The following is a 115,070-nucleotide window of genomic DNA, read 5'->3' on the forward strand; positions in this document are numbered from 1 at the left end:
GCGAAGAGGAGGTGGGCGCTGCCGATGAGGGTCAGGGCGAGGGTGTCGGTGTCGGCTTCGGGTGTGATGCGGCCGAGGGTCTGTTCGGCGTTGAGGTAGGTCGCGAGCATGGTTGTTGCTTCGGTGAGTACGGGGACGCCGGGTGGGCGGACCTGGCGCAGGCGGGTGCGCAGTTCGTCGCGGAAGGTGACGAGGCTGACTATGGCTACCGCGACCGATTCGAAGACAGTGGTCAGGGCGTCGGTGAGATTGTCGGTCACCGTGCGGGTGCCTGCGGATTCGCGCAGGGCGGCGGACTGCTGATCGATTCGGCCTATGCGGTCGAGTACGAGTTCTGCGAGGAAGGCGTCGAAGTCGGCGAAGTGCCGGTGCAGGACGCCCTTGGCGCAGCCCGCCTCGGTGGTGACAGCGCGGCTGGTCAGTGCATTAGGACCGTCTCGCAACAGGATTCGCTCGGCGGCATCGAATAGCTGCTCGCGCGGATCGCGCATGGCCACGCCTGTCGGCACGGTATCTCCTCTTCTCGGGCACGCCCGGTTGGCAAGTGGGCATGTGCCCACTATGGTGGGCGCATGCCCACTCTACCTCCGGAGCGCACGTCCTCCGACCAACGCGAATCCCACCAAGCACGTGAGCTGGCCGAATCGTTCGGCTCGGATCCGGAACGCTATGACCGGGCCCGGCCCAGCTATCCGGCTGCCATGGTGGATGCGATCGTCGCCGCCAGCCCCGGACCCGAGATCGTCGACGTCGGCATCGGTACCGGCATCGCGGCCCGGCAGTTCCGGGCGGCAGGTTGCCGTGTGCTGGGCGTGGAGGTCGATGCGCGGATGGGTGAGTGGGCGCGAAAGCACGGCTTCGAGGTCGAGGTGTCGGCATTCGAAGCCTGGGACCCCGCGGGGCGAATCTTCGACGCCGTCATCGCCGGCCAGACCTGGCACTGGGTGGACCCGGTCGCGGGTGCCGCGAAAGCCGCCGAAGTGCTGCGACCAGGTGGACGGCTGGCTGTCTTTTGGAATGCGGGCCAACCGCCGACGGATTTGGCCCAAGCCTTCGCCGCGGTCTATCAACGGGTCGTACCCGACTCGCTCGCTGCCCGTTGGGCGGCGGGGCCGAGGACTGCGTATTCGGCGCCGCACGCCAAGGTGACCGAGGGGATTCGGGCGGCGGGTGGCTTCGGTGAACCCGAGCAGTGGACGTTCGATTGGGAGCGGACGTACACCCGGGACGAGTGGCTGGATCAACTGCCGACGACCGGCGGCCACGCCCAATTCTCCTCTGCCACACAGAAAGAGGTGCTTGCGGGCATCGGGTCCGCCATTGATGCGGCGGGCGGTTCCTTCACGGTGCGGTTTACGACGACGGTAGTCACAGCGCTGCGGATCTGACTCCACGTTGCCGCGGCGCCGCGCGCGAGCTCGGTGATGGGGCCACCCGTGAGCGACGCAGCGCGCTCCGGCGTCATCCGCACCAGCTCCGCCTCGGGGATGGCGCCGCTGACTTCGCTGATTCGGTCGGAACGATCAGAGTAGCGAACGTGCTTGCAGAACAAGGAATTTCGTCCCTTTGCGGGCGAAGTTATCCACAGGCTCAGAGTTATCAACAGACTTCTTATTTCGCCTGGTCGGCAATCGTTACCGACCTTGCGGCGGGACTAGCGTCGCCGCCATGTCCCGACATGACGAACGCGAACGGATTCGCCGACGACTGAACGTGCTGACCGAGCGAGTCGGTGCCAGCCGAACGATCGGTGCCGGAAGTTCGGCGCGTACCGACGCCGAGTTGTGCCGAAGTTCGCCGCGTTCGTCGAGGTCCGGAAAGCGATCGGGGCGAAGCAAGCCGCCGGTTCGCGGTGGGCGGTGGGATGACGAGGAGTTATCCGAGGCGGTGGAGTCCGATCCCGAGGTTTCTACCGAGGCGGCCAGGTCCGATCTCGAGGATGATGAGGACTGGGCGGACCGGGTCGGCGAGGTGCGAGCACCGGGTTGGCTGGACGAGCCGCAGCGGCGCTCGGCCCGGCGGGATCGGCTTGTGCCGGAACGGTTTCGGGGAACTCGACTGGATCCGGGGTGGCGGGGGCTGGTGACGCTCGTCGCGGTCGGACTGGCGGCGGTGGTCGTCGCGGCTGTCGTGGTTTTGCGTGAGCGACCGGTCGCGCAGGCGGTGCCGCTGCCGTCGGCGGTGCGTATCAGCACCGGCACTGTACCGGCTGGGCTGTCCGGCGCGAGCATGGCGGCATCATCCGGAGCGGGGCTGTCAGCCGTGCCGGTAACTGCCAGTCCCGCAACGGAATTGGTGATCAGCGTGGTCGGCCTCGTACATCGCGGCGGCCTGATTCGATTGCCCGTCGGAGCACGGGTCGCCGACGCACTCACCGCCGCCGGCGGTGCGAAGGACGGCGCGGATCTGAGTGGACTCAACCTTGCGCAGCGTCTCCAGGACGGCGACCAGGTTCTCGTTGGTCCAAGTGGTCCGAACTCGGGGCCGCAACTCGGCAGCACCGCGATCAGTGCAGGCGGACGACCGTCAGGCGGCTCTGCTCCGAATTCCACTGCGGCACAACGCCCATCGAGCAAAGTCGATCTAAATACCGCAACCGAAGCCGAACTCGATGCCCTCCCCGGCATCGGGCCGGTCACCGCCCGCGCAATCGTCACTTGGCGTACCACGAATGGACGATTCACCGATGTCGCACAACTCGGCGAGGTCGACGGCATCGGCCCGGCCCGCCTCGCCCGTCTGCGCGATCTGGTGACGGTATGACCACGGTCGAGGGTGTTTCGGACGGACAGGGCGATATCGATCGACGGGCTGCCGAGGATGGCGAGCCGTCGGTGGAGGCGGTGCCGGTCCTCGATGCGCGGTTGCTGCCCGCGGCGCTGAGTTGTTGGGGCGCAACGATTGTCGCGCTGACGGCGGGATGGGCGGCCGGTCTGCTCCTGGCGGCGGCGCTGGTACTGCTGGCGATCGGGCTCTGGGTGGTGCTGTTGCGCGCGGTGGCCCATCCCAGTGAGCGGTGGCGGGTGGTCGCCGTTGCGACACTTGCCGCGCTGCTGCTCGGTGCCGGGTTCGCGGTGGCCGGGGCATGGCGCGAGCACCGGGTGGCGACGCATCCATTGCGTAACACCGCGGCTTCGGTGCGTGTGGTCGTCACACCGGTCGATGATCCGAAACCGGTGCGGTCCAGCGCATTCGGCGGTGAGCAGCGGTGGACGGTGCGGGCACAGTTGCGCGATTACCGCCAAGGCGGTTCGACGGTGCGGGCGGGTGGCACCGTGGTGGTTCTCGGGTCCGGTGCGGATTGGGACGGGCTGCTGCCCGGACGGGCGGTGGAGTTTCGTGCCAAGCCGGAGCCGCCGTGGCACCGCGATCTCACCGTCGCCACGCTGCGTGCCCAGGGACCGCCGGTAGTGGTCGGCGCGTTGCCCTGGTGGCAACGGATCGCCGCAGCAGTGCGTACCGACCTCGCGTCGGCCGCACGCGTACTACCCGAACAGCAGGCCGGGCTGCTGCCCGCGCTGGTGGTGGGAGACACGTCCGCGCTATCCGATGAAGTCCGTGAGGAGTTCGAAATCGCTGGGCTGGAACATATTTGCGTGGTCAGCGGTGCCAATTTCACGATCTTGTTGGCGGTTGTACTCGGTGCGGTACGGCTGCTCACCCTGGGCCCGCGCGTCGGTGCAGCGGTCGCGGCGGCGGCACTACTGATGTTCATTGTGGTGGCACGTCCGGACCCGAGTGTGCTGCGGGCGGGGGCAATGGGGGCGATTACCTTGCTCGCCTTGATAACCGGACGCCGGAAGCAAGCCTTGCCTGCACTCTGCGCGGCGGTCATAGGCCTGCTCGGGCTGTGGCCGGAACTGGCGGTGCGTGCCGGATTTGGACTGTCGGTACTGGCGACCGCCGGACTGATCCTATTGGCACCGAGTTGGGCGGACTGGTTGCGCGCCCACGGCTGGTGGCGGGTGCCGGCCGAAATCGTCGCGGTATCGGCCGCCGCGTTTGTGGTGACGACACCGCTGGTGGTCGCGCTGACCGGACGGCTCAGTCTGGTCGCGATCCTCGCGAATATCCTGGTCGAACCGGTAATCGCACCGGTCACGGTGCTCGGGGCTATCAGCACCGCACTCGCCGCGGCCTGGCCTCCGCTGGCGGAACTGATACTGCGTTGCGCGCAACCGCCACTGTGGTGGCTGCTGTTCGTCGCCGAGCACGCGGCGAATATGCCTGGCGCGGAGATCTCCGTGCGCGGTGGGTTCACCGGCGGGGCTATCGCCTGTGCGGCAGTAGTTTTCGTTGTGCTGGCATTGCGGTCGGCGATAATGCGTCGTCTTGCCGCTGCCGTTCTGTTCGGCGTCGCGGTCGTGCTGATTCCGGTGCGGGTCTGGCATCCGGGCTGGCCACCCGCTGGCTGGGTATTGGCTGTCTGTGATGTCGGACAGGGTGACGGACTCGCATTGTCCGTCGGTAATCACACGGCGGTGGTCATCGATGTCGGTCCGGATCCGCGCATCATGCGCACCTGTCTGAATCGCTTACGCATCAACCGGATCTCGCTCCTCGTGCTGACCCATCCGCACGCCGACCACATCGCTGGTCTGTCCGGCGCCTTACAAGGTCGTTCGGTCGATGCCTTGGCGGTCGCGCCCGGCGAGCTCGCTGGAACATCGGGGAACGTCGAATCCACAAGCACCGAGCGTCGTCGAATATCGAATTCGAGCAGATCCGAGGCGGATTCGAATGAGTCGAGGGGTGCGTCCCGTGAGCGAGGATCTGCCCAGGAGTGGCGCGCATCGGTCAGCGGACCGGAGCAAGTCGCCAGTCTCGCAGCACAGGCGCACATCCCGGTGCTCGAGCTGTCCTCGGGACAGATATTGCGTTTCGGTGCTGTCGAATTGAACGTACTCGCCCCGGCCCCACTCCAGCACCACCCAACCGGCCCGCCAGGCACCGACGATGCCAACGACCGCTCGATCGTCATCGCCGCCACGACACCCGCGGGCCGAATACTGCTCACCGGCGATATCGAAGCCCCGGCGCAACAACGACTGCTGCATTCGGGTGCTCCCGTTCAGGCCGACGTTCTGAAGCTGCCGCACCACGGCTCCCGAACGACCACAAAGGAATTCATCGCCGCCGTCCACCCCCGACTAGCCGTGGTCAGCGTCGGTGCCGACAACACCTTCGGCCATCCGAACCCCGGTGTGCTCGCGGATCTGGCCGACCTGGGTGTCACCGTTGCCCGGACCGATCAACAGGGCGACGTCCTGGTCCTAGGTGAGGGTCGCCAACTGCGAACCCTGACGGCTCGACCTGCCAGGTCTGCATCCCGATAGTCCCCGCGGATCTGGACAGACTGATAGTCCCCGGAGTTCTGAGTGCAAGCTCGCCCATGGTCCGGCTCCGAGGTCCGGACCGACTTTGCTGGACTGCAGCGCCGTGGCTGCGGATGACGGACGGAACAGTTGGACGACCGGGAGGCTCGGGTTCGAACACGGACGGTGGCAAAACGGAGGTGGCCTGTGAGGTGTGAGGACGTGTCGGTGGCGGACCGTAGGATGCTCGCGTGAGCGAACGGACTGCGGCAGTGCACCTGGTGCTCGGTGATGAAGAGCTGTTGGTCGAACGGGCCATCGCGGGGATTGCGGCGCAGGTGCGGGCCGATGCGCCGGACCCCGATGCGGTACCCGTTGATCGACTGCGGGCCGGGGATGCCAGCACCGCGGAACTAGCGGAGTTGTTGAGCCCTTCGCTGTTCGCCGAGGATCGGGTGATCGTGCTCGAGTCGGCGGCGGAGGCGGGGAAGGAGGCGGTCGCGGTGATCACCGCCGCCGCCGGAGATCCGCCCGAAGGCGTGGTGCTCGTGGTGCTGCACTCCGGGGGCGGCCGGGCCAAGGCGCTGGCCCCTGCGCTGCAGAAGTCGGGTGCACAGGTGCACGACTGCGCCAAGTTGACGAAGGCGGCCGAGCGGGTGGAGTTCGTGCGCGGTGAATTCCGCAATGCCGGGGTGCGGGTTTCGAGCGAGGTCGTGCAGGTGATGCTGGAGGCGGTAGGTTCAGATCTGCGGGAATTGTCCGCCGCCTGTTCGCAATTGGCCGCCGATACCGGCGGCAAGATCGATATCGCCGCAGTACGCCGCTACTACTCCGGCAAGGCCGAGATCTCCGGTTTCGATGTCGCCGAACTCACTGTCGCGGGGGATCGCCCCGGTGCCATGGAGGCATTGCGCTGGGCCACCGACCGCGGCGTACCACATGTACTGCTCGCCGACGCACTCGCGGACTCCGTCCACACCATCGCCCGCGTCGGCTCCGCAGGCCGCGGCGACCCGTTCAAGCTGGCCCAGCAATTGGGCATGCCGCCATGGAAGGTGAAGAAAGCCCAGGCCCAAGCGCGAGGTTGGAACCAGGCCAGCATCGGCACGGCCCTGCAAGTAGTCGCCACACTGAATGCCGACGTCAAGGGCGGTGCCGCCGACGCCACCTACGCCTTGGAACACGCCCTCACGCAGATCCTGGACCTGCACTCCGCAACCTGACGCGGCGCCGCGATAAGCATTTACGCAGCGGATAGCCGCTGAGCACAGACTGACGGCCATGTTTGTCCGCGCCGGGTCGGGGGATCCGGTGGCCGACATGCTGATGCGGTGGGTGCGAGCAGCACTCGCACCCACCGCATGAGGCGAAACTCAGTCGCGGCCTTCGATTTTCAGGTCGCCGAAGGTCACTCCGCGGGTCATCGGACGCGCGAGCATGTCGTGCGGGAAACCCAGTTCGATCGCGCTGGCCTGCTGCAGCCGTTCCAGCTGTGCGGTGTCGAATTCGACCTCGAGCGCTCCGAGGTTGTCCTCCAACTGTGCGGCCGTGCGTGCGCCGATGATCGGAGCCGTGACGCCCGGATTCTGTAGTGTCCAGGCGAGCGCTACCTGCGACGGCGTCTTACCCAGTTGTGCCGCAACATCTTTCACCACGTCGGCGATCACCAGGCCACGCTCGGTGAGCGATCCATTGGCGGCCGCCACGTTCTTGCGGGTGCCCTCGGGTGAGCCGGCCGCGTCGTGCGCCAAATCGGCGCGGCTGTACTTGCCGGTGAGTACCCCGCTGGCCAGCGGCGACCACGGCACCACGCCGAGGCCGAGTTCTTGCGCCATCGGAATGAGATCGCGTTCGACGGTACGCTCGATCAGGCTGTACTCGATCTGCAGCGCGATCAGCGGGGACCAGCCGCGCAGGTCGGCGATGGTCTGCATGCGTGCGACCTGCCAGGCCGGTGCGTCGGAGATGCCGACATAGAGCACCTTCCCGGCGCGGACCAGATCGTCCATGGCGCGCAGGATCTCCTCGACCGGGGTCAGGAAGTCCCAGGCGTGCAGGTACAGCAGGTCGATGTAGTCGGTGTTCAGCCGACGCAGGCTGGCCTCGACCGAACCGACCATGCTCTTGCGGTGATTGCCGCCGGAGTTGGGATCGGTCGGCCGTCGCAGCATCGTGTATTTCGTTGCCAGCACCAGACTTTCGCGATTGGCGGCGATGAACTCGCCGAGCAGTTGCTCGGAGGTGCCGTTGGTGTACTGGCTCGCGGTATCGATGAAGTTGCCACCGCGCGCGACATAGGTGTCGAAGATCTTGCGGGCCTCGTCCTTATCGGCGCCCCAACCCCAATCGGCGCCGAACGTCATGGTCCCGAGGGACAGCGGAGACACCCGAAGACCCGAGCGGCCGAGCAACCGGTAGGTATCGAGGGTGCGGGCTCCGGACATGTCGTGCTCCTGTCGTTCGTACTTCGTTTCCGGTGTCATCGAGTCTGGAACGGCGCGAGAGCGTGGGTAAGGGAAGGTTTTTCCTGGGAAAGCCAGTCCTAGGCAGCCGTAAGATCGAGGGCGATGACGAGCACGGTGAATGCGACACAGCGGAGCGAGCTCAGGCCCGGAGGCGGTAGCTTGCGTGAGCACGCAGGGCCAGGGAGCTCCGCGAATTGGGCACAAGCACTCGCGGCCTTTCTGCGCGCTCGGCGCGAGCGATTGAATCCCGGCGACTTAGGGCTGCCCCCGCGCAAACAGGCTCGGCGCACCCCTGGTCTGCGACGTGAGGAAGTCGCCGAGCTGGCGGGTGTGAGCACCGACTACATCGTGCGGCTGGAACAGGGGCGCGGCCTGCGCCCATCCGCAGACGTCCTGGAGGCGCTCGCACGCGCACTGCGCCTCGATACCGACGAGCGCGCCTACCTATTCGATCTGGCCCAGCAGCGCCAGCCGAATGCCGGGAAACCGAGCACCGTCCCCGCGCCCGCGCTGGAGCTGCTGGTGCACGATCTGTCGCCATTGCCCGCGATGCTGGTCAACCACCGCTACGACATCCTGGCGTGGAATCCGGAAATGGCGCGGTTGGTCGTCGACTTCGGCGCGCTGCCGCCGCGGCAGCGCAACTCCATGTGGCTGTGCCTATTGGACCCCGCTATGCGCGATTTCTACTGCGACCGGGATCGGATCATTCGCGAGGGCATCGCCGATCTGCGCGCCGCGTGGGCGGCCCATCCGGACGACCAGGAACTGGCCGATCTGGTGGCCGAGTTCACCGCACGCAGCGAGGAGTTCGCGCAGGGGTGGGCCAGGCACGACGTCCGGGTGCAGGGGCGCGGTAGGAAGCCGCTGCGCCACCCGGAGGTCGGGCCGCTGGTGGTCAATTTCGAAGTGCTCATGCCGCTACAGGATCCGGACCAGCGCATCATCATCTATCGCGCGGCCGATGCGGACTCCCAGGCCGCGCTGGATCGTTTGAACGCCGACCTGGATTGAGCACTCGGAGATCCGCACCCGCTCGGTGCGGGTGCGGATTCGCAGGGATCTATTCGACCGAGCTGAGAACCAGTTCGATGTCCTCCTCGGACTCCTCGTACCGGCCCTCCCACTCCTCGTAGACCGGAATTTCCTCGTCCCGGGTGACGATCCACTCCAGCGAGTAGCCGCCTTCCTCATCGGGGACCATGACGTTCTCGATCTTCAGTCCGATGCCTAGAACCTCGGCTGCGCGGATGATGTCCGGCAGATCTTCGGAGCGAACCGGCGTCTGATTGGCGTACACGGTAACCATGCGCCGAATCGTAGCGGGAACCTCCGACATGTGGCTGCCTGATCCGAATTCGGCTTCGAGGAGTGGGATGCGGCGATGACCTGGGGATGTTGGCCGGGGCGCCACTTTCCTGCCGGTTTGCCCAGGGCAGTCTCGATGACACGGCACCTGCCGGGACGATTCCGCTCAACGCCCAGGGGGCTGCATCGGCGTAGGAGCGAAAGATCGCTGAAAAATTGCTGAAGAAATATCTGAATTCAGGCTACCGGACCGAAAAAGTGATCCTGGCAATAGTCGATCGGTGACGACAAAAGCCGCCGTGGTCATCGAGGCCACGGCGGCTGCGTCAACGTATGGGTGGTACCGCGGGCGGTACCGGTGTGATCAGAGCTTGTTCAGCGCCAGCGCGAGGGCCGACTTCTTGTTGGCGGCCTGGTTGGCGTGGATGACGCCCTTCGAGGCGGCCTTGTCCAGCTTGCGGCTGGCACTGACGATCAGATCGGCGGCCTTCGCCTTGTCGCCGGCCGCGAAGGCCTCGCGGACCTTGCGGATCTCGGTGCGCAGCTCGGACTTGACCGACTGGTTGCGCTGGCGCGCCGCCTCGTTGGTGCGGATCCGCTTCATCTGGGACTTGATGTTGGCCACGCCTGTTTCCTCGTGTTCCTGTCGCTGGTGGACTGTGCTGAAAAGTTCGCGAGCGCGCGTTGGAAACCGGAGTAATCAGGTAACGCGACGCCGAAGATCGAGGGTACCAGCCGCCGCGTCGCACACGAAATCACCACCACTCCGGCACGCGAAATCGCCACCGCGCGAACGGCTCGACCGGCAACGCTACCGACCGTAGTAAGGGGGTGTAAACCCGGAGTGATGCAAGAAATTTACCTGCGTCTCACACGGCATCAACGCTGCGTGTAGCACGATTTTTGCATGACTCCCGCCTCGCCGCCACGTTCGGCACGATCACCTGCGCCGACCCGTGTCCGGTCGAACGGGCATGCGAACGGCAACGGCAGAGCAACCACATCCGGACTATTCGAGGGCTATCGTCCCGGCCGGTACGCGGACGCCTTCGACGAGATGTTCGACGGCCAGGGCCGGGTGCGTCAGCCATATAGGGGAATCTTCTCGGCGCTCGCGCCCATCGACGTGGCCGATCTCGCGGCCCGCTCGGAAGCACTCGACCGCGCCTTCATCGACCAGGGCATCACCTTCTCGTTATCCGGCCAGGAACGGCCCTTTCCGCTCGATCTGGTGCCCAGAGTGATCGCGGCCGCCGAATGGGCCAAGCTGGAGCGCGGGATCAAGCAGCGGGTGACGGCGCTGGAGCTGTTCCTCGCCGATGTCTACGGTGAGCAGAACATCCTGCGTGACGAGGTCATCCCGAAGCGGCTGGTCACCTCGTGCCAGCACTTCCACCGCGAGGCCGCCGGACTGGTGCCGCCGAACGGGGTGCGCATCCATGTGGCGGGTATCGATCTCATCCGCGACGAGCGCGGCGACTTCCGGGTGCTCGAGGACAATCTGCGCGCACCGTCCGGGGTTTCCTATGTCATGGAGAACCGGCGCACCATGGCGCGGGTCTTCCCGGATCTGTTCTCCTCGCACCGGGTGCGCGCGGTCGGCGACTATCCGACCCACCTGCTGGCCGCATTGCGCGCCTCGGCCGCGCCCAATGAGGCCGACCCGACGGTCGTCGTGCTCACGCCCGGCGTCTACAACTCGGCCTACTTCGAACATTCGCTGCTGGCCAGGCAGATGGGGGTGGAACTGGTCGAGGGGCGCGACCTGTTCTGCCGCGACAATGTCGTCTATATGCGGACCACGGCGGGGGAGCGCCAGGTCGACGTGATCTACCGCCGCATAGATGACACCTTCCTCGACCCCATGCACTTCCGGCCCGATTCGGTGCTCGGCGTCGCCGGACTGGTGAATGCCGCGCGGGCGGGCAACGTGGTCATCTCCAGCGCGATCGGCAACGGCGTCGGCGACGACAAGCTGACCTACGCGTATGTACCGACGATCATCGAGTACTACCTCGCCGAGAAACCGGTACTGCCCAATGTCGATACCTATCGCTGCTGGCTCGACGACGAACGCGAGGAGGTACTCGACCGCATCGCCGAACTGGTGATCAAACCGGTCGAGGGGTCCGGCGGCTACGGCATCGTCATCGGTCCGGTGGCCACGCCACGGGAATTGGAGACGATCCGGCGCAAGATCAAGTCGGATCCGCGGGGCTGGATCGCCCAACCGGTGGTGCAACTATCCACCGTGCCGACCAAGATCGGCAACGAGTTGGTGCCGCGGCATGTCGACCTGCGGCCCTTCGCGGTCAATGATGGCGACGACATCTGGGTGCTGCCGGGCGGTTTGACGCGGGTGGCACTGCCGGAGGGGTCGCTGGTCGTCAATTCCAGTCAGGGCGGCGGCAGTAAGGACACCTGGGTGCTGGCCGGACGCGCCTCACCCGTCGACCGTGAGCTCGCGGGCGAGGAACTGGTGAGCGACCCGCCGCAATCCGATCAGCGTGAACTCGGCCGGGAATTGACCGCGTCGCAGTCGAATCAGCAACAGCAGCAGCAACAACAGGAGCAGCGGCTGGGATCGATGCGACAGAGTCAACAGCAGCGGCGCGGTCCCGGGTCCGACCGACAACAGCTCGGTGTGCCTGGACAAATCCAGCAGCAGTCCGTGTCGGGCCAACACCAACGACTAGGCGGGTGATGCGCTGATGCTGGCCCGCAATGCAGAATCCCTGTACTGGATCGGACGGTACGTCGAACGTGCCGACGACACCGCCCGCATCCTCGACGTCGCGGTGCATCAGTTGCTCGAGGATGCCACGGTGGATCCGGACCGAACCTCGCGAGTTCTGTTGCGAGTGTTGGGAATCGAACCGCCCGAGGTCGAACTCGATGTCTGGTCGGTCACCGACCTGGTCGCCTTCAGTCACGACCACGGCAATTCCATTGTCGACTCGATCGCGAATGCCCGCGAAAACGCCAGGGGTGCACGCGAAGTCACCTCCAGCGAGATGTGGGAGTGCCTGAACGCCACCTATATCGGGCTCACGGCCACCGAGAAGGCCGCCCGCAGTCTCGGCCCGCACGAGTTCTTTCACTACATCGAGGGGCGGGCGGCGATGTTCGCCGGACTCTCCGACTCCACCCTCAGCCGCGACGACGGTTACCGCTTCCTGCTGCTCGGCCGGTCCATCGAACGCGTGGATATGACCGTGCGCCTGCTGCTTTCGCGCGCGGGTGATCGCACCTCGTCACCGGCGTGGGTGACCGTATTGCGCTCGGCCGGTGCGCACGACACCTATCTGCGCACCCATCGCGGTGCGCTCGACGCCAATCTGGTCGCCGAATTCATCCTGCTGGACCGGCTTTTCCCGCGTTCGGTGTTTCATTCGGTGCGGGTGGCCGAGGCCTGCCTCGCCGAACTCGATCAGCGCCCGAGCAGCCGGGTCGGCGCGCGACACGAGGCGCAGCGGCTGCTCGGCAGGGCCCGCAGCGAACTGGAATTCCTGCCGCCCGGTGCGCTGCTGGAGGATCTGCAGAATCGCCTGCTTTCGCTGCAGAAGACCTGTCGCGAGGTCAGCGAGGCGATCGCGCTGCAGTACTTCCACGCCGCGCCGTGGGTGGCCTGGACCGATCTGCGCAGCAGTCACGATAACCATGCGCAGGTGGAGGGAGAGCTGTGAGCTGGCGGATCAGGGTGGTGCACACCACCGGTTATGTTTACGACTCCCCGGTCACCCGGTCGTTCAACGAGGCTCGGCTCACTCCGCGCGCGGACAGCAGGCAGAACGTCATCCTGAATCGGGTCGAGACGGTGCCATCCACCCGGTCCTATCGCTACACCGACTACTGGGGCACCGCGGTCACCTCCTTCGATTTGCACGCGCCGCACACCGAATTGGAGGTCACCGGATCCTCGGTGGTGGAGACCGAACCGTTCGCCGGTCCGGCCGAGGAGTTGTCCTGGGAGGAGTTGCACTCCGAACACAACGGTGACCGTTTCGACGAAATGCTCTCGCCCACCGTCTATGTACCGCAGGACAAGAAGCTGGCGGCGATCGCGAAACAGCTCGCGCGCGGTGTGCCACCCGCGAAAGCTGTTGTGCGCGCGGCCGAATGGGTGCACGGCGAAATGAATTACATCGCTGGTACCACCTCGGTGCACACCTCGGCCGTGCAGGCCTTCGCCGAACGTCAAGGCGTATGCCAGGATTACGCGCATCTGACTCTGGTCCTACTGCGCAGCATGGGGATTCCGAGCCGCTATGTCTCCGGATATTTGCACCCCAATCCGGCCGCCGAGATCAATACGACGGTCGCGGGACAGTCGCACGCCTGGATCGAGGCTTGGACCGGTGCCTGGTGGGGATACGACCCGACCAACAATATCGCCATCAACGAACAGCACATATCCGTCGGCGTCGGCCGCGACTACGCTGATGTGCCGCCGCTGAAGGGCATTTTCTCCGGTGGCGGTTCGACCGATCTGGAGGTTGTCGTGGAGATAACCCGGCTCGCCTAGCTCGGTCCAGCCGTAGCGATCGCTTGCGGGTCGCTCGAAAGGGCCAGCCGTAGCGATCGCTTGCGGGTCGCTCGAAAGGGTCAGCGTTGTAGTGCTCCCCCGTCTCGCGTAACGTCCAGTTTCACATCAGCCGTGATTTTCGTAGCAGGTCCAGCACCCCGTGCACACGGGGAAGATCCTCTCGGAAGGTGGCGTGTATGTCTCCCACTGCTCAGGAAGTCGTCGAGGAAGTCACCGAACTGGAGCCGACGCCGGAGGCCAAGAAGTGGGCCGCCGAGGCGCTCGGCACATTTGTCCTGGTCATGAGCGGTGTCGGTACCGCGGTACTGGCCGGTCAACGCGTCGGGCCGCTGGGTGTGGCACTGGCCTTCGGCCTTTCCCTGCTGTTCCTGGTCTACGCGATCGGGCCGATCTCCGGCTGCCATGTGAATCCGGCCGTGACCCTCGGGCAGTTGCTGCTCGGCCGGCTTTCGGTGATCTCCGCGGTCGGCTATGTGATCGCGCAGCTGATCGGCGGATTCCTGGCCGGACTCGTGCTGTTCGCGATCGCGAAGAACCTGCCCTCCTACGATCGCGCGGTCGACGGGCTCGGGGCGAACGGCTGGGGTAAGCACAGTCCGTCCGCGGTGCGCGGTCCGCTCGGACAGGTGGTGATCGAGAACGGATACGGCCTGTCCGCGACGATCATCATCGAGGTCATGTTGACCGCGCTGCTGGTATTTGTGGTGCTGGCCTCCACCGACCAGATCTCCGATATTCCGCTGGCCGGCCTGTCGATCGGCGTCACGCTCGCGGTCATCCACCTGATCTCGATCCCGGTGGACAACACCTCGGTGAATCCGGCCCGCAGCCTCGCCGTTGCCTTCTATCAGAACGGTGCGGGACCGCAGGTCTGGGTCTTCGTGGTGTTCCCGCTCATCGGTGGCGTACTCGGCGCGCTGGTCTACGGCTTGCTGTTCGGCCGTTCCCGGGAAATGGTGTCTTGACCGCCTCTCCGCATCTTCAGGCCGATCAGTGAGTGCCGCGAGAGTAGCGTTGCGGACCGGCGGGCAGGTCATCGGCTGAGCCGGCGCGTACCCGGCGAGCTACCCATGCACGTGCGAGACCAGTTGTCGCGTTGGCGGCCCGGCGACTTTCAGTGCCAAGCGTATTCGGCACACAGGCGGTGGGCGACCAAGTCGAAGGTCTTGCGGGCCAGGATCGCGCCTTCGCGGCGAATGCCGTCCTCCGGGACGTCGAGTACTCGATCGAGGCGGACCCAGCTCGGCCTGCCCTCGTGATCCCAACTGCCACTGCCGATTCCGACCCAGTCACGGTCGTGCGCGCGCTCCGAATTCGATGACAGCATCAGCCCGAGCAGGGTCCGGCGGTCGCGCCCGACGACGAGCACCGGGCGGTCCTTGCCGTTATTCGGATCCTCCTCATAGGGCACCCAGGTCCACACGATTTCGCCCGGATCGGCCCGACCGTCCAGCTGCGGGCAGTAGACGATTTGCCTGGCCCGCTCGGCGGTCGGTACCGGGGGCGAGGCGGTCGGCCGGATCGCGACCGCGGGCGCCTTACGTGTCGCCAGCGACCCGACCGCGCGCTCGAGCAGCGATGAGCGCTGCAGCTTGTCCACCAGCTTCGGTCCCTGCTGCTTGACGATCTTGGGACCCTGCTCCTTCGCGATGAGGCCTAGCTGCTTGCCGATCGTGTTCCAAGTTCGGGCCATCCTTGGATGGTAACGGCGCGATCTCGCATTCTCATCAGCACTGCTTACCGCCCGGTAGGGCGAGTTCGCGCATCATGCGCCGGTCCGCTGCTTCGTCCGTGTCGAAAACGGTTGCAGCACCGGATATCTGCTGGCGGAGACGGTATCGAGGTCGCGATCGGCGCCGATCCGCGCGACCGAATCCAACATGCGTCGCACCCGTTCCTGGAACTCGGCCGCGTCGCGCGCGCCGTACCAGACCAGCGGATCGGTGAGCGCCGCGGCCGGAAACTGTTCCTCGACAATGGCATCGATGGCGGGCGCGTCCGGGGTTATCGCCCGGACCACCACGTTCTGCGTGTAGCCGAACGTCGACTGCGTCTCGATGGCCACGGCGGTGTGCCGGCCCTGCCAGTCGCTCAGCCATTCCGCTTGCGTGAGTTCGGCAGGCCGGCGCAGGAAGGCGAGATTGCCGAACCCCTCGGTGCGGGTCGGGACCGAATCGTCGAGCCGCAGCGGCACCGACTCGGTCACCAGATAGCCGTGTGCGACGGTCGCGAATTCGGCGAGGATATCCGCCGCGGCCGTGGCCTCGGGACCGTAGCTCTGCTCGACCCAGACCGTGACCGCCGCGGCGATCGGCGGGTCCAGCGTCACCATTCGCATCAGCGCGGCCTGGACCGCCGCATCACGGACATAGACGGTGACACCCGCAACCCCGAGGTCGACCAGGCGCGCGGCCACAGTGGTGCGCAGCGATTCGCACCACGACTCGGTCGCCTCGGCATCGGATCGGCGCAGGACGAAGACCAATTTCTCCACCCGCCGAAAATACGGTGAATTCTCCGTTAGAGTCGGGAAATTCGTCGCGGGAGAAGGATTCAGCTGTGCAGCCGCAGGTTTTTCCGGGAACCTACACCGACGGGCACGGTACCGAGCGCATCATGTGGCGGATCGGGCCATCGCGGCACTGGGGTGCGAACCGGTTCGATATCCGCACGGTGATCCGTGGCGTTCCGGTGGCGGGTCCGGACTTCGACGCGCTCGGCCCCTATGACAAGGGCGCCGCACTTCGGGTCGGACTGCCCGTCGACCAGTGGGATGCCATCTCGGGCTGCGCATTCTCCGGCGAACTGCCCTGCTCGGTGCAGGTGCACGAACAGCGCCAACCCGGTGTGATCCACTTCCGGCTGACCCTGCCGCCCGGCGGCGCGGGGGAGTCGCTCGAACTCGCCATCGACATCGACGGGCTGACCTACCAGGGCACCGACAGATACTTCGAGGACGCGCTGTTCCGGCTCGGACAACAGTTCCCGGACGACATCCGCCTGCTCTCCTGCATTACCTGCCTGTTCTCCGACTACTCGCCGTACGGCCACGGCCTCACCGGCATGTGGTGTCATCGCGATGCCAAGGACCAGTACCTCGCGGTCCGCACCAAGGACGACTATTTCGAGGTGCCGGTGACCGAGCAGGTACCCGAGACCTACCTGTGCGCCGACTACACGCACCGCATCCCCGGCACCGGCTACCGCGGCTGAAAAGTGGTACGGAACGCGGAACGGTGAACCGCTGACAGTGCCGTTACCTCGCGCATGGGACGATGGATGGCAGTTTGCCGATACCCATGAGGAGTGGAGTGCCCGCCAGCTTCGCCGACACGACGTTCACCGATCCCGCCCGGATCCGGAACTTCTGCATCATCGCGCACATCGACCACGGCAAGTCGACGCTGGCCGACCGCATGTTGCAGCTCACCGGTGTGGTCGAGGAGCGGGCGATGCGCGCCCAGTACCTGGACCGGATGGACATCGAGCGCGAGCGCGGCATCACCATCAAGGCACAGAATGTGCGGCTGCCCTGGCAGGTCGACGGCACCGACTATGTGCTGCACCTCATCGATACGCCCGGCCACGTCGACTTCACCTACGAGGTCTCACGTGCGCTCGAGGCGTGTGAGGGTGCGGTGCTGCTGGTCGACGCGGCGCAGGGCATCGAGGCGCAGACGCTGGCGAATCTGTACTTGGCGCTGGACAAGGATCTGACGATCATCCCGGTGCTGAACAAGATCGACCTGCCCGCCGCCGATCCGGACCGCTACGCCGCCGAGATCGCGCATATCGTCGGCTGCGAACCCGATGACGTGCTGCGGGTCTCCGGTAAGACCGGTGTCGGGGTCACGGAGCTGCTGAACGAGGTCATCAAGCAGGTGCCCGCGCCGGTCGGCGATTCGGACGCGCCCGCGCGCGCCATGATCTTCGACTCGGTCTACGACACCTATCGCGGCGTGGTCACCTACGTCCGCGTGGTGGACGGCAAGATCGTTCCGCGCGAGAAGATCAAGATGATGTCCACCGGTGCGACACACGAGTTGCTCGAGGTCGGCATCGTCTCCCCGGAGCCCAAGCCCACCCAGGGCCTCGGCGTCGGCGAGGTCGGTTATCTCATCACCGGCGTGAAGGATGTGCGCCAGTCGAAGGTCGGCGATACCGTGACCTCCGCGCGCGGCGGTGCGAGCGAACCGCTCACCGGCTATCGCGAGCCGCGGCCGATGGTGTACTCCGGTCTCTACCCGGTCGACGGCTCGGACTATCCGGACTTGCGCGACGCGCTCGACAAGCTCCAGCTCAACGATGCCGCGCTGACCTACGAGCCGGAGACCTCGGTGGCGCTCGGCTTCGGATTCCGCTGCGGCTTCCTCGGCCTGTTGCACATGGAGATCACCCGCGAGCGCCTGCAGCGCGAATTCGATCTGGACCTGATCTCGACCGCGCCGAACGTGGTCTACAAGGTGGAGATGGAGGACGGCAGCGAGCACGTTGTCACCAACCCGTCCTACTGGCCGGAGGGCAAGGTGCGCCATGTGTACGAGCCGGTGGTGAAGTGCACCGTCATCTCGCCGAGCGAATTCATCGGTTCGATCATGGAGCTGTGCCAGGGGCGCCGCGGCGAACTCGGCGGCATGGACTATCTGTCCGAGACCCGGGTCGAACTGCGCTACACGATGCCGATGGCGGAGATCATCTTCGACTTCTTCGACTCGCTGAAGTCGCGCACCCGCGGCTATGCCAGCCTCGACTACGAGGAGTCGGGCGTGCAGGAGTCGCATCTGGTCAAGGTCGACATTCTGCTGCAGGGCGAGGCGGTGGACGCGTTCAGCGCGATCGTGCACCGCGACGCCGCCCAAGCCTATGGCAACAAGATGACCACCAAACTGCGCGAACTCATCCCGCGTCAACAGTTCGAGGTACCCATCCAGGCCGCCATCGGCTCGAAAATCATTGCCCGCGAGAACATTCGCGCCATCCGCAAGGACGTGCTCGCCAAGTGCTACGGCGGTGACATCAGCCGTAAACGCAAACTGCTCGAGAAGCAGAAGGAGGGCAAGAAGCGCATGAAGACCATCGGCCGCGTGGACGTCCCCCAGGAAGCCTTCGTAGCCGCCCTCTCCTCCGACGCCGCCTCCGATAAACCCAAGGGCCAGAAATAGGCCGGTCGCGGACAACCGGACTGGCCGACAACCAGTGGCTACGGTTGTAGCCGTGTGTGCATGATTTCGCGCGGATTCGGAGCGGGGCCGAATGGTGACCAGTACCTCGATGTGCACCGGTATGCGATCGGCCTCGAGGTGACGTTGCCGGAACCGGTGGGTGTCACACTCGATACCGCGCCGCTACTGGACTGGATTCGCTGAATTCAAGAAGCGGATGCGGTGATTCGCACGCGCAGACGGACGCCGCCGAGCGGGCTCTGGTCGAGTTCGGCTGTGCCGGAGTGCAGTTCGGCTTGTTGGCGGACGAGAGCGAGGCCCAGGCCGGACCCGGGGGAGCCGGGGCCTTTGATGAAACGGTCGAAGGCGTTGGCACGCAGGGCTTCCGGGATGCCGGTGCCGTCGTCGTCGATAATGATCTCGACTCCGGCGGTTGCGTCGGCAGCGTTGTGGCGGAAGGTATTTGGAATGGCCGGGCGCACGTCGGCGTGCTGATCCGAAGTTTTCGGATTGGCTGGGTTCGCGTCAACGGGGCTCATTCCGGCAATGCTCGGATCGGCAGAGTTCGCGCGGATACGGCTTGTACCGGCCGTGCTCGGATGGGTGGGGCTTGGATCAGTCACGGTCGCATCGGCGGGCTTCGCATCAGCAGGGCTCATTCCGGCGGTGCTCGGATTGTCAGGGCTCGGGCCAGCCACGTTCAGATCGGCTGGGTTCGCATCAGCGGTGCGCGGATCGCAATATCGGGCGGCGACTGTGATGGTGCGCGCATGACCGTGCTGTACGGCGTTGGCGACCGCGTTGGTGACGATCAGCATGACGCCGCCGGGTAGGCCGGTCAGCGTTGTCGGGGTGCATTCGGTGAGATCGATGCTGACCTCGGGGTGTCGGCGGCGCGCGTCTTGTACTGCGCGGTCGAGGATTTCGCAGAGTTCGAAGGGTTCGAAGGCATCGGATTCGGTGAGCTCGCCGACGGCGAGTTGTTCCAGATCGGTCAGAGTGTTCTCGATCTGGCGCTCGGCGAGCAGGACATCGGCGAGTACCGCGCGCTGCTGTTCAGCGGGTAATTCTTTGGTGGCCAGGACTTCCAGGTCGGTGCGCATCGCGGTGAGTGGTGTGCGGAGCTCATGTGCGCAGACCGCAGCGAAGTCCCTGGCACTGGCGAGTGCGCGATTGGTGGCACCGTGCGCCGCCTCGAGTCGGGCGAGCATGCGGCTGATGGCATCGGATAGTTCTTCCGCTTCACGGGCTCCGCGACCGCTCAGCGGAGGGAGCTGCTCGAGGGTATCGATGCCGTGCGTCGCGGTGGCGAGTCTGCGCAGTGGCCGCGCGGCGTAACCGGCCAGGAACCAGCCGAGCAGTGCGGCGAGCAGCACACCCGCGATGCCGATCGCGATGCCGATCAGCTGGCTGCGGCGGATGGCCGAATCAACCAGTGCGCGATCGGGATCGAGCCGGACCACCAAACCGGGCGCACCCGCCACAGTGGTGCGGACACCATCGGGGCCGATGAGTACCGGCCCGGATACCGCGGGTCCCGGCAGTGGCGGCGGCGGAAGTGGCGGAAGTGCCGGAATGGCCGCGTGCGGTGGCGCATCGAACCGTTGCACGACCGCGACGCCCATCGTCGACACGGTCTCGTCGAACTGTCGAGATCCGGTGGCGTCGAGCAGGGCGGTATAGGCGATGCCGAGCGTGATCGCCACCAGCGCGGCGACGAGCCCGGATACCAGTGCCACGCGGGCGCGCAACGATAACGACACCTTCGGCGCCCTCACCGTCCGGCTCCGTAGGGCAATGGGTACTTGCTCATGACTTCACTTCGCTTGCGCTGGATTCCGCCGTGCGCAAGGGCGCACTGCGTCGTTGGGCTTTCTCGCCGAAGCTCACTCACGATTCGGCCTCGTCGACGCTGGGCTCCGCTCTTCGCGAGGACACTTGAAGCTCACGCATGACTCCCACCTCGTTGCCGGTCGATTGCGGCCTACGCGTTCCACGCCGACCCTCGCTCACGCTTCCTCCCGCAGTACAAAACCCACCCCTCGCACGGTATGTATCACCCGCGGCGCACCGTGCGCCTCCAACTTCCGCCGCAGGTAGGAGACGAACACATCCACCACATTGGTGTCTGTGCTGAAGTCGTAACCCCAGACCGCGGAAAGGATCTGCTCGCGGCTGAGCACGATGCCGATGTTCTCGGCGAGCAGTGCGAGCACCTCGAATTCCCGTTTGGTCAGTTCCACCTGCTGTCCGCTCGCGTACACCCGATGTCCGGCCGGGTCGATCCGCACCTTTCCGACCTGGCGTTGGTCATCGCCGGAGGGCCGGATCAGCGCGGGCCGACGGCGCAGCAACGCATGCAGGCGGGCGACGAGTTCGCCGAGGTCGAACGGTTTGGTCAGGTAATCGTCGGCGCCGCGTTCGAGGGCGGCGATGCGATCGCTGACCGCGGTGCGGGCGCTCAGCACGCAGATCGGAATGTCGTTGCCCATCGCGCGCAATGCCGTAACCACGCCCGCCCCATCGAGATTCGGCATATTCACATCGAGCACCATGGCGTCCGGTTCGGCGCTGCGGACCATCGATAGCGCCTCGGCGCCGTCCCCCGCGGTGACCACCTCGAAGTCCGAGAGCTCGAGCCCGCGCCGCAGCGACGCGAGAACTCGAACCTCATCGTCCACGACCAAGATGCGGTGTCCACCCGTCACCCGTCACCCCTCATCGAATCGCTGCCCGACGCTGCCGTCATGGGGTCACGATAGAGCCGCTGCTCGGTCAGCTGCCGCTGCTGCCGGTCGGAGCCGGATGCGCGGGGTGGACGTGCACAACGCCGGGCCCGCCGGGTCCGATCATCACCTGCGGACCACCCGGGCCGACGATGACCGGTCCGGACGGATCGATATCCGGGCAGTCGGGCAGCGCGACACCCGGCGGCAGCGGTGTGGCCGGAACGGCGAGTTCCTGACCCGGCCTGCGCTGGATCACGACATGCGTATCGCCGGGACCGTCCAGCACACACGTCACGCTCGGGCCGCCCGGCGCAGGCAGCGGCGGCAGTGGCGGCTGGGCCGAGGCGCCGCCCGCGACCAGCACGCCGGCGGCGGCGGCGAATGCGGTACCGGCGACGATGGTGACAATGCGGGCTCGGCCGCGTCCGAGGGGTGCGGTCATGATGCGATCTCCTTCGCGTCGATACCGGGTTGTCCCGGCGAGACCGACGCTAGGGTGCCGAACTTCACCGTCTCTTGAGCAATCGTTAGAAATCTCTTGCAGCGCATCGAACTTCGGGGTGTACGGGTGGCCGCCGACAAGTTAGTCTCGTCGATACGGTTTCGAGCCGCCGCGTGGCGCGCGCCCGGAGCGCTTGATCAGGTCCAACGGCAGCATCGGTCCCCAGTTCTGGGTGCCCGCAGAAACAGGGCTTCCGTTCTGGTTTCTCCAATGGCAAGGTTATGTTGCTCGTCACAGTCGTATGCTCTGCGGACCTGCAGAATGTGACAGTTGGGTTTTCCGGAATATCGTTAGGTGATCTTCACTCGGTCTGCCCGGCGTGGTGAGGATGCTGGAAACCTGAGAGTGGAGCTTGCATGACGAGTGACCTGCCCTTCGGCAGCGATGCCACCGACGCTGACGACCGTGCGGGCGACACCGCCTATCGCGTTGCCACCGGCGTCGCGCGGGTAGCGAGGGCGGGCGCGTACGTGACCGGCGGCGCGCTGGTCGCCACCAATGGCGGTACCGCACCCGTCCATCCCGGCGGGCAACGGCTCGACAGCTGGACTTCGGCCTACACCCGCGACCCCGATGCGGACGCGCCGAGCCCCGTGGTCACCTTCCCGGATCCGGACCCGAATTCGACACCGCCCGCACCACTGCATTCGTCGACGCCGACCCCGCGCGATGTGAGCGTCAACGCGCCGTTCACCATCCCGAATGTGCCCAATTCGGGCGTGTACATCGGGCCTGTGCCGCAGCAGCATTCACCGCAGCCGTGGCAGAACACCGGGTACGGCAGTTATCAGCCCGGTCTGGCGCTCGGAACCGAGAGCGAACGGTCCGGACTCGATCTGCACAGCGACACACCGCAGTCCGGCCTCGATCTCGGTACCGGACACGTGCCCGGCGGATTCGGTAACCTGCCCGGACTCGACTTCGGTCAGGGCGGCCACGGCTTCAACCTCCCCAACCCGAACGGCTTCCTCGCTCCGGGTTCGAATCCCTTTACCCTGCCCCGTGTTCCGACGTCGGGGACGGCCATCAGCGAGTCGGTGAGCAGCGATACCGAAAGTGCCGACGACGGCGATGCGGTCGCGAGCAACGTTCCGTTTTACGGCGGCAACATGTTTCACAGCGGCGCGACCGGGGGCAGCGGTGAGCTGTTCCACGGCAGCGACGCATTCCACGGTGCCGACATGTACCACGGTGTCGGCAGCCCGGATGCGGTCGGCGTATTCATCAATGCCGAAGCCGCTTTCAGCCTGCACACCGAACTCCAAGTGGACTTCAGTGTCGGACCGAACGGGATGTACCTCGCCACGCAGTCCAAGGTCGAGGTCGACGGTGCGCTGAAGGTCGAGGTCGGCGCGGGCCGGGTCGGCGACAATCTCGACAGGTTCTCCGATTGGCTCGGCCAAACCCCCGGCACCACCGGACGTTCCGGTCTCGACAATGCCGGCACGAACGGCACGGCCAACCCGGTCGGCACCCAGCCCGCGGGTGGATCCGTCCCGCAGTACTCGGCCGTGCAGCCCGTCGTGGTGCAGCCCGTGCAGCCGTTCGCGGCGCCGCTGCCCGCTCCGGTCGCACCGGCCGTCGCACCCGCAGCGGTGGCCCCCGCGGTCGTCGCGCCCGCTGCGGTGGCAGCGCCGGTTGCGGCGACCCCGCTGCAGACCACGATTCAGCCGGATGCGGCGAGCACCCCGGTCGCCAACGTCCTTGTCGCCCCGGCGGGTCCGTCGCCGCTGACCGCGCCCGCCGCGACGGTGCCCGCGCTGTTCGAGCCGAGGCCCGTTCCGGCGAAGCATCCGGTCGTTGTCGACGATTCGCCTTCGACCACCACGCCGCTGACGAACACCCCGACCACCGTCACCAAGACGGTGCCGATCCCCGGCGACAACACCACCGGGCATCCGACCAAGACGCCCGATACGGGCAGCACCAAGCCCGGCCACACCACTGTTCCGGACACGGATGCCACCGGGACGACGAAGATCCCGACCGCGACCCACGCGCCGACCACACAGGCTCCCACCACGCACGCACCGACCCACACCGCGACACCGACGACTCCGGACGACGACGATGTGACGATCCCGAGCACCGGTAACGGTGGCGGAACCAGCACCGGTCACAACGGCGGGACCACCCCGAGCACCGTCAACGGCGGAACGGGTGGCAACTCGGCCCCGAATACGCACACCACCCAGCCGGAAATCGACGACCCGACCGTGGACGTCCCGACCGTATCGGTGCCGACGGTGACCCACTCCGCACCGACGGTCGCGCCGACCGCTGATATCGATATCCCGACCGCGAATTCCCCGGCACCGATCCCGACTCAGCAGCCGCACGTGCCCGCGCCGACGATGCCCGCGCCGGTCACCCCGATGAAGCCGCCTGCGCACCCGATCGCCGCCGAATTCAGCGATCCGGCTGCTTTCGCGCACCCGGTATACGAGCCCGATCACACGGCACTGACCCTCATGGCCGCCGGGCTGTCCACCCCGTTGCTGCCCGATCCGGGTGTAGACGACGGCCACCACCTCGTGGCGGGCCTGGATATCACCCTGATCTAGGAGCCGCACGGGGGTCGCGCGCATCTGTCGCGCCGGCGCATGTCATCGTCGAACGCGATATTCGTACGACAGTTAGGAGGAGCGGTTGTCTGCCGCAGCCGGGCTGGAGGCCGCCACGGTGAAACATCCGGCGGCGATGGCGCCAGTCATCGGAATCCTCGATCAACTGCAGGAGATGACCCGATCCGCGGGCCGGCAAGACCTGGGTGGCCGACTGAGTATGGTTCGGGCCAGGGTCGGTGACACACGGGTGCGCCTGGTGGTCGTCGGCGCCGCGAAGAACGGTATGAGCACCCTGGTCAACGGTTTGATCGGGGCGCGGGTGAGCGCCACCGAGAGTGCGCTGAGTGTGCCGGTGATCGCGGAGTTCGGACCGGAGCCGACCGCCGTGCTGGTGAAGTCGCTGGGGGCGGGCCGGATCGAACGTCAGCCCGTCGATCCGCTCGACCCCGGGCCCGCGCTGGCCGCTGACGGAGTGATCCGCGCCGAATTCACCGAGCCGAGCCCGCTGCTCGCCGAGGGCCTCGTCCTGATGGACGCACCGGGCGGCAACGGCGACGATCACACCACCTGGTCGATGATCGCCGCCGCGGATGCCGTGCTCTATGTCGGTGACGCCGGATCCGAGTTCAGTGCGGAAGAGATCGGCTACCTCGAGCGCATCCAGCAGCTCTGTCCGACGGTTGTCTGTGCGCTGAACAAGATCGACCTGCACCCGCACTGGCAGCACACCCAGCAGCGCAATCGCGAGCTATTGGACGCGGCCGGTCTCGGTTTCGCGGTGGCGCCGGTTTCCGCGCTGCTACACCTGCAGGCGGGCAATTATCAGCGCGATATCGAATCCGGCGTGCCGCAACTGGTCGACCATCTACGTGACTATGTGCTGGCAAGGGCCGACAGCCTGGTGCTGGAAGCCGCGGCCAACGATATCCGCCTGGTTGCCGACCACCTGGCCGTGACCCTGCGGACCGAGGCCGAGGCGCTGCGCGATCCGCGCCGCCGGGTGGAGATCACCGAACAACTCGTCGCCGCCCGCGACCAGGCCGACCAACTGCGGCAGCGCTCGGCCAACTGGCAGGTCACCCTCGGCGACGGCAGCACCGAGCTGATGGCCGATATCGAACACGACCTGCGGCACCGGCTGCGCAGTCTGGTGCGCGATGCCGAGGCCGAGATCGTCAACACCGATCCGGCCCGCCGCTGGCAGGATTTCGGCGCGGATCTGGATGCGCGCATCTGCGAGGCCGTCGAAGAGAATTTCGTGGTGGCGCACTACCGGGCGGTGGAACTGTCCGAACAGGTGGCCGCCAAATTCCCCGCCGATCACCGCGCCCCGCCGCTACCGGACCTACGCCTGGAAAATCCCGGTGAAGTGCTCGACCAGGTCGCGCCGTTGGATCCGCTGATCAGCGGGAAAGCCGGTGTGCTCGGCCAATTCCTGACCGTCATGCGCGGGTCCTACGGTGGTCTTCTGATGGTCGGTGTGCTCACCAGTCTGCTGAAAATGCCACTGGTGAACTGGTATTCGGCCGCCGCCGCGCTGCTGCTCGGCGCCAATGCGCTGTGGGACGACCGCAAGGCGCGCAAGCAGCGCCGTCAGGCCGAGGCCAAGGTTTCGGTGGCCAGACTGATGGACGACGTGATCTTCCAGGTCGGTAAGGAATCGCGAAATCGGTTGCGCGCCATGCAGCGCACGCTGCGCGATCACTTCACCGATATCGCCACCGATGTACTCCGCGCCGCAGACGAACGGTTGCGTGTCGCGGAGGTCGCCTATGGAAAATACGGCGATCACCGTGAGGAACGCATCGCCGATGTAGATGTGCAACTCGGCAGGTTGCGTGGGCTGCGCGCGGAGGCCGACGGGATCAGCGCGGCCGCGTAGGCAACTCGCGGCGCGGCCGCGTAGGCAGACGCAGCGTGGCCGCATCGGTAGGACCGTACCCAATCCAGAGCGCGCTACGGGCTTCGTGATGAGCTGAGGTCTGCGAGCCCGCCCCAAGATCGGCAAAGAAGTAAACGATCGGCGCGGACTATTCGGCTAGCGGGTGACGAGCCAGGCGATGACGACGAGCACGAGCAGGGCGACCAAGGCAAGCTGAACGCGGGAACGCGGCATCAACGCGCCCCGCTCTGCGCGGTCTCGCGCACCGCCACCGGCGGCGCGATCGGCTCTGGCATCAGGGCGGGCTCGGGGCCCACCACGTCCTCGGCGGTGAGTGTCGTCGAGGACGCGCGATTACGGCCGAGCAGTTGCAGCGAGACCCGCAGCAGTCGGTCCAGCAGGTAGGCGATGGCGAAGCTGACCGGAACCATGCCGACCAACACCACGATGAACTGCGGGATGAACGGCAAACCCGCGACCCACAGCTCGAAGCCGTCCCACCATCCTGCGATCCGATGCACGGCACCAGCCTAGCCGTGTTGAATTTGCCGCGCCGTCGGCACCGCGTGGGCCGGGTTTCGCGCGCTCGGTGGACGCCGGACGCGGACGGACCGAAGATGAAGTATGGCGTCTTCCGATGATCTGACCGTCGACGAGCCTGCCGACCTGCCCGTGCTCAGTCAGCTGAGTGCGGTGCGTCAGCACGCCACCTATCCGCCGATCGACGATTACGCATTTCTGTCCGACTGTGAGACCAGCTGTCTGATCGCCAGCAATGGCGGCGTCGAGTGGATGTGCGTGCCCCGACCCGATTCGCCGAGCATCTTCGGCGCGATGCTCGATCGCAGCGCCGGACATTTCCGGATCGGCCCGTACGGGGTCAATGTGCCCGCGGCACGGCGATATCTGCCCGGCGGCATGATCCTGGAGACCACCTGGCAGACCGAGACCGGCTGGCTGATCGTGCGCGACGCGTTGGTGCTCGGTCCCTGGCACAACAACGATCAACGCAGCAAAACCCATCGCCGCACGCCGATGGACTGGGATGCCGAGCACGTCCTGTTGCGCACGGTGAAGTGTGTGAACGGCACGGTCGAGTTGGAGATGAGCTGCGAACCCGCGTTCGATTACCACCGCGCCCCGGCCCGTTGGGAGTACACCGGCAAGGTGTACGAGGAGGCCACCGCGGTGCGCGCCGCCGATCCGAGTGTGGGCCCGACACTGGTGCTGACCACCGATCTGCGGCTCGGACTCGAGGGCCGGGAGGCCCGCGCCAGGACCAGGATGAAGGAGGGCGACGAGGTGTTCGTCGCGCTGACCTGGTCGGAGCTGCCCGCGCCCCGCACCTTCGAGGATGCGGCGCAGAAGATGTGGCAGACCACCGAATGCTGGCGGCAGTGGATCACCCTCGGCGATTTCCCGGATCATCCGTGGCGCAACTACTTGCAGCGCAGTGCGCTGACGCTGAAAGGACTCACCTACGCGCCGACCGGTGCGCTGATGGCCGCCGCCACCACATCGCTGCCGGAAACCCCTGGCGGCCAACGCAATTGGGATTACCGCTATACCTGGGTGCGTGATTCCAGTTTCGCGCTGTGGGGTCTGTACACCCTCGGCCTGGACCGCGAGGCCAACGATTTCTTCGCCTTCCTCAGGGACGCCACCACCGGTGACAACGGCGAACCCGTTCCGCTGCAGGTGCTCTACGGTATCGGCGGCGAACGCGACCTCACGGAGAGCACGCTCGACAATCTGACCGGCTACGACGGCGCCAAACCGGTGCGTATCGGCAACGGCGCCTACAACCAGGACCAGCACGATATCTGGGGCACCATGCTCGACGCGGTGTACCTGCACGTGAAATCCCGCCAACAGGTGCCAGAGTCGCTGTGGCCACTGCTGGAGCGCCAGGTCGAGGCGACCATCGCGCGCTGGCAGGAGCCCGACCGCGGCATCTGGGAAGTGCGCGGTGAGCCACAGCATTTCACCTCATCGAAGGTGATGTGCTGGGTGGCACTGGACCGAGGGGCGAAACTGGCCGAACTGCACGGCGAGTACGAGCGGGCCACCGAGTGGTACACCATCGCCGACCAGATCAAGGCCGATATCCTCACCAACGGTGTGAATGCCGACGGCGTCTTCACCCAGACCTACGGCGGCGACACCCTGGACGCCTCTCTGCTGCTGGTGGTGTTGAACCGCTTCCTGCCGCCCACCGACCATCGGGTGCGCGCGACCGTGCTCTCGATCGCCGACCGGCTCACCGAGAACGGTCTTGTCCTGCGCTACCGGACCGAAACCACCGATGACGGATTGACCGGCGCGGAGGGCACCTTCACCATCTGCTCGTTCTGGCTGGTCTCCGCACTGGTGGAGATCGGCGAAGCGCAGCGGGCCCGGCATCTGTGCGAGCGGCTGCTCGGTTATGCGAGTCCGCTGCGGCTCTATGCCGAGGAGATCGATTCGCGCAGTGGACGTCATCTCGGCAACTTCCCGCAGGCATTCACCCATCTGGCGCTGATCAACGCGGTGACACACGTGATCAGGGCCGAGCAGTCACACACCTCCGGCGCCTTCCAGCCCGCACATACACCGGCGAGTCATCCCTCCTGAGGCGGTGGACGTCGAGCGATGTCGACTCCAGCTCTATGGGACGATCAACCGTTCTCGTCAACCTCACACAATGTTCCATCAGCCAGGTGGACAATCGGCTGACTGTTCAGGGGAGCAAATGCAAGCTGCAGTCGGTGGCGGGCAGCAGCACTGCTCACTCTCGAGGACGCGGCCGTCGAGGGAGTCGAAGCCAGAGTACGGAAGCGGCCGACCGCCGCGCACCCTCCCTTCAGGCGCGCGGGAACGGCCTGCGACCTCGAGAAGGCGTGCTACTCCGTAGTGTTCACGCCTAGTCGGCATCCTTTCGTTGCATCCTCGGTTGTTATTCGTCGGATTCCCGGTCGCCCCCGACGCGCCAGTCGTTGAACCGTTTTCCGATCCTGGAGACGGTTTCGCCGACCTCGTGACCGACCGTGCCCACCGCGGACCCGACATCGCGGCCGAGATTGCGCACGGTGCGGATCAGCGGGTCCTCGGACTGGTCGAAGTTCTGCCGGTAGGTGCGGGCGGCCTCCTTTATCTCATCGCTGATCTTGGTGGCCTTATCGTGTTCGCGGCGTGGGTAGTCGCCGCCGAGCATGCGGTTGTATTCGCCGGATTGGATCCAGCGGCGCAGCTCCGCGGCTCGCAGCACCGAGAACGGATGGCTCTGCAGTTCCAGATTGAGCAGCTTCAGTACGCCGTCGCGCAGATCGCCGGAGCGCTCGTAGTCATCGGCCTGCTGCAGGAACGCGCCATGGTTCATCTCCTTGATCCAGGTGCCGCCCGCGGTCTTCATATGCACCCGCACCGACGCCTCGACATCCTGACCACACAGCAGCCCGGCCCGGTCGCCGGACAATTCGGACTTGCGGCTCCACTCCATCAGCGCGGCAACGATCGCGCGCAGTGCCCAGCCACCCACCGGCACCCAGCCCAGATTGGCCGAAATGCGCAGCAGATGCATGAGCATGGTGCGGTACACCGCGTGCCCGGACAGCGCGTGTCCGAGTTCGTGACCGACGATGAAGCGCAGCTCCTCGGTATCCATCAGATCGATCAGCCCGGTCGTCAGCACGATGAACGGCTGGTCCATGCCGATCGTGAAGGCGTTCACATGCGGGCTCTGCAGCACGAACATCTCGGGTGTGGTGCGCGCGTCCAGTACCTCCACACAGTCCTGGCGCAATTGGTGCAGCGAACGGAACTGGCGTTCGTCAACCCGGACCGCGGTCGCGAGGTACAGCAGCCGGTGCTGGCGTTCTTGCAGCAATCCGGACAAGGTTCGTAAAACGGTGTCGAACCCGGCGAGCGAGCGCAGCGTCACCAATGCGGTGCGGTCGGCGGGATGCTCCCATGCCCGAGTGCTGATATCGGGGAACCGGGTGCGTACGCGGTCCGGGCTGGTAGTCATGGGATGAAACCCCCCTCTTCCAGGAACTTTGTCGGTTTTTGCCGCCTGCAAGCGGATAGCTAGCGTTGATTCGAACTGGTGACGTTTCCTCTGCTACAGTCTGCCCGTGTCTTCGAATGCCGTCCCGCAGGTCCGCCATGAACTGGCGTTGATCGCTGTCGGCAATCTCGCGGTCGCGGACATTCTCTGTCGCTGATCGGCGCCGGGCGCTGCTGCGCACCCATCTTTCTCTAGACTGGCGCGCAAACTTTTCGCAGCAGTGTCCGTACCCCGACCTTCGGTCGACAAGTCGCGCCGCAGTTCTACCGCCGCGACAACTAGTCCATGTCGTGGCGGAGCGCATAGGAAAGGTTCCACCCATGTCACCCAGGTCCTTGCTCCTCGGATCCTCCCGATCGCACCGTCGCCCGGTGATCGCCGCGCTAACGGCCGTCGCCGCCGTCGTGCTCACCGCGTGTGGTGGTGGAGCGAGCGACACCGTGGGCGGAGGCGGGCCCGACGGCAGCGGCGGCACCCTCAACCTCTACGCCTACGCCGTCCCGAAGCCCGGTTTCGACAAGGTCGCCCCGGAATTCAACAAGACCGATAAGGGCAAGGGCGTCCAGATCAACGGCTCCTACGGCGCGTCGGGCGATCAGTCCCGCAAGGTCAAGGACGGCGCCGAGGCCGATATCGTCAACTTCTCCGTCGAGCCCGATATCACCCGCCTGGTCGACGCCGGTCTGGTCGACCCGAGTTGGAATGCCGACGCTACCAAGGGAATTCCGTTCGGCTCGGTCGTTGCGATCGTGGTGCGCAAGGGCAATCCGAAGGGCATCAAGGACTGGGACGATCTGCTGAAGCCAGGCGTCCAGGTCGTCACCCCGAACCCGTTCAGCTCGGGTTCGGCCAAGTGGAATCTGCTCGCGCCGTACGCGGCCAAGAGCGACGGCGGCAAGAACCCGCAGGCGGGTCTGGATTACCTGAGCCAGCTCATCTCCAAGGAGCATGTGCAGGTGCAGCCGAAGTCGGGCCGTGAGGCCACCGAGACCTTCCTGCAGGGCACCGGTGACGTGCTGCTGAGCTACGAGAACGAGGCGATCTTCTCCGAGCGCAATGGCGATCCGATCGAGCACATCGTGCCGCCGACCACCTTCAAGATCGAGAACCCGGTCGCGGTACTGAAGAACAGCAAGCATCTGGACACGGCGAACGCCTTCCGCGACTTCCTGTTCACCACCGAGGGCCAAAAGGCTTGGGCGTCGGCGGGATTCCGCCCGGTCGACCCGAAGGTGGCCGCCGACTACGCCAAGGACTTCCCGACTCCGCAGAAGCTGTGGACCATCGCCGATCTCGGTGGCTGGAAGACCGTCGACAAGGACCTGTTCACCGCGAACACCGGCTCCGTCGCGGTCATCTACGACAAGGCCACCAAGTAATTCGGTGATCCGAAACACCCCGCGGTGTGTGCGACGGGCCCGGAGGAAGCAGCTCGCGTAACCACGAAGGGCCCCGCGCACACCGCAAATCGAAGCAGGAACTGGACGATCGTGACTGACAGCAGCAGCGCCGGGATCGGGCATGCGCCCGCTCCCGGCGGCTCCGAAGACGCCACACCCAAGGCCGCAGGCCGGAACTGGTCGTGGCTGCGGGTAACCGGTTCGGTGGGTCCGCTCGGCATCGCCACCGCGGTGCTCTGGCTCAGCATCATCGTGCTGCTACCGCTGGCCGCGCTGACCGTCACCTCATTCGATGACGGCTGGTCCGGGTTCTGGGATGCGATTACCGCACCCGCGGCCATCGACTCGCTGCGCATCACGGTGCTCGTCTCCGTGGTGGTGGCGGTCATCAATGTGGTGATGGGCACGCTGATCGCCTGGGTGCTGGTCCGCGACGAGTTCCCGGGCAAGAGCATCGTCAACGCGCTCATCGACCTTCCGTTCGCGCTACCGACGATCGTCGCGAGCATCGTGCTGCTGTCGCTCTACGGGCCGCAGAGTCCGATCGATATCCACCTCAACGCCACCCAGCCCGGCCTCGTGGTGGCACTGGCCTTCGTCACGCTGCCGTTCGTGGTCCGCTCGGTGCAGCCGGTGCTCATCGAGGCGGACCGGGAGGTCGAGCAGGCCGCACTGTCCCTCGGCGCGGACAACTGGACCACCTTCCGCCGCATCGTATTGCCGATCCTCGCGCCCGCCATCATCAGCGGCGGCGGCCTCGCCTTCGCCCGCGCCATCGGCGAATACGGTTCGGTGGTGCTGATCGGCGGCGCTATCCCGCGCAAGACCGAGATGGCCTCGCAGTACATCCAGAAGCAGATCGAGATCGATCGGCCGGTGAATGCGGCGGCGGTGTCGGTCGCACTGCTGGTCATCTCGTTCGCGACGCTGCTTGTGCTGCGGCTGTGGGCCGAGCGCACGGCGCGCAAGGAGGAGGAGGCGCGATGAATCTGTCCTGGCCGACTCGTATTTCGCTGCGCGTGGTTGCGCTCGGCTACCTGTTCATCCTGCTGGTGCTGCCGCTGATCATCATTCTGTGGCGCACCTTCGAGAAGGGGATCGGCGCGTTCATCGACTCGATCTCCACGCCCGCGGCGATCTCGGCATTCCAACTGTCGATCCTGATCGTGGCGATCGTGGTTCCGGTGAATGTCATCTTCGGGATCGTCACCGCGCTCGCTCTGGTGCGTGGCAAGTTCCCGGGCCGCACGCTGGTGCAGGGCATCGTGGATCTTCCCTTCGCCGTCTCGCCGGTTGTGGTCGGCGTCGCGCTGATCCTGCTGTGGGGTGCGGACGGCTGGTTCGGCGGACTCGAAGACGTCGGCTTCAAGGTGATCTTCAATCTGCCCGGCATGGTGATCGCGACGATCTTCGTCACGCTGCCGTTCGTGGTGCGCGAGGTCGAGCCGGTGCTGCACGAGATCGGCGACGATCAGGAACAGGCCGCGGCCACCCTCGGCGCGTCCCGCTGGCAGACGTTCTGGCGGATCACCCTGCCCGCGATTCGCTGGGGCCTGACCTACGGTGTCGTGCTGACCGTCGCGCGTGCGCTCGGCGAATTCGGCGCGGTGATCATGGTGTCCTCCGCGCTGCCGGGTAAATCGCAGACGCTGACCCTGCTCGTACACGGTCGATACATCAACGACCACAACACCTTCGGCGCGTATTCCGCCGCGACCCTGCTGATGGGCCTTGCCCTCGTAGTCCTCCTGTTGATGACCCTCCTCGAACGTAAGCGGGGCACCAAGTGATCACCGTGACCAATGCGAAGAAAAACTACGGTTCCTTCGCCGCCTTGAACGATGTCAGCATCGAGATCCCGTCGGGGGAGTTGACCGCGCTGCTCGGCCCGTCGGGTTCGGGCAAGTCGACCCTGCTGCGCTCGATCGCGGGCTTGGAGTCGCTGGACGCCGGCATCGTCACCATCGCGGGCAACGATGTCACGCACGTGCCGCCGCAGAAGCGCGATATCGGCTTCGTATTCCAGCACTACGCCGCGTTCAAGCACATGACCGTGCGCGATAACGTCGCCTTCGGACTCAAGATCCGCAAGCGTCCCAAGGGCGAGATCGCCAAGCGCGTCGATGAATTGCTCGGCATCGTCGGCCTCGACGGCTTCCAGCACCGCTACCCGGCCCAGCTCTCCGGTGGCCAGCGCCAGCGCATGGCACTGGCCCGCGCGCTCGCGGTCGACCCGCAGGTGCTGCTGCTCGACGAGCCGTTCGGCGCGCTCGACGCCAAGGTGCGCGCCGATCTGCGCACCTGGCTGCGTCGGCTGCACGAGGAGGTCCACGTGACCACCGTGCTGGTCACCCACGACCAGGAGGAGGCCCTCGACGTCGCCGACCGGATCGCGGTGATGAACAAGGGCCGCATCGAACAGATCGGTAGCCCGGAGGACGTCTACGACCGGCCAGCAAACGAATTCGTGATGTCCTTCCTCGGTGCGGTGGCCCGGCTCAACGGACATCTGGTGCGTCCGCACGATATTCGCGTCGGCCGCGAGGCCAGCATGGCGCTCGCCAAAGACGAGGGCACCGCGGAGTCGGCGGGTGTCACCCGCGCCACCGTGGAACGCGTTGTGCACCTCGGATTCGAGGTGCGCGTCGAGTTGCGCAATGCGGCCACCGGCGATCTGTTCGCCGCCCAGGTGACCCGCGGTGACGCCGAGGCGCTGCAGCTCAGCGACGGGGAAACCGTCTACGCCCGCGCCACCCGTATTCCGGAACTGCCTGCGGGATAAGGGCACTATTCGATTCGCGGCGACCTTGGTGGTTACGCTCCGCTACCGCCTCCGGGCCCGGCGCGCACGCCGCGAATTCGACTCCGCTTTATGGCCGCGGATTCCGCATGCGCGAAATCCGTGGCCATTCCTGGCGTGTCGAAACCGAACTCCGGTTTCCACGTCTCATATTGTGCTGAATGCGAAACAACCGCTAGTGGGTTCCGGTGAATTATCGGAACGTAATCCGATGTGAGCATTCGCAATGGTCGTCGAACGCGGCCCGTATGCGGGCGGCGGGAAGTTGATCGATCACCATGTCAATTCGAAGACAGATATTTCTGGCGCTGGCCGCTGCCGGCGTCGCGGTGATAATCCAATCCGGTCCGGCGGTCGCCGCACCGCCACCCGGAACGCCGGCCGTGCGCGCACCGGATGGCCCGGTTATCACCGAGATTCCCGCGGACTCGCCCGAAGTGGCCGCAATCGGTCCGGAATCGGTGGGGAAGCCGATCCCGAACTCATATGTCGGTGTCACTCCGGCGCAGTTGATACCGCACGGAATCGAGGGCGAGCAACGGCATTTCACGCCGAATCCGGAGCAATGGGATAACGCGCGAACGATTGTCGAAGTGGTCTTGCGTCGCGATCTGCCCGCCTATGCGTCGGTGGTTGCGCTGGCCACCGCACTGCAGGAATCGCTGCTGCGCAATCTGACCGAGGCGGCCGATCACGACTCGCTCGGGGTGTTCCAGCAGCGACCGTCCGCGGGCTGGGGTACGCCCCAGCAGCTCACCGATCTGCGCTACGCGACCGAGCGATTCCTGGACGCACTGCTGGTCCACGCGCCTGACTACCAGGCGATGCCGCTGTGGCAGGCGGCGCAGGCCGCGCAGCGCTCAGGCTTTCCGACGGCGTACGCGCGGTGGCAGGAGCTGGCCGCGCAGATGGTGTCGCGATTGCTCGGACCACGGCAGGGACCGGTGCGGCGGGTGGCGAGTGCCCAAGCGGTGCTGGACTGTTGCTGATGAGTTGCCAATGAGTGTAATGGTTTTGATTTCCCGCACTGGAATCGCTCGCGAATTCCGGTGCGGGGAGTCGGAACTCGTTGCCGGATCGGACCCATCCGGCCGATGGCGGACTGGTCGGTTTCGATACAGCTCAGGATCGGCTTGTTGCGGCGTATTCAGCAACCTCGATTGGGGTCTGATTGGTGACTGTTTTTGCATGTAAGAACATGTATCGGAGGCTGGGACGGCGAGCTGGCTGCCTGCTGGCAAACGGCAACAGGGCATCGTTGAATTCCGGCGCGCCGTAATAAGATCCGGCCGCGACATCGGCGCGTCGCCTCCCGTACCAGGTGAACCGGGATCGGTGCCATCGCTATGCAACCTGTGTCAGTGGCGGCGGCATGCGGACAACCGCGTGTCCGGTGGTTGGCAGGCCGGTCGCGGAGTGGTTGCGTGAACAAGGTTCGAAGCAAATCGGCTCGGCGATCAGAGGATTGCGATGGCGGTTGGTCTCGGTTTGAGCATAGGCACGGTGAACACGGTTTCCGCTCTGGCGGAGGAGGGTTCGGCCAAGGCTCCACCCGGCCGCCGCTCCGCCGCCGAACGCTCGCCCGCCGTCACCCGCCGCACCACCCTCACCTTCGACAGCACCGGAACGGCCAGGGTCGGCATGATTCCGCGGCACGGGCGCGCCATCACCGAATTCGCCGATCTGAGTCAACGCAAGACCAAGCAGGCCAGGGTCGGGCACCGCGCGCTCACCGCGGCCGATCTGATCGCGGTTGTCACGGAATGTCTGATCACCGAGGCGCGTCGTGATCGTCGAGCGGTTGGTGCGGGGGTCACGCTGACGTATCCCGCGGGCTACACCGAAGGCCAGTTGGGGGAGTTGCGCGCGGCGCTGGACGCGATCGGTTTGGCTCATGTCGCGCTGGTCGCCGAACCCGTCGCGGCGGCCACCTGGCTCGAGGTCGAACGCGGGCCGCTGATGCCGGGCCTAGCCCTTGTCTATGACCTAGGTGGGGCAAGCCTCGATATCACCCTGGTGCGAGTCGGTGCGGGCTGTCCGCGAAATCCGATTGTCGGCGTACCGATGCGTTCGACGGAATTCGGCGGGCGGGCCTTCGGCGCGCTGGTCGCCGCGCGGGCCGGGAACGGGACCGTGCCCGCCTCCATCTCCGGTGCGGTCACCGGTGTCACCGCCGACGAATTGCGCACCATCCATATCCGATCCTCGCTGAAGCTGGTCTATCGCTGTCTGCGGATGGCGGATGTGACCATGGCCGATGTCGACTGCGTGCTGGTGGTCGGCGGCGCGGCCCGGCCGGTCGAGGTGGCGCAGGTGCTCGCCGGTGAACTGGCGCGCCCGGTGATCACGGCCCCGGATCCGGAACGCACGATCGCCGACGGTGCCGCCATCATGGCGCGTCGCGCCGCCGCCGCGGACGAGGAGGCGACCGGACATCACCATCGGCGCAAACCACGCAGAGCGACGACGCGCGCCCTTTTACTTTCACGGCGTACCAGACGCCGCTTGACCCGGGTGGCGATCGCTGTGGGGATGTCGGCCGCTGGAGTGGCGCTCGCGCTGGCGCTGCCCGCCGACACGGTGGTCGCGGGCTTGTCGCAACTCGGGCTGCGGTAAAGGCGGACCCGGCGGCGCCCGCACCGTCGCCGGGGATGCCGATCGTCTGCCAGGTTGACGTGACTCCTCGTAGGTGTAACTATGGGATACAGTAAATGTGTCCCACGAGGAGAGGCAGTGACGACGATGTCTACAGCCGTGACGCCCGCAGTCGATTCCGATCTGGCGAAGGCGCAGGAGTATGCCGCCAAGCTGCTGCTGCTCTCCGAAGGTTCGGTGAACAAGCACTTCGACCCGTTCGAGGACATCGACTGGGACAATCCGGATTTTGCCGCCGATGCCGGTGAAGAGCGCTGGGTGCTCCCGGTATCCGGCGATGCGCTCGGTCGCCACCCCTGGTACCAGGCGCTGTCGCTGGATCGGAAGATCGCGATCGGTAAGTACCGCCAAGCCAATGTCGCCAAGGTCGGTCTGCAGTTCGAATCCATCCTGATCAGCGGCATGGTGACACACAGCTTCGGCCTGCCCAACGGTTCGCCCGAATTCCGTTACTGCTCCCACGAAATGATCGAGGAGCACAACCACACCCTGATGTTCCAGGAGATGGTCAACCGGATCGGCATCGACGTTCCCGGTATGGGCCCGCTGGTGCGCAAGTTCAAATACATCGGCGCGCCGGTGGCCGCTCTTTTCCCGAATCTGTTCTTCATGGCCGTGCTCGCGGGTGAGGAGCCGATCGACCACATTCAGAAGGCGATCCTGCGTTCGGGTGAGGACGTGCATCCGATTATGCGCGGCGTGATGGCGATTCACGTCGCCGAGGAGGCGCGCCACATTTCCTTCGCGCACGAATTCCTCAAGCAGCATGTGCCCGATAAGAATGCGGCCAATAAGTTGGTGCTCTCGATCGTCATGCCGATCGTCATGTTCATCCTCGGCCGCTCCATCTACACGCCGCCCCGGTCGTTCTTCAAGGAGTTCGATATCCCGGACGAGGTGCGCAAGGAGCTGTTCTACGGTTCGAAGCAGGCCAAGCAGGAGTTCAGCGACTTCTTCGGCGATGTGCGCACGCTGGCCAATGACATCGGCCTGATGAACCCCATCGGCAAGGCGGTCTGGAAGCTGCTGAAGATCGACGGCCACACCACCCGTTACCGCTCCGAGCCGTTGCGCACGGCCAAGGCCGGCTGACGTGCCGTACGTCGTCACGCAGTCCTGCTGTAGCGACGCGTCCTGCGTCTACGCCTGCCCGGTCAACTGCATCCACCCCACGCCCGACGAACCGGACTTTCTGACGGCGGAGATGCTGTATGTCGACCCGCAGGCGTGCGTGGACTGCGGCGCATGTGCGAGTGCGTGCCCGGTCGATGCCATCACGTCGTCGAAGAAGCTGACCGACGAGCAGAAGCCGTTCATCGAGATCAATGCCGACTTCTATCGGCAGGCGCGGCCGCGGCCGCTGCTGGCGAAGCCGGTGCCCGCGGCCGAGATCCACACCGAGCGTCAGCCGTTGCGGGTGGCGATCGTCGGGTCCGGCCCCTCGGCCATGTACGCGGCCGATGAACTGCTGACCCAGCCCGATGTCACTGTGACGGTCTTCGACCGGCTTCCGGTACCCCATGGACTCGCCAGGTACGGCGTCGCGCCGGACCATGCCAAGACCCGGCAGGTCAACAAGCTCTTCGATATCATCTCGACCCAGCCCGGTTTCGAGTCGTACCTGAATATCGAAGTGGGCAAACATATTTCGCACCAGGAGCTGCTCACGCACTTCCATGCGGTGATCTATGCGGTCGGTGCGTCCTCGGATCGTAAGCTCGGCATTCCCGGCGAAGATTTGGCGGGCAATGTATCTGCCACCGACTTCGTCGCCTGGTACAACGGGCATCCGGATCATGCCGGGCGCACCTTCGATCTGTCGCAGCGCCGGGCCGTCATCGTCGGCAATGGCAATGTGGCCCTCGATGTGGCGCGCATTCTTGCTTGCGATCCGGAAGCGTTGGTGGGCACCGATATCGCACCCCAAGCGCTGAAGGCGCTGCGGGAGAGCAAGATCGAGGAAGTGGTAGTGCTCGGTCGGCGCGGTCCGGCCGAATCCGCTTTCACCGTACCGGAATTCGTCGGGCTGCTCGGCGCGGATGTCGATATGGCAATCGAGGGTGAACTGCCCCCGGTGACCGATGAACTGCCGTATCAGGTCGAGCAGAAGTTGCGGTTGCTGCATACCGTAGCGACTGGCTACAGGTCGCTCGAAAGGGCCGGCGGGGCCGAGCGGCCGCTCGGTGCGCGCAAGCGGATCGTGTTCCGATATCTGTCCGCGCCGACCGCGATTCTGGGCGCCGACGAGGTGACCGGTATCGAGCTGAGCCGCAACGAACTTGTCACCGATCCGGATGGTCGCGTCCGTGCGGTGGCGACGGGGGAGACCGAGCGGTTTGATACCGGGCTGGTGCTCACCTCGGTGGGTTATCGCGGTGTTGCCCTGCCGGGCTTGCCATTCGACGAGCAGTCCGCCGTGATCCCGAATCTGAACGGCCGCGTGCTGGAACAGTCCGGTGGTGCGGTGCTGCCAGGAACGTATGTCACCGGCTGGATCAAGCGTGGTCCCACCGGATTCATCGGTACCAACAAATCCTGCGCGCAGGAGACGATTCGGCAGTTGGCCGATGATTTCAACGCCGGTCGGTTACGTGAACCGGCAGGTAACGCGGCGGATTTCGATCACCTGGTGCACCGTCGTCGGCCCTCGGTCCTGGCCCGCCGAAGCGCGGTGCGAACCGGTATCGTGCGGCGCCTGCTCGCTCGCGCCTGAGCGGCGCAAGCGCGCCCATGTCTCATTCGTGCTGTGTAACGGTTTTCGCCTCCTGCCGACATGTTGGGTGCGCGGTAGGGTCCGTGACGACGGTCGGCACCTCGGCGCACGGCGACGCGATGAGGGCGAATGCCGGGTCGAGGTGCCGATCGGCGACTATTTGGCGGTGAACCCACCGTCGATCGCGAGCGCCGCACCGGTGATGAAGCTGGCCTCATCGCTCAGCAGGTAGGCGCAGAACGAGGCGATCTCCGTCGGCTTGCTGATCCGGCCGAGCGGATGCAGTGCGGCGATGGCCGCTTCACCCTCGGGCGTCGCACCCATCGAGTTGCGGAAAGCTGGCGTGTCGACCGCGCCGGAGACCAGCGCGTTTACCCGAACACCCTGTTCAGCGGCCTCCAGCGCCACCGCGCGGGTCAGCCCGACGACGCCGTGTTTGGCCGCCACATACGGCGCCACCGAACCCATGCCGACCACGCCGAGGTTCGAGGCGTTGTTGAGGATCGCGCCGCCGCCGGAGGCGACAATCGCCGGAACCTGGTGGCGCAGACCGTAGAACACGCTGGTCAGATTGAGTTCGACATCGGCGCGCCACCCCGCCTCGTCGATCTGCTCGATCGGGCCGAAGGCATTGACGGCGCCCGCATTGTTGAATGCCGCGTCCAGCCGGCCGTATTCGGTGAGTGCTGCCTGGGTCAGGCGGGCCAGATCGTCCTCGACGGTGACATCGGTCGGCACAAACATCGCCCGGCCACCCGCCGCGCGGATATCGGCCGCGACCTGCTCGCCCGCGTCTTTACCGCGAGCGCCGAGCACGACCGCCGCGCCCTCGGTCGCCGCCCGCATGGCCACCGCCTTGCCGACACCCGAGCTGGCCCCGGTGATGAGCACGACCTTGTCCGCGAAACGTGTCGACATCGTCTTCGAATTCCCTTCTCGTTCTTGTGATTACATGAGCGATGAGGTGGCGCGGGAACTCGGTTCGTCCGAGCGCTTGCTTATCGCTGAATCCAGTCAAGCGGTCGGGAAGTGGTACTGCTGGCGGAAATCAGCCGTTACGTTTGACGCGTCATATTCTGACAGTTGGGACGCGCGTACTATGAAATCTGCAGTGCTGGCAACAGTTTGGTTACCGACCAGTCGGTGTGTGTTGTCGGTTCTGGGTGGTTCTGTTCGGTATGGCAGATCTGGGGCTCGATTCGAGTTACTGTGCGGTAGCGGAATCTGGCTTACCGCAGTGGAATCGGGCCTTCGGTCGCGAAACGCCGGACGTCCAGGGGTGTGGATGAATCTTTTTCATGTGATCTAGCTGGGGATTTGAAACAGAGTCAACGGAAGTCAAACGTTTCATATCAATTCGACATCCGAATCGATCCGGCAGCAGCTAACCTGTGGGTGCTGTTTGGGAAGCGACCGCGGCCACATGGATCTCCTGTGTGATGGACGTGGTCTCGGTGCGTTGACGGGATAGCGAATGACTACAGGTCTGGGTTTCAGCATCGGTTCAGTGAACTCCGTATCCGCCATGGTGACCGGCGAGCGGCCCTTGTCGTCGGTGCGGACGCGCCGCACGGCGGTGACCTTCGACAGTGCGGGTAGCATCCGAATCGGGGGGATCCCCCAATTCGACATGGCCGTAACGGATTTCGCTGATCTGGCGCGCGACCCCGAGTCGGTCGTCGTGGGCGGTCGGCTCTGGTCACCCGCGAACCTGGTCGCCGCCGTAGTGAACGGCCTGGTCGAATCCTTCCCGCCGACCGCGGGAGCCGTGGCCACCTATCCCGCATGCTATTCCGATAAGCAGCTGTCGTTGCTGCGGCAGGCGTTGAATCTGGCCGGTGCCGCGGATGTGCTGCTCATACCCGAACCCGTCGCGGCCGCGGAGTGGCTCGAACAGGAACGTGGACCGCTGGAGTCCGGATTCGTGCTGGTGTACGACCTCGGTGGGGCCAGTCTCGATGTGTCGATGGTGCGGGTCGGACCGGACTGGGACGATCACCCGATCGTCGGAAAGTCCGTGCGCTCCTACGATTTCGGCGGTCGGCCGCTCGGTTCGATGATTGCGCGGTACGCCCGGGTCGCCGAACCCGGCGACAACGGGTCGATGCTGCAGATGACCTCGATTGTCGATATCACGAGCATGCGCGCCCAGCACATCCGGGATTCCCTCGATGTGGTCCACGAATGTGTGGAATCGACGGGACGGTGCCTGTCCGATATCAGCTGCATCCTGCTGGTCGGTGGCGCCACCCGTCCCGTCGAGGTCGCGCGCATCCTTGCCGAACTCGGCCGACCGGTGGTGATGTCGAGCGATCCGGGGCAGACCGTCGCCGTCGGTGCCGCCGGCTATGCGGCCCGCAGCTTCGCACCGATGTCGACCGGTGGTCGGCATCGAGCGCCGAAGGTTGCCGTATTCTCCAGTGCAGCAGTAGCTTCCGCGGTGGCGGTATCGGCCGTCACGGTATTCGGCGGCCCGAATATTTCGCAGATGCCATCCCTGGTGGATGCCTCGCCGGGCAGCTTCCCGATGGACAATTTACTGCTCGAGCCCGATGTCGAGGCACTCGCCGAGGCCGGTTCCGCGGCGGTTGGCTGGGCGACCACGGCAGCGGGTTTCGGCTATTCCGGTCGACCGGCCTACGGGATCGCTCCCGTCGCCCATACAACGCCGATCGGACCAACGATCGGCCCGTCCGTGGCCGAGGCACACGGCGGCAGGCACAGCGAACCACGCGGTGGGACAGCACATTCCGGTGGTGTCACCTACGCCAATCCCGCCCAGTTCCTGAACCCGCTGCCATTCATCCGAAGCCCGCGGACGATTCCCGCCGTGCCCAACCAGCCTGCCACTGGCACGCCCATCCCGAGCGTCAGCCTTCCGGGTTCGTTTCCCGCCCCGGCTAATTCGACTCCCGCCGTTCCGGCTGGCAACGCAACCACCCCGGGTACCGCGACCCCGGGTACCGCGACCCCGGGTACCGCGACCCCGGCGACCGGCGGCACCTCGACGGGCGCTGGTGTACCGGGTGCGACTACGGGTGAAACATCTACCGGGACTGGGACATCGGGCGGAACCGCCTCGGATGGCAGCTCCGGTGGCAGCACGGGTGATGCGTCCGGCGGCACGACTTCGGGCACCAGCGGTTCGACGTCGGGAAATTCCACCAGCGGCGGTTCGTCGGGTAGCACCTCGGGCGGCTCGACAAGCACTGGCGCTTCAGGTGGTTCGACGGGCGGTGGTACCTCGGGCGGTTCTGCGGATGGGGGCGCATCCGGCGGCTCCTCGAGCGGTGGTGGATCGGGCTCGACGGGTGGCGGTGCGTCGGGAGGCTCCACGAATGGCGGTACTTCGGGCGGCTCCGCGAGCGGCGGTACCTCGGGCGGTTCGACGGGCGATGGTATGTCGGGTGGTTCGACGGGCGGCGGTACCTCGGGCGGTTCTGCGGATAGTGGCGCATCCGGCGGCTCCGCGAGCGGCGGTACCTCGGGTGGTTCGACGGGCGGTGGTATGTCGGGTGGTTCGACGGGCGGTGGTATGTCGGGTGGTTCGACGGGCGGTGGTATGTCGGGTGGTTCGACGAGCGGCGGCACGGTCGGCGGTTCGACCGGTGGCGGGACCTCAGGCGGGACCAGCGCCGGTGCGACCGGAGGCAGCTCCTCCAACGGTAGGTTCTCCGGCGGAAACACTTCCGGCGGCAGCACCAGCTCCGGCGGTGCCTCCTCCGGCGGAGGCTTCTCCGGCGGAGGCTTCTCACACGGTTCGGGTGGCGGTGGCGGTGCCCGCAGATAGTTCGCGGTAGTACTCCTCGGGAGGGTCCCCGCAGTGCCTCGCCCCACGGAGGTACGCAGCCGAATCGCCATCGCCCATTGAGTGCGGGCCGAGGCCGACCTGGGACCTTTCGATTGCACCGGTCGGTGGAACGGGCGCAAGCCAACCGTGGGCGCGTGTAGCCCGGAAGTGGTTGTCCGGAGGAAGTTTCGGGTGGCTCAGTAGTGTGTCGCTCTGTGGGCAGCGTGACTCGAGTCGTGATCGTTTCAGTGAGCGGGTGGCCGAGGCCGAGCATGGAACCGGCTGTCGGTGCAGGTAGGGCAGAGTTTGCCGCATTCGAAGCGAGCCTTTGAACCTCGGCACAGGGTGCAGGGCTTCATCCGCAATCGATGTCCGCCGCGCTCGCGGGGATCGTCCAGATCGTATGTCTCGGTTAGGCATGGCGGGCATAGTCGTCGGCCCGAGCCGTGTCTCGTGTCAAGCCGTTCGCCGGGTGTTGGCCGGTCGTGGGTGGGGTGCCCGGAGGTGATTGTCCGGTAGGAACTTTCGGGCGTATCAGCGGTGTGTCGCTTTGTGGGCAGCGTGATGCGTGTCGTGATCGTTTCAGCGGGCGGGTGGCCGAGGCCGAGCATGGAACCGGCTGTCGGTGGAATGGGTGTTGGCCGGTCGTGGGTGGGGTGCCCGGAGGTGATTGTCCGGTAGGAACTTTCGGGCGTATCAGCGGTGTGTCGCTTTGTGGGCAGCGTGATGCGTGTCGTGATCGTTTCAGCGGGCGGGTGGCCGAGGCCGAGCATGGAACCGGCTGTCGGTGGAATGGGTGTTGGCCGTTCCTGGGCGGGGTGCCCGTAGTCGATCGTTCGGTAGTAACTCCTTGGCGGATCCCTAGTGCGCGCCTGTTTGGGTGCGCGCCACGACTGAGGTCCTGACCGTTCGACCGAGGCGCGGGCGAGCGCCCGCATAGAGCTGGCTGATTACGCACGACGGCAGAACGGAGAGCTGGTGGCACTTCGTGCCGAGATCCTTTGGTGAATCAGTATGGATGGTTCCAGTGGGTCGGGCCTGGCACAGGTGTTGGAGTCCGTAGTCGAGCGGTGGGGCACTGCGTGTGAATGGTCACTGCCGCAGCTTCGTCGGTTGCGTGAAACTCGCTGGTCTACACGGCTGTTGGCTGCGTTGTGGGCTGCCGCGCGATCGCACAGATCGAATCGTTTGTCGGGATTCGCACTCTTGTAGTGCTCGTGCGGGGTGCGGTTTCCGTGCGGGAGTACGGCTACTGACGTGCCGGGCTGTCGGCAAGGGGTGGGGCACATTCGGACCGGTCGAATTTCGATGACGCCGAGTGCCATAGCGATGCACAATGGGTTGGTGGTACACGGGGGACCTCAGCTTGTTGCGCTGGATGTCGATGGAACGTTGCTGCGGACGGGATCGCCGGTCAGTGAACGGGTGATCGATGCTGTGCGGGCGGCGGTGGCGGCGGGGGCGCATGTGGTTGTGACGACCGGGCGAACGTTGATGACGACGCGGCCTGTGCTGCAGGAGCTCGGGCTGGTCGATGGACATGCGTTGTGTTCCAACGGTGCGGTGCATGTCGATGTGGCGAAGGGGCAGCCGGTGGCGGTGCAGACCTTCGATCCGGGGCCCGCGGTTGCCGCCTTGCGCGCACTGTTTCCGGAGATGATCTTCGCGGTGGAGAAGGTCGGCATCGGCACCTGGGCCACCGGGGTCAGTCCGGGCGAATTCTCTATCGGCGAATACGTTCTCGTCGATGACGGCGCGTTGAGCAGCGAGCCGACTCCGCGACTGAACGGTTGGTGGCCCGACGGTTCCCTGGAAGAGATGCTGCGCCTGCTCACCCAACTGCGCGTACCAGGTGCGAGCTGGGTGCACGGCGAATTCGGCCCGTGGCTTACCGTTTCGCGCCGCGGCGTCTCCAAGGGGTGGGCATTGGAGCGACTACGCACCGCACTCTGCATCCCCCGCGCCGCCACCCTCGCCATCGGCGACGGCTACAACGACCGCGAAATGCTGCACTGGGCAGGACATTCCGTAGCGATGGCGAATGCACCGAACGAGGTCCGCAACTGGGCGGACGAAGTCGCCGACGATGTCGCCGAAGACGGCGTCGCCAAAATCCTGGAGCGCTGGTTCGGCCACTGACCTGGACCGATGATCACCATGCGTTGGAGGCGGCAAACATTGACCCGCCACCAATGCATCCTCGGGGCAGGGCATGCTTCGGGTGGCGTCGCGAAGGGCGGGCGGACCCTGCGAGCCCGGGCCGAGAGCGCCCCGCCACCACGCATTCTCGGGGCAAGGCAGCCGGGTGGCGTCGTGGCAGGGCGGGGAGCCCCGAGAGCGCCCTACCGCCAAGCGTGCTCGGGACAAGCATGCCTTGGGTGGCGTCGTGAATGAGTGGGCAAACCCCCGGGAACGCTTCGCCACCATTGCATTCCCGGGGCAACCCTGGGCGGCCGCTTACGCGTGGTCGAGGATCTCCAGGTAGTGAGGGTTCTGCATGATGCCGAGGACGTTGCCGAAGGGGTCTACTACCGAGGCGGTGATGAAATCTCCGTTGCCGCGCGGCGTGATCGGCTCGTACTCCTCGGCTCCGAGGGCCACAAGTCGGTCGAAACTCGCCTGCACATCGTCGACATGCCAGTGCAGGATGGCTCCGCCGGGGGCGTTCTGTGCGCCTGCCGGGGCGAATTTGCGATTGATGATCCCCAGTTCGTGCTGGTAGTCGCCGATGCGGAATTCGTAGTATCCGCCGGGCACCGCGTAGTACGGCTCGAGGCCGAGCACCTCGGTGTACCAGTCCTTCGCGGCGTCGAGGTCGTCGGCATAGAACGAAACGGTGGCCATTCCACGCAACATCTTGGTCTCCTCTGATCGGTGTCTTCCTTGCTTGTGCGATCCATGATTCCGCCTAAAGTGCTCACCGAATGAGCACTTTTTTCGGCAGAATTGTGCTCATGCGAGCAGACCGATTGGTGGCGACCCTGTTGCTGATGCAGACCCGCGGCCGGGTGACGGCTGCCGAGATCGCCGCCGAACTAGAGGTATCGGTCGCCACCGCGCGCCGTGACCTGGAGGCGCTCTCGGCCGCAGGAGTTCCGGTCTATCCGCAGCCGGGTCGGGGCGGCGGCTGGTCGCTGGTCGGCGGCGCGCGCACGGATCTCAGTGGCCTCACCGAACCGGAGGCTCGCGCGCTGTTCCTGCTGGCGGGACCGTCCGCGAGCGCGGTGCCCGAGCTGAAATCGGCGCTGCGCAAGCTGGTGCGCGCCCTACCGCAGACCTTTCGCACCGATGCGGAGGCAGCGGCCGATGCGGTGGTGATCGATCCCGCGCGCTGGGGTGAGCACGATCAGACCCGGCCGCAGCTCGTGGAATTGTTGCAGCGCGCGGTAGTTCAACGCCGCAAGGTGCAGCTGACATATGAGCGGGCGGGGGAGCGCACCCGGCGCGTCGTCGACCCGTGGGGCCTGGTCGACAAGGACGCCATCTGGTATCTCATCGCAGGCACCGACCGTGGCAGGCGCACCTTCCGCGTCGATCGCATCGTCGATGCCACGATCACCAACGAAATCGCCCACCGCCCCGCGGATTTCGATCTTTCTACCGCCTGGGCGGAGGTGGTCGGCGACGTTGAACAACGTCGTGCCGCCACATCCGCCACCGCGCTCATTGCACCGCAGCTACTTCCGGTCCTGCGCAAGCAGCAGGGGCGACATTGTGAGGTGGACGGTCCGGTTGCCGACGGTCGCGTTCAGGTCCGCATCACCGCACCGACCCCGCGCATGATCGCCCAACAATTGGCGGGCTGGGGTGCCGAAATCGAGGTGCTGACACCGCAATCGGTGCAGGCGGAGTTGGCGGTACTCGGGGCCGAACTCGTCGATCGATATGGTGAGTGATCGCACGGCAAACCGAATCTTGCACATCGATACGCAGTGCCGCAGGTTCTGCCCTGATCCACATCCACTAGGAGATTCGGCGTTTGCGAACGCCGATCAGGCATCCGAGGAGAAGAACACCGGGCCGCGGCCGAGCGACAAGCTCCGACGCGGCCCGGTGCCTGGTTTCGATCAATGCGCGGGTTCGGGCAGCAGTCCGTGCAGCGCGCGCATCATTTCGGTGGCCACCACCGCGTGCCCGCTCATCGTGAAGTGGATGAGATCGGCGCTCATCAGATCCGGACGCAGCCGCAGCGGATGGTCCCAGAACTCCACCAGCACGGCGTCGTAACGTGCGGCAAGCTCGCGGATGATGTCGTTGAGCATCGACATCCGTTCCCGCATCGGGCGCATCGGCGCCATCCGTTCCGTCTCCCACACATCGGCGAGGGTGAAGGTGCTCACTTGCGCCCCGCTGCGGGCCAAGGCACCGAAGAGTGCGTCGAGGTTCGCGCGCAACTCGTCGAGATTGCCACCGGGAGTGAACAAATCGTTTCCACCGCAGCTGATATGCACCAGGTCCGGCGCGAATTCGAGCACCTGCGGCAGCTGATCTGCGCGTACCTGCGCGGACGTCGCCCCGATCCGGCCGGTATTCAGATATGCCAGAGCGGGATTCGCCGCCGTCAAAGCCGCGGCGACGCGATCTGCCCATCCGGCCGTGTCGTACCCGGGACTCGGATCGCCGACGCCATGGGCGATCGAATCCCCGAGTACCGCATAGCGCTGCCAGGGCGCGTCGGCGAGTAGTTCGAGTGCGGCGGTGTTCGACAACAGCAGCGGATCGTTGGCTTCGGTACGAATATCGTTGTTCGTCAAGGCAACTCCTAGCTCTGGGTGGGAACGGCAACAGGGATGCGCGCCGGAATCGCGATAACCAATGCGGACGCGATACCGATGCCTGCGCAAACGGCGAACAGCGTGTGGAAGGCGGCCAGCGCATCCTCGGCATTGGCGGCGAAGACCGCAGCCAGCACCGCGACACCGAGCGCACCGCCCACCTGCCTGGCGGTCAGATTCATGCCGATTCCGGCCGCGAAGCGTTGCGGTGGAAGCGAACTCGCGGCGGCGGTGCCGAGCACCGTCACAACGATCCCGACGCCACCACCGCCGAACAGCCCGGCCGGTATCCACGCGGACCACAAAGCCGGTGTCGGCCCGAATGCATCGGTGCTCATCCACACATTGGTGCCGGTGTACATCAGCGCCCCGAGAACACCGAGCCAACGCCGGGCGCTCGCCGCCGTGACGCGACCGGCAATCGTCGCGGTCACCATCGAGGACACCGCGCCCACCGTCAATGCCGCGGCCGAGCCGAGCACCGAATACTGCCAGACCGCATCCAGGAACAGCGGTCCGGCGAGCAGCCAGGCGAACATGGTCGCACCGAAGACGAACGAGGCGGCATTGGCCAGCGCATACGGCCTGCTCTGCCACAATTCGACCGCGATGGCCGGGTTGTGGTGGCGCACAGAGCGAATCAGCGCGGCCACGATCAGTAGTGCGCCGACGCCGAGTACAGCGAGTGTGCCGGGTGCGGTCCAGCCCCACCGCTGCCCCTCGGTCACCCCGGCGACCACGCCGCCGAGTCCAAGGGCAATGGCGATGGTCCCGATAGGGTCTGGCAGCGCACTGCCGGGTTGACGGATATCGGGTACGGGAATGCGCAGCCCGGGCGCGATCAGCGCGATTGCCACCGGGATATTGATGACGAATACCGCTCGCCAGCCGAAGGCCTCGACCAGCGCGCCGCCGATCGCCGGACCGACCACGGCGGCGAAACCGCCTGCGGCAGACCAGGCTCCGATGGCCGCACCGATCTTCTCGCGCGGCGTGACGGTGAGGACGAGTCCGAGTGCGGACGGCACCATCAGCGCCGCCGCCGCACCTTGCAGCAGGCGTCCGGCAATGAGCCAACCCGCGGTGGGCGCGAGTCCGCACAGCAGGGATGTCACGGCGAAACCGACCAGTGCGATCAGGAACAGCCTGCGCCGTCCGAGGGCGTCGGCGACGCGGCCCGCCGGGGTGAGCAGTGCCGCGAAGGCGATGGCATAACCGCTTACCACCCAGGTCAGCGTGGTTGTCGCGGTACCGGGAAAGTCGCGGGCGATCGAGGGAAACGCGATATTGACGACGGACAGGTCCAGGAAGGCGATGAACGCTGCACCACAGGCGATCACGAGCGTGCGCACGGCGGCCTTCGAGGTCGGCGGACTGTCGGTCCGCTCGGACACTTCGGTCATGAGGGAGATCCTTCGGTGAGGCGAAATCTAAACGTACGACCGTTCGTGCAATAAACGTACGACCGTACGTTCGTATTTGCAAGCCGGAAGTGGAAGAATGGCCTCATGGCCGAGTCGACAACCACCGCGCAGGGCACCGATCAGCGCCTCGCCAAAGGCGCCCGCTCCCGGGCCTCGATCGCCAGACATGCCGCCGACGTGGCCTCGATCGAAGGATTGACAGGCTTGAGCATCGGCCGTCTCGCGACCGATCTCGGCATCAGCAAAAGCGGCATAGCCACTTTGTTCGGCACCAAGGAAGCACTGCAGGTCGCTGCGGTGAAGGCGGCTCGCGAAGCCTTCATCGAACGGGTGATCGCGCCGAGTCTCAGCGAACCGCGCGGCCTACCGCGCCTGCGCACCATCATGGATCGCTGGTTCGACCACATCATCGACTCGACATTTCCAGGCGGCTGCTTCCGCGTGGCCACCATTGCCGAATTCGACAGCAAACCCGGCCCGGTCCGCGATGCGATCGCCGAGGATCACAGCGAATGGCTCGACTTCTTGGCCAAGCAGATTCGGCACGCGCAGGAACAGGGCGATCTCACCGGCCGCGACGCCGATGCCATGGCTTTCGAACTCGATGCGGTGATCAGCGCGGCCAATACCGCCCAGCAGATGGGTGATGATCGCGGTGTCACCACCGCGCACACCATCGTGAACGGGATTCTGGACTGTGGCTGACACCGGCATTCACAGATCGATCTCCACATCGCTGATCGGGTAGGCCACGCAGGAGTGGGTATAGCCGAACTGCTCGTCGGACAGCCGCAACTTCGCTTCCTCGGCGTTATGCACCTCGCCTTTGACGATCCGGACCCGGCACAGGCTGCACTCACCGGATCGGCATGCTGCCTCGGGCCGAATATCGTTGTCCTCCAACGCATCCAGCAGTGGGCGGTTGCGCGGCGTACGGAAGCTGATGCCGCCGACGGTGACGGTCACCTTCTCGGCAGGATCCACGTCGGCGGGCCAATGGGGTTGGGCAGCCGGGTCGCTCGGTGCGCCATTTGCTTCGAAGCGGATTCGCTTGCGCGGCTGGCCGAGTGCGCGGAGTTGTCCGAGCGCGTACGGGTAGAGCGCCTGCGGGCCGCAGACGTAGACCATGCGGCCGTCGAGTTCGCCGGTCAGGGCGCGGATGGTGTCGGCGGTGAGGAATCCGGTTGGCCCGGTCCAGTCGGTGTCGGGTTCGGTGATGACGTGGTCGACGACGACACCGGGATATCGGGTGGCGAGTGCGTCGAGTTCGGCGCGGAAGATGATGTCGTCGGCGGAGCGGGAGCCGTAGACGAGGTGGAATGTGCGGTCCAGATCGCGGTCGACGATCTCGCGGATCATGCTCATCGCCGGGGCGACACCGGAACCGCCCGCGAGGAATACCAGGTCGTCGCCGTGGAAGAGCGGGTTGTGGTGGAAGGTGCCCATCGGCCCGGTCGTGGTGAGTACTCGCCCGACCTGCACCGTTTCGATGAGCAGATTGCTGATGCGTCCGCCGGGGACGCGCCGCACGGTCAGGTCGTAGTGGTCGAGCGTGGCCGGGCTCGAGGAGATGGCGTACGGGCGGCTGGTGCCGTCGACGAAGACATTGACGTACTGTCCCGCCAGGAACGGCGGCAGCTCGAGCTGATCGACACCCGCTAGCCGGAAGGTTTTGGTGGTCGCGGTCTCGCCGATGATCTCGGCGACGATCAGCCGCAGCCGCTGGGGGTGGTAGGCGTCGATGGTGGCGCGGGTCTCGGCGGGGTGGTCGCGGGTGTCGGGGATGCGGGACTCGATTTCGACGAGGATCTGTGCCGCGCCGTCGAACCGTTCTGCGAGGGGATGTTTCATGATGTGCTCCGTTCAGGCGGCCTTGGCGCGCAGCAGGCGACGCGCGACGCGTGCGCCGGCTTCGAGGGTGGGTTGGAATCCGCCGATGCCTGCCCACGAACCGGCCAGATGCAGTCCGGGTATGTGGGTTTCGCGTTCGCTGTTGCGGAACAGCCAGTTCTCGGTGGCGTCCTGGTCGTAGCCGTAGATCGTGCCGCCGGGGTGGCCGAGGTAGCGCATCATGGTCAACGGTGTTGCGACATCGACCTCTTCGATGGCGTCGCGGATGTCGGGGGTGATGGTCTCGCACAGGTCGAGCAGCGTTTGGGCATAGGCGAACTTGGTGCGTGCGTATTCCGACGGAGCCACATTGCGCCAGATTTCGCCGTATTGCAGGGTCATGAGGCTGACATGGGTGGCGCCGGTGGGCGCGAACCCGATCGGTGCGACATCGTAAGAGCTGACGCAGATTCCGCGCGCGGGCTGGAAGGATCGCCACGCGTTGTGGGTGCGGTCGTCGTCGGTGTCCATATTGACGAAGGTTGTGCTGGTGGTGAACCCGAGTTCGGCCGGGGTGGCGTCCAGGCCCATGTGCAGCACGAAACCGGATACGCCGATTCGCCTGGTAGCCAGATCATCTCGTACCGCAGCGGGCAGATCGATGCCTTCGAGCATTCCGTAGGTGGTCGGCAGCGAGGCGTTGGACACTACGTCGGGAGCGGTGACCTCGGTGCCGTCATCGAGCCGGACGCCAAATACCTGGTCCGCATCGGTGAGAATGGCCTCGACCGCGGTGTTGAACCGCACCGCACCGCCCGCCTGCAGGAAGGCGTCGAGGATGGCGGTGGACATGGCTTGTGAGCCGCCGCGCAGATGCCATGGCTTGAATTCGAAGTAGGCGAACAAGGTAAGCGCCAGATCCTGGAACCGCAGCTTCGACGGCGGCTGCCCGAGATAGGTCCAGTACATACCGAGCGCGACCTTGATCCGGTCGTCGTCGAAGAACTCGTCGAGCACCGCCTTCAGCGGCCGCAGCCCGTATTCGAACAGCACCGGGTCGATCTGCTCGACCGGCATCCCGCGCATGGCGGCGATCTGCCAGAACGTCACCTGCTTCAGCAATTCGAAGAACTTCGCCGTCCGGTCGCGGTTGCCGGGGAACTCGGCTTCGATAGCGTCGATTGCGGCATCCCAGTCCGCGGGCAGCGTGAGATCGAGCTGCCCGGGAATCACCGCACGGTACAGGTCATGCTCCTGTACGAATTCAAGCTTGTCGGCGATACCCAGCTGCTGGAACAGGCCCTCCCGCAACGACATCGGCTGCCCGTCGGCACCGACACCCGAAAGTTGGTGCAGCGCAACCTCGAATTCGAAACGTCCACGGCGGAACGAAGTTCCGCAGCCGCCGGGAACGTTGTGCCGCTCCAGCAGCAGAGTTCGCGCACCCGCGCGCTGCAAGGTGGCCGCGGCCGTCAGCCCGGCATTGCCAGCGCCGATGACGATGGCGTCGTAATCGGTCACGCCTGCGCCGCCTCACGCTGCAACTGCTCGGTGGCCTCGGCCTTGATCTGCTCGAACTGCTCACCCATGCGTGCGGCCAACGCCTGCGCGGCCGAGAGCGGACGCACCATCACCATGAAGTCGTCGATCTTGCCGTGCTCGTCGAAATGCAGGAAGTCGCAGCCGGTGAGCTGCTTGCCGTCGACGGTGGCCTCGAAGACGAAGGCGTGGTCGCGGCCATTCGCGTCGGCGATCTCGCGTACATAGCGGAAGTCCTCGAATACGCGGATCACCCCACGCAGGATGGCCGCGGTGATCGCCTTGCCCGGATACGGCTTGAACGCGACCGGACTGGTGAACACCACGTCGTCGGCCAGCAACGCCTCGATTGCGGCCTCGTCGCGGGCCTCCACGGCTGCACGGAAGGGATGCATCGCTCCACCTTTCATAGTCAATTATTTGTCTATCAACTCCGAACGGTATCCGTGTATATGCTCTGGTGTCTATAGTTGATTAGACAAGAATTTGAATAATAATCGAGGGTGGTAGCCTGAGCGGATGGCGTTACGTGACGCGGTGCTGGCCGCTCTGCTGGAAGGGGAGACGTCCGGCTATGACCTTGCCAAAGGCTTCGACGCCTCGGTGGCGAACTTCTGGATGGCCACTCCCCAGCAGCTCTACAAGGAACTCGAGCGGATGGCCGCCGAAGGCTTGATCGAGACCCGGGTCGTGCAGCAGGAGCGTCGTCCGAATAAGCGCCTGCACGCCATCACGGCGGCCGGTCGGGCTGCGCTGCGCGCATTCATCGCCGAGCCCGCCAAACCTACCGCCGTCCGCGACGAATTGATGGTCAAGGTACAGGGCATGGACGCCGACGATGCGCCGACCGTACGCGCCGCGGTGGCCGAGAAGCTGGACTGGTCCAAGGCGAAACTGGCTCGCTACGAACGCTTGCGCGCCCGGCTGCTCGATGGGCGCAGCGAACAGGCGTATCTGGCCGAGGCCGAGCGCATCGGTCCCTACCTGACCTTGCTGCGCGGAATCTCCTTCGAGCAGGAGAACATTCGCTGGGGGGAGTTCGCACTGGCTGCCATCGACCGGCGTATCGCTTCGGGATCCGCGACCCCGGCCGATCTGGACTCGATCACTCCGCGGTGAGTGCCGACCGTATTCGGCGAGCGTGTTCCAGCCCGTCCGTCGAGGCTGAGGCCGCCCTGCGATGGCGCGGTGTGCCAGAATTCGCGGGTGTGCAGTCCCGTGATCGACGTTGCGGTGGGCAGCGATATCGGCAGACGCTATACGGCGAATTTCGATGTCACCTATCTCCGTGAGCAGCCGTTGCTAGCGCTGGTGGCCGATGGCATGGGAGATGGGCCGGGCAGCGCGGCGGCGGGGAGGACTGCGGTAGATATCTTCGTCGAACACGTCGCGGATGCGGTCGAACTCGGGCCGGACACGCTGCGTGCCGCAGTGGCGGCGGCGCATGCTCGGGTGAGTCGGATCGGTCAGGAATTGCGGACTTTGGCCGGATGCACACTGACCGCCATGGTCGCCGCGCCGCAGGGCTGCTGGCTCGTGCAGATCGGTGACTCCCGGGTGTATCGGCTGCGCGCCGGGCTGCTCGAACTACTGACAACCGACCACACGATGGCGTGGCTCGGCGCTGTGCACGGCTGGTATCCGTTCGATTCACCGCAGGCCGCGTCGGCGCGGTATCAGCTGACCCGCTACATCGGACACAGTGACTCGCCGGAACCGGATGTGCTGAGCGTGACGATGCAACCCGGCGATAGGTACCTGCTGTGCACCGACGGTGTATCCGAGCAGGTCGGCTACGACGACCTCCGGAACTGGTTGAGCCGTGGCGTCAATCCGCAGTCCGTTGTCGTCAGGCTTTTGGCTGCCGCCGATCGGGCGGGCGGAAACGACAACGCGACGGCTATCGTCCTCTACGTCAACTGAATTATCTTTCGGTACAACCAATTTGATGCTCGGGACGGTGTGAACGTCAACCGACTCACGCTTGCCTGGAACGCAATCGCCCTTGATGGAGCGGTGCGCCGATTCGCTAATCGGAGTAGGGGGTCAGTCTGAGGCGCAGGGGCATTCGCCTCATGCACGGAACTGTTCGGAGGTCGTTCGGCCGAAGATCAGGCAGAGAGGCTCAATGCGCCGGTGAGCGCGGTGTCGTAGCGGTCCCAAACTATTTCGGTCAATGCCGTATCCGGCCCGATGACCTGCGCATGCACCACCTCGGGCGCGGCGGCCACCAGGCGGTCGGTCAACAGCCCCGGCGCGAGGAACCACGGCGCCACGAGCGCCCGCTCGGCACCTCGGGCGCGCAAACGCGAAATTGCCTGGGTGACAGAAGGTTCGGTGGTGGCGAAGCAGACCTCGGTAAGCCAGCCGGTCATCGCCGCGAGCTGTCTGGCCACCTCGCTGGTCCGCGCATTTGCCGTCGCGGATGCCGCCCCAACTGCGGCCACGACGACCCCTACTGGTTCACCATGCCGCGGCCAGGTCGCCGGTCCCAGCGCGGCCAGGGTGCGGTCGCGGAGGGTAGTGACGAGTCGCGGGTCCGGCCCGAGAACGTCGGCTTGGGTCAGCGCGAGTTGGGGGTGGGCGGTGCGGGCGGCAGCAAGCAGTCCGGGTAGATCGACTCGCGCATGGTAAGCGCTGCCCAACAGCAACGGTGCCACGACCGCATGCGTGTGCCCTTGCGCGGCAATGGCATTCACGACCTGCTCGACCGACGGCGCATTCAGATCGAGGAACGCGAGCCGCACATCGATATCCGGCCGGGCGGCGGCAATATCGGCCACGACCGCCGACATCGTCGCGGCCGAGCGCGGATCCCGACTGCCGTGTGCCACCGCGATGAGCGCCGGCCTGGGCTCCGCGTATTCGCCGATCGGCGTGGCAGCCGTCACCCGGACAGGCCCGAATATCGGTCTACTCGGTCCCTGTCCGTGGTCCGATAAGCGCTCCAGTTCCGCCCACATGGACCCGCCCGGTAGCCGCGCCACCGAGCCGATACCTGCGGGCGAATTCACCTCAGACCCCGACCTCGACCGCGGACAGCACGTCACCGACCAGACCGGCGGCGAGGGTATTGCCGCCCGCCGGATCGATGAGCAGGAAGCTGCCGGTGTGCCGGTTGACGCGGTAGTCGTCGGCCGCGATCGGCTCGGCGACGCGCACCGAGATGCGGCCGATATCGTTGAGCGCCAACGACTCCGGGCTCGCTTCCGCGGTCAGGTTCTGCTCGTCGAACCGCTCGACGAGCGCGCCGACGATCGCCTGCGTGGTGCGGGTGCCGTGCTTGAGCAGCAGGCGCGCGCCGGGGCGCAGCGGCTTATCGCCGAGCCAGCAGACGGTCGCGTCGAAGGTGTCGATCGGCTCCGGCGCATCGGCGGGGGAGGCGATGATGTCACCGCGCGAGATGTCCACATCGTCGGCCAGGATCAGCGTGACGCTGCGGCCGACCTGTGCGACCGCGAGCTCACCATCGGGGGTATCGACCCGCTCGACGGTGGAGCGAATTCCCGAGGGCAGTACGACGATTTCGTCGCCGGGCGAGACCGAGCCCGCCGCGATCTGGCCCGCGTAGCCGCGGTAGTCCGGGTATTCGGCGGTGCGCGGCCGGATCACGTACTGCACCGGGAAGCGCAGGCCGAGCGCATGCTCGCCCGAGCTGTCGGCGTCCACCGGCACCGATTCGAGGTGCTCGATCAGCGAAGGCCCGTCGTAGTACGGAGTGTTCGCCGAGCGCGAGGCGATATTGTCACCGTGCAGTGCAGAGACCGGAATCTCCAGTACATCGTCGGCAGCCCAGCCGAGCGTGCTGGTGAGGGTGTTGAATTCGGCCGAGATCGCGGCGAATACGGTCGCCGGGTCATCGACCAGGTCGATCTTGTTCACCGCGAGCACCAGCTTCGGCACGCCGAGCAGCGCGAGTACCGCGGCATGCCGACGGGTCTGCTCGATGACGCCCTTGCGCGCGTCGACGAGCAGGATCACCAGCTGCGCGGTGGACGCGCCGGAGACGGTGTTGCGGGTGTACTGCACATGCCCGGGCGTATCCGCGAGCACGAAAGAACGCTTGGGCGTTGCGAAGTAGCGGTAGGCGACATCGATGGTGATGCCCTGCTCGCGTTCCGCGCGCAGCCCGTCCACGAGCAGCGAAAGATCCGGTGTGGCAAGACCTTTGTCCACCGACGCGCGGGTGACGGCGTCGATCTGGTCGGCCAGTACGGATTTCGTATCGTAGAGCAGGCGTCCGACCAGGGTGGACTTACCGTCGTCGACAGAACCGGCGGTGGCCAGCCTCAGTAGGTCGGACATATCAGAAATATCCCTCTCGCTTGCGGTCTTCCATCGCGGCCTCGGACACTCGGTCGTCGCCGCGGGTAGCGCCGCGCTCGGTCAAACGGGACGCGGCGACCTCGGCGAGAATCGCCTCGTTATCGGCCGCGTCGGAAAGAATTGCGCCGGTGGAGGATCCGTCGCCGACGGTGCGGTAGCGCACCGAACGGGTCTCGAGCACCTCACCATCGCGTGGGCCGCCCCAGACGCCGGGGGTCATCCACATGCCGTCGCGCTGGTACACCGGACGCTCGTGCGAGTAGTAGATGCTCGCCAGATCGACATCCTCACGTGCGATGTAGCGCCAGATATCGAGTTCGGTCCAGTTGCTCAGCGGGAACACCCGGACGTGCTCGCCGGGAGCATGCTTGCCGTTGTACAGATTCCACAGCTCGGGCCGCTGCCGCTTCGGATCCCACTGCCCGAAGGCATTGCGCAGCGAGAAGATTCGTTCCTTGGCGCGCGAACGCTCTTCATCGCGACGGCCACCGCCGAAGACCGCGTCGAAGCGGTGCTCGGTGATGGCGTCCAGCAGTGGAACCGTCTGTAGGGGATTGCGGATGCCGTCCGGGCGCTCGGTGAGCCTGCCATCGGCCAGATAGTCCTCGACCTTCGCGACATGCAGTCGCAGGCCGTACTTTTCGACCACCTTGTCGCGGAATTCGAGCACCTCGGGCAGGTTGTGCCCGGTGTCGATGTGCAGCAGCGCGAACGGCAGCGGCGCGGGCCAGAAGGCCTTGAGCGCGAGGTGCAGCAGCACCGTGGAATCCTTACCGCCGGAGAACAGGATCACCGGCCGCTCGAATTCGCCTGCCACCTCACGGAAAATATGGATCGACTCCGACTCCAACGCCGCGAGGGTGTCGAAGTCGGTGATGCCCAAGGAACGTGCGCTGATGGTTTCGGTCATGACTGATGCAACCCGCATTCGGTCTTGGCGAGGCCGGCCCAGCGGCCGCTTCGCGGATCGGAGCCCGGCTCCGGCTTCCGTGTGCACGGAGCGCAGCCGATGGACGGATATCCCTCCTCCACCAGGGGATTGACGAGGATGCCGTGCTGTTCGATATAGGCCTGCATCTCGTCGTCGGACCAGGCGGCGATCGGGTTGATCTTCACCAGTCCGAACGCCTCGTCGAACGAGATGAGCGGGGAGTTGGCCCGGGTCGGGGCCTCCACCCGGCGGATGCCGGTGACCCAGGCGTTGTAACCGCCGAGCGAGCGCTTCAGCGGCACAACCTTGCGCAACCGGCAGCATTCACCGGCATCACGCGTGAACAAGTCCTTGCCGAGCAGCTGATCCTGTTCGGCCACAGTGCTTTCCGGCCGCACATTGATCACATTGACGCCGTATACGGCCTCCACCGCATCCCGGGTGCCGATGGTCTCGGCGAAGTGGTATCCGGTATCCAGGAAGAGCACGTCCACGCCCGAATGCACTTGGGCGGCAAGGTGAACCAGCACGCCGTCCTGCATATTCGAGGCGACGATGTAGCCGGTGCCGAAGACGTCCTCGGTCCATCGCAGCAAATCCAGTGCCGTGGCGTCGGCACCGAGTTCGGCCGCGCCTTTTTCGGCGATCGCCCGCAATTCGTCTTCCGACAGCTTCGCGGGAAGGTCCGCCGTTACTTGATCCGTTGTCACGCTAGTTCTCCCATTTACCGAAGGTCGGCCTCGTCGGCACGAACCGCCCACTGAGCGAACCGTTCGCCGTCCTCGCGGTGCTTGATGAAGTTGCGCACCACCCGTTCGATGTAGTCACCGAGCTCGTTGGTGGTCACCTTGTGCTGACGCAGTTTGCGACCGAAGGCGCTGTCGAAGCCGAGGCTGCCACCGAGATGAACCTGGAAACCCTCGACATGATTCCCGGCGCCGTCATCGATCAGCTGACCTTTGAAACCGATATCGGCGACCTGCGCACGCGCGCAGGAGTTCGGGCAGCCGTTGATATTGATGGTCACCGGAACGTCCAGCTGCGCATTGAGATCCGCGAGTCGCTCCTCCAACTCCGGCACCAGCGCCTGGGACCGCTTGCGGGTCTCGGCGAAAGAGAGCTTGCAGAATTCGATCCCGGAGCAGGCCATCAGGTTCCGGCGCCACAGCGACGGACGTGCCTGCAGGCCAAGGGGTTCCAGCTCGTCGATCAGCGCGTCGACCTTGTCGTCGGCGATATCGAGCACGATAAGTTTCTGGTACGGGGTGAACCTGATCCGGTCCGAGCCGTACTTCTCCGCCGCCTCGGCGACCTTGGTCAGGACGGTGCCCGAAACCCGGCCCGCGATGGGGGAGAAGCCGACCGCATTGAGCCCGTTGCGCAGCTTCTGCACGCCGACGTGATCGATCGGCTTCTTCGGCTGCTCCGGCGCGGGGCCGTCGATCAGCTTGCGCTTCAGGTACTCGTCCTCGAGCACCTGACGGAACTTCTCGATGCCCCAGTCCTTGATGAGGAACTTCAGCCGGGCCTTGGTACGCAGGCGGCGGTAGCCGTAGTCGCGGAACAGCGAGACGACGGCCTCCCACACATCGGGAACCTCGTCCAGCGGCACCCACACACCGACGCGCTGGGCCAGCATCGGATTCGTCGACAGACCGCCGCCGACCCACAGATCCAGACCCGGGCCGTGTTCCGGGTGATTCACCCCGACGAACGCGACGTCGTTGATCTCGTGCACCACATCCTGCTGGCCCGAGATCGCGGTCTTGAACTTGCGCGGCAGGTTGGAGTATTCCTTCTTGCCGATGTAGCGGCGCACGATCTCGTCGATCGCGGGCGTCGGGTCGATGATCTCGGTCAGCGATTCACCGGCCAGCGGCGAGCCGAGCACCACGCGCGGGCAGTCGCCGCACGCCTCGGTGGTCTTCAGGCCGACGCCTTCGATCCGCTTCCAGATCTCGGGGACATTCTCGACCTCGATCCAGTGGTACTGGACGTTCTCGCGGTCGGACAGGTCGGCTGTGTCGCGGGCGAACTCGGTGGAGATCTGGCCGAGGGTCTTCAGCTGCGCGACGTTCAATGCGCCCGCATCGCAGCGGATGCGCATCATGAAGTACCTGGCCTCGAGAATGTCGATGTTCTCGTCACCGGTCCAGGTGCCGTCGTAGCCCTGTTCGCGCTGGGTGTAGAGACCCCACCAGCGGAACCGGCCGCGCAGATCGCCCTTGTCGATGCTGTCGAAGCCCTGCTTGGAATAGATGTTCTCGATCCGGGCCCGGACATTGAGCGGGTTGTCGTCCTTCTTGGACTGCTCGTTCGGGTTCAGCGGCTCGCGGTAGCCGAGCGCCCACTGGCCCTCGGCCTTGCGGCGCACCGGCTTACCGGTGCGGACCCGCGGACCCGCCGCTACCTCGGTCCGGGGACGGTCCGGGCGGACCCGTCGTTCGGAGGCCGGGCGGACCGGGCGCGCGTGCTGCCCAGGCCGGGATTCCGGCTGGGGCTGATCCGTGGGACCGGCGTCGGTGCTCGACGTCATGGGGGTCGCTCCTGCTGGGTGAGGGTACATCCGTGCTGAAGGCGTGAGGGGCTGACTCACGCCTGCGGTGTCAGCGGGCCGATGTCCGTCGAAATCGGGAATCACCGGGCAAACCCGGGAATGCGCGCCGCTGAGCTACCGGAGAGAGCCGGGCAGACAGCAGGCGCTACAGACGCGCTTGTAGTCGACGTGGCGACGTGCCACAAGTCGTACTCCAGATCCGCGCATGGGGCCTATTGTGCCACGTCAGGGCGGCCCTTCCGACCGCGCGGCCATATTTCCCGCGAAATCTAGGGAAATTCCCTGGACTATGCGGGCTGATTGTGATGGCTGTCATAGTTAGCGGTCTCAATGCGTCGCATGATTCGTCAAGATCATCGCCAGTGAAGCGAGTCACTCGGATTGACCTCGAGCTAGGTCGAGGTAGCAGGCTCGGTGGCATGAGTACCGATATCGACCTGGACGCCATCCGCGAGGTCGTCGCCATCATTCAACATTCCCAGCAGAACGAGCTCGTCGACGAATTCGTCGGTCTGTTCCGCGAGGACGCCATCTGGACGACCGGAGGTGGCAAGCGCCTGTTCGGCCGCGCGGCCATCGGTGAGTTCACCGCCCAGGTGCTGCCGGGTGCGATGCGGGACGGCACCGCGACCTACGAGGTCGAGCATGTGCTGTTCATTCGTCCGGACGTGGCCGCGGTCAAGGTGGTCCAGCGGTACTTCGACGGCGACGGTCAGCTGTCCGGTCAGGGCTCGCCGATGTACGTCATGGCCAAGGAGGAGGGCCGCTGGCTGCTCACCGCGAACCAGAACACCGTCGTCGCCGACTGAATCCGCTCGCAACAGCGCAGGGAGCCGCGCTCACCGCAGAAACGGGGTGGGTACACCCTGCTGGGTGTCGAGAACATAGACCAGGGCGCTCGCTGAGCGTTCAGGCGGTTTGAGCCAAGTATCCCCCGCCTTCAGCCTCAGACGGGGAAGGACCAAACTGGTGGGGTGAGTTCCGTCGCCGCCCCGATCGAAGCCGAGAGGCCTGCCCTCGTGCTGCGCGATTTCGGGGGCGGGCCGTTCGGGATCTACATCCACGTGCCGTTCTGTGCGACACGCTGCGGATATTGCGATTTCAACACCTATACCGCGGGTGAGTTGGGCACTTCGGCATCGCCGCAGTCCTGGCTGGAAGCGCTGCGCGGCGAATTGGCGACGGCGGCCGGCGAGTTCGCGAAGCTGCCGACGGACACGCCCGAGGTCGCGACGATCTTCGTCGGCGGTGGCACGCCGTCGCTGCTCGGCGGTGACGGCCTGTCGGAGGTGCTGGACTCGGTGCGCGCGAACTTTATTCTCGCCGCCGATGCCGAGGTGACCACCGAATCCAATCCGGAGTCGACCTCAGCGGAGTTCTTCGAACGTATCCGCACGGCCGGATTCACCCGGGTCTCGCTCGGCATGCAATCCGCGGCCCAGCATGTGCTGAAGGTGCTGGATCGCACCCATACGCCGGGTCGGGCCGTCACCGCGGCGAAAGAGGCACGTGCCGCGGGATTCGACCATGTGAATCTCGACCTGATCTACGGCACCCCGGGCGAACGCGACAGCGATCTGGACGCGAGCCTGGACGCGGTGCTGAGCGCGGGCGTCGACCACGTCTCGGCCTACTCGCTCATCGTCGAGGACGGCACCGCACTGGCTCGCCGCGTCCGCCGCGGCGAACTCCCCGCCCCCGACGACGATGTGCTCGCCGCCCGCTACGAACGCATCGACTCCCGCCTGACCGCGGCCGGCCTCACCTGGTACGAGGTATCCAATTGGGCCGCAGGCGATTCCGCGCGCTGTCGGCACAACCTCGGCTACTGGGACGGCGGCGATTGGCTCGGCGCGGGCCCCGGCGCACACAGCCACGTCGGCGGGGTGCGCTGGTGGAACGTCAAACACCCTGCGCGCTATGCCGATACCGTCGGGCGCGGCGGTTTGCCCGCGGCGGGCTGGGAAATACTCACCGCCGACGAGCAGCACACCGAACGCGTCATGCTCACCATCCGCCTGCGCACCGGTCTGCCGCTGAAGGAATTGGCCCCGACAGAATCCGCCGCCGCGAGCCGAATCATCGCCGACGGTCTGGCAATTCACTCGAACGACCGTCTGATCCTCACCGACCGCGGCCGCCTACTCGCCGATGGCGTCGTCCGAGATCTGCTGACCTGACCGCAGCGCGCATTGTGACTCATCCCCACTTCACGGATGGGTTCCTCGGATGCCGACCGTTGCACTATCACAGATCGGTAAAGACGCGTAGGCTGCGGACCAACCCAAGGAGTCCTATGCCAACGGCACGACACATCACCCTTATCTCCGAGCAGAGCGAGTTCGCCGAGGCGCGGGCCGCGGAGAAGGCTGAAACCGCGCGACAGTGCGCGATAGCCGCCCGGACGGTCGCCAGCCATGCCGAGGACGCGGCTGATTGTGAGTCGCTACTCGCCATGCTCGGCCTCGACGCACTGGCGGGCAAGATGGCAAGAACCGGGTCCGAGCTGTAGCTGCGGCTTCGCCACGGTTGCATGCCGTCGCTCGCTGGGTGAGATATCGCTGCATCGGTGGGCGACGGCTGCTCGCGGGTGGACTGCGGCTACATCGACGCGGTCGTCGAGGGTCAGCGGCAGGTCGAAGGCATCGGTGCGCGCCCGATGTGGGCTGGCCGATGATCTATCGCGAATGGTCGTTGTCAGCGGTCGTGCTTGCGGGGTGTAACCGACCGGGTGGTCTGTCTAGCTGTTAGTGCTCGGCAAAAGGTGACAACATCAAGAGCCGACAGCTATCACCGACCGACAGGCAGGGCTCCGATGAATATCACCCGAAGTCTCCGCGCCTGCATCGCGGCGCTCACCTTAGCTTTCACGCCCGTACTCATGGCTGCCCCCGCGAGTGCCGAACCCCTCCCGACGATCGTGCTCGTGCACGGGGCCTTCGCCGACACCACGAGTTGGAACGGCGTCGCCACGACGCTGCGCGACCACGGTTATCGGGTGGTTGTTCCCGAGAACCCGCTGCGCGGCCCCGCCAACGACGCCGCGGCCGTACAGCGAACCCTGGACGCCATCTCCGGACCCGTTGTCCTGGTGGGCCATTCATACGGCGGCTTCGTCATCAGCAACGTCCACGACCCGAAAGTTCGAGCGCTGGTCTATATCGCGGCCTTCGCCCCGGTACAAGGCGAATTCGCCTTGCTCGAAATCGACCCGATTCGCTTCCCCGGCAGTCAGCTGCTGCCCCCGGCACTGCAGGTGCGCGTCGTAGACGATCCAAATGGCGTGGCGGGCAAGAACCTCGACGGCTACGTGGCCCCCGACCGCTTCAACGCCGTCTTCGCCCAAGATGTCACCCCTGATGTAGCCGCCGACATGGTCGCTCACCAACGTTCCCTGGCTGTAGCCGCCAACCTCGAACCCTCCGGCAACCCCTCCTGGTCCTCGACCCCGAGTTGGTACCTCATCTCAGCCGATGACCGCGTGATTCCCCCTGCCTCCCAACGCTTCATGGCGAATCGAATGGGTGCCCACACCAGTGAAATCGCAGCCTCCCACGCCTCCCTGGTCTCCCGCCCCGACGATGTCGCCGCTGTCGTGGAGGCCGCCGCCCAGGGTTAGTACGTGAGCACCTGGTAAGCGCCGAGAACCATCGTCAGAACCGCCAATGAGGTGAACAGCAGCCAGTTGATGATGCCGGGAATCCAGCGCTGTGGTTGTGGTCCGAGTCGGCCCGGGATGCTGGCGGCCAGGGATGCCCGGGAGTAGACGCGGGTCTGGTGGCCTGCGGTGACCGGCACCATGATGTCGGCGGGCATGGGGTGGCTGCCGAAGCGGGACCAGGGCGCTCGCCATGGCGGTGGTCCGACGCGCAGATGGTGTAGTCCTGGTTCGGCTGGGATGAAGGTCACGCCCCAGCCGACCTTCTGTGGCACATGCTGTCCGTTGAGCACGACTTCCGGGCGGGTGAACAGATGCGCCAAGACCCTCGGCATGCAGGACGCCACCAACGCGATTCCGGTCTCCGCGGGTTCCCGCTGGAAGCGGGGCATCGGATCGTCCTCGTCGACGCCGTGCGCCAGGATGAAATTGAACGGCAGGAGGGTGCCCCGGTAGGGCGGCATCGGGGTCTGCGGGAGCGAGCCGTCGGGCAGCACGTAGTCGGCCAGCTGCAGCACGCGGTAGTCCGGCGCTTTCGGCGGCAACCCGAAGGGGCGGAAGCCGATCGGTGGAGTCGCTGGACCGCCGAGGGCGGGCGCGAGGATTTGCGGATAGTCCGGTTTGTTCACTGCTTCCGAATCCCCCTGTTACTGGCTGCGCGGTGAGGTTAGTAGTCGGATCTCGCTCCGGCGCAACGTCAGTCGGTCCCGAGGGGATCTGGATCACAAGCGTCCAGGGTGCGCGAACGGGCAATTGTCGAATAGGCAATTAGACTGGATAAACAGACGTACCTAGTAACCTGCATCGAATTCGGGTCGATGCGGACGGTGCGCACGTGACCGTTACGACGTACCCGAGGACGAGCGAGGAGGTGGGGCCCATGTCGAGCACCGAGGATCGGCGCTTCGAGGTCCTACGTGCGATCGTCGCGGACTATGTCGCGACCAAGGAGCCGATCGGGTCGAAGACCCTGGTGGAGCGGCACAACCTCGGGGTATCCAGCGCGACGGTTCGCAACGATATGGCGGTACTGGAGGCCGAGGGCTACATCACCCAGCCGCACACCAGTTCCGGTCGCATTCCGACCGATAAGGGCTACCGGCAGTTCGTCGATCGCATCTCCGAGGTGAAGCCGCTCTCGCCGGCCGAGCGCCGGGCGATCATGGAATTCCTGGAGTCCGGCGTCGATCTCGACGACGTGCTGCGCCGCGGTGTTCGGCTGCTTGCTCAGCTCACCCGCCAGGTCGCGGTCGTCCAGTATCCGACGGTGTCGGCCTCCACGGTCCGCCACATCGAAGTGGTCGCGCTGAATCCGGCACGGTTGCTGCTGGTCGTGATCACCGATACCGGTCGCGTCGACCAGCGTCTGGTGGAACTCGGCGCACTCATCGATGATCAGGACCTCGCCGCACTGCGCGGCATGCTCGGTGGTGCGATGGACGGCAAGCGCCTGTCCGACGCCTCCGCGGCCGTCGCCGAACTGCCCGAGCGGGCGCCGGTGCGACTGAAGGATGTGCTGGTGCGCGTCTCGACCGTGCTCGTCGAGACGCTGGTCGAGCATCCGGAGGAGCGGTTGGTCCTCGGCGGCACCGCCAACCTGACCCGCAATGCCGCCGACTTCGTCTTCCCTGGTTCGCTGCGCGATGTGCTCGAGGCATTGGAGGAGCAGGTCATCGTGCTGAAGCTGCTGGCGGCCGCACAGCATCCGGGTACCATCACGGTGCGCATCGGCGAGGAAACCCAGGTCGAGCAGATGCGCGGAACTTCGGTGGTGTCGACCGGCTACGGTGCTGCGGGTGCGGTGCTCGGCGGTATGGGCGTGCTCGGTCCGACCCGGATGGACTATCCGGGGACCATCGCATCGGTCGCGGCCGTTGCCCGTTATATCGGTGAGGTGCTCGCGGAGCGCTGAGGGCACCCGTCGCTGATACGCTCGATCCTCCGGCGGATAAAGTTGAGTGCATCCGACTAATGCTGTTGCAAACCAAGGACTAGAGAACTCAAAGTGGCACGGGACTACTACGGACTGCTCGGCGTCGCGAAGAACGCGACCGACCAGGAGATCAAGCGCGCCTACCGCAAGCTGGCGCGGGAGCTCCACCCCGACGTCAACCCCGACGAGGCGGCGCAGGCCAGGTTCAAGGAAGTGTCGACCGCCTACGAGGTGCTGTCGGACCCGGAGAAGCGGCGCGTCATCGATATGGGCGGCGACCCGATGGAGTCCGGTGCTGGCGGCGCGGGCTTCTCCGGCGCCGGCTTCGGCGGGCTCGGCGACGTCTTCGAGGCCTTCTTCGGCGGCATGAGCGGCTCCAGCGGGACGCGCAAGCCGCGCGGCCGGGTGCAGCCCGGCGCGGATTCGCTGCTGCGGACCCGGCTCAGCCTGGCCGAATGCGCGGTCGGTGTCACCAAACACCTCACCGTCGACACCGCCATCCTCTGCGATATCTGCCACGGCGCAGGCACTAATGGCAAGTCCAAGGCGGTGCGCTGCGAAACCTGCGGTGGTGTGGGTGAGGTCCAGTCCGTGCAGCGTTCGTTCCTTGGTCAGGTGCTGACCTCACGTCCGTGTCCGACCTGTCGCGGCGCGGGTGAGACCATTCCCGATCCGTGCCACAAGTGCGGCGGCGACGGGCGGGTGCGGTCGCGTCGCGAGATCGCCGCGCCGATTCCGGCCGGTGTCGCCAATGGCATGCGGGTGCGGCTGGCCGCGCAGGGCGAGGTCGGTCCCGGCGGTGGGCACGCGGGCGATCTGTATGTGGAGATCGTCGAGCAGCCGCACGATGTCTTCGTTCGCGACGGCGACGATCTGCACTGCACTGTTCGGGTGCCGATGGTCGATGCCGCTCTCGGCACCACCGTCGTCATCGACACCATCCTGGACGGCCCGACCGAGCTGACCATCCCGCCGGGCACCCAGCCGGGCGAGATCTCGGTGCTGCGCGGCCACGGCATGCCGCGCCTGCGCTCCGGCGCGCGCGGTGATCTGCTCGCGCATCTGGACATCGTGGTGCCGACCAAACTCGACGCCAAGACCACCGATCTGCTGCGCAAATACAAGGGCATGCGCACTGGTGAACGCGCCGAGGTGATGTCGGCGCAGTCCGAGCACAACAGCGGTCTGTTCGCCCGGCTGCGAGCGTCGTTCAGCGGGCGATAGGCGTTGGCCGCCACGGTCTTCTATCTGGCCGATATTCCGGAGCCGGGTGCCATCGCGGTTCTGGACGGTCCGGAGGGACGCCATGCCGCGACGGTCCGCCGCATCCGGGTCGGCGAGCCGATCACGCTGTCCGACGGCTCCGGTCAGCTCGCGGCATCGGAAGTCGTTGCGGCGCAGAAGGATCGGCTCGAGCTGAAGGTGCTCGACCGGGTGCTCGCCGCACCCGCGTCGCCGCGGGTGACCGTCGTTCAGGCGCTGCCGAAGTCCGACCGCTCGGAGCTGGCCGTCGAGCTGATGACCGAGGCGGGCGCCGATGTCATCGTCCCGTGGCAGGCCGCGCGCTGCATCGCCAACTGGGAAGCCAAGGCGGGCAAGGCCGTTGAGAAATGGCGTGCCGCCGCCCGCACGGCCGCCCGGCAGTCCCGCCGTGCCTACATCCCCGAGGTCGCCGACCTGCACCGCACCCGCGACCTGCTCGACAAGATCCGTGCGGTGGTCGCCGCGGGCGGCATCGCGGTGGCACTACACGAATCCGGCACCGCCCGCTTCGCCGAGCTGCCTTTCGACCAGGCCTCCGAAATCCTGCTCATCGTCGGCCCCGAAGGCGGTCTAGACGACTCCGAGCTCACCGCCTTCGCTGCTGCGGGCGCCGACGTAACCCTGCTCGGCCCCACCGTCTTGCGCACCTCCACCGCTGCCGCCGTCGCCCTCGGAGCCTTGGGCGCGTTGACCTCCCGCTGGTAGTGACTCGACTGCTCGGTACGGCACCGTGAAGATCGCGAGCACGCAAAGTATTGCGACCGCGAAGCACGACAGCGTGTACCACAGATTCCCGATGGGGTCGCCATTGCTCGTCGAACCGTCGACGGCAGCGAAGTAATCGGGCAGCGCGCTCACCCAGAGCAATGCCATCACGCCCAGATACACGACGCTGTAAATCCGTACGAAGCGGTTCGTGTAGTCCGAATGGTCTCGCCTCAGCCGCAGCCACTGGCGAGTGAGAATCGGAATCGCGACGATGCTGACGATGACCAATTCGGCCGCATAGAGGAATCCACGCAAAGACGTGCTCCCGGCACCGAAAACCGTTGCCGGGATTGGCAATACGCCCGTACCCAACGACCCGAGAATGCCGATGACGACAGTGCGCCACACCAATTGTGGTCCAGAGAAGCTGCGCCCCTGGTCGACATGACGACCGACGAACAACTGGACGAAGAACGCCAGCGACATCGGCCACAGCGCGGCGAATACCACCACACTCGGCAGCGGAACCGAGTCGAACATCGGTTGATTGAGCGAATTTTCGGTCGACCACTCCCACCAGCGCAGCTGCGGTCCCAGATGGTCGAAGATCTCATAGAAGCCGTGGTGGACGAAGCCCACGCAGACGGCGCCGACCAGAACACCGTACCGACGGAAAACGCCCAGCATTCGGACGATTTCAAAGGCCAATGTGGCCATCAATGGGTAGATCGCCACGATATAGAGGGGCAGCCGACCCCAAAGGAAATCCACGGTGAAGACGTTGTGCGCGAACATCGTGTCGACGTGCGCGTCGATACCGAAGGCCGCCGGAAAGTACAGCGGCGGTTCGATGATGAACAGATATGCGGTCGCGCCGAACCAGACCACGAGATTGGTGGGATCGCCGTGACGTCGCAGGCGCACAATCGCGTAGATCAGCGCGAGCACCGCGCCGAGGACGATGGTGAACTCGAGAACCGGCAGCGTCCAGTTCTCCAATGCGAAAGGGTTTCGCACCTCGACGAGTCCACCGGCCTCCTGACAGGAAAAGCCGAGCGCCTTCGCGAGTTCGTCGAAGGTGGGTGCGCAATGATCGGCCATCATTCCCCCTGCGCTGCAACGGAATCAGCGGTGTACCAGTGCGATACGTCGTAACCGGCGTCATAGCGCTTGAACCACACATCGGCGAGTGCGGGCAGCTTCTCGTGATCCGGGTTGTGCCTGGGCAATTGACTGCGGATGATGCCCACCAGCGCGATCAGTTGTTCGCCGAGGCGTAGATCGTCGAACGCGCGCGACATCGGTCCGTTGTCCTCGACGGGCAGCCGCAACAATTTCCGCAGCTTCTGCTTATTCCGGTGCATCGCGAACATCGCCAGTGCATCGATGCGCCGATCCTCCTGCGGCACATGCTTATTGAAGCCTGTGCAGGCCACCTTGATGACCTTCATGACGTGCCGGAAAATCGATGGAGCCATGCGCATCCGGTAGGCGTCGCTGCCGACAATGGAATCGAAGATGATCAGCGCCGAACTACGATGTTCGACTTCCTCGACGAAGTGCCAGATGAACAGCGATGCGACACGGTCGTCTCCCGGCTGGAACAGGGTCGAATCGTTGTCGAGCATCAGTTTGAACACCGGGGTGAAGGTGGCCTCCAGGTCGGCGGTGTAGGCGAGCCGATATTCCAGGGAGGTCTTCACGGTGAGGCGATCGAATTCCGCGATTACGTCGTTGAGGGTCTCCTGGAGCCCTGGGTATCGCCTGATCAGACCATTGGCGTGCTGGCGGTGGGCGGTCGAATGCTGCCCCTCCTGACGCACGAACGCGTCCGCCTCTTCGGCGACCGCGGGATCGGTTATCCGCGGCATGGCCTCGCGAATCATATTGACGATCATCTTCTCGAAGCCGATGGCCAGGAAGGACACCGCGTTGGCCATGGACGAGAAGGCCGGATTCTCTTCGTTCCACAGGAACGGTACGTCGTAGTCCGCGAATGCGAATCGCATCTTTCGGACTTGTAGATCGGTCACTTGGCTGTACCTCGTAATTCGGAAGGGGGCTGTAGCCGTGTTCGGACGTGCCGAAGCTTCGATGCGGCTGATCATACACAGATCGGACCGAGTGTATGATTAGAATTGCTCGAGCTGGGGCGACGATGGCCCTGTGGTAGCGTCGAGCCCCTGATCTGGACGGTCGGCGGGGTTGTCCCGCTGTCGGTTTCGCATACGAGGGACATCGTTCGAACCGAGGAAGCGAGCAGTGGCAGGAAGGCGCGGGTGGGGCGGGAGTCCGCCGAGCAGCGATGAAGAAGCGTCCCGTCGAATAGTCGCCACCGCAGTAGATCTGATCGGACGGACAGGTTCGGAGATCAGCATCGCCGATGTCGCGGAGTCGCTGGGTGTCATCCGTCAGACGGTGTATCGATACTTCCCCAGTGCGGACGCGCTGATGCAGGCCGCGGCGATCGCGTCGGTCGACGGTTTTCTGGATCGGCTGACAGGGCAGGTCAGCGGCATCGAGGACCCGGTCGAAGCCATGACCGAGGGCGTGGTCTACACGCTGGCCGAGGTGCGCCGGACGCCCCACCTGGGCATTCTGCTCTCGAGCACATATTCGAATGTGCACCCCGAAAGCCTTACCTCCGAAGAGGCGCAAACCTTCGGCATGATGATGATCAAGCGCTTCGACGTCGATTGGGAGCGGTACGGATACGACGACACATCGCTGCCCGAGCTCGTCGAATACATTCTGCGAACGATGCAGTCGTTCTTCGTTTCTCCGGGCAATCCGCCACGGAGTGATGATGAGCTGCGTCGATATCTAGGACGCTGGATGGGGGCCGCGATCATCGCGCAACCGAAGCCGGACGGACGACGCGGGGGCTGACCCGGTTGTTGCGACCGGGAAGCCAACGTCGGCGAGCGTATATCGCTCGGGTCAGCGGCTACCAGGGAGCGTTGGCAGGCTGCTGTTCCGAGAGGACGTTGGGTCCGCGGGGAGGTGCGCTGTTGCCAGTTGGCGTTGGGTCTGCTGGGAGGTGGGCTGTTGCCAGTTGGCGTTGGGTCTGCTGGGAGGTGGGCTGTTGCCAGTTGGCGTTGGGTCTGCTGGGAGGTGGGCTGTTGCCAGTTGGCGTTGGGTCTGCTGGGCGGGCTGCTGTCGGTGGGTGTTGGGGGCGTTGGGGGCGTGCTGCCATTCGACTACGGTCGTCGCGGGCCGACCCTCGATCGGGTCGGACCCTGCCAGGGGCGTTCGGTGCGCCGGGCGGGCTGCTGCTGTCAGTGGGCATGGGGTGCGTTCCGGGGCAGCTGACCTTTGTTGCGTGCGGCGGGGCAAGCTGCCGTTCGGCTGCGGTCGGCGGGCGTACGTCGATCGGGTCAACGCTGCCGGGGCGCGTTCGGCGCACCGGAAGGTGGGTGCTGTCGGTGGGCGTTGGGTTTGTTGGGGGCGTGCTGCTATTCGACTACGGTCGTCGCGGGCCGACCCTCCTCGATTGGGTCAGCGCTGCCACGGGCCGGTCGGCGCGCCGGGGGCGGGCTGCTGCTGCCAGGGGGCGTTCGGCGTGCTGGGGGCGGGCTGCTGCTGCCAGGGCGCGTGGGGTGTGCTGGAAGCAGGCTGCTGCAGGTGGGCGTTAGGTGCGCCAAGAGCGGGCTGCTGCTGCCAGTTGGTGTTGGGTGCGCCGGGGGCGGGCCACTGGCCGTTAGGGCCTGGGGAAGGCTGCTGGTACTGGGCGGAGCCCATTTTCTCGGCGTTGGCGCGTGCGATGAGGCCGGTGACTTGAGGTACGGCGAGGGGTGTCGATGCGCCGCACCAGGTGCATTCCATGTAGTGCTTGTTGCCGAGTGGGAGGATCGGGATGAAGAAGACTGTGAATGTGGTGGCGAGTCTGCGCAGCGCGTGTGCGGCGGGGTTGCCGCAGCGACCGCAGACCAAGGTGATCATGGCGAGCGTGTGGAGACGCCTCTGCCAGCCGAAGATCAGCATGTGAAACCCCCGAAGAAAGAGAATCTGATGTCGGTCACAGTAGGTAATCGGCCAAGCGGCCTATCTAGTTAACAGGCGGCGACCTCTGCAGTCGGCGCATATGGCCCAAATCCTGCGGTGTTATCGGTGGAGCGGTATCCGGCGACCTTGCTCTTCGATTGCTGAAGACGTCAGAGCTCAGGTTGCATACAGCCCTAGGCCCCGAGATCGTTGGCCCGGCCTCGCGGTCATGAGCGCCGACACCGCAGGTGACCGTCGGATATCACGCCGTCGGCGCGGCGCATACTTCGGAAGCGGCAACGGTTTCGACTCCACGGCGAGCGTGAATCGTCAAGTACCACACCAGAACTGCGGCCACGACCAGCAGCGCCCCGACGCAGGCTGCCAGACCGACCCACCCTCCCTTCGTATATGCGATGCCTGCCGTACCGCCGATGATGGCGCTGCCGAGGTAGTAGGTGAACAAGTACAGCGACGATGCGGCGCCACCGGGAGCTATCGTGCCGACCCAGGTGCTCGCCACCGCGTGGGCACCGAAAAACCCTGCGGTGCAAAGTGTTATCCCCAAGATGACCGCGATCAACTGGTCCGGAATGGTGACCAGTATTCCGATGCCCATCAGTGCGACGGAGGCCGCGAGCACACGGTGCTTACCGATGCGATCGGCCCAACGCCCGGCCGCGGCCGAGGCGAGCGTGCCTGCCAGGTACAGCAGGAACACCGAACCCGCGACGGCCGCAGGTAATTCGAACGGTGGCCGGGTCAGCCGATAGCCGAGGAAGTTGTAGATCGAAACGAATCCGCCGACCAATACGAAGGCCAACCCGAACAGCGCCAGCAGGCCGCCACGCTGCAACGGCGCACCGATATCGCGCAGCACGGTGCGCATTCCGGCGGGTCGAGCGACGAACCCGCGCGACGGCGGCAACCCACGCACGAACCAAACGGTGCAACCGGCCGCCGCAACGCCAACCGCGGCCTCGGCCCAGCGCCACGAGGTCAGATCCAAAGCGAATGCCGGAATCAACCGCCCGGACAACCCGCCGATCGACGTGCCCGCGACATAAACACCCATCGCCGCGCCCAACCCGTCCCTACCGATCTCCTCCGCCAAGTACGCCATCGCGACGGCGGGCACTCCGGCCAACGCCACGCCCTGCAGCGCCCGCCCCGCCAACAGCACCTCCAGCGATGGACTCGAGGGCAGCAGCAGACCGATGGCCGCAGACGTCACCGCCGACCCCGTCATCACCCTGGTCCGTCCGATCCGTGCGGACAACGCACTGACCGGCACGATCGCCAGCGCGAGAAACCCGGTGGTCAACGACACGGCCAACGCGGCCTGCGCCGGGGCGACTCCGAATGCCACCGACAGACTCGGCAGCAACGCCTGCGCGCTGTACATCGACACGAAGGTGGCCAGCCCTGCGGCGAACAGCGCGGTAGTGATCCGACGTTCGTGCGATGTGCTGGTCGAACGGATATCCGTGCTGGTCATGGCACCAGCATCGAGACTCGTCCTTAAGAAGGGAAATGAATAGTAATCTGGTTTCTAATGCGCCAGATGCATAAGGAAAGGTCCGTACGTGCTGGGTGACGACCTGCTGTGGTTCACGACACTCGCCGAGCTGGAGCGTGTCGGCGCGGCCGCCGAGCGGCTGCATATCGCCCAACCGACGCTCTCGCGCATGCTGGCCCGTCTCGAGCGCCGTCTCGGCGTCGAACTCTTCGACCGCCACGGAAAACGCATCGTGCTGAACGAATTCGGCCGGACCTACTACGAACACGCCCGTCGTGCCCAGTCCGAACTCGATGCCGCCGCCCAGGCCCTCGCCGACCTGGCTGATCCCGCGAAAGGCGTTGTTCGCCTGTCGTTTCAGCACTCCTTCGGCAGCTGGCTGATCCCGCAACTGATCGGCGGCTTCCGGCGTGGTTCGTCCCGCATCTCGTTCACCCTCTGGCAGGGTGCGTTCGATGCGGTAATCGATCAGATAGTCGACGGCACAGCGGATTTGGCAATCGTGTCGCCCCGTCCGTCGGTCCCGGGCATCGGCTGGCGCAAGCTGCTCGCGCAGCCGCTCGCGCTGGCCGTGCCCGCGGAACATCGGCTCGCCGCCCGCCGACAGATCCGTCTCGCCGATCTCGGCGACGCCGAATTCATCACCATGCATTCGGGTTTCGGTATGCGCCGCATTCTCGACGAACTCTGCGCCGCCGCGAATATCCGCCCCCGCATTGCCTTCGAATCGAGCGATCTGCTCACTGCCGCGGGTCTGGTCGCGGCCGGCCTCGGTGTCGCGGTGTTGCCGCTGGAAGATCCCACGCCCGCAGCCGGTTCGCTATCCGGCATCGTGACTGTCCCGCTCGCCGATGCCGCAGCGGCCCGCGATGTGGGGCTGATCTGGTCGGCGACCGCCCCGCCATCGGATGCGGTGCGTCGATTTCGTGACTTCACCGAGGATTGGGCAGGCCGGCGCGCGGGAATCCAGATGCTACGACGGTGAGTAGCGATCAGCAGGCAATCGCCACGCCCCGCTTCGAGCGATCCGCAAGCAACCGCGAACGGCCGAGGTAGCGGTTTATTCACTGCGTGTTGTCAGTGCGGCGCGTTAAACTTTCATCAACGACGCAGCAATTCGAGACCGGAAAGCAGGCTATAGCCACTTTTGAGAACACAAGGCGAGATCGGCGACCCGACTACCCCCACTGCAGGCATCGGTGCAGACAACAGTTCGGGCCCGGCAGCACGCACCGTGCGTTCCAGTATCGAACTCGCTCCCGAATCCGTGTTCCCGTTCCTCGGTTCGGCCGACCAGAACCTGCGTGAACTCGAGCAGCTGCTGGATGCGGATATCCATGTCCGCGGCAATTCCGTCACCCTCACCGGCAAGGCGGCCGATGTCGCGCTGGCCGAGCGGGTTATTGAACAGCTCGTCGCGCTGACGGGTCGCAATCGAGTGGTGACCCCGGAGGCGGTGCGCCACACCGTATCCATGCTCACCGAGGGTTCCTCGGAATCCCCGGCCGAGGTACTGAGCCTGGACATTCTGTCCCGGCGCGGCAAGACCATCCGGCCCAAGACGCTCAACCAGAAGCGCTACGTCGACGCGATCGACGCCAACACCATCGTGTTCGGCATCGGCCCCGCGGGTACCGGCAAGACGTATCTGGCGATGGCCAAGGCCGTGCAGGCATTGCAGACCAAGCAGGTCAACCGGATCATCCTCACCCGCCCCGCCGTCGAGGCGGGCGAGCGGCTCGGCTTCCTGCCCGGCACGCTCAACGAGAAGATCGATCCCTACCTGCGCCCGCTCTACGACGCGCTGCACGACATGATGGATCCGGAGGCCATTCCGAAGCTGATGGCGGCCGGTGTCATCGAGGTCGCACCGCTGGCGTACATGCGCGGTCGCACGCTGAACGATTCGTTCATCATTCTCGACGAGGCGCAGAACACCACGGCCGAGCAGATGAAGATGTTCCTCACCCGGCTCGGATTCGGTTCGAAGATCGTGGTGACCGGTGACGTCACCCAGGTCGACCTGCCCAATGGCGCGCGCTCGGGTCTGCGCGCGGCGGGTGAGATCCTGACCGGCATCGAAGATATCCATTTCGCCCAGCTGACCAGCAGCGATGTGGTTCGGCACCGGTTGGTCTCCGATATTGTGGACGCCTACGAGCGGGCTGAGGCCGAACGGGTCACCCAGGTCGGACCGCACTATCCGGGCAATCGCGCACAGCGTCGTGCCGCGAGCCGTGGAGATCGGCGATAGTGGGACGGACGTGTCCGGGCCAGCCGCGCGGTGCGGTCCCGGGCACACCGAATACCCTGATCAGGTGAGCATCGAGATCGCCAACGAGTCGGGTGTCGACGTACCCGAAGAAGACCTGGTCAGTGTCGCGCGATTCGTGATCGGCCGGATGGACGTGCATCCGGCCGCCGAGCTGTCGATGGTGCTCGTCGATCTCGACACCATGGCGGATCTGCACATGCGCTGGATGGACCTACCCGGCCCGACCGATGTTATGTCCTTCCCTATGGACGAACTGGAGCCCGGTGGTCGACCGGACAGTGCCGAACCGGGTCCGTCCATGCTCGGCGATATCGTGCTGTGCCCCGAATTCGCCGCCGGCCAGGCCCGCAAGGCCGGTCACTCGCTCGATCACGAACTCGCGCTGCTCACCGTGCACGGCGTGCTCCACCTGCTCGGCTACGACCATGCCGAGCCGGAGGAGGAGAAGGAGATGTTCGCGCTGCAGGCACGGCTGCTCGAGGAGTGGTACGAGAGCCTGCGCGAGGCACAGCGGCGAGCCGAATTGGCCGAGCGCGATGCCCGGCTGCTGGGGAAGGCCGGCTTCACAACGCCCGGTGAGGCGCTAGGCCCCGCGTGAGTTCGCTGACCCTGATCCTGCTGGCGGGTCTGCTCGTCCCGGTCGGTGGGGTGTTCGCCGGAGTCGATTCGGCGCTGAATACCATCTCACCGGCGCGTCTCGACGATATGGTCCGGGCGGAGCGGCCCGGCGCGGTTCGGCTGACCAGGATCGTGGCCGATCGGCCGCGATATGTGAATCTGCTTGTGCTGCTTCGTATTCTGTGCGAGATCTGTGCGACGGTGCTGTTGGCGGCAGCGCTGATTCCGCTGTGGGACGACAATTGGGCGCTGCTGTTCACCGCGGCCGTCATGGTGCTGGTGGACTATGTGGTGATCGGGGTCGGACCGCGCACACTCGGCCGTCAGCACGCCTACTCCATTGCTTTGGCCTCGGCGCTGCCGCTGCAGTTCATCGGCACGGTGCTCGGTCCGGTCAGCAGGCTGCTGATCCTCATCGGTAATGCGATCACCCCGGGTAAGGGATTTCGCAACGGCCCCTTCGCATCCGAGATCGAGCTGCGGGAAGTGGTCGAGATGGCCGGTGAACGCGGTGTGGTGGCCGACGACGAACGCCGCATGATCCAGTCGGTCTTCGAACTCGGCGATACCCCGGCCCGCGCGGTCATGGTGCCGCGCACCGAAATGGTCTGGATCGAGGCGGATAAGACTGCGGCACAGGCGATGTCGCTCGCGGTGCGCAGTGGTCACTCCCGCATTCCGGTGGTCGGCGAGAACGTAGACGACATCCTCGGCGTGGTATATCTGAAAGACCTTGTGCCGTATGCGGATAGAAGTCGCAAGGTGCAGGTGCGCGATGCCATGCGCCCGGCGGTGTTCATGCCCGACTCCAAACCGTTGGACAGTCTGCTCGACGAAATGCAGCGCCGCAGAAACCATATGGCGCTACTGGTCGACGAATACGGCGGCATTGCCGGACTGGTGACCATCGAGGATGTGCTCGAGGAGATCGTCGGTGAGATCGCCGACGAATACGACACCGACGAAACCCCACCCATCGAGGACCTCGGCGAGGGCCGCTACCGGGTTTCGGCACGACTGTCGGTCGACGATCTGGCCGAACTGTACGGCCTGGAAATCGAGGAAGAGGACGTCGATACCGTCGGCGGCCTACTCGCCCACGCACTGGGCCGGGTGCCGCTGCCCGGCTCCAAAGCCGTTGTGCACGGCCTGGTGCTGCGCGGCGAAGGCGGTGCGGACGCGCGGGGACGGGTGCGGGTGCACACCGTCGTGGTGCGCAAGGCGCAGGAGAAATCGCATGCCGAAAAGGTCAACGGCAAGCGCAAAAGTAACGGATCCGAGCGGGAAATCCCGACCGATCGTGATGAGAACGGAGACAGCGAATGACCGAATTGGACGCCGAGGATACCAAACTCGTGGTGCTGGCCAAGGGCGCGCTCGGCCGCACCGGCGGCAACTCGGGCGCGGCCATCCGCGATACCGACGGCCGCACCTACGCGGCCGGTGATGTCGCCCTGCAGTCCCTGCGACTGACCGCCTTGCAGGCCGCCGTCGCGGCCGCGATCTCCAGTGGCGCAGAGGGATTCGAGGCGGCCGTGGTCGTCAGCGGCAAGCTATCGGATGCGGGCGTCTTCGCGGTTCGCGAGGCTTCGCCCGAGGCGCGCATCGTCTTCACCGATCGCTCGGGTGCGGTCTTCGAGATTGTCGACGATGCCGCCGGCGCGGAGGTGCAGGGTGGCTGATACATCCACCGAATTCCGTTCCGGCTTCGTCTGTTTCGTCGGCCGCCCGAATACCGGCAAGTCGACGCTGACCAATGCGCTGGTCGGCCAGAAGATCGCGATCACCTCCTCGCGCCCGCAGACCACCCGCCACACCATCCGCGGCATCGTGCACCGCGAGCACGCCCAGCTCATCCTGGTCGACACCCCTGGTCTGCACCGCCCGCGCACCCTGCTCGGCCAACGCCTGAACGACCTTGTCCGCGATACGTATTCCGAAGTCGACGTGATCGCGCTGTGTATTCCGGCCGACGAGAAAATCGGCCCCGGCGATAAGTGGATCCTGCAGCAGATCAAACAGATGGCGCCGAAGACCACTCTGCTCGGTGTGGTCACCAAGATCGACAAGGTGAGCCGCGACCAGGTCGCCGAACAGCTGATGGCGCTGTCACAACTGCTCGGCCCGGACCACGATGTCGTGCCGGTATCCGCGGTCAAGGGCGAACAGGTCGAGGTCCTCGTCGACGTCATCGCCTCGAAAATGCCGGAGGGCCCGGCCTTTTACCCCGACGGCGAGCTTACCGACGAGCCCGAGGAAACCCTGATGGCCGAGCTCATCCGCGAAGCCGCCCTGGAGGGTGTCCGCGACGAGCTCCCGCATTCGCTCGCGGTGGTCATCGAAGAGGTCCTCCCGCGCGAAGAGAACGAAGACCTGCTCGACGTGCACGCCCTGCTCTATGTCGAACGCTCCTCCCAGAAGGCCATCATCATCGGCAAGGGCGGCGCCCGCCTCAAAGAGGTCGGCACCAACGCCCGCAAACAAATCGAACACATCCTCGGCGCCCGCATCTACCTACACCTACACGTCAAGGTTGCCAAGGATTGGCAGCGCGACCCGAAACAGCTTGGCAAGCTGGGGTTCTGACGCAGGGATTTCCCCGCTGTCGCCGGGACCTCCTCGAACGCTGGTGGCGAAACGTACCGGTCCAGCACCGAAAGGTCTTGTACCGTCGTACTACTGAACCACGGGGGAGGTCACTGCGATGCGAGGTGCCAACGATATCGGCAAGCTCCTGGAGTTGTTGCGGACACTGTATGTGCCGCATGAGCGCCCCCGGGTGCTGCGAACCCTGATGCGTAGGCGGCGCAAGCTGCCGCGCCCGCTGATATGCCTGGTCGGGCCTGCGGCCAACGGTGACTTGCTCACGGAGATCTATCGCTGGCTCGGCGAGTCCGGTGGTCGTCGCGCGGTGCCGCGCGCCCGGGTCGAATTGCACAGTCTGGCAGCGGATGCCATCCGGCCCGCCCCGAGCGCGATCGGCCAGGAGGTGGCCACGCACTGCCTGCCGATTCTGCAGCGGCTGGTCGCGGGGTTCTCCACCGACGACACCGCCATGGGCCCGATTTCGTTCCCGCGCTATCGAACTGCGGACTGGCTCACCAGGCAGCGCGTCATAAGTGATGACACCGAAGCCGCGGTGGAGTTGCGGACTCGGTTGCCGAAGTTGCTACGACTCGGTTCTCGCGACTCCGATATGGGTGGCGAGGTCGGGGACTGGATCACCCGGGTGGTCTTCGCCGTGCTCGCATTGTGGCCGGTGCTGCGGCTGTGGATGTGGATCAGTGGCATGGTGCCGGGGCTGTCGAAGGAGACCCGCTGGTTCATGCGCCAGCGGTATATGGCACCCGAACTATCGGACAGTTTCCTGGGTTTCGCGACTCGGCTGACCGCCCCGCTGCGCAATGACGAGAACGAGGACCAGGTCGCCAAGCTGCTGGTGCACGCATTCCTCGAGGATCTGCGCGACGCGTACCGGCAACGGATCTGGCGGCCGTCGAGCTGGCGTCGCACCGCCTATCCGGTGGCGCTGCTCGACACCATCACGGTGGGTAGCCCCGGTGCCCAACTGCTGCGCCGGATCAACGATATCCGCAATGAGACCGGGATTTTCGATCCACTGGTGGTGGTCGCCGCCCTCGACCACGACCCGCGCGATCTGGAACCCGCGCAGCCGGTGCACGAACTTGCGAGCATCGGCGATCTGCACAGTCTCGACAACCTCGAAAGCCTGGACGACAGACCGGCTTCCGGACCGGTGCCGGATCCGCTGCAGCAATGGCTGCGCGATATCGACAACAGCCGGACCAACCGGTTGTCGGACGCCTGGTACCTGCGATTGGCGTTGCCCGACCCGGCCCACGGCCGGATCGGTGACCCCGACCGCACGCACCTGGCCGTGCCACCGGCGCCGCCCCTTGCCGCCCGCAAATGGTTTGTCACGATCTGCGTGCTGATCCCGGTGGCGGCATTGGTGGCGACGGCGCTGGTGTATGTCCCGGCGCTGCGCGGCGTCCCCTGTTCACACTGGCCGTGGACCTCCGGCATCGCGGTGGCCGAACGCGGCGGTGAATGCGTCGGCTACAGCGATAACGACCGGCAGGTTTTCGCCGACGACCGGGAACTGTCGTCGATGCAGCGGGAAGTGTTCCGGCAGAACAAGATTGCCACCGATATCCGCCGCGCGAATCCGCGGCGTCCGCTGGTTTCGCTCGTCTATTTCGCTGGAATCAGCTACTCCGACAGCAATGTTCGATATCCGCACGCGCAAGTGCAGGAGTTGGCCGGATTGGCCGTGCGGCAGCGCCGTGCTATCGGAGCGCCCGACGAATCGGAGCCGCTGCTGCGCATTGTTGTCGCCAACGGTGGTTCGAATATGCGCGAGGCATCGTGGGTGGTCGATCATCTGCTGGCCGATATGCTGCGCAAGGACACGGGGGTGCTCGGTGTTGTCGGTATGGACCGCAGCACCGCGGAGACGGCGCGGGCGATCGGCAAATTGGGCGATCTCGGGGTGCCGGTCGTCGCGACGACACTGTCGGCCGACGGGTTGGAGGCCGCGTCGCCGATGTTCTTCCAGTCCGTGCCGAGCAATCGGGTCCAGGCCAGGCTGATCGCGGATTACGTTGAGGGAGCGCGTTATCCGGACGGTGAACCGGAAGCCGGACGACGACGTTACGACCGCGTGCTGGTGTACTACCCGAATGTCGCCGACGACGTCTATGTCAACACCTTGGTGAGTGACCTGAACGCTGAACTCGACCGGCGCGGGGTGCCACGCGACAGCCGCAGCTGGGACGTGCAGCAGGAACTGTACGGGTTTCCGGCACCGTGCGAGACGCCGGGTTTCAATCGTCACACGCTGCTGTTCTTCGCCGGGCGCAACGACGACTTCGCTACCTTCGGAAATGCCGTCACCCGGGGGTGCCTGGCCACGGAATCGCCCGCGATCCTGGGTGCCGATACGGTGACGCGCCTGATCGCCGACCCCAAGGCGATGGCAGCGCTACCGGCGAGCCTGACGGTGCGCTACGTCGCCAAGGGGGTGCCCGTAATTCTGGGCGGCGCGGAGTGCGTGCGCGGCAACGGTGTGATCGGCAGCGAAGCGCCCACCCTCGACTTTCAGGAGTTGTGCGGTGAATTGCCCAGGCTCGTAGCGGATCTGGCTGCCTACCCCGATATGGCGCCCTACCATCCGTCGTGGCCCGGCGACCGCACCGGACTGGCCTACGACGTCGCCGGTGTGATCCTGCAGGCGGTCCGTGCCAATCGCGCCCGGCCCGAGCGCGCCCGCGATGTCAATCGCGCCGCCATCGCACTGCAACTGCGCGGCACCGACTATCTCGGAGTCACCGGGACGCTGTACTTCTCCCGAGGTCGAGTGGCCGACGAGTCGACCATCGGCATTCTCGTCGCCACCGGCCTCGGGAAGACCAGTCAGCCGCGGCAGTGTTTGCTGATGTATCCGCAGGGCGTCGTCAACGGCCGGGGTCCGGACGGGTGCCCGGCGGGCACCAAGAGCGATACCGAGGTCTGGACCCTGCCCGATCGCTGAACTCACCACCACGGTTCGGGGCGGTGGCGCTCCCAGTGCAGTTCCGATTCCAGTTGTGCCGCAACGGAAACCAGCAGCGGTTCGGTGTTCGCAGTGCCCATGAGTTGGGCACCGACCGGCAGACCGGTGTCGGTGAAACCGGCGGGGACATTCACCGCGGGCCAGCCGAGCACATTCCAGGGCCAGGTGTACGGGCATGCGGCCGTGATGAGATCGTTGGTGGCGTTGACGCCGATGCCGTCGATCTCTTCGGTGCGTGGCGGGGGAGTCGCGGTGGTCGGGGCCAGCACCAGGTCGTAGTTGCGGAAGAAGCCGCCGATTCGCTTGTGCAGCAACGTTTCCGCCTGACGTGCCGCGAACAGTGCCGGCCCGCTGAGTGCGCGGCCGAACCAGACGTTCGCGGTGGTGCGTGGATCCACTTGTACGCCAGGCATTTTGTCGTAGACGTGTCGGACGCCAGCCAGCGAGCGGGGTAGGAAGGACGCACCGATCATGATCCCGTAGTGCAGATCCGCCACGGTTACCGAATGACCGAGGCGGCGAAGTGTGGTGGCGATGCGCTGCACCGCGACTTCGACCTCCGGATGCAGCGCGGTTCTGGTGGCGGTGAACGGGATTCGCAGCGAGAGGGCGATGCGTAGTCGTCCTGGATCGCGGCCGACGGCATCGGAGACGGTGAGCGGTTCGGGGGTGTGCAGGTCGCCGGGATGCGGTCCGGCGGCGGTGTCGAGCAGCAGTGCGGCATCGGCGACGGTGCGGGCCAATGGTCCGTTCACGGTGAGGCCGTGGAATGCCTCGGCCGCGGGCCAGGTGGAGATGCGGCCGCGCTGTGGTTTGATGCCGACGAGATTGGTCCATGCGGTCGGGATGCGGACCGAGCCCGCGCCGTCGGAACCCAGTGCGGCGGGTACCAATCCGGCCGCGACGGCAGCCGCAGAACCGCCGGATGAGCCGCCCGGTGTGTATTCGGCACCCCATGGGTTGCGAGTGTGGCCGAAGGCGGCGCCGCTGGTGAACGGCAGTTGGCCGAGTTCGCAGGTATTGGTCTTGCCGACGATCACCGCACCGGCGGCGCGCAGCCGTCGAACCGATTCCGCGTCTTCGATTTTCGGCGGGAGCTCGCCGCCGCAGCCGAATGCCGTTGGCTCACCGGCGATATCGGTATCGTCCTTGATCGCAATCGGCACGCCGAGCAGGGGGAGACGTTCGCCGGCGGCCAAGCGCTCGTCGGCCGCGACGGCCTCGGCGAGTGCCTTTTCGCGCCGGACGATGCGGAAGGCATTCAGGGTCGGCTGACTCGCCTCGATCCGGTCCAGTGCGGCGCCGACCGCGGCCACGGAGCTGATCCTGCCCTGCGTGAGGGCGGCCGCGAAGTCGGCGAGGCCGAGTTCGGCGGTCGCGAATGGGTGCAGGGTGGCGTCGGACACCGTCATGTGAGCTCCGTCTCCTTCGATCTTTCGTTGCACGGTAGCGCGGAGCTGGTCAACCGTCCACATCGGCTCCCGAATCTCCACCCCAGGTAGGAGGCCGAGCTGTAGACATACATACCGTATGTATGTAATGGTGGACACGAACTGCGAACACATGGAGGAACCATGGGAATCAGTACGTCACTCGGCCGCACGGATGAGGTGGATCTCCCCGGCGGCCGCATCCGGTATCACGACACGGGGGAGGGCGCACCGGTCGTTTTCGTGCACGGCCTGCTCGTCAACTCCGATCTTTGGCGCAATGTCGTCCCCACCATCGCGGCGGCGGGCTATCGCTGCCTCAGTCCGGACCTGCCGCTCGGCTCACACGAAATCCCGGTCCCCGCAGCGGATCTCACGCCCACTGGGGTTGCCGATCTGATCGCCGACTTTCTGGAGCGACTCGACCTCACCGACGTCACCGTTGTCGCCAATGACACCGGCGGCGCGATCACCCAGGTGTTGCTGACCCGTCGTCCGGAGCGGATCGGCCGCGTCGTACTGGCCTCGTGCGACGCCTACGAGGCTTTCTTCCCGCCTGCCTTCGCGGCGCTGCCGGTGCTGGCGCGGGTACCCGGCTCGCTGCGGCCGCTGACCGAGTTGATGCGGATCCGTGCGCTGCATCGTCTGCCGATCGCCTTCGGCTGGGTGACTAAGCGCCCGGTCCCGCCGGAGATCGCCGACTCCTACCTGCTGCCGAGCCGGAATTCGGCGGCGATCCGCAAGGATCTGCGCCGGTTCCTGAAGACCGTGCATCGCCGCTACACGCTCGACGCCGCTACCCGATTCCCGTCGGTGCGGATTCCGGTGCTGATCGCATGGGCTCGCGAGGACAAGATCTTCCCGGTGAAATTCGCGGAACGCCTGGCCGCCGACCTGCCGAACGCGACCCTGAAGTTCATCGACGACTCCTACACCTTCCTGTCCGAAGATCAGCCCGAGTTGCTCTCCGAAACGATTCTGGAGTTCACTCGGGCGCATGCAACGCCGTAGTCAGGAGGATCGCTCCCGTGCCACCCGAGCCGCGCTCGAGCAGGCCGGTCGCCGGTTGTTCGCCGAGCGCGGTTTCGCGGCGACCTCGGCAGAGGAACTCGTGACCGAGGCGGGAGTCACCCGCGGCGCTCTGCACCACCACTACGGCGATAAGCGCGGTCTCTTCCTGGCCGTGCTCGAAAAAATAGAGGTCGAGACCACGCAGGAAATCGAAAACGCCATCGGAGCAGGTAATCCCGATGACATTGTCGCCTCGATGGCCATCGGCCTGAATGTCTTCTTGGAGATATGCCAGCGCCCGGAGATGATCCGCATCACCCTCTACGACGGCCCCGCGGTCCTCGGCTGGCAGGCATTTCGCGAATTCGAGGCGCGCCATGGGCTGGGGTTGGTCATCGCCCAATTGGAACGCGCCCGTGACGCGGGGCTGATCGCCGACGCGCCGATTCAGGTCCTGGCCCAGCTGATCTTCAGCGCGGTCACCGAGGCGGGACTCATCGTCGCCCACGCCACGGATAAGGACGCCGCCCGAGCGCAGGCACAACAGTCCCTGATGCTGCTGATCGGCGGCATTCTCCGCACCTGACGTATGTGCGGTCGCGCGGGTGTCGCATAACTAGTGGTTTCCTCGCAGAGGTCGCGATTTGTGTGCGGTGACCACTAGCTATGCGAGGGTGGGCATGTCATTGGATGGGGAAGTCGAAGTAGGTGTTGGGGAAGGGCTCGCTCTTCAAGGTGAAGTGCCACCATTCCTCTGGGAGGTTTTTGAAACCGTGCTCGTCCATGAGGGTCGTCAGTAGTTCTCGGAGGGCGCGCTGGGTGGCGCTCGGTGCTGGGTTGGCCGTGTGCGCGAGCGGGTCGAAGCAGTCGTAGCCGGTGCCGAAGTCGAGGCTGTTGTCCCGGAAGCGCTGGTCGGCGGGCAGTGTGCAGGCGCGCAGCGGATCACCTCCGTGATACTGCTCCTGATCGGCGGGTGGTAGCGCGACGATCGTGAGATCCAAGGTGCTGCCCCGGCTGTGCCCGGACTTCTCCGCGATGTATCCGTCCCGGAACAGATTCGCCTTGTCCACCGTCGGATAGAACTCCGCCCGCATCTTGGTATCGCCGAGATCCTTTGCCCAACTGACGAATTGGTCCACCGCACGCTGCGGTCGAAAGCAGTCGTAGGTCTTCAGCCCCAACCCCATCGGCCGCAATTCCAGCTGCACTTCGGCAAGGGCCGCAGCCGCCTCTTTCGTCAACAAGCATTTGGGCGCTTCATACCCATTGATCCGCCCACCGATGAAGTTGTGCTCCCCGAAGTACCGCGCATCGACAATGATCGTCGGATCCAACTCCGTCACCGAAACGAACGCCGACTCATCAGCGACAGGCGAACTCGGCTTATCCCCACATCCCGCGACCCCGACAGCCGCGATCGCCGCCAAAACCACTGAGCAGAACCGAATTCCGCGCATCCGCAGATCATAGCTGCGGATCTACGTTCCCGAACCGAGTTCCGCCCGCAACCGCCCACCCAACTCCGCCGCCTCCGCCTCCGACCAAGGGATCACCCCGTTCTCCGCCATCAACGCATGAAACTGCTGATGCTCATACGGCGTTCCAGGAGTGAGCGGCTGCACATGCCAGTGCACATGCGCATTTCCCTGCTGGCTGCCGAGCGAGAGCAGATAGGTGCGCTCGGACGGCACTACGGCTTCGACAGCGCGCGCGACCCGATGAACCACCGCCTGCAATCGCAGGTACGCATCCTGATCGAAATCGCGAACCACATGCTCGATATGCGCCTTCGGAGCCACCAGCACGTGCCCGTACATCGTCGGATATCTCCCGAGAAATGCGATATGCGCGCCGTCATCGAATACCACCTCGTGCTCCGACCCGGGTGCACCCGCGACCAGGTCGCAGATGAAACAAGGCCCTGACCGAACCCGCTCCTGATATCCCGCCGAATCGAACGGCATCCGATCCACGTGCACGATTCCTCCCCGGGTAGATCAGTCACGATAGTGCCCGGACCGAGGGCGAGCGCGTTGGTTCGAGCGGAGCGTCACGTTGTCGGCAAGACCAGGGATTCGTGGACGCCATCGGCTATCCGCTCGATGACCAGTGAGGTGTTGTTCGATCAGCCGCAAATGGCGTGGATGCGTTCCGATGGTCGCGTCTGGGGGTGGGGGTCGGGGGTTCGTGGGAGGATGGCGGGGTGCGGTTGTACAGAGACGAGGCGGTGGTGGTTCGCCAGCATAAGCTGGGGGAGGCGGATCGCATTGTCACGTTGTTGACGCGGCAGCACGGGTTGGTGCGGGCGGTGGCCAAGGGGGTGCGGCGGACCAAGTCGCGGTTCGGGGCCCGTTTGGAACCGTTCGCGTATGTGGACGTGCAGCTGCATCCGGGGCGCAATCTCGACACGGTCACCCAGGTGCACACCATGGAGGCATTCGCCGCCGATATCGTCGACGATTATGGCCGCTACACCACGGCCTGCGCGGTACTGGAGACCGCGGAGCGGCTGGCGGGTGAGGAGCGCGCACCCGCGCCGAAGCTGCACGCATTGACCGCGAGCGCGCTGCGGGCGATCGCCGCCAAACAGCGCCCGCACGAGCTGATCCTCGACGCATACCTGTTGCGCGCCATGGGTTTTGCGGGCTGGGCGCCCGCGCTGGACGAATGCGCGCGCTGCGCGACACCCGGCCCGCATCGCGCCTTCCACGTCGCGGCGGGCGGTGCGGTCTGCGTGCACTGCCGCCCGCCAGGGTCGGCCACTCCGGCCCCGGGCGTGCTCGACCTGCTGGTCGCTCTGCTGAAAGGCGACTGGGATTACGTCGAGCAGGTCCCCGATCAGATCCGCAGACAGGCCAGCGGCCTGGTCGCGGCGCATCTGCAGTGGCATCTCGAGCGTCAGCTGCGCACACTTCCACTGATCGAGCGTTCGCGTTCGGCAGACGGAACGACCGGGCTGGAGTCGTCAACCGCCGCACAGGTGGGCTGAGGAGGCGAGACGTCGTCGCATTCTTGCCCGCGTACCCGTCCGAACCAGGGCAGACCGCTGATGATCTGGGCATAGACCGGCATCATCGAATCGGAGCCGTATCCGACCCGAACCGCATGACGAGCGCCGTCACCGGGTATCGGTGGTCCGCACAATCCCTCCACAACCATCAGGCAGGATAGGTGCCGTGATCCTCCGTCGAGACTCTGCCGCGTCGACCAGGTCGACCAGCGCACGGTCGGGTGCCGAACGCACCGTCCGCCCGCCGTCGCCGCATCCATCGGGGGCGACGCCGCCGGAACTGCCGCCGGAGTTGGTGCCCAATCATGTGGCGCTGGTGATGGACGGCAACGGTCGTTGGGCGCAGGAGCGCGGGCTGCCGCGCACCGCGGGGCACGAGCGCGGCGAGGCGGTCCTGATGGACACCGTCGAGGGCTGCATCGAGATCGGCGTGAAGTGGCTCTCGGCCTACGCCTTCTCCACCGAGAACTGGCGGCGCAGCCCGGATGAAGTGCGCTTCCTCATGGGGTTCAACCGGGATGTCATCCGCCGCCGCCGCGACGAGATGCACGAAATGGGTGTGCGAGTGCGCTGGGCGGGGCGGCGACCGCGCCTGTGGCGCAGCGTGATCAACGAACTCGAGACCGCGCAGGAGCTGACCAAGGACAACACGGTGATGACCCTCACCATGTGCGTCAACTACGGTGGTCGCGCCGAAATTGCCGATGCGGCAAGGGAAATCGCGCGTCGCGTGGCCGCAGGTGAGATCGATCCGGAGCGGGTGACCGAGGCGACGATCACCAAATACCTGGACGAGCCGGATATGCCGGACGTCGACCTGTTCCTGCGCCCGTCCGGCGAATTCCGTAGTTCGAACTTCCTCATCTGGCAGTCCGCCTATGCCGAGTTCGTCTACCAGGACACGCTGTTTCCCGATTTCGACAGGCGCAACTTGTGGGAGGCCTGTCTCCAGTACGCTTCGCGTGACCGCCGCTTCGGGGGGACCAAGTGAACGGCGGCAGCAAATGAACGGCGGCACCGATATGGACGCAGCAGTCACCCCCGAACAAGAGCTACAGGCCCGCGCCGGCGCCTGCCTATCGCTCTACGACGTCGATGTGCGCGTCGACCCGGAGGGTTCGATCGGCTTCGAATACCAGGGCGCGCTGTGCTCGTTGCGCGCGGTAACGCTGGCACCCGGCCTGGATGTGCTGACGCTGACCTGCGTGCTGGCCTGGGACCGCCCGCTCAAGCCGCAGCTGCACAAACGAGTCGCCGAGCGCAACAGCGCGATTCAGTTCGGTTCGATCACGCTGATCACCCGTGGCAACCAGGCCGATGTCATGCTGCGCTACACCTTCCCGGCCGCCGGTCTGGACGATCAGGCGCTGGCCACCATGCTGCTGCTGGTGCTCTCCGGCGCGGGTAAGGCGAGGCAGGGATTGCTGCCCTGAGTTGTCGACCGCATAGCCGCTGACCGCATGACAGATGTCATGGCAGGTTCGTGACACACGTGCGAGGTACCGGCCCCCGGTTTGCGTGACCGTTGAGCCATGACATCGGCACTGACATCCACGGCCATCTTGGCCGCGGCGGGCGGCTCGGGCAGGCACCGGGCGTCGTCCGCGATCGAACTGCGCGACCTGCACAAGAGCTTCCGACTCCCGGGCGGTGGCGAGGTGCATGCCGTCGACGGACTCGACCTGGTGGTCGCGCCGGGGGAGATCATCGCCTTCCTCGGCCCCAATGGCGCGGGTAAGACCACCACCATCGATATGCTGCTCGGGCTGGCAACGCCGGACTCCGGCAGTGTCCGGGTTTTCGGCGGCCCACCAGCGGAAGCGCTTGCGGCAGGCCGTATTTCGGCGGTCATGCAGTCCGGCGGCCTACTACCTGATCTGACTGTCGCCGAGACCGTGCAACTGGTGGCCACCCTGCACGCGCATCCGCGTTCGGTCGATGCGGTGCTCGCGCGCGCCGGTATCGCCGATATCGGCGGTCGGCTGGTCGGCAAATGCTCGGGCGGCCAGAAGCAGCGGCTGCGCTTCGCACTCGCGCTGCTGCCGAATCCGGACCTCATCGTGCTCGACGAGCCGACCACCGGCATGGATGTCGAAGGACGTCGGGAATTCTGGAATGCGATGCGCGAGGATTCCGATCGCGGCCGCACCGTCCTGTTCGCCACCCATTACCTCGACGAGGCCGACGCATACGCGGATCGGATCGTGCTGGTGCGTGCGGGTCGCGTCGTCGCCGACGGCAGTGCCGCCGAGATCAAGAACCTGGCCGCGGGACGCGCCGTCAGTGCGACACTGCCCGGTGCCGATCCTGCCCGCCTGCTCGCGGTCCCGGGCATCGATGATGTCGAGCTGCGCGGTGACCGAATCATCGTGCACACCAAGGATTCCGACGCCATCGCCCGCTATCTGCTCACCGAGACCACCGCAGTCGATCTCGAAATCACCTCGCACAATCTCGAATCCGCATTCCTGGCGCTCACCACCGGAGACAATTGAAATGACCACCCTTGCCCCACAGCCTGTTTCGACGCGCATCTCACTCGGCGGCTTCAGCCTCGGCTTCTTGCGCCTGGAACTGCGCCGCATGCTGCGCAATCGGCGCACCATGATCTTCACGCTGGTCATGCCGCCGCTGTTCTTCGTCATCTTCGGCCTGCAATCCGATTACCGGACAGAGTCATTCGGATCGGGCAATGTGACCGGCTATGTAATGGTGTCGATGGCGGTGTACGGCGCGATGCTGGCCACCACCAGCGGCGGCGCCATGGTCGCGATCGAACGCGCGCAGGGCTGGAGCCGCCAATTGCGGCTCACCCCATTGCGTCCCGTCGCCTACATCGCCACCAAGGTCGCCGTCGCGATGGTGCTCGGGCTGGTCTCGGTTACTGCGGTCTTCGTCATCGGGGGAATCTTCGGCGCCCACCTGACGGTCACCGCCTGGGTGAGCTGCTTCCTGCTCGCGTGGATCTGCTCGCTGGTCTTCGCCGCCTTCGGCCTGTTCGTCGGCTACCTGCTGCCCTCGGAGAATGTCATGCAACTGCTCGGTCCAGCCCTCGCGGGCCTGTCCTTCGCGGGCGGCCTGTTCATGCCGCTGCACGGCTGGTTCGAGACGGTCTCCAAGATCTTCCCGACAAACGGCGTCGCCACCTTGGCCCGCATGCCCTTCGGCGACACCAGCACAGCATCGATCGCGCTGGCCATCCTCAATGTCGTCGTCTGGGCCACGATCTTCGTCGGCGGCGCGGCCATTCTGTTCCGCCGTGACACCGCGCGTTGAACGATCGGGCACGACCAGCCGCCTGCCCAGGAGGGTGGGCGGCTGTGCCGTGCTCAGTGCCCGCGGCCAGTGGCCCTACGGTGCCGGGTCCGCCGTGACGTGCTGGGCGGTGTTGTGCGGTGGCGTCGTGCGAGTTGACCACGTGATGCGAGGTTGCCGGGCGCGGCTCTTCAGCGATTCCGCATCGGCGGGCAATACGGTGTCGCGCGGCCAGGAGGCTGGGCGGGTGTGCCGTGCTGGGCGGCTGTGCCGTGCAGGTGGCACGCCGTGCACGGGGCTGACATGCGAGTCGGGTACACGATGCGGTGTTGGTCGGGCGTTCGGACGGGGAGGCGGTGGCGTGCGAGGCAGTTGCGCGATGCGGAGTGGCGATGTGGCCCCTGCCCGGCATATGGAGCCAAGAGGAGATGGTGTGTCGGGCGCTGTGCGAGGCAGCGTTAGTGCGCGCTGTACGAGGCGGCGTTGACGTGCCAGGCGACAGTCACATGCGAGGCGGCGGGGTGATGCCGGGCGGTCATCCTGGGTCGGTTGGCGCGGCGGAGCCGCTCGGCTGGGGAGATCGTGCGGGGCGTGGGTTTCGGCGGCGCGGACGAGTGAGGGTTCGGTAGCGTCGAGACTCGTGATCGACCACTGTGCGCGCAATCGGGGTCTGGGTTCGGCGTGCGTGCTGTTGGTTTGGGAGTGCCGATGCGGGTGAAGTCCGTGCTGCGGGGTGGTGCGGCATCCGAATTACTCGATCGGGTGGTCCGCGACGGCGGAATCGGGGCGAACGGGAAGCGGCGCGGATGGTTCGGCGGGTTCATGTCGGTCATCTGGCTGTCGTACATGATCGGACCGATCATCCAGAGCTGGCAGGACGCGGATCAGCCGACGGCGAGTCTGGCGACCGCGACACTGCTCGCGTACGCGGCGCTGATCGTCGGTTCTTTTATTGTCTTCCGGCGGACCGATGGCACCAGCCGGTTGGTGGAGCGTCCGGTCGATCGGCGCATGTGGCCGGTGCTCGTCGGTATGACGGCGTGCAGCGCGGGGTTGATGGCATTGCTAGGCGCGGTCGCACTGCCGACATTGATCTTTGTCAGCGTGATCGCGATCTTTCATATGCCCTCGCGGGAATCCGGTTATGTCGCGTTCACGGTGACGCTCGCGATGTTGCTCGTGCCGATGGTGCTGCCGAGCCTGTCCGGGGTGCCGTTCTACGTGTCGTTCGTACCCGCCCTGATCTGGATGGCCAGGCAGTTGGGCGTGCGTGGCGAGCGGTTGGCCGAGCTGGCCCGACGGCAGCAGGCCGAACTCGCGATTGTCGAGGAACGCAACCGGGTCGCGCGCGACGTACACGATATCCTCGGCCACTCACTTACCGTGATCACGGTGAAAACCGAACTCGCACAACGTCTTATCGATGTGGATCTGACGCGGGCGAAGGCTGAGATGGCCGATGTCGAGCGGCTGGCGCGGGAGGCGCTGGCTGGAGTGCGGGATACCGTCGGCGGTCTGCGTGAGGTATCGCTGCGCGGTGAATTAGCCAATGCGCGAACCGCACTGGCAGCCGCCGATATCGACGCCGCGCTGCCGGATGCCGTACCCGATACACGCCACAGCGAATTGTTCGGTTGGGTGCTGCGCGAGGCGGTCACCAATGTGATTCGGCACAGTGCCGCACGACAGTGCACGGTCACGGTGACCGATACGAGCATCGAGGTCGTCGACGATGGTCGCGGGCTGGGGACCGTCGAATCCGGGTCGGGACTGTCCGGCCTGCGCGAACGGGTGCGGGCCGCTGGGGGAACATTGACGCTGTCGTCCGAGGGAGGTGTTCGTGTTCGTGCAACGGTGCCCGAGTGATCCGGAAATGGGTTTGCACTCGTGCAGTTTCCGCTGCGATTCGGCCGAAAGTGCACGCTCAGGCCAATTCCCGTCGTCGAAGGACCACCTCGCATGATCCGTCTGCTCCTCGCCGACGACCAGGCACTCGTCCGTGGCGCACTCGCCGCACTGCTCGGCCTGGAATCCGATCTGGAAGTCGTCGCGGAGGTCGGCCGCGGTGACGAAGTCCTCGATGCGGTCGCGCGCACCACACCCGATGTGGTGCTGCTGGATGTGGAAATGCCGGGCATGGACGGCATCGCGGTCGCGGCGCAACTGCATGCCGCTCATCCGGATCTCCGTATCCTCATGGTTACGACCTTCGGCCGTCCCGGCTATTTGCGGCGCGCAATCGATGCGGGCGCAAGCGGATTCGTCGTGAAGGACACCCCGGCCCGCGAACTCGCGGACGCGGTGCGCCGAGTCCACATGGGCTTACGCGTTGTCGATCCCGCCCTCGCCACCGAAACCTTGACCGTCGGTACTTCGCCACTGACAGCCCGCGAACGGGAGGTCCTCGCCGCCGCGGCCGACGGTGCTACCGCCGGCGCCATCGCCAAACAGTTACACCTGTCGGAAGGCACTGTCCGCAACCACCTTTCATCCGTCATCGGCAAAACCGGAACCAGCACCCGCGCCGAAGCCGTCCGCGCCGCCGAACGCCTCGGCTGGCTCTGAGCGCTCGGCGGGTGGCAGCCGGACTGTGCTGCCGCATAACCAATGCCTACCTTGCGAGGCTGCAACTAGTGCCAGGTAGCAACTGGATATGCGACCGTGCCTCGCTCTGACTGAGGCGCCCGCGGATCCGAGGCTCGCGTCGAACGGCCGGAGTGCACCTCGGACTATGTGTCGCCCGTGTGGGCGGCCAATTGGCCGAAGGGCAGCAGGGTCGCGACGCCGCGAGCCAGGGTTTCCGGATCCACGTCGCCGATGATCAAGTGCTGCAACATGAATCCCGGCACCAAGCCGATGATCGCCGTTGTGACCGCGTGGATATCGGTATCGGGCGGTAACCAGCCGACCTCCACCATGCGTTCGACGTATTCGTACCACCGATCGCGCATCGCGCGCACGGCGTCCTTGACGTATTCGGCTGCCTCCTCGTGCACCAGCGCCAGCGCCCACGCCTGCGGTGCGAGCCGGACCGGACCTTCCGGACCGCTGCGCTCGACTACGTACTCGGCGATGACCCGGACGAGCTGGGCCGGCGTCGGCAGCGGATCGGACCGGATTGCCCTGGTCATCGTGGCGCGCAGCTCGACCGTTGTCTCGGCGGCCAGGGCGGCGATGATGTCGTTCTTGCTCTTGAAGTACCGGTAGACCGCCCCGGCCGAGAGGCCCGATTCGGTGAAGATGTCCTGCATCGAGGTCTCGTAGAAACCCTTGCGGGCAAAGCAGAGCTGCGCGGCGTCGAGGATCTGCTGCCTGCGACGTTCCAGGTGTTCTTCACTGACTCTGGGCATGACTCCAAAGTAAAACGAATGCTCGTTCTTGACAACCTCGAGAGGTCGTGCGACGGTATCCACATCGAAAGAGAACGGTCATTCGATTTTCGGGAGAACGTCATGAATACAATCCAGCGGGCAGTCGGTGTCGGCGTCGCTGCGGCCCTGCTCCAGGCATTGATGTTGATCGCCTTCGCCTGGCCAGCGGCCCATATCGCGCCGCGCGATCTGCCCATCGCCGTCAGCGGCCCGCAGGCCGCCGTGGTCGCCGACAAACTGACCCAGCACGATCCCGATGCCTTCGATATCAGCAACCCCGCCGACGAAGCGGAGGCGCGCGAGGCGATCGAGAACCGGGACGTCTACGGTGCCGTCATCACCGGCGGCGGCGCCCCGCGCGTATTGGTCGCCTCCGGCGCGAGTCCCGTTGTGGCACAACAGCTCACCGCGATTGCCCAGCAGCTGTCCGGTGCGCCGGCCCCGGCGGTCGAGGATGTGGTGGCCGCCGATCCGGACGATCCGCGCGGCACCGCCTTCGGGGCGATGGTATTGCCGCTGGTCATGTCCGGTATCGCGGCGGGTGTCGTGCTCAGCCTGTTGATTCCGTCGGTCGGTGGTAAGACGATCGGACTGATCACCTTCGGCATCGCGGGTGGGCTGTTGAGCATCGTGATCATCCAGGCCTGGATGTCGGTTGTTCCCGGCCCCTATCTGACGCTGGCCGCCGTCGCGGGCTTGGTGTCCTTCGCGGTCTCCGGTGCGGTCGTCGGCCTGTCCAGTGCGATCGGCCGCGCGGGCATCGGTATCGCCGCCCTGACCATGCTCCTGGTCGGCAACCCGTTCTCGGCCGCGACCTCGGCTCCGGAACTGCTGCCGCAGCCGTGGGGAGCCATCGGCCAACTGCTGCCGCCGGGCGCCGCCGCATCACTGCTGCGCTCGGTTGCCTTCTTCGACGGCGCCGCCGCCACCAAACCACTTGTGGTCCTGGGCATCTGGGCTCTCGCCGCACTTGCCCTCTTGGGTGTAGGCGCACTTCGCGAACGCCGTTCGGCTGCGGAGTCGACCCCGGTCCGCTCCGGCGACCCGGTCGCCGTCTGATCCCAAAACGCTCCGAAATCGACTGCAGGCCGCCACTACCGGGTAATCCGGCGGTGGCGGCCTGTGTCATGTGTCAGCCGCGACGCCTCGCGTTCACGGCGTGAGCGATCCGTATCCCTGGAACCCGCACTTGTTGTGCGCGCCTATAAAGGAGCGGCGAGACAAGCGGGCCAGCGCCGCTCGAGTTATCCGAATGATATTGGCCCGCTGGTATTCTCAGGAGATGGTGAAGGAGAAATTCGGGGCGCTGCTCGCACCCTTCTCCGCGTCGTAGGCCACCACGTAGGTACCGGTGGGCGGGGACGGAACCACGAAAACGACGTAATTCTTTGCGTTGTCGATAGTTTCGTTGGTATTCAGCAGTTCGTTGATCGGCCCGCGGATATCGGCCGGAATCGTTTGGCCGTCCAGGGTTTTCACGGTGAAGTAGTCGTAGAAGACATTCAGTCCGCCCGCCGAGATCCCGGGTCCACCGATGATCTTGATGCGCAACGAGAGATCCATCTTGTCGCGCTCGTTCTTGGTGTAGCTCGGAGCCAGTGTGCCGCCGGTGATTTCGATCGTCGTCTGATCCTGCACCAGTTTGCCGGTGACATTCAGCGTCTTCGGCGCGACACCTTCGACCTGAGTCGAGGCCTTCAGTGGAATCTTGGTCTGGTTATCCGAGGCCTGTCCGTAGATCGCGGTAATGGTGTCGAGCAGGTGCTCGGCATCGTGCAGCGTCTTGACCGACGTGGTGACATTTCCGGTGGCCGAACCCTTTCCGGGCACAGTCGGCGAGTCGAAGCTCGCTCCGGCGTCGATCTCCTTGTCGACCTGCAGGTAGGTGTTATTGCTGATCGTCTTGTTGTCGGGCGTGGTGTTCTTGTAGGTGATATCGATCAGCACCTTGGCGCCGCCGAACTCGTCGGGCACCACGGTCGCTTTGTCCACCGTGATATCGAAGCCCTCGTACCATCCGGTCTTGCCGATACTGCGGACGGTCGACTGACCGTTTTTCGCCCCCGGCTGCCCCTGGCCGACGGTGCTCTGCGCGGCCGCCGACGTGGTCGGTCCCGACTTGGCGTCCTTGTCGTTGCACGCGGTCATGAGCAGGGCGGAGCTGCCGATGAGCACGGCCGCTCCGATTGTGGTGATTTTCCGGCGTCTGTCCGCCGCAAAAATGGTCGATCGCACGCTGCCTCCCAGAAGATTTCGATCTCAGTGCGCGACGCCCGGAACCCCCGGACGTTATGTGATTCGCAGTGAAATCTTCCTCGGCACCGGCGCCGTTAACTGTGTGACTGTCGTCACACGTTGGAGCGGTCCGCCTTCGCGCATTCGCAGCAGGTTCCGAAGATCTCCATGGTGTGGCTTACCTCGGTGAATCCGTGTTCGCCAGCGATGGTTTCGGCCCAAGCCTCGACTGTCGGGCCCTCGACCTCGACGGTACGACCACAGTGTCGGCAGACCAGATGGTGATGGTGTCCGGTGGAGCACTGTCGGTAGACGGATTCGCCGGTGTCGGTGCGCAATACGTCGACGAGTCCGGCATCGGCCAGCGACTGCAGGGTGCGGTAGACGGTGGTCAACCCGATGCCCTCGCCGCGGCGGCGCAATTCGTCGTGCAACTCCTGCGCGGAGCGGAACTCCTCGATATCACCGAGCAGCGCGGCGATAGCACTGCGCTGGCGGGTACTGCGAATGCCTACCGGCTTCTCCGGCAAGGCCGTCTTATCTGGCACGATCACCCTTCCTCGGCATGGGCCACGGCATCGACCACGATATGCGCCAGGTGGTCGTCGACGAGTTCGTACAGCACTTCCCGGCCGGAGCGTTCCCCGTGCACCACGCCCGCGGACTTGAGAATCCGCAGATGCTGGCTGACCAGCGGTTGGGTAACACCGAGAACATCGACCAATTCGTGCACACAACGCGGCGATTCACGCAATTGCAGCACAATGGCGATGCGCACCGGGGCGGCAAGGGCGCGCAGCAACTCGCCCGCGTCCTCCAGGACGCTCCGCGATGGCACCGGCGCCGGCGCGGGTGATCGGTACGGGTTGTGCGGGTGGGCGGTAGCGGTCTCGGCGGTCATCGAACCAACTCCTTATTGGAAAGCATTACCATTTTGATATGCACAGGTGCGCATGTCAAATGAGGCGTGCCTCGGAGTGTTGAGCAAACGTCGGTGAATGCGGCGCGAAAACCGATTGGCCCGTGCGGTGGAAGACGGCTGGGACCTGGGCGATAGTCTGTAGTCAACGCTATAGGTTGTGGTCAACTCTGTGGCGTCGGGGCATACCGCATCGGGCCTCGCCCGATCCGGCCGATCTGAATCCGACTCGTACTGGATGGAGAATTCTCGCGTGGCACCCAAGTCGAAGGTGGACACCGTTGCCAACCTCGCCAAGCGCCGGGGTCTGGTGTACCCGTGTGGTGAGATCTACGGCGGCACCAAATCGGCATGGGACTACGGTCCGCTGGGTGTCGAGCTCAAGGAGAACATCAAGAAGCAGTGGTGGCGGTCCATGGTCACCAGCCGCGAGGATGTCGTCGGCCTCGACTCGTCGGTGATTCTGCCGCGTCAGGTGTGGGTCGCCTCCGGTCACGTCGGCGTGTTCAACGATCCGCTGGTCGAATGCCTGAACTGTCACCACCGGCACCGGCAGGACCACCTGCAGGAGGCCTACGCGATCAAGCACAAGATCGACGATCCGGACTCCGTCTCGATGGAGCTGGTGGTGTGCCCGGACTGCGGCACCGTGGGTCGCTGGACCGAGCCGCGTGACTTCAACATGATGCTCAAGACCTACCTCGGCCCGGTCGAGTCCGAAGAGGGTCTGCACTACCTGCGCCCGGAAACCGCGCAGGGCATCTTCATCAACTTCGCGAATGTGATGACCACCGCGCGCAAGAAGCCGCCGTTCGGCATCGCGCAGATCGGCAAGAGCTTCCGCAACGAGATCACCCCCGGCAACTTCATCTTCCGCACCCGTGAGTTCGAGCAGATGGAGATGGAGTTCTTCGTCAAGCCGGGTGAGGACGCGGAGTGGCACAAGTATTGGATCGACACCCGGTTCGCCTGGTACACCGACCTCGGCATCGACCCGGAGAACCTGCGGCTCTTCGAGCACCCGAAGGACAAGCTGTCGCATTACTCGGCGGGCACCACCGATATCGAGTACCGCTTCGGCTTCCAGGGCAATGAGTGGGGTGAGTTGGAGGGCGTCGCCAACCGCACCGACTTCGATCTGAAGACCCATTCGGAGCATTCCGGCAATGACCTGAGCTACTTCGACCAGACCACCAATGAGCGCTACACCCCGTATGTCATCGAGCCCGCAGCCGGCCTGACCCGCTCGCTGATGGCGTTCCTGGTCGACGCGTACACCGTCGACCAAGCACCCAACGCCAAGGGCGTCATGGAGGAGCGCATCAGTCTGCGGCTGGACCGCAGGCTCGCGCCGGTAAAGGCAGCGGTGCTGCCGTTGTCGCGCAATGCGGATCTGACGCCGAAGGCGAAAGACCTTGCCGCACAGCTGCGTAAGAGCTGGAATGTCGAATTCGACGATGCCGGCGCCATCGGCCGTCGCTACCGGCGCCAGGACGAAATCGGCACGCCGTTCTGCATCACCGTCGACTTCGACACTCTCGAAGACCAGGCGGTGACCGTCCGCGAGCGTGATTCCATGGCGCAGGAGCGGATTGCGCTGGACAAGGTCGAGGGCTACCTGGCGCAGCATCTCATCGGCGCCTGAAGTCGATAGCGATCGACGCCCTGTCGCGCTGCGGCAGGGCGTTTCGCATGTCGATGTGCCCCTGGAGCGAATCCGTAACCGCTAGGTGGATTCGGACGTACCCGGGGATCGCGGGTTTCTTACGTCGGAAGTGAATTCAGCACCAGGTTTCCGGTCCGACTGGACGAGCATCCCGATCGCGCTCGGGATCAGCAGCGCGCACCCCCACGGCACCGCGACCCAGAACGGCCAGAAGTATCCGGCACCGGTCGCCAGCCAGATCGTGACGCACAGTGCGTTCACCGCGACCCACGGAATCCACATGATGACGACCCATTGCGGCACTCGTTGTGCCGCGGAGGCCGCATTGCGCGGTACGGGCAGGTCCGACAGCAGCGGAGTCAGCTCGCCATAGGTTTTGGCGGCATACACCTGTTTGAGTCGGTCGTCGTATTCGTGCAGCGACAACCGGCCGTCGTTCATCGCCACCCGCAATTGTTCGGCGATTTTCTCGCGGTCTGCGTCCGATGCCCGCAGCCTTTCCTCTCCCACGGGTGTCAGCTTAGGGCCTGGTGCCGTCCATGGCAGCACGTCGCGAAGATCGTCGGTGCATGGAAACTTCCTGTCGGGTTACTCGGTTGACGGCGTATGTCACCGAGTAGGCGGGAGCCGGATATGGCAAGAGCTGTGAAGTTCGATCGTTATGGCGGAATCGAAGAGTTGAAGGTGGTCGAGGTGCCGACGCCGAAGGCGGGACCCGGTCGGGTCGTCGTCGAGGTCCTGGCGGCCGGTATCAATCCAGGGGAGGGATATATCCGTTCGGGTGCGCTGCACGAGCGTTGGCCCGCGACGTTTCCTTCGGGTGAGGGGGCCGATTTCGCGGGTCGCATCGTCGAGATCGGATCGGGCGTCGGCGGGATCGAGATCGGGGCCGAGGTGCTCGGATTCACCGATGAGCGGGCCAGTCATGCCACCCACGTGGTGGTGCCCGCCGAGCAGGTGACCCTCAAGCCCTCGAAGCTGGATTGGGATGTCGCCGGATCGCTGTATGTCACCGGGACAACAGCTTTCGCTGCCGTGCGGGCCATAGATCCGCAAGTGGGCGATACGGTCGCGGTCTCGGGTGCCGCGGGTGGCGTCGGTTCGATCGTCGTACAACTCCTGCGGGCCAGGGGCGCAACGGTTCTCGGCATCGCGAGCGAGGTCAATCACGATTGGCTGCGCAAGGTCGGGGTGATTCCGGTGGCCTATGGGGCGGGGCTGATCGACCGGATCCGTGCGGCCGCCCCCGATGGCGTGGGCGCGTTCATCGACACGTTCGGTGCCGAATATGTCGATCTCGCAATCGAACTCGGCATTGCGGTCGAACGCATCGACACCATTGTCAACTGGGAGGCCGCCGAGAGGTACGGCGTGAAGACCGACGGCAATGCCGCCGCAGGCACCATCGATGTGCTTGCCGAACTTGCCGATCTGGCCGCCGGGGGCACGGTGGAGGTACCCATCGCGGCTGTTTATCCGCTCGACAAGGTTCAGGAGGCGTATCGCGAACTCGAGCAACGCCACACGCGCGGCAAGATCGTGCTGCACCCCTAGCCGGGCACATCCCAGAACTCGTATTCGTGGCGCATGCCCTGCAGGAATAGCGCTTTCGCACGCGCCGGATCGCCACCCGCCTCATCGAGCATCTGCCCACAGCGGCGGGTGAGCGCACCGAATCCGGGGTCGGCGTAGGTGTCGACCCAGCGGCGGTAGCGCGGTTCCGACGGCGGATTCTCGGCCAGGATTGTGCCGAGCGTCGAATAGCCCCACATGCACGGGTACAGCGCGGCCAATCCGTCGGCGTAAGACGCGGCCGACTCCAGCAGGAACGCGGTGTAGGCCGCGCACGGCGCACCCTTCGTCGCACCATCGAGATCCGCGCCGAATTCGGCGGCCAGCGACCGATGCAGGGACAGCTCCTCGTGATACGTCGCGTGCGCGAGATCCACCAGATCGCCCACATGTGACGCCGGCGCCTGCCAGGCGAGTCGGGCGAACACCCGCACATAGTCCAGGAGGAACAGATAGTCCTGTTCGAGCCAGGACCGGAAGACCGGTTCGGGCAGATCGCCCTTGGCGATGCCCGCCACCGTCGGATGCGCCAACTGACCTACCACCAACGGAAAACCTAGCTCTTCCAGATGCGTCGTAAGACTGATGTGTGCCGCGGGACTCATGTGGGCAGTCTCTCTCAGTCGGAGCGGCTCCGGGTTTGCGCCCCGGTCTGTAGTTGCCGCACCCTGAGCAACGTGTTGTGGGATGAGGAGGTTTTGGTGCGGGTGTTGGGTGCCTCGGAACAACGTTTCGTGCGCGCGGGGACCTACACCGGACGATCCGTCACGGTCGTCGGTGATCTCGATACGAATGCGTTGGGTGCGGCCTTCACCGCACTACAGCGCGCCTATCCGGTGGTGACCTGCCGGATCAGCGAGGACGCTACCGGCCGCGGCTATCTGCTACGACGCGGCGAGGCTCCGGAGATCGGCATGACGGCGAGCCTCGGCGATCCGGACGCCATCCGCATTCCGGAGCCGATCGATCCGGCGGGACAGCTGGCGTACCTGGATGTCGTGCGCTCCGAGCGCGGCCGCTCGCGCGTGACACTCTTCGCCCACCACAGCATCGCCGACGCGGGCCACTGCGTCGAACTCCTCGCCCGACTATGGGACTTCTACACCGATTACGTCGAATCCGGTACGACAACCGTTGTGCCGCACGACTATCCGCAATCACTGGAATGGCATGCGTCGGCGCGTGGAATCGCCCGCTCCTCGATCTCCGGTTTCGAGGATGTGACCAAGCCGCTTGAGCCCGTGGTCATACCGCGCGCGCCCGCGATTCCCGCGCCCGCCGCGCTGGTTCAGCCGCGGCGCATCATTCTGGACGAGCAGGCGAGCGCCCGCATCATCGGACTGGGGCGCTATCCGGGAGTGACCGTCAACGGGGTGGTCACCGCCGCCCTGCTGCGCGCTTTCGCCGCGGAAAAGGCCAGGGCGACCGGCGATCCCGTGCCGCTCGGCTGTCTGTATCCGGTGGATATGCGCACCCGCCTGGACCCGCCGGTCGCGCGTGCGGAAGGCACCAATATGGCGGGTCTGGCCTCTTTCGCCGCGGCGGTCGACCTCTCCGCGGACATCCTCGAACTGGCCCAACATATTTCGGCCCGATTGCGACATGACCTGGCCGAGGGCATCGTCCAGCAGTCGGTGCTGCACTTCCCGGATTACTTCGGCCCAACCCGGATCCACTCCCTGGCCGGACACGTCGCGGTGACGAATACCGGTGCCGTGCCCGCCTTCCGCATCCCCGCGAATATCGCGCTCACCGACTACGAGATCGTTTACGTCTCCGCTCATCCGCGTCCCTCCGCGGGCGCCTCGGCGGCAGTCACCTTCCTGGTCTACACCTTCGAGGGCCGACTGACCGTCGGCGTGCTCGGCGGCGATGCCGACCGGCTCGTGCCCGCGGTGCGCGACGAATTGACGGCCCTCGCGGAGGAGGCCGTCAGCTCCTGAGGGCGCCTGCCGCTACTGGTAGGTGGCGTGTGTCGGGCGCATGACGAGCACGACCCGGCGCGGATGGTCGGCGACCGGACGCTGATACGGCAGGTCGTAGCGGCGCGCGAGCACATCGAAGAATTCCCCGTTCGGATCGGGTTCGATGGCCTCGATGACGCCGCGGACCTCGAGGTAGCGGTAGGGCTTCTCCGGATCGTTGATGCTCACCGCGACTTCGGGATTCTGCTTGGTATTGACGGCCTTCCGTCGATCGATCGTGGTGGTGAAGCGCAGGCGCCCGCCATCCCACACCTGCCATACCGGCGTCACCTGTGGAGTGCCGTCCGGGTTCAGCGTTGCGAGATGGGCGAACAGCGGTCGCGATAGCAAATCGGCGTGGCTCTCGGGGATTACGGGGTTGTCCATGCTTCAAAGACTATCAAAGCTTTGATAGTTCAGCTATCTTTGACACTTATGAAATTGCCTGCGGAGCAGCGGCTCGGCCTGGACCTCAAGCGCGCCGAGCAGGAGCTGATGGCCGTCAAACACGAGGCGGTCAAACCGCTTACGGTGCCGCAGTACGCGGCGCTATACGCGCTGTCGGAGAACCCGGGCGTCTCCGCCGCCGCCCTCGCCCGGGAATGCATGGTGACGCCGCAGGCGATGACAGTGGTGCTCAAGAACCTGCAGGAGCGCGGTTTCGTGGAGCGGACACCGCATCCATGGCACCGCGGTGTGCTCGAAACCCGCCTGACCCCCGCCGGTCGCAAAGCCTTCGCCAAGGCCGATGCCAAGGCCGCCGCCATCGAACGCCGCGTGGCCGCCGCCTTCAGTGCGCGGGAGCGCGAACAGTTGCGAGAGTTGTTGGCCCGGTTCACCGAGGCGCTACAGGAGTGAGGGGCGGTAGGTTCATAGCGAATGCGTTGTGATCGAGGAAAGCGGGTGTTCGAACAGTGCGGACCAACGGAGAACGCGGAAGTGTGCTCGGTGCCGCCGCGATCGGTGTCGGGGCGCTCGGCGTCGGCGAGTTGATCGCGGCCTCGCGCGGTGATTCGCTGATCGACGCCATCGGCCGGGTCATGGCCGATACCGCGCCGGTGCCGGTGGTCGAAACGACCGTCGCCCTGTCCGGCAAGCACGATAAGGCCGTGACGCGCCTAGGCGTCGCGGTCGGTACGGTCGCCGCGACCGTCGGGCTCGGAGCGCTGTCCGATCAGGCGCGTACGCCTGCCATCGCCGCCTTCGGTGCCGCCGCGGCCGCTCTGGGTTTCCGTCGACCGACCCGCTCGCCCGCCACCGTCGCCGGTGCGGCCGCCGCCGCGGGTGTGCTCGGTCTCGGATTGCGCAGACGCCCGCATGGACTGTTCGGCGCGCTGCTGTGGGCGGGCGCCGGCGCCGGACTGCTGGCCGGGGCGCGGGCACTGATACGTGACTACGACCGCAGGCAGCGCGATGCGATCCGTCGGGTCGGCCCGCTGGGCGGGATTTCGATGGTGCCGCAGGACGGGCTGGAGGACGAGCCCGGACTGTCGTCGCTGATCACCGCAAACCGGAGTTTCTATGTCGCCGATGTCAATCTGAGTCCGCCGCGGATCGATCCGACGCGCTGGCGACTGTCGGTCACCGGCAAGGTCGCGCATCCGTTGCGTCTGTCGCTGGCCGAATTGGCCGCGGATGCAGTGGAATTCGATGCGGTCATGGTATGCGTGCACAATCGGCCCGGTGAGCGTCGCGCGGGTAACGGCCGCTGGTACGGGGTTCCGCTGGCCAAGTTACTCGAGCACGCGATCCCCGAAACCGGTGCGACCCGGCTGGTGACCAGGGCCGTCGACGGCTACACCATCTCACTGCCGGTGGAGCCGCTGCGCTCCGGCGCGTGGCCCGGATATCTGGTGATCGGCGTGAACGGCGAGCCGCTCGCCCCGGAGCACGGATTCCCCGCTCGCGTCTTCGTGCCAGGCCTCTACGGCCAGTACACCGGCGCGAAATGGCTTGCCGAACTGGAACTCACCGACGACAGCCACATCGACTACTGGTGGAAGCGCGGTTGGCCGTCGGATCCGATCTGGGTGACACCGCAGGCCCGCATCGACGTCACCGCGCCGGGCCGTGTGGCCGCGGGCGCCACCAGCATCGCCGGTGTCGCATGGGCGCCGCCGCACGGTGTCGAGTCCGTAGAGCTCCGCATCGACGAAGGCGATTGGCGCCCAGTCGATCTCGGCACCGAACTTGCCCCCGCCGCCTGGCGTCGCTGGCGCACCACCGTCGATTTGCCCGCAGGTGAACACACCATCCAGGCCCGCGCTATCAGCCGCTCCGGTGCGGTCCAAGACGGCACCTCGCGCTCACCCTTCCCCTCCGGTCCAACCGGCTTCCACACCGTCACCCTCGAGATCTGACCGCGGCTGTCAGGTGTGGATGGGTTCCCATTACTGAGGGGCACCCCTCAGAATCGGCCGCCTCGGCTGATGCGGCGGGATCCGCTGGAACCGCCGAACGAACCGGGGGTGTAGCCGCTGGAGCGTTGGCGGGTGGCGCTGCCCGCGCCGCGCAGCAGTCCCTCGATCAGGATTCCGCCGAGTACCGCACCTGCCTGCGCCGTGCCGGATGGCGGCTGGCTCTTCTCCCAGGCCCGCACGCTGGCCTGCGCCTCCTGCAATGCGCGAGCACCCAGGTCTGCGGCGGTGTGCGCGCTGATGAGGGCCTGCGCCGGATCGCTGGTGGAAAGCTGTTGTGCCGCATCGAGATTGCGCTGAGCCTCGGACAAACGGGTGCGCGCCTGTGCGTCGATGCCGCCGCGTCGGGTGCTGATGTAGTCGGCTGCCGCGCCGATCCGGGCGCGGGCATCGGTGAGCGCCCGGTCGAGTCGGCGCTGTAGATCCTCGGCGGCCAGTTTGCGGTCGGTGGCGGCGGCATTGGCGAGGTCCAGCGCGTTGTCGGCCGCGACGGCGTCGTGGAAGGCGTCCAATGGGTCGCTGGTTGCGGTGGCGGTTGCGATGGTCAGGGCCGTTTCCGCCGCCGTGATGGCGGCGTGCAGATCGACACCGCCGTAGCCCGAGAGCTCCTTCGCGATGTCGATATCCGCGCGCAGCTCGGCGAGGACGGCGGGCAGCCCATCGGTCGCCTGCTGGATATTCGTCGCCGCATTGTCGACGGCATCGAGCAGCGTGCGCGCCTGTCCCACTGCGCCTTCCGCGGCCCGGATCGCGGCAACCGCACCGCCCTGTTTGCCGACCGGTCGAGTGAGGGCAAAGCGTCCCGTGTCGATATTCTGCTCCGCGAAGGTGATTCGCTCGCGCGCCATGGTCACGTTGTCTCGTACCGGCGTGAGGGCACTGGCCGGATACGCGGTGGCGAGCCGGGTGAGTTCAGTCTCCGAACCGGGTGCGCGTCCGGTCAATTCGACCAAATCCCTGGTCAGCCCGTCCAAGCGAGCGGATGCGTTGATGAGCAGATCCCGCATCGCATCGAAGTCGGTCACTTGAGCGTCGAGTTCCCGATCGGCTCGCCCGACCGTGCCGATCAGATCGACCAGCATGGTGCGCTGCAGATCCGGCGTCTCGGGAATATTGTCGTCGAGCTGCTGTCTGATCGAGAATGCCTTGGCGGCAGCCGATTTCGCATTGGCCAGGGCGGTGCTGAACGGAGTGGCCGCGGTATCGCCGAATTCACCGGTCGCCAACGCCAACTCCTCGGCGCTGGTCCGCACGGAATTGTCGATCTCGACCAGCACCTCCTTCGACCGATCCTGCAATGCATCCAGTGACAATGCTGCCAGCGCGGTGGAATTATCGGGATCCAGTTGCCGCGCTGTCGCCAACTCGGCACGCCTGCGGTCGGCGCGCCGCTTGCGCGAATACAGCACCAGCGCAACGACAATCAGCACGATCAGAAGGGCAACGAGCAGCAGCGTCCGTAGGCTGGCCCCGCCACCGCGCATCACCGAATCCAGCCCATCGGCCATCGCGACCCCGGCGTCGGCCCACCGGCCGTTGCGCAGCGCGGGCTCCACATCGCGCGTCAATACGCCGTCCAACTCGGAATCGCTGACACTGCTCGGCAACTCGCCGTTGAACCAATACGCGCGATCCTGGGTGGCGACGGCTAGCAACAGATCACGCTCACCGAATCCGGACATGGTCGCGGTGCGAGCGGCCCATGCCTGCGGACTCATCCCGTTGAAATCGTGCACATAGACAACCCAGAGCCGCATCTGCTGATCGGCGTAGAGATCGTCAACCGCCGCTGACACCCGATCGAGTTGTCCTTGATCGAGCACCTGCGCCGAGTCGACGACGTACGATCCCATCCGCAGCGGTGGCTCGGCGCCGACCGTGCCACCGGCCGGTGCGACACAGAGAAACGCCACGCTGAGGACCACCGCGGCGAACCAGCGGATTCGACGAATCGGCGCTATCAACGGCATGGGATGAATGTAGCTGGCTAGCATCGAAGCGTGATCACGATCGACCTGCCGTACACCGGTCACGTGTCCCCTGGATCGAATCCGCAACAGCGGGACGTCCCCGGTGCCCGCATTATCAAAATGTCCGTCGGTGGCATGGACAACAACTGCTATCTAGTGCAGTGCACCGCCACCGGCGCGGCACTGCTCATCGACGCCGCCAACGAAGCCGACCGCATAATCGAACTCGTCAACCAGGAGACGCCGGGCCGTGTCGCCCTGGTTGTCACCACCCATCAGCATCGGGACCATTGGTGGGCCCTGGAAAAGGTCGCCGCCGCCACCGGCGCACCGACCGCCGCGCATCCACTCGATGCCGAACCGCTCCCGGTGCGCCCGGACCGGCTACTGGCCGACGGCGACCTCATCGAGGTCGGCGAACTCGCCTTCGAGGTCATCCACCTGCGCGGACATACCCCCGGCTCGGTTGCCCTCGCCCTGGTAGACGGTCCGGGCGTGCACCTGTTCACCGGCGACTCCCTTTTCCCGGGCGGAGTCGGCCGCACCACCAATCCGGACGATTTCAACTCCCTCTACACCGACGTCAGCACCAAGATCTTCGATCGCTACCCGGATGACGCCGTCGTCTATCCCGGTCACGGTGATGACACCACGCTCGGCGTCGAACGCCCGCATCTCGGCGAATGGCGAGAACGCGGCTGGTAGGTCTATGCGGCGCGCGGGTTGAGGCTTTCGAATATCCGCTCGCTGCTGTCCGCGCCGTGGCCGTCGGCGACCTGGCGATCGACGAGATTCTTGATCGCGCCGACGATGTCCAGGTCGACGCCCGCATCGCGGCTGGCCGACACGATGGCATCCACGGCGGCCTTGGTGAAATCCAAGGGCTGGAAAGGTTTCGAGTAATCGCCGGAGTCGATGGTGGCTCCGGCCCTCGGGAGTGATCCGGTCATCGCGGCGATCCAGCCGGACGCGCGTTGGCCGAATTCCTCGGCCGAAATGCCGATCGTGCGAACCATGGCGGCACCGTGATAGAAGCCCGCGAACATGGCGTACATCCCGGCGAGCAGGGCGAAGTCGACCAGTGCGGCCTGCCCGGCGTCCGTGCCGAAATACTCGGCGCTGCCGAGTAATTCGAGAGTTGCGCGATGGTTGTCGAAGAGCTCACGGGAGCCGCTGTAGAGCACAGACGAGCCGGGCAGGCCGATCATCGGCGGGACGGCCATGATGCCGCCGTCGAGGAAGTCGATGCCGTAGTTCGCGGCCCATTCGGCCAGTTCACGCGACCCGCGCGGCTCGGTGCTGGTCAGGTTGACCAGTGCGCGGCCGGCGAGGATATCGGTCACCGGATCGAGTACCTCGTGCACGGATCGATGGTCCAACAGGCAGGCCACAACGAGGTCGCTCGCGGTCACCGCCTCGGCCACCGTCTGTGCCGACTTCGCACCTGCCGCAACGAGTTCCGTGTCCCGACCGGCACTACGGTTCCATACTGTCGTCGGATGTCCGGCTTGTACGAACGCCGCGGCCAGCGCCTGTCCCATCGCGCCGAGCCCGAGAACCGTCACGGATGTCGTCATTTGTCCACTCCTCAAAGTATCGAGATGCTGGTTCGGCGCCGGAATTCATTCTCGATACCTGCTGCACTATCAACAAGTACTGACTAATAAGTTCAGTACTAACCAAAAGGTAAGTGTGCGCGGATCGATATCCGCCGGTTACGTTCTCGTCGAGGGTGACCTGGCAAACTTGGTGAGATGAATTCGGCGACCCTGGTCTCGGCTACCGCCTCCGGCGCAGCACGCAGCGTCGGAGGCGGGCTGGTGCGCTGGGTGCGGCGGCTGGTAGTGGGCGCGATAGTGATGGGCGCGGTGCTGGTCGGCGGCACGGCATTCCGGGTCTGGCAGGTCGCGCGAGTCGACGACTACACCAAAGCCGACGCGATCGTCGTACTCGGCGCCGCGCAATACTCCGGCACCCCGTCGACGGTGTTCGAGGCGCGATTGGACCAGGCCTACAAACTGTTCAAGGCCGGTGTCGCACCGAAGGTGATCACCGTGGGGGGTAAGCAGGACGGCGATCTGTACACCGAGGCCGCCTCCGGCAAGAACTATCTGGAGGAGCGCGGCATACCGAGCGACCGGATCCTCGCGGTGGAAACGGGTTCGGACACCTTGCGCAGCATCGAGGCCGTCGCGACCGCCATGAGTGCCCGCGAGTTGTCCTCGGCGGTGCTGGTCAGCGATCCGTGGCATTCGCTGCGCACCAGAACCATGGCCCGCGACGCCGGGCTGGAGGCCTGGACCGCGCCGACCCGGACCGGCCCCGCCGTCTACACCAGAGAGTCGCAGGCGCACGGAATCGCAAGGGAGACCGGCGCTTTGCTCTGGTATCAGCTCACACACTTCTCGTCGGACTTCAAATACTCAGCGGGACAGTGAGATTCGATGTATAACGAACACGACCGCGAGCGAATGGTGGTGGAGGGAGCCAAAACCGCCGGACTCGGCCCGCCGCGCAGTGAATTCGAAACCGGTCACCGTACCGAATTCGCCCGCGACCGCGCTCGTGTGCTGCATTCCGCGGCCCTGCGCAGACTCGCCGACAAAACCCAGGTCATGGGGCCGCGTGATGGTGACACCCCGCGCACACGCTTGACCCATTCGATCGAAGTGGCCCAGATCGGGCGCAGCATCGCCGACGGTCTCGGCTGTGATCCGGATCTGGTCGATCTGGCCGGATTGGCGCACGATATCGGCCATCCGCCCTATGGCCACAATGGCGAGAAGGCTCTCGATCTCTTCGCCGACGCGTACGGCGGATTCGAGGGCAATGCGCAGAATCTACGCATCCTCACCCGGCTGGAACCGAAGGTTCTGGATGCGGACGGCACGAGCGCGGGTTTGAACCTCACGCGCGCTGCGCTCGACGCGGCCATCAAATACCCTTGGGGCAGAACGGGTTCGGGTACCAAATTCGGTGCCTACGATATCGATCTGGATCGGCTGGAATGGGTGCGCAAGGATGCGCCGGACCGTCGCAAGAGCCTCGAATGCCAGATCATGGACTGGTCCGACGATGTCGCGTACTCGGTGCACGATGTGGAGGACGGCGTAATCGCGGGGCGCATCGAATTGCGGGCGCTCGCCGATCCGTCCGAACAGGCGGCACTCGCCGAACTCGGGCACGGCCAGCACCCCGCGCTTTCGGTGGACGACCTGATCGGTGCCGCCCAGCGGCTCTCCGAACTGCCGGTGGTGGCCGAAGCCGCCTGCTACGACGGCACCCTCGCCAGTTCGGTCGCGTTGAAGCGCCTCACGAGTGAACTGGTCGGCCGGTTCGCCACGGCTGCGATCATGGCCACGCGGGAGGTCGCCGGGCGCGCGGTGTTGTCCCGCTATGCCGCGGATCTTCAGGTTCCGCCGATCGTCGCCGCCGAGGTCGCGATGCTCAAAACCGTCGCCCTGCGCTACGTCATGTCCGATCTCGTGCACAAGCAGCGTCAGGCCGTGCAGCGCGAGCGGATTCAGGCGGTCGCGAACCGACTGCTGGCGACGGCACCGCACGGGCTGGACCCGCTGCTGCTTCCGTGGTGGCACGCCGCGACCGACGACACCGCGCGAGTCCGGGTAATCGTCGACCAGATCGCGTCCTATACCGAGAGTCGGCTGGAGCGGGTAGACGCGTGACCAGCCGCTGGGCGTGTCGAGGCCGGACTAGCCTAGACTGACCGCCGTGGCCGGACGACTCCCAGATCGCGATATCGCGGCAATACGCGAACGCGTCCGGATCGAGGATGTAGTGGGGGAGTACGTCGCGCTGAAGCGGGCGGGTGCGGACTCCATGAAGGGCCTGTGCCCGTTCCACGACGAGAAGTCGCCGTCGTTCCATGTGCGGCCCAACCACGGCCTGTACCACTGCTTCGGCTGCGGTGAGGGCGGCGACGTCTTCGCCTTTCTGCAGAAGGTCGAGCACGTCGGCTTCGTCGAGGCGGTCGAACAGCTCGCCGATCGGATCGGCTACCAGATCAACTACGAGGGCGGCGGCACCTCGGTGCAGCGTGACCGCGGCACCAGGGCCAGGTTGGTCGCCGCCAATGCCGCCGCACACGAGTTCTACATGGCCAAACTGCGCGAGCCCGACGCCGAGGTGGCGCGCAAGTATTTGACCGACCGCAACTTCGACGGCAATGCCGCCCAGCAGTTCGGCTGCGGCTACGCCCCCGCGGGCTGGGACGCGCTCACGAAGCATCTGCTGCGCAAGGGCTTCGACTTCAAGGAACTCGAGGCGGCCGGGCTGTCGCGCCAGGGACAGCGCGGCCCGATCGACCGCTTCCACCGGCGACTGCTGTGGCCGATCCGCAATCTCGGCGGTGACGTCATCGGTTTCGGTGCGCGCAAGCTCTTCGACGACGACACCATGCCCGGCAAGTACATCAATACGCCGGAAACCTTGCTGTACAAGAAGTCTCAGGTGCTCTTCGGCCTCGACCACGCCAAGCGCGAGATCGCCAAGGGCCACCAGGCGGTGGTGGTCGAGGGCTACACCGACGTCATGGCCATGCACCTGGCCGGGGTGAAAACCGCCGTTGCCTCCTGCGGCACCGCCTTCGGTGACGAACATCTCGCCCTGTTGCGCCGACTGCTCATGGACGACAACTTCTGGCGCGGCGAAATCATCTACACCTTCGACGGTGACGCGGCCGGACAGGCGGCGGCGCTGAAAGCCTTTGCGGGCGACCAGAAGTTGGCCGGGCAGACCTACATCGCCATCGCGCCCGACGGCCAGGACCCGTGCGAACTGCGCCAGCACTCCGGCGACGGCGCCGTGCGTGACCTGGTGGCCCGGCGAACCCCGCTGTACGAGTTCGTGATTCGCGGCCTACTCGCCGACCACAACCTGGACACCGCCGAGGGACAGGTGGAGGCGCTGCGCCGCGCCGTGCCGGTGGTGGCGCAGATCAAGGACAACGCGCTGCGCAAGGCATACGCGACCAAACTCGCGGGCTGGGTCGGTTGGGACGATATCCAGACCGTGGTGCGGCGGGTCGGTGAGGAAGCCAAGCGCAATCGCAACGGTGGGCGTCCGGGCGGACGTGGCCCGGCGGCCGGCGCGCCACAGCCCAGCGCGGTCGTCGCCGAACACCCCGCCGCGCGCCCGAACCCGAACGACCCGACGCTGCTGCCGCAACGGCAAGCGCTCGGTGCGGCACTGCAGTATCCGGCGATGGCCGGTGTGGTTTTCGATTCGATCGAGACCGAGGCCTTCACCCATCCGGCCTACGCGGCTGTCCGCGCCATGATCGCCGAGGCCGGTGGCACGGTATCCGGGCTCAGCGGCGCGGAGTGGGTCAACGCTGTGTCCGACGGGACCGACGATCTGACCATGCGTGCGCTGGTTTCCGAGCTGTCGGGTGAGCAGATGCCGGTGAAGTCGGCCAATGACATCCCCCGGTTCGTCACCGGGGTGCTGGCTCGGGTGCAGGAAGCCTGGGTCGGCCGTCAGATCGCGGAGCTGAAGTCGAAGCTGCAGCGGGTGTCGTCGACCGAGCAGGCCGAGGCTTATTTGGCGCTGTTCGGTGATCTGGTGGCGTTGGAGCAGTACCGCAAGAGTTTGCTCACCCAGGCGATGGGGAATCACAATGACTTCGCCGCGGGCTGAGCTGCGGCTCGACGCTTCCCCGGTTCGCCCCCGCCTAACTCAGCGGCGCAGCTGATCCTGCGGCACCAGAACCGTGGTCCGCTCATCCAGCGGCACCATCGGCTCCAACTTCGCCTGGGTGCTGAGCTTGTCCGACAGCTTCTGTCGCCCGAAGAGAACCAGCTTGCGAGTCACCGGGCTCCCGGTCACCGCGCGGGTCGCCGCACTGATCTGTTCATAGCGACCCCGCCCGGCCTTCGTCCCGAGCACGTATCCGGCCGCAATGCCGATGATCAACCGCAGCATCTCGTAGAGCTCCTCCCAAAGTGCCTGTGCGCGGCTACCATCCTGCCCGACGCCGGGTACGCCTGTCGATCCGGATCCACCCCCACCGCGCGTCATCCCCAGACACGCCGAAGCCCCCGCATGTCTCCAGGTAGAGACGCGATTTGGGAAGGCAAGCGCCGATAAGCTAAAGTTTCACCTCGGCCCGCCCAGTACGGACGAGCCAAGGATAGTCCCCTATAGCTCAATTGGCAGAGCAGCCGACTGTTAATCGGCAGGTTTCTGGTTCGAGTCCAGATGGGGGAGCATAAAAAAGCCCTCTACCAGCGCAAGCAGGTGGAGGGCTTTTCGGTTGTCCGGGGAAATCTCCCCAGATCGACTACTTTCCGACTACAAACGAGGGACTACTTTCCCTTCGTGAACTGGTCAAGGGCCTTTCTTGCGTCCGGTCCGACAGTTCGCCGTTCAAGAGCGCCTGCGGCGGCGCGTGCGCGCCGCCGCCGCGCAACCGGGCACCCTGGCTTCGCTGGCGGGAGCCCGGCGCGTCGGCGGCCCTCACGCGCTATCGGCAGTCACTCCGAGTTCTGATTGCTGAACGAATCACAGACCCCGGATTCGTCCCGGCACTCTGCCTGATCGACAGCCCCAGCCGCGGCGACCCGCATACGGTGCTGCCGCACGAGCTTCGCTCGCTTGTCTCGTAAGACCAGCCTGCCGGACCCACGCACTTGGCCACCGAGCTCCCTTTACCGGTCAGTTGGCTTCCGGGCGCCGGTGAGCAATGCTTGAATCCAGAGGTATTGACAATTGCTCTGTCAGCGCGCCGGGCACTTCTATGATCGGCACTCGAAGGTGAACCACTCGTCGGTCAAGCGTCCGTCACTCTGTGCGTTGCATCCGTCTTCGGCAGCAGCGCCACGGGGGCGGTGGACGAATCCGCCCGAACCCCCGGCGAAACCCGCTCCCTCGACGGCGAAGTAGGTGTTGGCGCCTGTCTTCCAGGTCTTGGTGACCTGATAGCTGCCGATGGTCCGTTCGTCTCGGGCAGCCGATCGGTAGTCGTCTCCGCTGTCGGAGTCGGCCCGGACTTCCGCGAGCGCGCGATCGAACGACGGCTGAGCAAAGTGCCAGCGCGCCTCCAGCGGACTGACGACGAATTGCGGTCCGATCACCGCCGCTACCAGGAGCGGAGCAGCAGTCACCCAGAGCCGCGAACCCGCCGGGCGCCAGAGGCTGACGATCACCAGAATCAGCCACGCGATGGCCAGCATGGCGAGCAGCGCAATGAGTCCGAGGAACAAGGAGCTTCCGCCGCCGTTCGGCTTGCTCCCGATCCAGGCGAGGCCGACGAGCACGCAGGCCGTAGGCGCGAGATGTATCCGGAGTGCCGTCATCGTGCCTTGTTCTGTGTGTGCCGATGTTTCGATATGAGGATGCCATGGGAGCTGCGCACAAAGGTGTCGAAAAGGTGCAGATACCGGCGGTGAGGTCGGTGGTATCGCGACCGGTCGCCGCGTGGCCCTGTACTGGGTTG

At 65.7% G+C, this 115,070-nt stretch carries 106 protein-coding genes, 1 tRNA gene and 1 pseudogene (1 of these 108 running past the window's edge); 65 read left to right on the plus strand and 43 right to left on the minus strand.

Features of this window, described 5'->3' with window-relative positions; translation table 11 throughout:
• Nucleotides 1–509, minus strand: partial view of a TetR/AcrR family transcriptional regulator gene (locus tag OIE68_RS41285; RefSeq protein WP_327096306.1) — the 5' portion only. 79 nt of this gene lie to the left of the window's left edge; the window shows 509 of its 588 coding nt (coding positions 1–509); it begins with the start codon at nt 507–509; its stop codon lies off the left edge, out of view.
• Between the two features lie 63 nt (nt 510–572).
• Between OIE68_RS41285 and OIE68_RS41290 the strand changes: the two genes are divergently transcribed.
• From OIE68_RS41290 to holA, 4 genes are all read left to right on the plus strand, one after another.
• Nucleotides 573–1,388, plus strand: coding sequence for a class I SAM-dependent methyltransferase (locus OIE68_RS41290; RefSeq protein WP_327096307.1), 816 nt, complete (start codon nt 573–575; stop codon nt 1,386–1,388).
• Between the two features lie 280 nt (nt 1,389–1,668).
• Nucleotides 1,669–2,763 carry a ComEA family DNA-binding protein gene (locus OIE68_RS41295; RefSeq protein ID WP_327096308.1) on the plus strand — a complete coding sequence of 365 codons (1,095 nt, stop codon included), beginning with the start codon at nt 1,669–1,671 and terminating at the stop codon, nt 2,761–2,763.
• Entirely contained in the window at nt 2,760–5,336 is a 2,577-nt protein-coding gene (locus tag OIE68_RS41300; RefSeq protein WP_327096309.1) for a ComEC/Rec2 family competence protein, read from the plus strand. The genes OIE68_RS41295 and OIE68_RS41300 overlap by 4 nt, the downstream gene beginning before the upstream one ends.
• Nucleotides 5,337–5,566: 230 nt before the next feature.
• Nucleotides 5,567–6,538: a DNA polymerase III subunit delta gene (holA, locus tag OIE68_RS41305; protein ID WP_327096310.1), complete on the plus strand. Its 972-nt coding sequence runs from the start codon at nt 5,567–5,569 to the stop codon at nt 6,536–6,538.
• A gap of 150 nt (nt 6,539–6,688) precedes the next feature.
• Here holA and OIE68_RS41310 read toward each other — a convergent pair whose 3' ends face one another.
• Entirely contained in the window at nt 6,689–7,759 is a 1,071-nt protein-coding gene (locus tag OIE68_RS41310) for an aldo/keto reductase (protein ID WP_327096311.1), read from the minus strand.
• A gap of 180 nt (nt 7,760–7,939) precedes the next feature.
• On the opposite strand from OIE68_RS41310, the gene OIE68_RS41315 reads away from it, so the two are divergent.
• Nucleotides 7,940–8,794, plus strand: a complete 855-nt coding sequence (locus OIE68_RS41315; protein WP_327096312.1) for a helix-turn-helix transcriptional regulator — start codon at nt 7,940–7,942, stop codon at nt 8,792–8,794.
• 49 nt (nt 8,795–8,843) lie between these two features.
• Here OIE68_RS41315 and OIE68_RS41320 read toward each other — a convergent pair whose 3' ends face one another.
• Both OIE68_RS41320 and rpsT read right to left on the minus strand, forming a co-directional pair.
• Nucleotides 8,844–9,089 carry a hypothetical protein gene (locus OIE68_RS41320; protein WP_040687907.1) on the minus strand — a complete coding sequence of 82 codons (246 nt, stop codon included), beginning with the start codon at nt 9,087–9,089 and terminating at the stop codon, nt 8,844–8,846.
• A gap of 363 nt (nt 9,090–9,452) precedes the next feature.
• Nucleotides 9,453–9,713 (minus strand): 30S ribosomal protein S20, encoded by a 261-nt coding sequence (gene rpsT / locus OIE68_RS41325; RefSeq protein ID WP_327096313.1) that lies wholly within the window; start codon nt 9,711–9,713, stop codon nt 9,453–9,455.
• 432 nt (nt 9,714–10,145) lie between these two features.
• Here rpsT and OIE68_RS41330 point away from each other — a divergent pair, with 432 nt between their 5' ends.
• The 4 genes from OIE68_RS41330 (at nt 10,146) to OIE68_RS41345 (ending at nt 14,599) form a co-directional block, all read left to right on the plus strand.
• Nucleotides 10,146–11,792, plus strand: coding sequence for a circularly permuted type 2 ATP-grasp protein (locus OIE68_RS41330; protein WP_327102003.1), 1,647 nt, complete (start codon nt 10,146–10,148; stop codon nt 11,790–11,792).
• 7 nt (nt 11,793–11,799) lie between these two features.
• On the plus strand, nt 11,800–12,774 hold the full coding sequence (locus OIE68_RS41335) for an alpha-E domain-containing protein (protein ID WP_327096314.1): 975 nt from the start codon (nt 11,800–11,802) through the stop codon (nt 12,772–12,774).
• Entirely contained in the window at nt 12,771–13,613 is an 843-nt protein-coding gene (locus tag OIE68_RS41340; protein WP_327096315.1) for a transglutaminase family protein, read from the plus strand. Before OIE68_RS41335 ends, OIE68_RS41340 begins: the two co-directional genes overlap by 4 nt.
• Nucleotides 13,614–13,810: 197 nt before the next feature.
• Nucleotides 13,811–14,599, plus strand: a complete 789-nt coding sequence (locus tag OIE68_RS41345; protein WP_327096316.1) for an aquaporin — start codon at nt 13,811–13,813, stop codon at nt 14,597–14,599.
• 149 nt (nt 14,600–14,748) lie between these two features.
• Here OIE68_RS41345 and OIE68_RS41350 read toward each other — a convergent pair whose 3' ends face one another.
• Both OIE68_RS41350 and OIE68_RS41355 read right to left on the minus strand, forming a co-directional pair.
• Nucleotides 14,749–15,327: a type II toxin-antitoxin system PemK/MazF family toxin gene (locus tag OIE68_RS41350; protein WP_327096317.1), complete on the minus strand. Its 579-nt coding sequence runs from the start codon at nt 15,325–15,327 to the stop codon at nt 14,749–14,751.
• A gap of 72 nt (nt 15,328–15,399) precedes the next feature.
• Complete coding sequence (locus OIE68_RS41355) at nt 15,400–16,128, minus strand: hypothetical protein (RefSeq protein WP_327096318.1); 729 nt, start codon at nt 16,126–16,128, stop codon at nt 15,400–15,402.
• 65 nt (nt 16,129–16,193) lie between these two features.
• On the opposite strand from OIE68_RS41355, the gene OIE68_RS41360 reads away from it, so the two are divergent.
• The 3 genes from OIE68_RS41360 to OIE68_RS41370 all read left to right on the plus strand — a co-directional run bounded on the left by OIE68_RS41360 (nt 16,194) and on the right by OIE68_RS41370 (nt 19,000).
• Entirely contained in the window at nt 16,194–16,847 is a 654-nt protein-coding gene (locus OIE68_RS41360) for a DUF6304 family protein (protein ID WP_327096319.1), read from the plus strand.
• Between the two features lie 62 nt (nt 16,848–16,909).
• Complete coding sequence (gene lepA, locus OIE68_RS41365; protein ID WP_419150640.1) at nt 16,910–18,796, plus strand: translation elongation factor 4; 1,887 nt, start codon at nt 16,910–16,912, stop codon at nt 18,794–18,796.
• A 60-nt stretch (nt 18,797–18,856) separates the two neighbouring features.
• Complete coding sequence (locus tag OIE68_RS41370; RefSeq protein ID WP_327096321.1) at nt 18,857–19,000, plus strand: hypothetical protein; 144 nt, start codon at nt 18,857–18,859, stop codon at nt 18,998–19,000.
• A 2-nt stretch (nt 19,001–19,002) separates the two neighbouring features.
• On the opposite strand, the gene OIE68_RS41375 is transcribed toward OIE68_RS41370, so the two are convergent.
• The 3 genes from OIE68_RS41375 to OIE68_RS41385 form a co-directional block, all read right to left on the minus strand.
• The gene (locus tag OIE68_RS41375) at nt 19,003–20,574 is read right to left on the minus strand and encodes an ATP-binding protein (RefSeq protein ID WP_327096322.1); all 1,572 of its coding nucleotides are present in this window, start codon (nt 20,572–20,574) and stop codon (nt 19,003–19,005) included.
• A 231-nt stretch (nt 20,575–20,805) separates the two neighbouring features.
• Nucleotides 20,806–21,504, minus strand: coding sequence for a response regulator transcription factor (locus OIE68_RS41380; protein ID WP_327096323.1), 699 nt, complete (start codon nt 21,502–21,504; stop codon nt 20,806–20,808).
• A gap of 67 nt (nt 21,505–21,571) precedes the next feature.
• Nucleotides 21,572–21,967, minus strand: coding sequence for a hypothetical protein (locus OIE68_RS41385; protein ID WP_327096324.1), 396 nt, complete (start codon nt 21,965–21,967; stop codon nt 21,572–21,574).
• Nucleotides 21,968–22,383: 416 nt separating this feature from the next.
• On the opposite strand from OIE68_RS41385, the gene OIE68_RS41390 reads away from it, so the two are divergent.
• On the plus strand, nt 22,384–24,591 hold the full coding sequence (locus tag OIE68_RS41390) for a hypothetical protein (protein ID WP_327096325.1): 2,208 nt from the start codon (nt 22,384–22,386) through the stop codon (nt 24,589–24,591).
• Between the two features lie 85 nt (nt 24,592–24,676).
• Nucleotides 24,677–26,476, plus strand: coding sequence for a hypothetical protein (locus OIE68_RS41395; RefSeq protein WP_327096326.1), 1,800 nt, complete (start codon nt 24,677–24,679; stop codon nt 26,474–26,476).
• A 233-nt stretch (nt 26,477–26,709) separates the two neighbouring features.
• Here OIE68_RS41395 and OIE68_RS41400 read toward each other — a convergent pair whose 3' ends face one another.
• The gene (locus tag OIE68_RS41400; RefSeq protein ID WP_327096327.1) at nt 26,710–26,997 is read right to left on the minus strand and encodes a hypothetical protein; all 288 of its coding nucleotides are present in this window, start codon (nt 26,995–26,997) and stop codon (nt 26,710–26,712) included.
• A gap of 103 nt (nt 26,998–27,100) precedes the next feature.
• Here OIE68_RS41400 and OIE68_RS41405 point away from each other — a divergent pair, with 103 nt between their 5' ends.
• Nucleotides 27,101–29,089, plus strand: a complete 1,989-nt coding sequence (locus tag OIE68_RS41405) for a glycoside hydrolase family 15 protein (RefSeq protein ID WP_327096328.1) — start codon at nt 27,101–27,103, stop codon at nt 29,087–29,089.
• Between the two features lie 322 nt (nt 29,090–29,411).
• Here OIE68_RS41405 and OIE68_RS41410 read toward each other — a convergent pair whose 3' ends face one another.
• A complete protein-coding gene (locus OIE68_RS41410) occupies nt 29,412–30,482 on the minus strand; it encodes a M48 family metallopeptidase (RefSeq protein ID WP_327096329.1) in 1,071 nt (356 codons plus the stop codon).
• 106 nt (nt 30,483–30,588) lie between these two features.
• Here OIE68_RS41410 and OIE68_RS41415 point away from each other — a divergent pair, with 106 nt between their 5' ends.
• From OIE68_RS41415 to OIE68_RS41455, 9 genes are all read left to right on the plus strand, one after another.
• Entirely contained in the window at nt 30,589–30,678 is a 90-nt protein-coding gene (locus OIE68_RS41415; protein ID WP_324188356.1) for an Ms4533A family Cys-rich leader peptide, read from the plus strand.
• A 163-nt stretch (nt 30,679–30,841) separates the two neighbouring features.
• A complete protein-coding gene (locus OIE68_RS41420; RefSeq protein WP_327096330.1) occupies nt 30,842–31,900 on the plus strand; it encodes a sulfate ABC transporter substrate-binding protein in 1,059 nt (352 codons plus the stop codon).
• Between the two features lie 207 nt (nt 31,901–32,107).
• Complete coding sequence (gene cysT / locus OIE68_RS41425; protein WP_327102004.1) at nt 32,108–32,908, plus strand: sulfate ABC transporter permease subunit CysT; 801 nt, start codon at nt 32,108–32,110, stop codon at nt 32,906–32,908.
• Complete coding sequence (gene cysW / locus OIE68_RS41430) at nt 32,905–33,711, plus strand: sulfate ABC transporter permease subunit CysW (RefSeq protein WP_327096331.1); 807 nt, start codon at nt 32,905–32,907, stop codon at nt 33,709–33,711. Before cysT ends, cysW begins: the two co-directional genes overlap by 4 nt.
• A complete protein-coding gene (locus tag OIE68_RS41435; protein WP_327096332.1) occupies nt 33,708–34,703 on the plus strand; it encodes a sulfate ABC transporter ATP-binding protein in 996 nt (331 codons plus the stop codon). Before cysW ends, OIE68_RS41435 begins: the two co-directional genes overlap by 4 nt.
• A gap of 296 nt (nt 34,704–34,999) precedes the next feature.
• Nucleotides 35,000–35,710, plus strand: a complete 711-nt coding sequence (locus OIE68_RS41440) for a hypothetical protein (protein WP_327096333.1) — start codon at nt 35,000–35,002, stop codon at nt 35,708–35,710.
• 514 nt (nt 35,711–36,224) lie between these two features.
• Nucleotides 36,225–37,337, plus strand: a complete 1,113-nt coding sequence (locus OIE68_RS41445) for an Hsp70 family protein (protein ID WP_327096334.1) — start codon at nt 36,225–36,227, stop codon at nt 37,335–37,337.
• Nucleotides 37,338–37,463: 126 nt separating this feature from the next.
• Nucleotides 37,464–38,468: a diiron oxygenase gene (locus OIE68_RS41450; protein WP_327102005.1), complete on the plus strand. Its 1,005-nt coding sequence runs from the start codon at nt 37,464–37,466 to the stop codon at nt 38,466–38,468.
• 1 nt (nt 38,469) lies between these two features.
• Nucleotides 38,470–40,089 (plus strand): FAD-dependent oxidoreductase, encoded by a 1,620-nt coding sequence (locus OIE68_RS41455; protein WP_327096335.1) that lies wholly within the window; start codon nt 38,470–38,472, stop codon nt 40,087–40,089.
• 156 nt (nt 40,090–40,245) lie between these two features.
• Here OIE68_RS41455 and OIE68_RS41460 read toward each other — a convergent pair whose 3' ends face one another.
• Nucleotides 40,246–41,007, minus strand: coding sequence for a glucose 1-dehydrogenase (locus OIE68_RS41460; RefSeq protein WP_327096336.1), 762 nt, complete (start codon nt 41,005–41,007; stop codon nt 40,246–40,248).
• A gap of 589 nt (nt 41,008–41,596) precedes the next feature.
• Between OIE68_RS41460 and OIE68_RS41465 the strand changes: the two genes are divergently transcribed.
• Together OIE68_RS41465 and OIE68_RS41470 are read left to right on the plus strand one after the other, a co-directional pair.
• Nucleotides 41,597–43,879 (plus strand): Hsp70 family protein, encoded by a 2,283-nt coding sequence (locus OIE68_RS41465; RefSeq protein ID WP_327096337.1) that lies wholly within the window; start codon nt 41,597–41,599, stop codon nt 43,877–43,879.
• A gap of 1,308 nt (nt 43,880–45,187) precedes the next feature.
• Complete coding sequence (locus OIE68_RS41470) at nt 45,188–46,018, plus strand: HAD family hydrolase (RefSeq protein WP_327096338.1); 831 nt, start codon at nt 45,188–45,190, stop codon at nt 46,016–46,018.
• Between the two features lie 318 nt (nt 46,019–46,336).
• Here OIE68_RS41470 and OIE68_RS41475 read toward each other — a convergent pair whose 3' ends face one another.
• The gene (locus OIE68_RS41475) at nt 46,337–46,735 is read right to left on the minus strand and encodes a VOC family protein (RefSeq protein ID WP_327096339.1); all 399 of its coding nucleotides are present in this window, start codon (nt 46,733–46,735) and stop codon (nt 46,337–46,339) included.
• A gap of 98 nt (nt 46,736–46,833) precedes the next feature.
• Between OIE68_RS41475 and OIE68_RS41480 the strand changes: the two genes are divergently transcribed.
• Nucleotides 46,834–47,775 (plus strand): YafY family protein, encoded by a 942-nt coding sequence (locus tag OIE68_RS41480; RefSeq protein ID WP_327096340.1) that lies wholly within the window; start codon nt 46,834–46,836, stop codon nt 47,773–47,775.
• 171 nt (nt 47,776–47,946) lie between these two features.
• Here the strand turns inward: OIE68_RS41480 and OIE68_RS41485 are convergent, their stop codons facing one another.
• Together OIE68_RS41485 and OIE68_RS41490 are read right to left on the minus strand one after the other, a co-directional pair.
• Entirely contained in the window at nt 47,947–48,633 is a 687-nt protein-coding gene (locus OIE68_RS41485; RefSeq protein WP_327096341.1) for an SGNH/GDSL hydrolase family protein, read from the minus strand.
• Nucleotides 48,634–48,641: 8 nt separating this feature from the next.
• Nucleotides 48,642–50,057: an MFS transporter gene (locus OIE68_RS41490; RefSeq protein WP_327096342.1), complete on the minus strand. Its 1,416-nt coding sequence runs from the start codon at nt 50,055–50,057 to the stop codon at nt 48,642–48,644.
• Between the two features lie 105 nt (nt 50,058–50,162).
• On the opposite strand from OIE68_RS41490, the gene OIE68_RS41495 reads away from it, so the two are divergent.
• The gene (locus OIE68_RS41495; protein ID WP_327096343.1) at nt 50,163–50,783 is read left to right on the plus strand and encodes a TetR/AcrR family transcriptional regulator; all 621 of its coding nucleotides are present in this window, start codon (nt 50,163–50,165) and stop codon (nt 50,781–50,783) included.
• A 9-nt stretch (nt 50,784–50,792) separates the two neighbouring features.
• Here OIE68_RS41495 and OIE68_RS41500 read toward each other — a convergent pair whose 3' ends face one another.
• From OIE68_RS41500 to OIE68_RS41510, 3 genes are read right to left on the minus strand one after another with little or no spacing between them, the layout of a single operon-like run.
• A complete protein-coding gene (locus tag OIE68_RS41500; RefSeq protein WP_327096344.1) occupies nt 50,793–51,929 on the minus strand; it encodes an FAD-binding oxidoreductase in 1,137 nt (378 codons plus the stop codon).
• A 12-nt stretch (nt 51,930–51,941) separates the two neighbouring features.
• The gene (locus tag OIE68_RS41505) at nt 51,942–53,429 is read right to left on the minus strand and encodes an NAD(P)/FAD-dependent oxidoreductase (protein WP_327096345.1); all 1,488 of its coding nucleotides are present in this window, start codon (nt 53,427–53,429) and stop codon (nt 51,942–51,944) included.
• Nucleotides 53,426–53,842, minus strand: coding sequence for a nuclear transport factor 2 family protein (locus tag OIE68_RS41510; protein WP_040688058.1), 417 nt, complete (start codon nt 53,840–53,842; stop codon nt 53,426–53,428). The genes OIE68_RS41505 and OIE68_RS41510 overlap by 4 nt, the downstream gene beginning before the upstream one ends.
• Before the next feature lie 124 nt (nt 53,843–53,966).
• Between OIE68_RS41510 and OIE68_RS41515 the strand changes: the two genes are divergently transcribed.
• Complete coding sequence (locus OIE68_RS41515; protein WP_327096346.1) at nt 53,967–54,566, plus strand: PadR family transcriptional regulator; 600 nt, start codon at nt 53,967–53,969, stop codon at nt 54,564–54,566.
• Nucleotides 54,567–54,653: 87 nt separating this feature from the next.
• Nucleotides 54,654–55,370 (plus strand): PP2C family protein-serine/threonine phosphatase, encoded by a 717-nt coding sequence (locus tag OIE68_RS41520; RefSeq protein WP_327096347.1) that lies wholly within the window; start codon nt 54,654–54,656, stop codon nt 55,368–55,370.
• Nucleotides 55,371–55,558: 188 nt separating this feature from the next.
• Here OIE68_RS41520 and OIE68_RS41525 read toward each other — a convergent pair whose 3' ends face one another.
• The 6 genes from OIE68_RS41525 to OIE68_RS47325 form a co-directional block, all read right to left on the minus strand.
• Nucleotides 55,559–56,461, minus strand: a complete 903-nt coding sequence (locus OIE68_RS41525) for a sirohydrochlorin chelatase (RefSeq protein WP_327096348.1) — start codon at nt 56,459–56,461, stop codon at nt 55,559–55,561.
• A 1-nt stretch (nt 56,462) separates the two neighbouring features.
• Entirely contained in the window at nt 56,463–57,752 is a 1,290-nt protein-coding gene (locus tag OIE68_RS41530; protein WP_327096349.1) for a sulfate adenylyltransferase subunit 1, read from the minus strand.
• Between the two features lies 1 nt (nt 57,753).
• Complete coding sequence (gene cysD, locus OIE68_RS41535) at nt 57,754–58,683, minus strand: sulfate adenylyltransferase subunit CysD (protein ID WP_419150641.1); 930 nt, start codon at nt 58,681–58,683, stop codon at nt 57,754–57,756.
• Complete coding sequence (locus tag OIE68_RS41540) at nt 58,680–59,414, minus strand: phosphoadenylyl-sulfate reductase (protein WP_327096351.1); 735 nt, start codon at nt 59,412–59,414, stop codon at nt 58,680–58,682. Before OIE68_RS41540 ends, cysD begins: the two co-directional genes overlap by 4 nt.
• A gap of 14 nt (nt 59,415–59,428) precedes the next feature.
• Nucleotides 59,429–61,240 carry a nitrite/sulfite reductase gene (locus OIE68_RS41545; RefSeq protein ID WP_327096352.1) on the minus strand — a complete coding sequence of 604 codons (1,812 nt, stop codon included), beginning with the start codon at nt 61,238–61,240 and terminating at the stop codon, nt 59,429–59,431.
• A gap of 135 nt (nt 61,241–61,375) precedes the next feature.
• Nucleotides 61,376–61,468: an Ms4527A family Cys-rich leader peptide gene (locus OIE68_RS47325; RefSeq protein ID WP_357470198.1), complete on the minus strand. Its 93-nt coding sequence runs from the start codon at nt 61,466–61,468 to the stop codon at nt 61,376–61,378.
• Between the two features lie 212 nt (nt 61,469–61,680).
• On the opposite strand from OIE68_RS47325, the gene OIE68_RS41555 reads away from it, so the two are divergent.
• The 4 genes from OIE68_RS41555 (at nt 61,681) to OIE68_RS41570 (ending at nt 64,880) form a co-directional block, all read left to right on the plus strand.
• Complete coding sequence (locus OIE68_RS41555; protein ID WP_327096354.1) at nt 61,681–62,070, plus strand: SgcJ/EcaC family oxidoreductase; 390 nt, start codon at nt 61,681–61,683, stop codon at nt 62,068–62,070.
• Between the two features lie 165 nt (nt 62,071–62,235).
• Nucleotides 62,236–63,441 (plus strand): radical SAM family heme chaperone HemW, encoded by a 1,206-nt coding sequence (gene hemW, locus OIE68_RS41560; protein ID WP_419150642.1) that lies wholly within the window; start codon nt 62,236–62,238, stop codon nt 63,439–63,441.
• Nucleotides 63,442–63,557: 116 nt separating this feature from the next.
• A complete protein-coding gene (locus OIE68_RS41565) occupies nt 63,558–63,773 on the plus strand; it encodes a hypothetical protein (protein WP_327096355.1) in 216 nt (71 codons plus the stop codon).
• 303 nt (nt 63,774–64,076) lie between these two features.
• A complete protein-coding gene (locus tag OIE68_RS41570; RefSeq protein ID WP_327096356.1) occupies nt 64,077–64,880 on the plus strand; it encodes an alpha/beta hydrolase in 804 nt (267 codons plus the stop codon).
• On the opposite strand, the gene OIE68_RS41575 is transcribed toward OIE68_RS41570, so the two are convergent.
• Nucleotides 64,877–65,548, minus strand: a complete 672-nt coding sequence (locus tag OIE68_RS41575; RefSeq protein WP_327096357.1) for a hypothetical protein — start codon at nt 65,546–65,548, stop codon at nt 64,877–64,879. The two genes, OIE68_RS41570 and OIE68_RS41575, sit on opposite strands and share 4 nt — an antisense overlap.
• Before the next feature lie 251 nt (nt 65,549–65,799).
• Here OIE68_RS41575 and hrcA point away from each other — a divergent pair, with 251 nt between their 5' ends.
• From hrcA to OIE68_RS41590, 3 genes and pseudogenes are all read left to right on the plus strand, one after another.
• Complete coding sequence (gene hrcA / locus OIE68_RS41580) at nt 65,800–66,831, plus strand: heat-inducible transcriptional repressor HrcA (RefSeq protein WP_040687994.1); 1,032 nt, start codon at nt 65,800–65,802, stop codon at nt 66,829–66,831.
• Nucleotides 66,832–66,924: 93 nt separating this feature from the next.
• The gene (gene dnaJ / locus OIE68_RS41585) at nt 66,925–68,076 is read left to right on the plus strand and encodes a molecular chaperone DnaJ (RefSeq protein WP_327096358.1); all 1,152 of its coding nucleotides are present in this window, start codon (nt 66,925–66,927) and stop codon (nt 68,074–68,076) included.
• Nucleotides 68,077–68,079: 3 nt separating this feature from the next.
• Nucleotides 68,080–68,757 (plus strand): annotated as a pseudogene (locus tag OIE68_RS41590) (16S rRNA (uracil(1498)-N(3))-methyltransferase); the annotation flags it as partial.
• Here OIE68_RS41590 and OIE68_RS41595 read toward each other — a convergent pair.
• Entirely contained in the window at nt 68,686–69,924 is a 1,239-nt protein-coding gene (locus OIE68_RS41595; RefSeq protein WP_419150643.1) for a hypothetical protein, read from the minus strand. The pseudogene OIE68_RS41590 and the gene OIE68_RS41595 sit on opposite strands and share 72 nt — an antisense overlap.
• The gene (locus OIE68_RS41600; protein ID WP_327096360.1) at nt 69,924–70,856 is read right to left on the minus strand and encodes a metal-dependent hydrolase; all 933 of its coding nucleotides are present in this window, start codon (nt 70,854–70,856) and stop codon (nt 69,924–69,926) included. Before OIE68_RS41600 ends, OIE68_RS41595 begins: the two co-directional genes overlap by 1 nt.
• 229 nt (nt 70,857–71,085) lie before the next feature.
• On the opposite strand from OIE68_RS41600, the gene OIE68_RS41605 reads away from it, so the two are divergent.
• Nucleotides 71,086–71,712: a TetR/AcrR family transcriptional regulator gene (locus tag OIE68_RS41605; RefSeq protein ID WP_327096361.1), complete on the plus strand. Its 627-nt coding sequence runs from the start codon at nt 71,086–71,088 to the stop codon at nt 71,710–71,712.
• Between the two features lie 609 nt (nt 71,713–72,321).
• Here the strand turns inward: OIE68_RS41605 and OIE68_RS41610 are convergent.
• Nucleotides 72,322–72,807: a zinc-ribbon domain-containing protein gene (locus tag OIE68_RS41610; protein WP_327096362.1), complete on the minus strand. Its 486-nt coding sequence runs from the start codon at nt 72,805–72,807 to the stop codon at nt 72,322–72,324.
• 262 nt (nt 72,808–73,069) lie between these two features.
• On the minus strand, nt 73,070–74,305 hold the full coding sequence (locus OIE68_RS41615) for an MFS transporter (RefSeq protein WP_327096363.1): 1,236 nt from the start codon (nt 74,303–74,305) through the stop codon (nt 73,070–73,072).
• An 88-nt stretch (nt 74,306–74,393) separates the two neighbouring features.
• On the opposite strand from OIE68_RS41615, the gene OIE68_RS41620 reads away from it, so the two are divergent.
• The 7 genes from OIE68_RS41620 (at nt 74,394) to OIE68_RS41650 (ending at nt 82,773) form a co-directional block, all read left to right on the plus strand.
• Entirely contained in the window at nt 74,394–75,311 is a 918-nt protein-coding gene (locus OIE68_RS41620) for a LysR family transcriptional regulator (RefSeq protein WP_327096364.1), read from the plus strand.
• Between the two features lie 210 nt (nt 75,312–75,521).
• Nucleotides 75,522–76,580 carry a PhoH family protein gene (locus OIE68_RS41625; protein WP_327102007.1) on the plus strand — a complete coding sequence of 353 codons (1,059 nt, stop codon included), beginning with the start codon at nt 75,522–75,524 and terminating at the stop codon, nt 76,578–76,580.
• 64 nt (nt 76,581–76,644) lie between these two features.
• Nucleotides 76,645–77,199 carry an rRNA maturation RNase YbeY gene (gene ybeY / locus OIE68_RS41630; protein ID WP_040688009.1) on the plus strand — a complete coding sequence of 185 codons (555 nt, stop codon included), beginning with the start codon at nt 76,645–76,647 and terminating at the stop codon, nt 77,197–77,199.
• Nucleotides 77,196–78,545 carry a hemolysin family protein gene (locus OIE68_RS41635; protein ID WP_327096365.1) on the plus strand — a complete coding sequence of 450 codons (1,350 nt, stop codon included), beginning with the start codon at nt 77,196–77,198 and terminating at the stop codon, nt 78,543–78,545. The genes ybeY and OIE68_RS41635 overlap by 4 nt, the downstream gene beginning before the upstream one ends.
• Nucleotides 78,542–78,901, plus strand: coding sequence for a cytidine deaminase (locus OIE68_RS41640; RefSeq protein WP_327096366.1), 360 nt, complete (start codon nt 78,542–78,544; stop codon nt 78,899–78,901). Before OIE68_RS41635 ends, OIE68_RS41640 begins: the two co-directional genes overlap by 4 nt.
• The gene (gene era, locus OIE68_RS41645; protein ID WP_419150644.1) at nt 78,894–79,805 is read left to right on the plus strand and encodes a GTPase Era; all 912 of its coding nucleotides are present in this window, start codon (nt 78,894–78,896) and stop codon (nt 79,803–79,805) included. The genes OIE68_RS41640 and era overlap by 8 nt, the downstream gene beginning before the upstream one ends.
• Before the next feature lie 118 nt (nt 79,806–79,923).
• Complete coding sequence (locus tag OIE68_RS41650) at nt 79,924–82,773, plus strand: hypothetical protein (RefSeq protein WP_327096368.1); 2,850 nt, start codon at nt 79,924–79,926, stop codon at nt 82,771–82,773.
• 2 nt (nt 82,774–82,775) lie between these two features.
• Here the strand turns inward: OIE68_RS41650 and OIE68_RS41655 are convergent, their stop codons facing one another.
• Nucleotides 82,776–84,206, minus strand: a complete 1,431-nt coding sequence (locus OIE68_RS41655; protein ID WP_327096369.1) for an amidase — start codon at nt 84,204–84,206, stop codon at nt 82,776–82,778.
• Between the two features lie 162 nt (nt 84,207–84,368).
• Here OIE68_RS41655 and OIE68_RS41660 point away from each other — a divergent pair, with 162 nt between their 5' ends.
• On the plus strand, nt 84,369–85,235 hold the full coding sequence (locus tag OIE68_RS41660; protein ID WP_327096370.1) for an alpha/beta hydrolase: 867 nt from the start codon (nt 84,369–84,371) through the stop codon (nt 85,233–85,235).
• Nucleotides 85,222–85,821, plus strand: coding sequence for a TetR/AcrR family transcriptional regulator (locus OIE68_RS41665; RefSeq protein ID WP_327096371.1), 600 nt, complete (start codon nt 85,222–85,224; stop codon nt 85,819–85,821). The genes OIE68_RS41660 and OIE68_RS41665 overlap by 14 nt, the downstream gene beginning before the upstream one ends.
• 97 nt (nt 85,822–85,918) lie before the next feature.
• Here OIE68_RS41665 and OIE68_RS41670 read toward each other — a convergent pair whose 3' ends face one another.
• Both OIE68_RS41670 and OIE68_RS41675 read right to left on the minus strand, forming a co-directional pair.
• Nucleotides 85,919–86,692 (minus strand): M15 family metallopeptidase, encoded by a 774-nt coding sequence (locus OIE68_RS41670; RefSeq protein ID WP_327096372.1) that lies wholly within the window; start codon nt 86,690–86,692, stop codon nt 85,919–85,921.
• A 21-nt stretch (nt 86,693–86,713) separates the two neighbouring features.
• Nucleotides 86,714–87,214, minus strand: a complete 501-nt coding sequence (locus tag OIE68_RS41675; protein WP_327096373.1) for an HIT family protein — start codon at nt 87,212–87,214, stop codon at nt 86,714–86,716.
• 224 nt (nt 87,215–87,438) lie between these two features.
• Between OIE68_RS41675 and recO the strand changes: the two genes are divergently transcribed.
• The 7 genes from recO to OIE68_RS41710 all read left to right on the plus strand — a co-directional run bounded on the left by recO (nt 87,439) and on the right by OIE68_RS41710 (nt 94,065).
• On the plus strand, nt 87,439–88,224 hold the full coding sequence (gene recO, locus OIE68_RS41680) for a DNA repair protein RecO (RefSeq protein ID WP_327096374.1): 786 nt from the start codon (nt 87,439–87,441) through the stop codon (nt 88,222–88,224).
• Between the two features lie 190 nt (nt 88,225–88,414).
• Nucleotides 88,415–89,236 (plus strand): isoprenyl transferase, encoded by an 822-nt coding sequence (locus OIE68_RS41685; protein ID WP_327102008.1) that lies wholly within the window; start codon nt 88,415–88,417, stop codon nt 89,234–89,236.
• 13 nt (nt 89,237–89,249) lie between these two features.
• Entirely contained in the window at nt 89,250–89,678 is a 429-nt protein-coding gene (locus OIE68_RS41690) for a hypothetical protein (RefSeq protein WP_083897748.1), read from the plus strand.
• 99 nt (nt 89,679–89,777) lie between these two features.
• Nucleotides 89,778–90,740, plus strand: a complete 963-nt coding sequence (locus OIE68_RS41695; RefSeq protein WP_327096375.1) for an ABC transporter ATP-binding protein — start codon at nt 89,778–89,780, stop codon at nt 90,738–90,740.
• A gap of 1 nt (nt 90,741) precedes the next feature.
• Entirely contained in the window at nt 90,742–91,521 is a 780-nt protein-coding gene (locus OIE68_RS41700) for an ABC transporter permease (protein ID WP_327096376.1), read from the plus strand.
• Between the two features lie 687 nt (nt 91,522–92,208).
• Entirely contained in the window at nt 92,209–93,366 is a 1,158-nt protein-coding gene (locus tag OIE68_RS41705; RefSeq protein WP_327096377.1) for a sensor histidine kinase, read from the plus strand.
• Nucleotides 93,367–93,459: 93 nt separating this feature from the next.
• Nucleotides 93,460–94,065, plus strand: coding sequence for a response regulator transcription factor (locus OIE68_RS41710; protein ID WP_327096378.1), 606 nt, complete (start codon nt 93,460–93,462; stop codon nt 94,063–94,065).
• Nucleotides 94,066–94,229: 164 nt separating this feature from the next.
• Here the strand turns inward: OIE68_RS41710 and OIE68_RS41715 are convergent, their stop codons facing one another.
• Nucleotides 94,230–94,850, minus strand: coding sequence for a TetR/AcrR family transcriptional regulator (locus OIE68_RS41715; RefSeq protein WP_327096379.1), 621 nt, complete (start codon nt 94,848–94,850; stop codon nt 94,230–94,232).
• 102 nt (nt 94,851–94,952) lie between these two features.
• Here OIE68_RS41715 and OIE68_RS41720 point away from each other — a divergent pair, with 102 nt between their 5' ends.
• Entirely contained in the window at nt 94,953–95,930 is a 978-nt protein-coding gene (locus tag OIE68_RS41720; RefSeq protein WP_327096380.1) for an ABC transporter permease, read from the plus strand.
• Between the two features lie 216 nt (nt 95,931–96,146).
• Here OIE68_RS41720 and OIE68_RS41725 read toward each other — a convergent pair whose 3' ends face one another.
• The 3 genes from OIE68_RS41725 to OIE68_RS41735 form a co-directional block, all read right to left on the minus strand.
• Complete coding sequence (locus OIE68_RS41725; RefSeq protein WP_327096381.1) at nt 96,147–97,046, minus strand: hypothetical protein; 900 nt, start codon at nt 97,044–97,046, stop codon at nt 96,147–96,149.
• 173 nt (nt 97,047–97,219) lie between these two features.
• Nucleotides 97,220–97,660, minus strand: a complete 441-nt coding sequence (locus OIE68_RS41730; RefSeq protein WP_419150645.1) for a Fur family transcriptional regulator — start codon at nt 97,658–97,660, stop codon at nt 97,220–97,222.
• A complete protein-coding gene (locus OIE68_RS41735) occupies nt 97,657–98,007 on the minus strand; it encodes a metalloregulator ArsR/SmtB family transcription factor (protein WP_327096383.1) in 351 nt (116 codons plus the stop codon). The genes OIE68_RS41730 and OIE68_RS41735 overlap by 4 nt, the downstream gene beginning before the upstream one ends.
• Before the next feature lie 271 nt (nt 98,008–98,278).
• Here OIE68_RS41735 and OIE68_RS41740 point away from each other — a divergent pair, with 271 nt between their 5' ends.
• The gene (locus OIE68_RS41740; RefSeq protein ID WP_327096384.1) at nt 98,279–99,670 is read left to right on the plus strand and encodes a glycine--tRNA ligase; all 1,392 of its coding nucleotides are present in this window, start codon (nt 98,279–98,281) and stop codon (nt 99,668–99,670) included.
• A gap of 81 nt (nt 99,671–99,751) precedes the next feature.
• On the opposite strand, the gene OIE68_RS41745 is transcribed toward OIE68_RS41740, so the two are convergent.
• On the minus strand, nt 99,752–100,201 hold the full coding sequence (locus OIE68_RS41745; protein WP_327096385.1) for a DUF1707 domain-containing protein: 450 nt from the start codon (nt 100,199–100,201) through the stop codon (nt 99,752–99,754).
• Between the two features lie 123 nt (nt 100,202–100,324).
• Between OIE68_RS41745 and OIE68_RS41750 the strand changes: the two genes are divergently transcribed.
• On the plus strand, nt 100,325–101,245 hold the full coding sequence (locus tag OIE68_RS41750) for an NADP-dependent oxidoreductase (protein WP_327096386.1): 921 nt from the start codon (nt 100,325–100,327) through the stop codon (nt 101,243–101,245).
• Here the strand turns inward: OIE68_RS41750 and OIE68_RS41755 are convergent.
• Nucleotides 101,242–101,868 (minus strand): transcriptional regulator, encoded by a 627-nt coding sequence (locus tag OIE68_RS41755; protein WP_327096387.1) that lies wholly within the window; start codon nt 101,866–101,868, stop codon nt 101,242–101,244. The two genes, OIE68_RS41750 and OIE68_RS41755, sit on opposite strands and share 4 nt — an antisense overlap.
• 72 nt (nt 101,869–101,940) lie before the next feature.
• On the opposite strand from OIE68_RS41755, the gene OIE68_RS41760 reads away from it, so the two are divergent.
• A complete protein-coding gene (locus tag OIE68_RS41760) occupies nt 101,941–103,206 on the plus strand; it encodes a phthiocerol/phthiodiolone dimycocerosyl transferase family protein (protein WP_327096388.1) in 1,266 nt (421 codons plus the stop codon).
• Nucleotides 103,207–103,218: 12 nt separating this feature from the next.
• Here the strand turns inward: OIE68_RS41760 and OIE68_RS41765 are convergent, their stop codons facing one another.
• Nucleotides 103,219–103,614, minus strand: a complete 396-nt coding sequence (locus OIE68_RS41765) for a PPOX class F420-dependent oxidoreductase (RefSeq protein ID WP_040688039.1) — start codon at nt 103,612–103,614, stop codon at nt 103,219–103,221.
• Nucleotides 103,615–103,662: 48 nt separating this feature from the next.
• Between OIE68_RS41765 and OIE68_RS41770 the strand changes: the two genes are divergently transcribed.
• Nucleotides 103,663–104,085, plus strand: coding sequence for a MarR family winged helix-turn-helix transcriptional regulator (locus tag OIE68_RS41770; protein ID WP_174415024.1), 423 nt, complete (start codon nt 103,663–103,665; stop codon nt 104,083–104,085).
• Nucleotides 104,086–104,141: 56 nt separating this feature from the next.
• On the plus strand, nt 104,142–105,587 hold the full coding sequence (locus OIE68_RS41775; protein ID WP_327096389.1) for a molybdopterin-dependent oxidoreductase: 1,446 nt from the start codon (nt 104,142–104,144) through the stop codon (nt 105,585–105,587).
• A gap of 47 nt (nt 105,588–105,634) precedes the next feature.
• On the opposite strand, the gene OIE68_RS41780 is transcribed toward OIE68_RS41775, so the two are convergent.
• The gene (locus OIE68_RS41780) at nt 105,635–107,614 is read right to left on the minus strand and encodes a TPM domain-containing protein (RefSeq protein WP_327096390.1); all 1,980 of its coding nucleotides are present in this window, start codon (nt 107,612–107,614) and stop codon (nt 105,635–105,637) included.
• A gap of 30 nt (nt 107,615–107,644) precedes the next feature.
• Here OIE68_RS41780 and OIE68_RS41785 point away from each other — a divergent pair, with 30 nt between their 5' ends.
• Entirely contained in the window at nt 107,645–108,319 is a 675-nt protein-coding gene (locus OIE68_RS41785; RefSeq protein WP_327096391.1) for an MBL fold metallo-hydrolase, read from the plus strand.
• Between the two features lie 2 nt (nt 108,320–108,321).
• Here the strand turns inward: OIE68_RS41785 and OIE68_RS41790 are convergent, their stop codons facing one another.
• Nucleotides 108,322–109,191: an NAD(P)-dependent oxidoreductase gene (locus OIE68_RS41790; RefSeq protein ID WP_327096392.1), complete on the minus strand. Its 870-nt coding sequence runs from the start codon at nt 109,189–109,191 to the stop codon at nt 108,322–108,324.
• A gap of 177 nt (nt 109,192–109,368) precedes the next feature.
• On the opposite strand from OIE68_RS41790, the gene OIE68_RS41795 reads away from it, so the two are divergent.
• From OIE68_RS41795 to dnaG, 3 genes are read left to right on the plus strand one after another with little or no spacing between them, the layout of a single operon-like run.
• The gene (locus OIE68_RS41795; protein WP_327096393.1) at nt 109,369–110,052 is read left to right on the plus strand and encodes a YdcF family protein; all 684 of its coding nucleotides are present in this window, start codon (nt 109,369–109,371) and stop codon (nt 110,050–110,052) included.
• A gap of 6 nt (nt 110,053–110,058) precedes the next feature.
• Nucleotides 110,059–111,300 (plus strand): deoxyguanosinetriphosphate triphosphohydrolase, encoded by a 1,242-nt coding sequence (locus OIE68_RS41800; RefSeq protein WP_327096394.1) that lies wholly within the window; start codon nt 110,059–110,061, stop codon nt 111,298–111,300.
• A 46-nt stretch (nt 111,301–111,346) separates the two neighbouring features.
• Nucleotides 111,347–113,272 carry a DNA primase gene (dnaG, locus tag OIE68_RS41805; protein ID WP_327096395.1) on the plus strand — a complete coding sequence of 642 codons (1,926 nt, stop codon included), beginning with the start codon at nt 111,347–111,349 and terminating at the stop codon, nt 113,270–113,272.
• 39 nt (nt 113,273–113,311) lie between these two features.
• On the opposite strand, the gene OIE68_RS41810 is transcribed toward dnaG, so the two are convergent.
• Nucleotides 113,312–113,557: a hypothetical protein gene (locus OIE68_RS41810; RefSeq protein WP_040688111.1), complete on the minus strand. Its 246-nt coding sequence runs from the start codon at nt 113,555–113,557 to the stop codon at nt 113,312–113,314.
• A 212-nt stretch (nt 113,558–113,769) separates the two neighbouring features.
• Between OIE68_RS41810 and OIE68_RS41815 the strand changes: the two genes are divergently transcribed.
• Nucleotides 113,770–113,842, plus strand: a tRNA-Asn gene (locus OIE68_RS41815).
• A 527-nt stretch (nt 113,843–114,369) separates the two neighbouring features.
• On the opposite strand, the gene OIE68_RS41820 is transcribed toward OIE68_RS41815, so the two are convergent.
• Nucleotides 114,370–114,930, minus strand: a complete 561-nt coding sequence (locus OIE68_RS41820; RefSeq protein ID WP_327096396.1) for a hypothetical protein — start codon at nt 114,928–114,930, stop codon at nt 114,370–114,372.
• Nucleotides 114,931–115,070 lie beyond the last annotated feature (140 nt).

This window comes from Nocardia vinacea (assembly GCF_035920345.1).
Lineage (GTDB): Bacteria > Actinomycetota > Actinomycetes > Mycobacteriales > Mycobacteriaceae > Nocardia > Nocardia vinacea_A.

Excerpts from the sequence above, each read along its gene's own strand:
- OIE68_RS41290 (WP_327096307.1), top strand. The coding sequence starts at position 573 with ATGCCCACTCTACCTCCGGAGCGCACGTCCTCCGACCAACGCGAATCC.
- OIE68_RS41295 (WP_327096308.1), top strand. The coding sequence starts at position 1,669 with ATGTCCCGACATGACGAACGCGAACGGATTCGCCGACGACTGAACGTG.
- OIE68_RS41300 (WP_327096309.1), top strand. The coding sequence starts at position 2,760 with ATGACCACGGTCGAGGGTGTTTCGGACGGACAGGGCGATATCGATCGA.
- OIE68_RS41310 (WP_327096311.1), bottom strand. The coding sequence starts at position 7,759 with ATGTCCGGAGCCCGCACCCTCGATACCTACCGGTTGCTCGGCCGCTCG.
- OIE68_RS41320 (WP_040687907.1), bottom strand. The coding sequence starts at position 9,089 with ATGGTTACCGTGTACGCCAATCAGACGCCGGTTCGCTCCGAAGATCTG.
- OIE68_RS41330 (WP_327102003.1), top strand. The coding sequence starts at position 10,146 with ATGTTCGACGGCCAGGGCCGGGTGCGTCAGCCATATAGGGGAATCTTC.
- OIE68_RS41335 (WP_327096314.1), top strand. The coding sequence starts at position 11,800 with ATGCTGGCCCGCAATGCAGAATCCCTGTACTGGATCGGACGGTACGTC.
- OIE68_RS41345 (WP_327096316.1), top strand. The coding sequence starts at position 13,811 with ATGTCTCCCACTGCTCAGGAAGTCGTCGAGGAAGTCACCGAACTGGAG.
- OIE68_RS41350 (WP_327096317.1), bottom strand. The coding sequence starts at position 15,327 with ATGGCCCGAACTTGGAACACGATCGGCAAGCAGCTAGGCCTCATCGCG.
- lepA (WP_419150640.1), top strand. The coding sequence starts at position 16,910 with ATGGATGGCAGTTTGCCGATACCCATGAGGAGTGGAGTGCCCGCCAGC.
- OIE68_RS41370 (WP_327096321.1), top strand. The coding sequence starts at position 18,857 with ATGATTTCGCGCGGATTCGGAGCGGGGCCGAATGGTGACCAGTACCTC.
- OIE68_RS41385 (WP_327096324.1), bottom strand. The coding sequence starts at position 21,967 with ATGACCGCACCCCTCGGACGCGGCCGAGCCCGCATTGTCACCATCGTC.
- OIE68_RS41390 (WP_327096325.1), top strand. The coding sequence starts at position 22,384 with ATGACGAGTGACCTGCCCTTCGGCAGCGATGCCACCGACGCTGACGAC.
- OIE68_RS41405 (WP_327096328.1), top strand. The coding sequence starts at position 27,101 with ATGGCGTCTTCCGATGATCTGACCGTCGACGAGCCTGCCGACCTGCCC.
- OIE68_RS41410 (WP_327096329.1), bottom strand. The coding sequence starts at position 30,482 with ATGACTACCAGCCCGGACCGCGTACGCACCCGGTTCCCCGATATCAGC.
- OIE68_RS41420 (WP_327096330.1), top strand. The coding sequence starts at position 30,842 with ATGTCACCCAGGTCCTTGCTCCTCGGATCCTCCCGATCGCACCGTCGC.
- cysW (WP_327096331.1), top strand. The coding sequence starts at position 32,905 with ATGAATCTGTCCTGGCCGACTCGTATTTCGCTGCGCGTGGTTGCGCTC.
- OIE68_RS41440 (WP_327096333.1), top strand. The coding sequence starts at position 35,000 with ATGTCAATTCGAAGACAGATATTTCTGGCGCTGGCCGCTGCCGGCGTC.
- OIE68_RS41450 (WP_327102005.1), top strand. The coding sequence starts at position 37,464 with ATGTCTACAGCCGTGACGCCCGCAGTCGATTCCGATCTGGCGAAGGCG.
- OIE68_RS41460 (WP_327096336.1), bottom strand. The coding sequence starts at position 41,007 with ATGTCGACACGTTTCGCGGACAAGGTCGTGCTCATCACCGGGGCCAGC.
- OIE68_RS41470 (WP_327096338.1), top strand. The coding sequence starts at position 45,188 with ATGACGCCGAGTGCCATAGCGATGCACAATGGGTTGGTGGTACACGGG.
- OIE68_RS41475 (WP_327096339.1), bottom strand. The coding sequence starts at position 46,735 with ATGTTGCGTGGAATGGCCACCGTTTCGTTCTATGCCGACGACCTCGAC.
- OIE68_RS41480 (WP_327096340.1), top strand. The coding sequence starts at position 46,834 with ATGCGAGCAGACCGATTGGTGGCGACCCTGTTGCTGATGCAGACCCGC.
- OIE68_RS41490 (WP_327096342.1), bottom strand. The coding sequence starts at position 50,057 with ATGACCGAAGTGTCCGAGCGGACCGACAGTCCGCCGACCTCGAAGGCC.
- OIE68_RS41495 (WP_327096343.1), top strand. The coding sequence starts at position 50,163 with ATGGCCGAGTCGACAACCACCGCGCAGGGCACCGATCAGCGCCTCGCC.
- OIE68_RS41500 (WP_327096344.1), bottom strand. The coding sequence starts at position 51,929 with ATGAAACATCCCCTCGCAGAACGGTTCGACGGCGCGGCACAGATCCTC.
- OIE68_RS41510 (WP_040688058.1), bottom strand. The coding sequence starts at position 53,842 with ATGCATCCCTTCCGTGCAGCCGTGGAGGCCCGCGACGAGGCCGCAATC.
- OIE68_RS41515 (WP_327096346.1), top strand. The coding sequence starts at position 53,967 with ATGGCGTTACGTGACGCGGTGCTGGCCGCTCTGCTGGAAGGGGAGACG.
- OIE68_RS41530 (WP_327096349.1), bottom strand. The coding sequence starts at position 57,752 with ATGTCCGACCTACTGAGGCTGGCCACCGCCGGTTCTGTCGACGACGGT.
- cysD (WP_419150641.1), bottom strand. The coding sequence starts at position 58,683 with ATGACCGAAACCATCAGCGCACGTTCCTTGGGCATCACCGACTTCGAC.
- OIE68_RS41545 (WP_327096352.1), bottom strand. The coding sequence starts at position 61,240 with ATGACGTCGAGCACCGACGCCGGTCCCACGGATCAGCCCCAGCCGGAA.
- OIE68_RS47325 (WP_357470198.1), bottom strand. The coding sequence starts at position 61,468 with ATGCGCGGATCTGGAGTACGACTTGTGGCACGTCGCCACGTCGACTAC.
- OIE68_RS41555 (WP_327096354.1), top strand. The coding sequence starts at position 61,681 with ATGAGTACCGATATCGACCTGGACGCCATCCGCGAGGTCGTCGCCATC.
- OIE68_RS41565 (WP_327096355.1), top strand. The coding sequence starts at position 63,558 with ATGCCAACGGCACGACACATCACCCTTATCTCCGAGCAGAGCGAGTTC.
- OIE68_RS41570 (WP_327096356.1), top strand. The coding sequence starts at position 64,077 with ATGAATATCACCCGAAGTCTCCGCGCCTGCATCGCGGCGCTCACCTTA.
- hrcA (WP_040687994.1), top strand. The coding sequence starts at position 65,800 with ATGTCGAGCACCGAGGATCGGCGCTTCGAGGTCCTACGTGCGATCGTC.
- OIE68_RS41595 (WP_419150643.1), bottom strand. The coding sequence starts at position 69,924 with ATGGCCGATCATTGCGCACCCACCTTCGACGAACTCGCGAAGGCGCTC.
- OIE68_RS41610 (WP_327096362.1), bottom strand. The coding sequence starts at position 72,807 with ATGCTGATCTTCGGCTGGCAGAGGCGTCTCCACACGCTCGCCATGATC.
- OIE68_RS41615 (WP_327096363.1), bottom strand. The coding sequence starts at position 74,305 with ATGACCAGCACGGATATCCGTTCGACCAGCACATCGCACGAACGTCGG.
- OIE68_RS41640 (WP_327096366.1), top strand. The coding sequence starts at position 78,542 with ATGACCGAATTGGACGCCGAGGATACCAAACTCGTGGTGCTGGCCAAG.
- OIE68_RS41650 (WP_327096368.1), top strand. The coding sequence starts at position 79,924 with ATGCGAGGTGCCAACGATATCGGCAAGCTCCTGGAGTTGTTGCGGACA.
- OIE68_RS41655 (WP_327096369.1), bottom strand. The coding sequence starts at position 84,206 with ATGACGGTGTCCGACGCCACCCTGCACCCATTCGCGACCGCCGAACTC.
- OIE68_RS41660 (WP_327096370.1), top strand. The coding sequence starts at position 84,369 with ATGGGAATCAGTACGTCACTCGGCCGCACGGATGAGGTGGATCTCCCC.
- OIE68_RS41665 (WP_327096371.1), top strand. The coding sequence starts at position 85,222 with ATGCAACGCCGTAGTCAGGAGGATCGCTCCCGTGCCACCCGAGCCGCG.
- OIE68_RS41670 (WP_327096372.1), bottom strand. The coding sequence starts at position 86,692 with ATGCGCGGAATTCGGTTCTGCTCAGTGGTTTTGGCGGCGATCGCGGCT.
- OIE68_RS41690 (WP_083897748.1), top strand. The coding sequence starts at position 89,250 with ATGAACGGCGGCACCGATATGGACGCAGCAGTCACCCCCGAACAAGAG.
- OIE68_RS41695 (WP_327096375.1), top strand. The coding sequence starts at position 89,778 with ATGACATCGGCACTGACATCCACGGCCATCTTGGCCGCGGCGGGCGGC.
- OIE68_RS41700 (WP_327096376.1), top strand. The coding sequence starts at position 90,742 with ATGACCACCCTTGCCCCACAGCCTGTTTCGACGCGCATCTCACTCGGC.
- OIE68_RS41705 (WP_327096377.1), top strand. The coding sequence starts at position 92,209 with ATGCGGGTGAAGTCCGTGCTGCGGGGTGGTGCGGCATCCGAATTACTC.
- OIE68_RS41710 (WP_327096378.1), top strand. The coding sequence starts at position 93,460 with ATGATCCGTCTGCTCCTCGCCGACGACCAGGCACTCGTCCGTGGCGCA.
- OIE68_RS41715 (WP_327096379.1), bottom strand. The coding sequence starts at position 94,850 with ATGCCCAGAGTCAGTGAAGAACACCTGGAACGTCGCAGGCAGCAGATC.
- OIE68_RS41720 (WP_327096380.1), top strand. The coding sequence starts at position 94,953 with ATGAATACAATCCAGCGGGCAGTCGGTGTCGGCGTCGCTGCGGCCCTG.
- OIE68_RS41735 (WP_327096383.1), bottom strand. The coding sequence starts at position 98,007 with ATGACCGCCGAGACCGCTACCGCCCACCCGCACAACCCGTACCGATCA.
- OIE68_RS41750 (WP_327096386.1), top strand. The coding sequence starts at position 100,325 with ATGGCAAGAGCTGTGAAGTTCGATCGTTATGGCGGAATCGAAGAGTTG.
- OIE68_RS41755 (WP_327096387.1), bottom strand. The coding sequence starts at position 101,868 with ATGAGTCCCGCGGCACACATCAGTCTTACGACGCATCTGGAAGAGCTA.
- OIE68_RS41765 (WP_040688039.1), bottom strand. The coding sequence starts at position 103,614 with ATGGACAACCCCGTAATCCCCGAGAGCCACGCCGATTTGCTATCGCGA.
- OIE68_RS41770 (WP_174415024.1), top strand. The coding sequence starts at position 103,663 with ATGAAATTGCCTGCGGAGCAGCGGCTCGGCCTGGACCTCAAGCGCGCC.
- OIE68_RS41780 (WP_327096390.1), bottom strand. The coding sequence starts at position 107,614 with ATGCCGTTGATAGCGCCGATTCGTCGAATCCGCTGGTTCGCCGCGGTG.
- OIE68_RS41790 (WP_327096392.1), bottom strand. The coding sequence starts at position 109,191 with ATGACGACATCCGTGACGGTTCTCGGGCTCGGCGCGATGGGACAGGCG.
- OIE68_RS41795 (WP_327096393.1), top strand. The coding sequence starts at position 109,369 with ATGAATTCGGCGACCCTGGTCTCGGCTACCGCCTCCGGCGCAGCACGC.
- OIE68_RS41800 (WP_327096394.1), top strand. The coding sequence starts at position 110,059 with ATGTATAACGAACACGACCGCGAGCGAATGGTGGTGGAGGGAGCCAAA.
- OIE68_RS41810 (WP_040688111.1), bottom strand. The coding sequence starts at position 113,557 with ATGCTGCGGTTGATCATCGGCATTGCGGCCGGATACGTGCTCGGGACG.
- OIE68_RS41820 (WP_327096396.1), bottom strand. The coding sequence starts at position 114,930 with ATGACGGCACTCCGGATACATCTCGCGCCTACGGCCTGCGTGCTCGTC.